The organism is Pseudomonas fluorescens (assembly GCF_019212185.1).
Classification (GTDB): domain Bacteria; phylum Pseudomonadota; class Gammaproteobacteria; order Pseudomonadales; family Pseudomonadaceae; genus Aquipseudomonas.
Genome location: NZ_CP078138.1, coordinates 2,971,568 through 3,083,865 on the forward strand (window position 1 = coordinate 2,971,568; position 112,298 = coordinate 3,083,865).

Annotated in this window: 109 protein-coding genes, 2 tRNA genes and 2 pseudogenes (2 of these 113 running past the window's edge); 62 read left to right on the top strand and 51 right to left on the bottom strand. The window is 61.5% G+C overall.

The window, feature by feature from the left end; translation table 11 throughout:
• The 3 genes in view from KW062_RS13430 to KW062_RS13440 are tightly spaced (at most 46 nt apart) and all read right to left on the bottom strand, a layout consistent with a single transcriptional unit that may run on beyond the window.
• Positions 1–297, bottom strand: partial view of an MFS transporter gene (locus KW062_RS13430; RefSeq protein WP_027618410.1) — the beginning only. The gene continues 1,023 nt to the left of window position 1, outside the view; 297 of the gene's 1,320 nt are visible here — the first part of the coding sequence; it begins with the start codon at positions 295–297; the stop codon falls past the left edge of the window.
• Between the two features lie 46 nt (positions 298–343).
• A complete protein-coding gene (locus KW062_RS13435; RefSeq protein WP_027618409.1) occupies positions 344–1,291 on the bottom strand; it encodes a LysR family transcriptional regulator in 948 nt (315 codons plus the stop codon).
• Positions 1,292–1,322: 31 nt separating this feature from the next.
• Positions 1,323–2,747: an FAD-binding oxidoreductase gene (locus tag KW062_RS13440; RefSeq protein WP_027618408.1), complete on the bottom strand. Its 1,425-nt coding sequence runs from the start codon at positions 2,745–2,747 to the stop codon at positions 1,323–1,325.
• Between the two features lie 245 nt (positions 2,748–2,992).
• Here KW062_RS13440 and KW062_RS13445 point away from each other — a divergent pair, with 245 nt between their 5' ends.
• On the top strand, positions 2,993–3,487 hold the full coding sequence (locus tag KW062_RS13445; protein ID WP_105755767.1) for a signal peptidase II: 495 nt from the start codon (positions 2,993–2,995) through the stop codon (positions 3,485–3,487).
• Positions 3,488–3,635: 148 nt separating this feature from the next.
• On the opposite strand, the gene KW062_RS13450 is transcribed toward KW062_RS13445, so the two are convergent.
• Positions 3,636–4,520, bottom strand: coding sequence for a homocysteine S-methyltransferase family protein (locus KW062_RS13450; RefSeq protein ID WP_027618406.1), 885 nt, complete (start codon positions 4,518–4,520; stop codon positions 3,636–3,638).
• A gap of 118 nt (positions 4,521–4,638) precedes the next feature.
• Between KW062_RS13450 and KW062_RS13455 the strand changes: the two genes are divergently transcribed.
• Positions 4,639–5,460, top strand: coding sequence for an ABC transporter substrate-binding protein (locus tag KW062_RS13455; RefSeq protein WP_105755766.1), 822 nt, complete (start codon positions 4,639–4,641; stop codon positions 5,458–5,460).
• Complete coding sequence (locus KW062_RS13460) at positions 5,457–6,278, top strand: amino acid ABC transporter permease (protein ID WP_027618404.1); 822 nt, start codon at positions 5,457–5,459, stop codon at positions 6,276–6,278. The genes KW062_RS13455 and KW062_RS13460 overlap by 4 nt, the downstream gene beginning before the upstream one ends.
• A 124-nt stretch (positions 6,279–6,402) precedes the next feature.
• Here KW062_RS13460 and KW062_RS13465 read toward each other — a convergent pair whose 3' ends face one another.
• A complete protein-coding gene (locus KW062_RS13465) occupies positions 6,403–7,446 on the bottom strand; it encodes an LLM class flavin-dependent oxidoreductase (RefSeq protein WP_027618403.1) in 1,044 nt (347 codons plus the stop codon).
• A gap of 134 nt (positions 7,447–7,580) precedes the next feature.
• Complete coding sequence (locus KW062_RS13470; RefSeq protein ID WP_105755765.1) at positions 7,581–8,066, bottom strand: flavin reductase family protein; 486 nt, start codon at positions 8,064–8,066, stop codon at positions 7,581–7,583.
• 323 nt (positions 8,067–8,389) lie between these two features.
• On the opposite strand from KW062_RS13470, the gene KW062_RS13475 reads away from it, so the two are divergent.
• Both KW062_RS13475 and KW062_RS13480 read left to right on the top strand, forming a co-directional pair.
• Complete coding sequence (locus KW062_RS13475) at positions 8,390–9,796, top strand: purine-cytosine permease family protein (RefSeq protein WP_105755764.1); 1,407 nt, start codon at positions 8,390–8,392, stop codon at positions 9,794–9,796.
• A gap of 197 nt (positions 9,797–9,993) precedes the next feature.
• Positions 9,994–10,689, top strand: a complete 696-nt coding sequence (locus tag KW062_RS13480; RefSeq protein WP_027618400.1) for a tRNA (adenine(22)-N(1))-methyltransferase — start codon at positions 9,994–9,996, stop codon at positions 10,687–10,689.
• A gap of 9 nt (positions 10,690–10,698) precedes the next feature.
• On the opposite strand, the gene KW062_RS13485 is transcribed toward KW062_RS13480, so the two are convergent.
• From KW062_RS13485 to KW062_RS13500, 4 genes are read right to left on the bottom strand one after another with little or no spacing between them, the layout of a single operon-like run.
• On the bottom strand, positions 10,699–11,721 hold the full coding sequence (locus KW062_RS13485; protein ID WP_027618399.1) for a DUF2955 domain-containing protein: 1,023 nt from the start codon (positions 11,719–11,721) through the stop codon (positions 10,699–10,701).
• Positions 11,711–12,811, bottom strand: a complete 1,101-nt coding sequence (locus tag KW062_RS13490) for an HlyD family secretion protein (RefSeq protein ID WP_105755762.1) — start codon at positions 12,809–12,811, stop codon at positions 11,711–11,713. Before KW062_RS13490 ends, KW062_RS13485 begins: the two co-directional genes overlap by 11 nt.
• The gene (locus tag KW062_RS13495; RefSeq protein WP_105755761.1) at positions 12,804–14,348 is read right to left on the bottom strand and encodes an efflux transporter outer membrane subunit; all 1,545 of its coding nucleotides are present in this window, start codon (positions 14,346–14,348) and stop codon (positions 12,804–12,806) included. The genes KW062_RS13490 and KW062_RS13495 overlap by 8 nt, the downstream gene beginning before the upstream one ends.
• A 10-nt stretch (positions 14,349–14,358) precedes the next feature.
• Positions 14,359–15,462, bottom strand: coding sequence for an AI-2E family transporter (locus KW062_RS13500; RefSeq protein WP_105755760.1), 1,104 nt, complete (start codon positions 15,460–15,462; stop codon positions 14,359–14,361).
• Positions 15,463–15,765: 303 nt separating this feature from the next.
• On the opposite strand from KW062_RS13500, the gene lpxO reads away from it, so the two are divergent.
• On the top strand, positions 15,766–16,665 hold the full coding sequence (gene lpxO, locus KW062_RS13505) for a lipid A hydroxylase LpxO (protein ID WP_105755774.1): 900 nt from the start codon (positions 15,766–15,768) through the stop codon (positions 16,663–16,665).
• Here the strand turns inward: lpxO and ligD are convergent.
• Positions 16,662–19,127 carry a DNA ligase D gene (gene ligD, locus KW062_RS13510; protein WP_105755759.1) on the bottom strand — a complete coding sequence of 822 codons (2,466 nt, stop codon included), beginning with the start codon at positions 19,125–19,127 and terminating at the stop codon, positions 16,662–16,664. The genes lpxO and ligD overlap by 4 nt on opposite strands.
• Before the next feature lie 18 nt (positions 19,128–19,145).
• Entirely contained in the window at positions 19,146–20,009 is an 864-nt protein-coding gene (gene ku / locus KW062_RS13515) for a non-homologous end joining protein Ku (protein ID WP_105755758.1), read from the bottom strand.
• Positions 20,010–20,196: 187 nt separating this feature from the next.
• Between ku and KW062_RS13520 the strand changes: the two genes are divergently transcribed.
• Positions 20,197–20,568 (top strand): hypothetical protein, encoded by a 372-nt coding sequence (locus tag KW062_RS13520; protein ID WP_027618392.1) that lies wholly within the window; start codon positions 20,197–20,199, stop codon positions 20,566–20,568.
• 30 nt (positions 20,569–20,598) lie between these two features.
• Positions 20,599–21,744, top strand: a complete 1,146-nt coding sequence (locus tag KW062_RS13525) for a PQQ-dependent sugar dehydrogenase (RefSeq protein ID WP_027618391.1) — start codon at positions 20,599–20,601, stop codon at positions 21,742–21,744.
• 4 nt (positions 21,745–21,748) lie between these two features.
• Here the strand turns inward: KW062_RS13525 and eco are convergent, their stop codons facing one another.
• Positions 21,749–22,228, bottom strand: coding sequence for a serine protease inhibitor ecotin (gene eco, locus KW062_RS13530; RefSeq protein WP_027618390.1), 480 nt, complete (start codon positions 22,226–22,228; stop codon positions 21,749–21,751).
• 45 nt (positions 22,229–22,273) lie between these two features.
• The gene (locus tag KW062_RS13535) at positions 22,274–22,594 is read right to left on the bottom strand and encodes a hypothetical protein (RefSeq protein WP_177433279.1); all 321 of its coding nucleotides are present in this window, start codon (positions 22,592–22,594) and stop codon (positions 22,274–22,276) included.
• Between KW062_RS13535 and KW062_RS13540 the strand changes: the two genes are divergently transcribed.
• The gene (locus tag KW062_RS13540; RefSeq protein ID WP_105755757.1) at positions 22,497–22,760 is read left to right on the top strand and encodes a DUF1652 domain-containing protein; all 264 of its coding nucleotides are present in this window, start codon (positions 22,497–22,499) and stop codon (positions 22,758–22,760) included. The genes KW062_RS13535 and KW062_RS13540 overlap by 98 nt on opposite strands.
• Positions 22,761–22,763: 3 nt before the next feature.
• Here KW062_RS13540 and KW062_RS13545 read toward each other — a convergent pair whose 3' ends face one another.
• Entirely contained in the window at positions 22,764–23,027 is a 264-nt protein-coding gene (locus KW062_RS13545) for a DUF2790 domain-containing protein (RefSeq protein ID WP_027618388.1), read from the bottom strand.
• Positions 23,028–23,299: 272 nt separating this feature from the next.
• On the opposite strand from KW062_RS13545, the gene KW062_RS13550 reads away from it, so the two are divergent.
• The 10 genes from KW062_RS13550 to madM all read left to right on the top strand — a co-directional run bounded on the left by KW062_RS13550 (position 23,300) and on the right by madM (position 32,019).
• Positions 23,300–24,601: an OprD family porin gene (locus KW062_RS13550; RefSeq protein WP_105755756.1), complete on the top strand. Its 1,302-nt coding sequence runs from the start codon at positions 23,300–23,302 to the stop codon at positions 24,599–24,601.
• A 160-nt stretch (positions 24,602–24,761) separates the two neighbouring features.
• Positions 24,762–26,432, top strand: a complete 1,671-nt coding sequence (mdcA, locus tag KW062_RS13555; protein WP_105755755.1) for a malonate decarboxylase subunit alpha — start codon at positions 24,762–24,764, stop codon at positions 26,430–26,432.
• Positions 26,432–27,304: a triphosphoribosyl-dephospho-CoA synthase gene (locus KW062_RS13560; protein ID WP_027618385.1), complete on the top strand. Its 873-nt coding sequence runs from the start codon at positions 26,432–26,434 to the stop codon at positions 27,302–27,304. The genes mdcA and KW062_RS13560 overlap by 1 nt, the downstream gene beginning before the upstream one ends.
• Positions 27,304–27,603, top strand: a complete 300-nt coding sequence (locus tag KW062_RS13565; RefSeq protein WP_027618384.1) for a malonate decarboxylase subunit delta — start codon at positions 27,304–27,306, stop codon at positions 27,601–27,603. Before KW062_RS13560 ends, KW062_RS13565 begins: the two co-directional genes overlap by 1 nt.
• Entirely contained in the window at positions 27,596–28,447 is an 852-nt protein-coding gene (locus tag KW062_RS13570) for a biotin-independent malonate decarboxylase subunit beta (RefSeq protein ID WP_027618383.1), read from the top strand. The genes KW062_RS13565 and KW062_RS13570 overlap by 8 nt, the downstream gene beginning before the upstream one ends.
• Complete coding sequence (mdcE, locus tag KW062_RS13575; RefSeq protein ID WP_027618382.1) at positions 28,444–29,247, top strand: biotin-independent malonate decarboxylase subunit gamma; 804 nt, start codon at positions 28,444–28,446, stop codon at positions 29,245–29,247. Before KW062_RS13570 ends, mdcE begins: the two co-directional genes overlap by 4 nt.
• A complete protein-coding gene (locus KW062_RS13580; RefSeq protein ID WP_027618381.1) occupies positions 29,241–29,861 on the top strand; it encodes a malonate decarboxylase holo-ACP synthase in 621 nt (206 codons plus the stop codon). The genes mdcE and KW062_RS13580 overlap by 7 nt, the downstream gene beginning before the upstream one ends.
• The gene (gene mdcH, locus KW062_RS13585) at positions 29,858–30,778 is read left to right on the top strand and encodes a malonate decarboxylase subunit epsilon (protein WP_027618380.1); all 921 of its coding nucleotides are present in this window, start codon (positions 29,858–29,860) and stop codon (positions 30,776–30,778) included. The genes KW062_RS13580 and mdcH overlap by 4 nt, the downstream gene beginning before the upstream one ends.
• A gap of 64 nt (positions 30,779–30,842) precedes the next feature.
• On the top strand, positions 30,843–31,253 hold the full coding sequence (gene madL, locus KW062_RS13590) for a malonate transporter subunit MadL (protein ID WP_027618379.1): 411 nt from the start codon (positions 30,843–30,845) through the stop codon (positions 31,251–31,253).
• Between the two features lies 1 nt (position 31,254).
• Positions 31,255–32,019, top strand: coding sequence for a malonate transporter subunit MadM (madM, locus tag KW062_RS13595; RefSeq protein ID WP_027618378.1), 765 nt, complete (start codon positions 31,255–31,257; stop codon positions 32,017–32,019).
• A 6-nt stretch (positions 32,020–32,025) separates the two neighbouring features.
• Here the strand turns inward: madM and KW062_RS13600 are convergent, their stop codons facing one another.
• The 4 genes from KW062_RS13600 to KW062_RS13615 form a co-directional block, all read right to left on the bottom strand.
• Complete coding sequence (locus KW062_RS13600) at positions 32,026–32,940, bottom strand: LysR family transcriptional regulator (RefSeq protein WP_027618377.1); 915 nt, start codon at positions 32,938–32,940, stop codon at positions 32,026–32,028.
• Positions 32,941–33,098: 158 nt separating this feature from the next.
• Positions 33,099–33,701, bottom strand: a complete 603-nt coding sequence (locus KW062_RS13605) for a TetR/AcrR family transcriptional regulator (RefSeq protein ID WP_027618376.1) — start codon at positions 33,699–33,701, stop codon at positions 33,099–33,101.
• Positions 33,688–34,539, bottom strand: coding sequence for a 3-hydroxybutyryl-CoA dehydrogenase (locus KW062_RS13610; RefSeq protein ID WP_105755754.1), 852 nt, complete (start codon positions 34,537–34,539; stop codon positions 33,688–33,690). The genes KW062_RS13605 and KW062_RS13610 overlap by 14 nt, the downstream gene beginning before the upstream one ends.
• A 14-nt stretch (positions 34,540–34,553) precedes the next feature.
• A complete protein-coding gene (locus KW062_RS13615; RefSeq protein ID WP_027618374.1) occupies positions 34,554–35,738 on the bottom strand; it encodes an acetyl-CoA C-acyltransferase family protein in 1,185 nt (394 codons plus the stop codon).
• Positions 35,739–35,940: 202 nt separating this feature from the next.
• On the opposite strand from KW062_RS13615, the gene KW062_RS13620 reads away from it, so the two are divergent.
• Positions 35,941–36,954: an AraC family transcriptional regulator gene (locus tag KW062_RS13620; RefSeq protein ID WP_105755753.1), complete on the top strand. Its 1,014-nt coding sequence runs from the start codon at positions 35,941–35,943 to the stop codon at positions 36,952–36,954.
• On the opposite strand, the gene KW062_RS13625 is transcribed toward KW062_RS13620, so the two are convergent.
• Positions 36,893–37,834: a LysR family transcriptional regulator gene (locus KW062_RS13625; protein ID WP_051550511.1), complete on the bottom strand. Its 942-nt coding sequence runs from the start codon at positions 37,832–37,834 to the stop codon at positions 36,893–36,895. The two genes, KW062_RS13620 and KW062_RS13625, sit on opposite strands and share 62 nt — an antisense overlap.
• Positions 37,835–37,971: 137 nt before the next feature.
• On the opposite strand from KW062_RS13625, the gene KW062_RS13630 reads away from it, so the two are divergent.
• The 8 genes from KW062_RS13630 (at position 37,972) to KW062_RS13665 (ending at position 45,181) form a co-directional block, all read left to right on the top strand.
• Positions 37,972–38,616, top strand: a complete 645-nt coding sequence (locus KW062_RS13630) for a hydrolase (protein ID WP_027618372.1) — start codon at positions 37,972–37,974, stop codon at positions 38,614–38,616.
• An 87-nt stretch (positions 38,617–38,703) separates the two neighbouring features.
• Entirely contained in the window at positions 38,704–39,276 is a 573-nt protein-coding gene (locus KW062_RS13635) for an antibiotic biosynthesis monooxygenase (RefSeq protein ID WP_027618371.1), read from the top strand.
• Between the two features lie 27 nt (positions 39,277–39,303).
• Positions 39,304–41,151: an amidohydrolase gene (locus KW062_RS13640; protein ID WP_105755752.1), complete on the top strand. Its 1,848-nt coding sequence runs from the start codon at positions 39,304–39,306 to the stop codon at positions 41,149–41,151.
• A gap of 114 nt (positions 41,152–41,265) precedes the next feature.
• Positions 41,266–42,555: an NAD(P)/FAD-dependent oxidoreductase gene (locus tag KW062_RS13645; protein ID WP_105755751.1), complete on the top strand. Its 1,290-nt coding sequence runs from the start codon at positions 41,266–41,268 to the stop codon at positions 42,553–42,555.
• Between the two features lie 25 nt (positions 42,556–42,580).
• Complete coding sequence (locus KW062_RS13650) at positions 42,581–43,138, top strand: helix-turn-helix domain-containing protein (protein ID WP_027618368.1); 558 nt, start codon at positions 42,581–42,583, stop codon at positions 43,136–43,138.
• Between the two features lie 23 nt (positions 43,139–43,161).
• A complete protein-coding gene (locus KW062_RS13655) occupies positions 43,162–44,508 on the top strand; it encodes a glutamine synthetase family protein (RefSeq protein ID WP_105755750.1) in 1,347 nt (448 codons plus the stop codon).
• A 222-nt stretch (positions 44,509–44,730) separates the two neighbouring features.
• Positions 44,731–44,804 (top strand) — tRNA-Cys (locus KW062_RS13660).
• Positions 44,805–45,096: 292 nt separating this feature from the next.
• Positions 45,097–45,181 (top strand) — tRNA-Leu (locus KW062_RS13665).
• Positions 45,182–45,465: 284 nt separating this feature from the next.
• Here the strand turns inward: KW062_RS13665 and KW062_RS13670 are convergent.
• Positions 45,466–45,903 (bottom strand): Lrp/AsnC family transcriptional regulator, encoded by a 438-nt coding sequence (locus KW062_RS13670; RefSeq protein WP_027618337.1) that lies wholly within the window; start codon positions 45,901–45,903, stop codon positions 45,466–45,468.
• Between the two features lie 139 nt (positions 45,904–46,042).
• Here KW062_RS13670 and KW062_RS13675 point away from each other — a divergent pair, with 139 nt between their 5' ends.
• Positions 46,043–49,090, top strand: coding sequence for an aminotransferase class III-fold pyridoxal phosphate-dependent enzyme (locus tag KW062_RS13675; RefSeq protein ID WP_105755749.1), 3,048 nt, complete (start codon positions 46,043–46,045; stop codon positions 49,088–49,090).
• A 186-nt stretch (positions 49,091–49,276) separates the two neighbouring features.
• Here the strand turns inward: KW062_RS13675 and KW062_RS13680 are convergent, their stop codons facing one another.
• Positions 49,277–50,527, bottom strand: coding sequence for a 2-aminoadipate transaminase (locus tag KW062_RS13680; protein ID WP_105755748.1), 1,251 nt, complete (start codon positions 50,525–50,527; stop codon positions 49,277–49,279).
• Between the two features lie 322 nt (positions 50,528–50,849).
• Between KW062_RS13680 and KW062_RS13685 the strand changes: the two genes are divergently transcribed.
• The 8 genes and pseudogenes from KW062_RS13685 (at position 50,850) to KW062_RS13720 (ending at position 58,425) form a co-directional block, all read left to right on the top strand.
• A complete protein-coding gene (locus tag KW062_RS13685) occupies positions 50,850–51,638 on the top strand; it encodes an ABC transporter substrate-binding protein (protein WP_027618334.1) in 789 nt (262 codons plus the stop codon).
• Positions 51,639–51,701: 63 nt separating this feature from the next.
• Entirely contained in the window at positions 51,702–52,349 is a 648-nt protein-coding gene (locus KW062_RS13690) for an amino acid ABC transporter permease (protein WP_105755747.1), read from the top strand.
• Between the two features lie 10 nt (positions 52,350–52,359).
• Positions 52,360–53,019, top strand: coding sequence for an amino acid ABC transporter permease (locus KW062_RS13695; RefSeq protein ID WP_027618332.1), 660 nt, complete (start codon positions 52,360–52,362; stop codon positions 53,017–53,019).
• Positions 53,016–53,780, top strand: coding sequence for an amino acid ABC transporter ATP-binding protein (locus KW062_RS13700; protein WP_027618331.1), 765 nt, complete (start codon positions 53,016–53,018; stop codon positions 53,778–53,780). The genes KW062_RS13695 and KW062_RS13700 overlap by 4 nt, the downstream gene beginning before the upstream one ends.
• Positions 53,781–54,039: 259 nt before the next feature.
• Positions 54,040–54,803: pseudogene (locus KW062_RS28910) on the top strand (hypothetical protein).
• Positions 54,804–54,899: 96 nt separating this feature from the next.
• Positions 54,900–55,742, top strand: a complete 843-nt coding sequence (locus KW062_RS13710) for a DUF6502 family protein (RefSeq protein WP_027618329.1) — start codon at positions 54,900–54,902, stop codon at positions 55,740–55,742.
• Positions 55,742–57,580 carry a DUF5666 domain-containing protein gene (locus KW062_RS13715; protein WP_256351053.1) on the top strand — a complete coding sequence of 613 codons (1,839 nt, stop codon included), beginning with the start codon at positions 55,742–55,744 and terminating at the stop codon, positions 57,578–57,580. The genes KW062_RS13710 and KW062_RS13715 overlap by 1 nt, the downstream gene beginning before the upstream one ends.
• 92 nt (positions 57,581–57,672) lie before the next feature.
• Positions 57,673–58,425 (top strand): hypothetical protein, encoded by a 753-nt coding sequence (locus KW062_RS13720; protein ID WP_027618327.1) that lies wholly within the window; start codon positions 57,673–57,675, stop codon positions 58,423–58,425.
• 33 nt (positions 58,426–58,458) lie between these two features.
• Here the strand turns inward: KW062_RS13720 and KW062_RS13725 are convergent, their stop codons facing one another.
• Both KW062_RS13725 and KW062_RS28915 read right to left on the bottom strand, forming a co-directional pair.
• Entirely contained in the window at positions 58,459–58,665 is a 207-nt protein-coding gene (locus KW062_RS13725) for a hypothetical protein (RefSeq protein ID WP_105755801.1), read from the bottom strand.
• A gap of 236 nt (positions 58,666–58,901) precedes the next feature.
• Positions 58,902–59,024, bottom strand: coding sequence for a hypothetical protein (locus tag KW062_RS28915; RefSeq protein ID WP_256351055.1), 123 nt, complete (start codon positions 59,022–59,024; stop codon positions 58,902–58,904).
• Between the two features lie 466 nt (positions 59,025–59,490).
• Here KW062_RS28915 and KW062_RS13730 point away from each other — a divergent pair, with 466 nt between their 5' ends.
• A complete protein-coding gene (locus KW062_RS13730; RefSeq protein WP_027618325.1) occupies positions 59,491–59,808 on the top strand; it encodes a hypothetical protein in 318 nt (105 codons plus the stop codon).
• 51 nt (positions 59,809–59,859) lie between these two features.
• Here KW062_RS13730 and KW062_RS13735 read toward each other — a convergent pair whose 3' ends face one another.
• Positions 59,860–60,318: a hemerythrin domain-containing protein gene (locus KW062_RS13735; RefSeq protein WP_105755802.1), complete on the bottom strand. Its 459-nt coding sequence runs from the start codon at positions 60,316–60,318 to the stop codon at positions 59,860–59,862.
• A gap of 290 nt (positions 60,319–60,608) precedes the next feature.
• Between KW062_RS13735 and KW062_RS13740 the strand changes: the two genes are divergently transcribed.
• The 3 genes from KW062_RS13740 (at position 60,609) to KW062_RS13750 (ending at position 62,774) form a co-directional block, all read left to right on the top strand.
• Positions 60,609–61,670, top strand: coding sequence for a sterol desaturase family protein (locus tag KW062_RS13740; RefSeq protein WP_105755803.1), 1,062 nt, complete (start codon positions 60,609–60,611; stop codon positions 61,668–61,670).
• 145 nt (positions 61,671–61,815) lie between these two features.
• Entirely contained in the window at positions 61,816–62,121 is a 306-nt protein-coding gene (locus tag KW062_RS13745) for a hypothetical protein (RefSeq protein WP_146118250.1), read from the top strand.
• 428 nt (positions 62,122–62,549) lie between these two features.
• Positions 62,550–62,774 (top strand): hypothetical protein, encoded by a 225-nt coding sequence (locus KW062_RS13750; RefSeq protein ID WP_105755804.1) that lies wholly within the window; start codon positions 62,550–62,552, stop codon positions 62,772–62,774.
• A gap of 40 nt (positions 62,775–62,814) precedes the next feature.
• On the opposite strand, the pseudogene KW062_RS13755 reads toward KW062_RS13750, so the two are convergent.
• Positions 62,815–63,270 (bottom strand): annotated as a pseudogene (locus tag KW062_RS13755) (carbonic anhydrase); the annotation flags it as partial.
• A gap of 79 nt (positions 63,271–63,349) precedes the next feature.
• On the opposite strand from KW062_RS13755, the gene KW062_RS13760 reads away from it, so the two are divergent.
• The 5 genes from KW062_RS13760 (at position 63,350) to KW062_RS13780 (ending at position 69,372) form a co-directional block, all read left to right on the top strand.
• Positions 63,350–63,583 (top strand): hypothetical protein, encoded by a 234-nt coding sequence (locus KW062_RS13760; protein WP_027618320.1) that lies wholly within the window; start codon positions 63,350–63,352, stop codon positions 63,581–63,583.
• A gap of 202 nt (positions 63,584–63,785) precedes the next feature.
• A complete protein-coding gene (locus KW062_RS13765; RefSeq protein ID WP_027618319.1) occupies positions 63,786–66,617 on the top strand; it encodes a xanthine dehydrogenase family protein molybdopterin-binding subunit in 2,832 nt (943 codons plus the stop codon).
• Positions 66,610–67,149 carry a (2Fe-2S)-binding protein gene (locus KW062_RS13770; protein WP_027618318.1) on the top strand — a complete coding sequence of 180 codons (540 nt, stop codon included), beginning with the start codon at positions 66,610–66,612 and terminating at the stop codon, positions 67,147–67,149. Before KW062_RS13765 ends, KW062_RS13770 begins: the two co-directional genes overlap by 8 nt.
• A gap of 2 nt (positions 67,150–67,151) precedes the next feature.
• Entirely contained in the window at positions 67,152–68,399 is a 1,248-nt protein-coding gene (locus KW062_RS13775; RefSeq protein WP_105755806.1) for a cytochrome c, read from the top strand.
• Between the two features lies 1 nt (position 68,400).
• Complete coding sequence (locus tag KW062_RS13780) at positions 68,401–69,372, top strand: XdhC family protein (RefSeq protein ID WP_105755807.1); 972 nt, start codon at positions 68,401–68,403, stop codon at positions 69,370–69,372.
• Positions 69,373–69,421: 49 nt separating this feature from the next.
• On the opposite strand, the gene KW062_RS13785 is transcribed toward KW062_RS13780, so the two are convergent.
• From KW062_RS13785 to KW062_RS13815, 7 genes are all read right to left on the bottom strand, one after another.
• Entirely contained in the window at positions 69,422–69,652 is a 231-nt protein-coding gene (locus KW062_RS13785) for a hypothetical protein (protein ID WP_027618315.1), read from the bottom strand.
• 92 nt (positions 69,653–69,744) lie between these two features.
• Positions 69,745–71,394: an ABC-F family ATP-binding cassette domain-containing protein gene (locus KW062_RS13790; protein ID WP_105755808.1), complete on the bottom strand. Its 1,650-nt coding sequence runs from the start codon at positions 71,392–71,394 to the stop codon at positions 69,745–69,747.
• A 154-nt stretch (positions 71,395–71,548) separates the two neighbouring features.
• The gene (locus KW062_RS13795; protein ID WP_027618313.1) at positions 71,549–72,568 is read right to left on the bottom strand and encodes a DNA topoisomerase IB; all 1,020 of its coding nucleotides are present in this window, start codon (positions 72,566–72,568) and stop codon (positions 71,549–71,551) included.
• 66 nt (positions 72,569–72,634) lie between these two features.
• Positions 72,635–73,723 (bottom strand): molybdenum ABC transporter ATP-binding protein, encoded by a 1,089-nt coding sequence (modC, locus tag KW062_RS13800; protein ID WP_105755809.1) that lies wholly within the window; start codon positions 73,721–73,723, stop codon positions 72,635–72,637.
• Between the two features lie 3 nt (positions 73,724–73,726).
• A complete protein-coding gene (gene modB, locus KW062_RS13805; protein ID WP_027618311.1) occupies positions 73,727–74,407 on the bottom strand; it encodes a molybdate ABC transporter permease subunit in 681 nt (226 codons plus the stop codon).
• Entirely contained in the window at positions 74,408–75,166 is a 759-nt protein-coding gene (modA, locus tag KW062_RS13810) for a molybdate ABC transporter substrate-binding protein (protein ID WP_027618310.1), read from the bottom strand.
• A gap of 152 nt (positions 75,167–75,318) precedes the next feature.
• On the bottom strand, positions 75,319–76,377 hold the full coding sequence (locus KW062_RS13815; RefSeq protein WP_105755810.1) for an NAD(P)H-dependent flavin oxidoreductase: 1,059 nt from the start codon (positions 76,375–76,377) through the stop codon (positions 75,319–75,321).
• A gap of 178 nt (positions 76,378–76,555) precedes the next feature.
• Between KW062_RS13815 and KW062_RS13820 the strand changes: the two genes are divergently transcribed.
• The gene (locus KW062_RS13820; RefSeq protein ID WP_027618308.1) at positions 76,556–77,014 is read left to right on the top strand and encodes a GyrI-like domain-containing protein; all 459 of its coding nucleotides are present in this window, start codon (positions 76,556–76,558) and stop codon (positions 77,012–77,014) included.
• Here the strand turns inward: KW062_RS13820 and ada are convergent.
• The 4 genes from ada to KW062_RS13840 form a co-directional block, all read right to left on the bottom strand.
• Positions 77,011–78,072 carry a bifunctional DNA-binding transcriptional regulator/O6-methylguanine-DNA methyltransferase Ada gene (ada, locus tag KW062_RS13825; protein WP_105755811.1) on the bottom strand — a complete coding sequence of 354 codons (1,062 nt, stop codon included), beginning with the start codon at positions 78,070–78,072 and terminating at the stop codon, positions 77,011–77,013. The genes KW062_RS13820 and ada overlap by 4 nt on opposite strands.
• Positions 78,073–78,157: 85 nt before the next feature.
• Positions 78,158–78,820 carry a DNA oxidative demethylase AlkB gene (gene alkB / locus KW062_RS13830; protein ID WP_105755812.1) on the bottom strand — a complete coding sequence of 221 codons (663 nt, stop codon included), beginning with the start codon at positions 78,818–78,820 and terminating at the stop codon, positions 78,158–78,160.
• Positions 78,821–78,829: 9 nt separating this feature from the next.
• Positions 78,830–79,006: a hypothetical protein gene (locus tag KW062_RS13835; protein ID WP_177327238.1), complete on the bottom strand. Its 177-nt coding sequence runs from the start codon at positions 79,004–79,006 to the stop codon at positions 78,830–78,832.
• Positions 79,007–79,021: 15 nt separating this feature from the next.
• Positions 79,022–79,324: a DUF1883 domain-containing protein gene (locus KW062_RS13840; RefSeq protein WP_027618305.1), complete on the bottom strand. Its 303-nt coding sequence runs from the start codon at positions 79,322–79,324 to the stop codon at positions 79,022–79,024.
• 198 nt (positions 79,325–79,522) lie between these two features.
• Between KW062_RS13840 and KW062_RS13845 the strand changes: the two genes are divergently transcribed.
• From KW062_RS13845 to KW062_RS13860, 4 genes are all read left to right on the top strand, one after another.
• Entirely contained in the window at positions 79,523–79,873 is a 351-nt protein-coding gene (locus KW062_RS13845; RefSeq protein WP_027618304.1) for a hypothetical protein, read from the top strand.
• 160 nt (positions 79,874–80,033) lie between these two features.
• A complete protein-coding gene (locus KW062_RS13850) occupies positions 80,034–80,681 on the top strand; it encodes a c-type cytochrome (RefSeq protein ID WP_105755813.1) in 648 nt (215 codons plus the stop codon).
• Between the two features lie 68 nt (positions 80,682–80,749).
• Entirely contained in the window at positions 80,750–81,601 is an 852-nt protein-coding gene (locus tag KW062_RS13855; protein WP_256351126.1) for a c-type cytochrome, read from the top strand.
• Positions 81,602–81,729: 128 nt separating this feature from the next.
• The gene (locus KW062_RS13860; protein ID WP_027618301.1) at positions 81,730–81,960 is read left to right on the top strand and encodes a hypothetical protein; all 231 of its coding nucleotides are present in this window, start codon (positions 81,730–81,732) and stop codon (positions 81,958–81,960) included.
• Between the two features lie 9 nt (positions 81,961–81,969).
• Here the strand turns inward: KW062_RS13860 and KW062_RS13865 are convergent, their stop codons facing one another.
• Positions 81,970–82,251, bottom strand: coding sequence for a hypothetical protein (locus KW062_RS13865; RefSeq protein WP_027618300.1), 282 nt, complete (start codon positions 82,249–82,251; stop codon positions 81,970–81,972).
• A 140-nt stretch (positions 82,252–82,391) separates the two neighbouring features.
• Positions 82,392–82,580 (bottom strand): hypothetical protein, encoded by a 189-nt coding sequence (locus KW062_RS13870; protein ID WP_027618299.1) that lies wholly within the window; start codon positions 82,578–82,580, stop codon positions 82,392–82,394.
• Positions 82,581–82,792: 212 nt separating this feature from the next.
• Between KW062_RS13870 and galU the strand changes: the two genes are divergently transcribed.
• Both galU and gorA read left to right on the top strand, forming a co-directional pair.
• The gene (gene galU, locus KW062_RS13875) at positions 82,793–83,632 is read left to right on the top strand and encodes a UTP--glucose-1-phosphate uridylyltransferase GalU (protein ID WP_105755814.1); all 840 of its coding nucleotides are present in this window, start codon (positions 82,793–82,795) and stop codon (positions 83,630–83,632) included.
• A 199-nt stretch (positions 83,633–83,831) separates the two neighbouring features.
• Positions 83,832–85,190 (top strand): glutathione-disulfide reductase, encoded by a 1,359-nt coding sequence (gene gorA / locus KW062_RS13880; RefSeq protein ID WP_105755815.1) that lies wholly within the window; start codon positions 83,832–83,834, stop codon positions 85,188–85,190.
• On the opposite strand, the gene KW062_RS13885 is transcribed toward gorA, so the two are convergent.
• Positions 85,187–86,209 carry a DNA-binding protein gene (locus KW062_RS13885; RefSeq protein WP_027620722.1) on the bottom strand — a complete coding sequence of 341 codons (1,023 nt, stop codon included), beginning with the start codon at positions 86,207–86,209 and terminating at the stop codon, positions 85,187–85,189. The two genes, gorA and KW062_RS13885, sit on opposite strands and share 4 nt — an antisense overlap.
• 225 nt (positions 86,210–86,434) lie before the next feature.
• On the opposite strand from KW062_RS13885, the gene ahpC reads away from it, so the two are divergent.
• Together ahpC and ahpF are read left to right on the top strand one after the other, a co-directional pair.
• On the top strand, positions 86,435–86,998 hold the full coding sequence (gene ahpC, locus KW062_RS13890; RefSeq protein ID WP_105755816.1) for an alkyl hydroperoxide reductase subunit C: 564 nt from the start codon (positions 86,435–86,437) through the stop codon (positions 86,996–86,998).
• A 126-nt stretch (positions 86,999–87,124) separates the two neighbouring features.
• Positions 87,125–88,687 (top strand): alkyl hydroperoxide reductase subunit F, encoded by a 1,563-nt coding sequence (gene ahpF, locus KW062_RS13895; RefSeq protein WP_105755817.1) that lies wholly within the window; start codon positions 87,125–87,127, stop codon positions 88,685–88,687.
• A gap of 70 nt (positions 88,688–88,757) precedes the next feature.
• On the opposite strand, the gene gloA is transcribed toward ahpF, so the two are convergent.
• Positions 88,758–89,279: a lactoylglutathione lyase gene (gene gloA / locus KW062_RS13900; protein ID WP_105755818.1), complete on the bottom strand. Its 522-nt coding sequence runs from the start codon at positions 89,277–89,279 to the stop codon at positions 88,758–88,760.
• 197 nt (positions 89,280–89,476) lie between these two features.
• Between gloA and KW062_RS13905 the strand changes: the two genes are divergently transcribed.
• The gene (locus KW062_RS13905; protein ID WP_105755834.1) at positions 89,477–90,001 is read left to right on the top strand and encodes a DUF4946 domain-containing protein; all 525 of its coding nucleotides are present in this window, start codon (positions 89,477–89,479) and stop codon (positions 89,999–90,001) included.
• Positions 90,002–90,188: 187 nt separating this feature from the next.
• Here KW062_RS13905 and KW062_RS13910 read toward each other — a convergent pair whose 3' ends face one another.
• A complete protein-coding gene (locus KW062_RS13910; protein ID WP_105755819.1) occupies positions 90,189–90,551 on the bottom strand; it encodes a histone-like nucleoid-structuring protein, MvaT/MvaU family in 363 nt (120 codons plus the stop codon).
• A 245-nt stretch (positions 90,552–90,796) separates the two neighbouring features.
• On the bottom strand, positions 90,797–92,332 hold the full coding sequence (locus KW062_RS13915; protein WP_027620728.1) for an EAL domain-containing protein: 1,536 nt from the start codon (positions 92,330–92,332) through the stop codon (positions 90,797–90,799).
• 417 nt (positions 92,333–92,749) lie between these two features.
• Here KW062_RS13915 and hppD point away from each other — a divergent pair, with 417 nt between their 5' ends.
• A complete protein-coding gene (hppD, locus tag KW062_RS13920) occupies positions 92,750–93,826 on the top strand; it encodes a 4-hydroxyphenylpyruvate dioxygenase (protein ID WP_027620729.1) in 1,077 nt (358 codons plus the stop codon).
• 112 nt (positions 93,827–93,938) lie between these two features.
• Here the strand turns inward: hppD and rarD are convergent, their stop codons facing one another.
• The 3 genes from rarD to KW062_RS13935 all read right to left on the bottom strand — a co-directional run bounded on the left by rarD (position 93,939) and on the right by KW062_RS13935 (position 97,443).
• A complete protein-coding gene (gene rarD / locus KW062_RS13925) occupies positions 93,939–94,823 on the bottom strand; it encodes an EamA family transporter RarD (RefSeq protein ID WP_105755820.1) in 885 nt (294 codons plus the stop codon).
• Between the two features lie 60 nt (positions 94,824–94,883).
• The gene (locus tag KW062_RS13930) at positions 94,884–95,891 is read right to left on the bottom strand and encodes an aldo/keto reductase (RefSeq protein WP_105755821.1); all 1,008 of its coding nucleotides are present in this window, start codon (positions 95,889–95,891) and stop codon (positions 94,884–94,886) included.
• Between the two features lie 241 nt (positions 95,892–96,132).
• A complete protein-coding gene (locus KW062_RS13935) occupies positions 96,133–97,443 on the bottom strand; it encodes an MFS transporter (protein ID WP_105755822.1) in 1,311 nt (436 codons plus the stop codon).
• A gap of 166 nt (positions 97,444–97,609) precedes the next feature.
• Between KW062_RS13935 and KW062_RS13940 the strand changes: the two genes are divergently transcribed.
• The 5 genes from KW062_RS13940 (at position 97,610) to KW062_RS13960 (ending at position 106,487) form a co-directional block, all read left to right on the top strand.
• The gene (locus KW062_RS13940; protein WP_105755823.1) at positions 97,610–98,731 is read left to right on the top strand and encodes a sugar diacid recognition domain-containing protein; all 1,122 of its coding nucleotides are present in this window, start codon (positions 97,610–97,612) and stop codon (positions 98,729–98,731) included.
• A gap of 224 nt (positions 98,732–98,955) precedes the next feature.
• Entirely contained in the window at positions 98,956–100,092 is a 1,137-nt protein-coding gene (locus KW062_RS13945) for a glycerate kinase (RefSeq protein ID WP_105755824.1), read from the top strand.
• 260 nt (positions 100,093–100,352) lie between these two features.
• Positions 100,353–102,401: a hypothetical protein gene (locus tag KW062_RS13950; protein WP_105755825.1), complete on the top strand. Its 2,049-nt coding sequence runs from the start codon at positions 100,353–100,355 to the stop codon at positions 102,399–102,401.
• Between the two features lie 246 nt (positions 102,402–102,647).
• Entirely contained in the window at positions 102,648–104,861 is a 2,214-nt protein-coding gene (locus tag KW062_RS13955) for an autotransporter outer membrane beta-barrel domain-containing protein (protein WP_105755826.1), read from the top strand.
• Positions 104,862–104,981: 120 nt separating this feature from the next.
• A complete protein-coding gene (locus KW062_RS13960; RefSeq protein WP_105755827.1) occupies positions 104,982–106,487 on the top strand; it encodes a hypothetical protein in 1,506 nt (501 codons plus the stop codon).
• 41 nt (positions 106,488–106,528) lie between these two features.
• Here KW062_RS13960 and KW062_RS13965 read toward each other — a convergent pair whose 3' ends face one another.
• From KW062_RS13965 to KW062_RS13985, 5 genes are all read right to left on the bottom strand, one after another.
• Positions 106,529–107,632: a fimbrial protein gene (locus KW062_RS13965; protein WP_158261856.1), complete on the bottom strand. Its 1,104-nt coding sequence runs from the start codon at positions 107,630–107,632 to the stop codon at positions 106,529–106,531.
• Positions 107,633–107,674: 42 nt separating this feature from the next.
• Positions 107,675–110,188: a fimbria/pilus outer membrane usher protein gene (locus KW062_RS13970; protein WP_105755829.1), complete on the bottom strand. Its 2,514-nt coding sequence runs from the start codon at positions 110,186–110,188 to the stop codon at positions 107,675–107,677.
• Positions 110,189–110,225: 37 nt separating this feature from the next.
• Entirely contained in the window at positions 110,226–110,981 is a 756-nt protein-coding gene (locus KW062_RS13975) for a fimbrial biogenesis chaperone (protein ID WP_105755830.1), read from the bottom strand.
• Between the two features lie 105 nt (positions 110,982–111,086).
• Positions 111,087–111,641: a fimbrial protein gene (locus KW062_RS13980; protein ID WP_105755831.1), complete on the bottom strand. Its 555-nt coding sequence runs from the start codon at positions 111,639–111,641 to the stop codon at positions 111,087–111,089.
• Between the two features lie 232 nt (positions 111,642–111,873).
• Positions 111,874–112,298, bottom strand: the 3' portion of a protein-coding gene (locus KW062_RS13985; protein ID WP_218424846.1) for a hypothetical protein. Its footprint extends 79 nt past the window's final position; only the last 425 of its 504 coding nucleotides appear in the window; its start codon lies beyond the right edge, outside the window; its stop codon occupies positions 111,874–111,876.

Here is a 112,298-nt window from a genome sequence, read left to right on the forward strand (position 1 = left end):
CACCATGATCCGGGCGATCCAGCGTCGGGCGCCGAAGCGGTGCAGGGCGATGTTGCTGGGGATCTCGAACAGCAGGTAGCCGATGAAGAAGATTCCGGCGCCGAGGCCGTACACCGCTTCGCTGAACTTCAGGTCGTCGAGCATTTGCAGTTTGGCGAAGCCGACGTTGACCCGGTCCAGGTAAGCCACCAGGTAACACAGCACCAGCAGCGGAATGATCCGCCAGGCGGTCTTGCGGTAGGCTGATTCGAGCGCGGCGTCGGGCAGGGTGCCCGGGGGCGTGGCAGTCTGTTGCATGGCAAGCCTCATTATTGTTGTTGTCGAAGCAATGGCTGGAACGGGGTCAGGACGGATCGATCAGGCGGGTCGCTGGCCATTCGCCGGAGCGGCACATGTCGCGCACCACCTGGCCGATCAGCGCGCTGATCAACTCGCGTAATTTGCTGCTGGGCAGCGCCTCGCAGACGCAGATGCCGAGGGTGCGGAACATCACCCGCGGGGTGATCGGGTGGGCCACCAGGCGACCTTCGGCGACCTCGCGCAGGGCCAGGTTGAGCGGCATGATGCTCGGGCCGATGCCAGCTTCCACCGCACTCTTGAGGATGTGCACCGAGTTGACTTCCATGGCCACCCGCGAAGGCGGCAACTGTTGCTCGGCCAGGGCCTGGTCGACAAAGGCGCGGGTACTGTGGCTGTGGGCGCGGCTGGGAAACACCAGGGGTTGCGCCACCGCCTCGGCCAGGGTCACGTCGCCGGCGGCCGGCATGTCGGGGGCATCGGCACGGTGGATCAGGTAGAAGTCCTCCTCAATCAGTGGGCTGAAGCTGACTTCTGACGGCAGGCCGATGCGGGTGAACAGGGCGATGTCGACCCGACCACGCACCAGTTGATCCACCAGGTTGCCGGTGAGCTCTTCATTCAGATGCAACTGCACCTGCGGGTAAGTGCGGGCCACGGCCTGCAGCAAGGGCAGAGCGAGGATGGTCGCCACGCTTTGCGGCAATGCGACCACGATCGAGCCGCTGAGGGCCGCCGCATCGGGGTTGACCGCCGCCTTGGCCGCGTCCAGTTGCTTGAGCATGCCCTGGGCGTATTCGTAGAACACTTTGCCGGCTTCGTTGACCACGATCCCGCTGTTGCTGCGATGAAACAGCTGCGCACCGAGCTCGGCCTCCAGCGCTGACATCTGCTTGCTAAGGGCCGACTGCACCACATGAATGTCCCGCGAAGCCCGGGACAGACTGCCGGCATCGACCACCGCGACGAAGTATTTGAGTTGCCTGATTTCCATAAGCATTCCTGCTGCAGCGGGGCGGTTGCGGTCACTCGGCCGGCGTGCCACGGGCGAAGATCTTGCCCGGGTTCATCAGTTGCCGGGGGTCGAGGGCGGCCTTGATCGCGGCCATGATAGCCACCGCGTGCGGCCCGTGCTCCTGCTCCATGAAGCCTTGCTTGGTCAGGCCGATGCCGTGCTCGCCGGTGCACGAACCCTGCATCGCAATCGCTCGTTCGGCCAGCCGATGGGCGACGTCTTCGGCGCGCTGTACTTCGTCTGGATCGTTGGGGTCGACGAGGATCACCGCATGGAAATTGCCATCGCCGACATGCCCGAAGATCGGCGCCAGCAGGCCGTTTTCCTGGAGATCGGCGGCGGTGGCCTCGATGCATTCGGCCAGGCGCGAGATCGGCACCACGGCGTCGGTGGTCAGGGTGCGGCAGCCGGGACGCAGGGCAGTGGCGGCGAAATAACCGTCGTGGCGCGCCTGCCACAGGCGGCTGCGGTCTTCGGGATGGACTGCCCAGTCGAAGTCCTGACCGCCGTGTTCGTCGGCGAGCATGCGCACCATGTCCACCTGTTCCTTGACCCCCGCTTCGGAGCCATGCAGCTCGAAAAACAGCGACGGCGCTTCGTGCAGGCTGGTCTTGCTGTAGGCGTTGAGCGCGCGGACGGTGAGGGTGTCGATCAGTTCGATGCGGGCAATCGGCACCCCCAGTTGAATGGCCTGGATCACCGTGCGCACCGCCTGGTCGACGCTGGGGAAATTGCACACCGCCGCGCAGATCGCTTCCGGGATCGGGTGCAGCTTGACCGTCAGTTCTGCCACCGTGGCCAGGGTGCCGCCGGAGCCGATCAGCAGGTGCCCGAGGTCATAGCCGGCCGAAGATTTGCGTGCCCGCCCACCGGTGTGCAGGACGCGACCGTCGGCCAGCACCGCAGTCATTGCCAGCACGTTTTCGCGCATGGTGCCGTAGCGCACGGCGTTGGTACCCGAGGCACGGGTGGCGGCCATGCCACCCAGCGACGCATCGGCGCCGGGGTCGATGGGGAAGAACAGGCCGGTGCCGTGCAGGGCGGCGTTCAGTTGTTTGCGGGTCACGCCGGGTTGCACGGTGACGTCCATGTCGTCGATGCGCACGTCGAGAATCTGGTTCATCGCCGACAGGTCGATGCACACCCCGCCATGCACCGCGTGCACCCAGCCTTCCAGGGAACTGCCACTGCCGTACGGAATAATCGGCACCCGGTAGCGATGGCAGGCCTGCTGCACGGCGACGATTTCGTCCAGGTGATTGACGAAGGCCACGGCTTGCGGCGGCATCGGGTCGAGGGCGGAAATGTCGCGGCCATGGTGTTCGCGGACACTGGCGGACGTGCTCAGGCGTGAACCGAGCAATTGGCTCAGCTCCGCGAGCAGGGCCTCGGGCAGGGGCGGGAAAGCAGGTGTGGCGGGGGCGGTGGGCAGCATCGAGCGGTCTCCAGTCTTATTGTTCCTCAGGGCGGTCAATTGCCGGACCCGGGGTGGGGGAGTTGTCCATATCCTAGCTGCATGGCGGGGGTGTTAGTCGTGCAGAATAGAGATGGCGCCATCGCGACGGCAGATAGCGCGGGTCTCGGCTCACGCGCCACGGACTTGCCGCTGGACCCTGTCAGCGGGCCGCGATATCGTGCGCGACGCGCTGTTCCCGCCATCGATGAATGAAAGGATTGTTCATGTCAGTTGTGTTGAAAAGTCGGCTATTTGCCGTGTTGATCGGTGTGCTGTTTATCGTGTTCGATCAGTGGGTCAAGGTGCAGGCGCTGGTCAAATTGTCCGCCGAGAGTTTCCGCTTTGGCAGTGAGTTTGCCTGGCTGGACGTTGCCTTGAGCCTGAATCCGGGGGCCTTCCTCAGCCTGGGTGCGGGGCTGGATCCGCAGGTCAAGCAGCTGATTTTCATTGTTGGTGTGGGCGCCGTGGTCGTCTGGGCCGCAGGGTGGTCGCTTGCGCGCTGGGTGACCACTCCGGTCAAGGCGGCAGCGATGTATTTGATTGCCTTGGGCGGCGTGTCGAACCTGATCGACCGAGTGTTTCGCCAGGGGCATGTGGTGGATTACCTGGTGCTGAACCTCGGGCCGCTGCACACCGGGGTGTTCAACATTGCCGATATCGCGATCATGGTCGGGGCGGGGGTGTTGTTGCTGGCGGAGATCAGGAAGGGGCGGGGGTAGAACTGACACCTCGATATCGCGAGCAGGCTCGCTCCCACAAGGTTTTGCAGCGACCACAAGTATTGTGGTCGACCACAAATTCTGTGGGAGCCAGCCTGCTGGCTAAAGCGGTGTGTCAGTCAACAAAGAGGTTGAATGTGCCGGTGTACTAACCCAGATTCCGCTTCAACTCGGCAATATGCTCCGGGCCGATGCCGCAGCAGCCGCCGATCATGCTCAGGCCGCGTTGCTGCCAGTCGCGGGCCCATACCAGGTAACCGGCAGGGTCGAGGTCGGCGCGCAGTTCGTCGAGACCGTCGTTGGCCTTGGCTTCCTTGGGTTGCGGCGGGAAGGCGTTGGCGTAGGCGCCGATGGCGATGTCCTGGCCCAGGCGGCGGATGACCGACTGCGCGACGTCCACCGCGTCGCCGATCACTTCCGGCTGGCTGCAGTTGAACAGCACCGCCGCCACACCCAGTTTGGCGACCGCTTCGATGGCCTCGGCCACCGGCTCGCCGGAGCGCAGGCGCGGGGTTTCGTCGACCTCTTCGTCACGCAGGGTGAAGGACACCCAAAACGGCTTGCCATCCGCCGGCAGCAGGGCATGGATGGCCTGTACCTCGGCGATCGAGCTTTGGGTTTCCGCCAGCCACAGGTCGACATGGGGTGCCAGGCCTTGCAGCAGCGGTGTGAGGAGTTCCGCGACCCGCTCCGGCTGGAACAGATCCGGACGGTAGGAACCGAACAACGGCGGCAGCGAACCGGCGACCTTGACCGGTTGAGGGGCAGCGTCCGCCGCCGTGCGCGCCAGTTGCCCGGCGGTGGCCGCGAGCGCCAGGCCTTCGCGGGCAAAACGCTCTTCACCAATATGGAAGGGCACCACCGCGTAGCTGTTGCTGGTGATCACCTGGGCCCCGGCGGCGATAAACGCGGCATGCACGCCAATCACTTTGTCCGGCGCTTCGCTGAGGGCCAGCGCCGACCACTCGGGCTGGCGAAAGGGGGCGCCGCTGCGCTGCAATTCGCGGCCCATGCCGCCATCGAGAATCACCATCGGTCACGCTCCCATATATCTTTTTCGAAGGTTCTTATGAACAAAATTCACTTTGTTCTTACTGCTTATAACTATTAAATACCTTGAATTAAATTTCAAATAATTTTCAGGTATTTGCATGCGTTTACCTTCCTTGTTGGGCGCGGGTCTTGTCGTACTCGCTGCAGCGTCTCAAGCCTTCGCCGGTGCCACCCTTGATCGCGTCGAATCTCGTAAGGAAGTGGTCAACGTGCTGATGGAGAGCTATCCGCCGTTCTCTTTCCTCAATGAGCAAAACCAGCTCGACGGTTTTGACGTCGACGTGGCCAAGGCGGTCGCCGAGAAGCTGGGCGTCAAGCTGCGTCTGGAGACTCCTTCGTGGGACGTAATCGCCGCCGGTCGCTGGAGCGGTCGCTACGATATTTGCATCTGCTCGATGACCCCGAGCAAGGCGCGGGCCGAAGTGTTCGATTTCCCGGTGGAGTACTACGCATCGCCGGCGGTGATCGTGGTCAACGCCAAGGATGAGCGCATCCATTCGGCCAAGGACTTGAATAACCTCAAGGTCGGCCTCACCAGCGCCTCCAGCTATGAGAGCTACCTGAATAAGAACCTGGTGATCGAAGGCGCCGAAGAGCAGAAGATCGACTACCCCTTCGACGCGGTACAGATCGCCCCCTATGACACCGACAACGTCGCCTTCCAGGACCTCGGCCTCGGCGCCGGTGTGCGCCTGGACGCGATCCTCACCAACCTGGTGACCGCGCAACCACGCCTCAACCAGGACCAGCGCTTCAAGCTGGCCGGTCCCGCGCTCTATGAAGAGCCTAACTCGGTGGCCATCGAAAAGGGCGATCCAGAGTGGGACGCGAAAGTCCGCCAGGTATTCGCCGAGCTGAAGGCTGACGGCACCCTGGCCAAGCTGTCGCAGAAATGGATCGGCGCCGACATCAGCAAATGAGTGCTCCCCAACCCCCTCTGAAACCCGTCGTCGCATCGACGGGTTCGCGCCTGCCCGGCTTTCGCGTGCGCCTGTACCTGACCTGGCTGGGGCTGTTCGTGATGTTCGTCGCGTTCTTCCTCAGCTTCGATTTGAAGTTCTCGATCATCGTCGAGAAGTTCCCCTACCTGGCCGGTTTCAAACTCGGACCCAACGGCTTCCTGCAGGGCGCGGCGCTGACGTTGTTCCTGTGCCTGTGTTCGATGCTGGTGTCGGTGCTGCTGGGGTTTGCCGCGGCATTGGCCCGACTGTCCAGTAGCGCGGTGCTGGTGGGGATCGCCAGCTTCTACACCTCGTTCTTTCGTGGCACGCCGCTGCTGATTCAGATCCTGCTGATCTACCTCGGCCTGCCGCAGTTGGGCCTGGTGCCGGGGGCGATCAGCGCCGGGATCATCGCCCTGTCGCTGAACTACGGCGCCTACCTCAGCGAAATCTTCCGCGCTGGCCTGCTCGGCGTCGCCCGCGGCCAGAGCGAAGCGGCGCTGGCGCTGGGCATGCGCCCGCGACAGATTCTCTTCCACATCATCCTGCCGCAAGCGATGCGGGTGATCATTCCGCCGACCGCCAACCAGGCCATCTCGATGCTCAAGGACTCCTCCCTGATCTCGGTGATGGGCGTCTGGGAAGTGATGTTCCTTGCCCAATCCTATGGCCGTTCCAGCTACCGCTACCTGGAAATGCTGACCACCGCCGCGGTGATCTACTGGGTGCTGTCGATCTCCCTGGAACTGATCCAGGCCCGGCTGGAAAGGCGCTTTGGCAAGGCCTATCAGCGTTAGGGACGAGTAAGCTGCGGTACTGCAGGCGGTGTGCGCATTGTTGCCGGACTAGCGCCCGTGGACGCCTGCTGGAAACGGCGGTGAATCCCCGGCACAGAGGCCGGGGAGCAGCGGGGCGAGGGGCTTAGCGGAACGCTGGGACCACGTGCTTGATGAACAGCTCCAGGGACTTTTTCTTTTCCGCGTGGGGCAGGCTGTTGTCGCACCAGAAGCTGAACTCGTCGACACCCAGTTCCTGGTAGTACTGGATGCGCGGAATGATTTCTTCCGGGGTGCCGATCATTGCCGTCTTGTGCAGGCTGTCCAGTTCGAACTCCGGGCGGCCGGCGAATTTCTCTTCCGGGCTTGGGTCGAGGAAGCCGTTGACCGGGGTCACCTTATTGCCGAACCAGGCATCGAAGGTGCGGTAGAACTTCGCGATTGCCCGCGCCCCGACTTTCCAGCCTTCGCGGTCTTCGGCGGTGTGCACGTGGGTGTGACGCAGCACCATCAGTTGTGGGCGCGGCACGTCCGGGTTGTTGTCGAGGGCGGCCTGGAATTTGTTCTTCAGGTCGAGGACTTCTTCGTCGCCCTTCATCAGCGGCGTGACCATGACATTGCAACCGTTGGCCACGGCGAAGTTGTGCGAATCCGGGTCACGGGCGGCGATCCACATCGGCGGGTTCGGCTGCTGGATCGGCTTGGGCACGCTGGTGGAGGTGGGGAATTTCCAGATGTCGCCGTCATGGGCGTAATCGCCTTGCCACAGGGCGCGGACCACCGGGACCATTTCTCGCAGGGCCTGGCCACCGCTGGAGGCAGGCATGCCGCCGGCCATGCGGTCGAACTCGACCTGGTAAGCGCCACGGGCCAGACCGACTTCCATCCGACCGTTGCTGATCACGTCGAGCAAGGCGCACTCACCGGCGACCCGCAACGGGTGCCAGAACGGCGCGATGATGGTGCCGGCGCCGAGGTGGATAGTGGTGGTTTTGGCCGCGAGATAAGCCAGCAGTGGCATCGGGCTGGGCGAAATGGTGTATTCCATGGCGTGGTGTTCGCCGATCCACACCGTGTTGAAACCACCGGCTTCGGCCATCAGCGTCAGCTCGGTCAGGTCTTCGAACAGCTGGCGGTGGCTGACGCTTTCGTCCCAACGTTCCATGTGTACGAACAGGGAAAATTTCATGACGCTTACCTCGGATCTCTTGTGGTCGCCCCATCGACTGCGAGGCTGTTGGTTATTGGTATACCATAATACGAAACAGGTTCAAATATTTCTCTCTGGTCAGTGAGCAACCTGTGGGAGCGCAATACCGGAGATCACGCCGGAACCGGCAGCGCCCCCATCTTGCCGTGGCAATACACCAGTGGGGCGGCGGTCTGTTGCGGGACAATGAGGTTCTTTACGGCGCCGACCATGATCGCGTGATCGCCGCCTTCGTATTCGCGCCACAATTCACATTCGATGACCGCCGTTGCGTTGGCCAGGATCGGGTTGCCCAGTTCGCTCAGCGTCCACTCGATGCCCTGGGCCTTGTCCTTGCCCTTGCGTGCGAAGGCATAGGCTTCGTTTTGCTGGCCGCCGGAAAGGACGTGGATGGCGAAGCGCTTGTTCTTGATCAACACGGGATAGGAGTCGGAGCTGTAGTTGGGGCAGAACAGCACCAGGGCCGGGTCCATCGACAACGAGCTGAAGGCGCTGGCGGTCAGGCCGACGATCTGGCCGTCGTCATCCAGGGTGGTAATGACGGTCACGCCGGACGGGAACGAGCCCATGACTTGTTTGTAGATGGCGGCATCGATCATTGGACGGTCCTCAAGGGAAAAGCGTGATTTTTATGTGCTTGTAGGTCTGATGGTATACCGTAATACATCTTATGCAAGGTCTTTTTGGCTGATCCGATAAACGTAGCCTATTTTGGTTCGGCTCAATGTTTACGGGGCTTGCAGCGAATCGACAAGGATCTGCAGCGCCCTGGATTGCAGATCAGATGGGCTTTTCAACACCGGAGCAGTCTTGTGAAAAGTTTGGAATACCATAATATGGCTCGCATCTGAGGGGCGGCCACAGAGTCCCCCCGGTTTGGCTTCGTACAACGATAAGAACAGACAAACTCGAGTTCATGCATATGTCCCAGATGTCCCGGCAAGATCCGTTGATCGAGAACCGCACGGTCGACTACGTTCCTCTCGCAGAGCGCCATGGGAAGGCCCGCGATCTCTTTACCCTATGGTTCAGCACCAACATCGCGCCACTGCCGATCGTCACCGGTGCGATGGTGATCCAGGTGTTCCATCTGGACCTGTGGTGGGGCCTGCTGGCGATTGTCCTCGGGCATATGGTCGGCGGCCTGGTGATTGCCCTGGCTTCCGCCCAGGGGCCGCGCATGGGGATTGCGCAGATGGTGCAGAGTCGCGCCCAGTTCGGTCGTTACGGCGCGCTGTTGATCGTGTTCTTCGCGGCACTGATCTACGTCGGCTTCTTCATCTCCAACATCGTCCTGGCGGGCAAGTCGATCGTCGGCATCGCGCCTTCGGTGCCGGTGCCGGCAAGCATTCTGATCGGCGCCCTCAGCGCCACGGCCATCGGAGTGATTGGCTATCGGTTCATCCATACCCTGAATCGGATTGGCACCTGGGTCATGGGCAGCGCGCTGCTGGCCGGCTTCCTCTACATCTTTGCCCATGAACTGCCGGCCGACTTCTTTACCCGTGGTGGTTTTAACCTGTCGGGTTGGTTGGCCACGGTGTCGCTGGGGATCATCTGGCAGATCAGCTTCTCGCCCTATGTCTCGGATTATTCGCGGTACCTGCCGGCCGACATCGGCATCACCCGGCCGTTTTTCGCCACCTACCTGGGCGCGACTCTGGGCACCATTCTGTCCTTCAGCTTCGGCGCGGTGGCGGTGCTGGCGACCCCGCAAGGCACCGAGGCGATGACGGCGGTCAAGCAGTCCACCGGCTGGCTGGGACCGATCCTGATGGTTCTGTTCCTGCTCAACATCATCAGCCACAACGCTTTGAACCTATACGGCGCGGTGCTCTCGATCATCACCTCGATCCAGACCTTCGCCAGTCAATGGACCCCGAGCATCAAGGTGCGGGTAGTGTTGTCGAGCCTGGTGCTGGCGGGCTGCTGCCTGGTGGCGCTGGGCGCCTCGGCGGACTTCATCGCGCAGTTCATCGGCCTGATTCTGGCGCTGTTGCTGGTGCTGGTGCCCTGGGCGTCGATCAACCTGATCGACTTCTATGTGATCAAGCGCGGCCATTACGACATCGCCTCGATCTTCCGCGCCGATGGCGGGATTTACGGACGCTTCAATCTGCATGCGATTGTCGCGTACTTCATCGGGATCATGGTGCAGCTGCCGTTTGCCAATACCTCGCTGTACGTCGGGCCTTACGCCAATCTGGTGGAGGGCGCGGATCTGTCCTGGCTGGTGGGGTTGTTGGTGACTTGTCCGCTTTATTACTGCCTGGCGACGCGGAGGCGGGGGCGTGCTGGTCGGGTGGCGCGGCTGAGGTTTGCTGATTGAGGTGAGGTGGTCGATCGCAAAATCTGCATGCCTCGCAGATCCACTTCAGGAGCGAGCCGGCTTCGGGCGGCGTTCCGACAAGCCAGCGCCTACACGGGATTAATCTGCGGTGATTGCAGATATCGCCGCAGCCCGACACAATCGCGCCCCCGATCCGGCGGTGGGTGCCGGAGGTTGTTGCTGAATAGGCGTTGCCATTGAACGAACAGACATTGTCCCAACGCCTGGAACGCGTCGCGGCGCAGGTGCCGGTGGGCGCGCGGTTGGCCGATATCGGCTCGGATCACGGTTATCTGCCGGTGGCCCTGCTGCGCCGTGGCCGGATTACTGCAGCGGTAGCGGGGGAGGTGGCGTTGACGCCGTTTCGCGCTGCCGAGCGCTGCGTGCGTGAAAACGATCTGCAGCACGCGATCAGCGTGCGCCTGGCCAGCGGCCTGGCGGCCATCGAGGCACAGGACCGGATCGACGCCATCAGTCTGTGCGGCATGGGTGGCGAGACCATCCGTGACATCCTCGACGCTGGCAAGGATCGCCTGAGCGGTACGGAGCGGCTGATCCTGCAGCCCAACGGCGGTGAACAACCTCTGCGCCAATGGCTGATGGAAAACGGCTACCGCATTGTCTTCGAGGAAGTGCTGCGGGAAAACCGCTTCTATTACGAGATCATCGTCGCCGAGCGCAGCGGCCCGGTGCAGTACAGCCCCGAGCAACTGTACTTCGGCCCCCTGCAACTGCAGGCCCGCAGCCCGGCCTTCCTGGCCAAGTGGCAACGCCTGCTGCGCGAACGGCACAAGACCCTCGACCAGTTCGCCCGGGCGCGGCAGGCGGTGCCCGAGGTCAAGCTCGAGGATCTGCAGCGGCAGGTGCGCTGGATCACCGAACTGCTCGGCTGACCAAGCCCGTCAGGCCATCGCCCGCCGACTACTGCGCTGATCCAGCACTTGCACCATCAGGCAGGCATACAGCGTCACCAGGATAAACAGCCCCATGCGCACCGCGAAGGCGGTCTGCACGTCCTTGCCGGCGGCGCTGTCCTGCACCGACTGGCCGAGCAGGATGATCATGGTCACCAGCGTGTTGAGCCAGAACCCCGGGCTGAGCCGGGTCGGGGTCAGACGATAGAGCTTGCGCCCGACCCACAAACCAAACAGCAGCATCCATAAAAAAAACATCCACAGATGCACAAACAGACTCAGCGCGCCCCAGAACAGCACGGCAAGAAGACCGCCGAGCAGGGTCGAGCCGAGCAGTTCACGCCCGGCATGCCGGGTGCCGGTGGTGGAGCTTTGCTGGCCGAGGCTGACCGCCTTGAGGATGATCGGCAGGTAGCTGGCCGGGTCGAGCAGCGCCAGGAGGAAAGCCGGCAGCACGATCAGCGTGGCGCGCAGGGCGATCCGCGTGACTTCGCTGGCCGACAGCAGCGCCGCAGCCGCCGGGGTCGGGGCGTTGCCGGGTTCGGGAAACAGCCAGTGACTGACGCCGACCATCAGCACCGCGAGAAACAGGCCGCGTACCAGTGCATTGATCACCATCACCGCCAGGCCGAAGTCGGCGACGCCGGCAGCGGAGATCATGGTCAGGCCGATGATCAGGAAGGTCACAATCAGGTTGTTGGCGCCGCGCAGGCCCATGCGAAACACCACGAACAGCCCAACGCCCACCAACAACACGGCGCTGAACGCGTAGTAGCGCAGCAGTGGAATCAGCAGCAGGCCGATGCCGGTGGTGAGCATGGCGATCAGCGCCAGGCCGATGCCGGCCTTGAGTTTCAGCGGTTGGTTCAGCGCGGTCAGCAGCAACACCGCCAACACTGGCGCGAGGAATGGAATCGGCAGGCCGAGGCCAAAGCTGGTCGCCAGGCACAGCGCGGTGCCGCTGGCCAGGCGCAGGGCGCGCTGGGCCTGCGGCGAGCGCTCAGTAGGCATAGGACAGCCAACTCATCAGGCGCAGAAACACCCGCCCGAGGGGATTAAGCAGGTTGCCTTCAGAGGGGAAGGCCATCACCTCGGCCTGGCCGCCGGCACGGATGCCGCCGTTGTCGCGCAGTTCGGCCAGGGCCGCCTGATCGAACTCGATGATCACCGGAAAGCGTTGCGCCGGACGCAGCCAGTCGCGGCTGTTCTGCACCGTTGGCAGGGTGCCGGGAGAAGTCGGCTGGCCGACGCTGACGCCATAGCCGACACTGCGCACGCGGCCGCCGAAGACCTGGCCGGGCAGGGCATCGAGAACAATCGAAATCGGCGTGTCGGGCTTGACCAGGCCGAGGTTGTTTTCGGTCATGTCGGCGCTGATCCAGACATCGTGGATCGCAATCAGGGTCATCACCGGCGAGCCCGCGCCGGCGAATTGCCCGGTGTCGGTGCGCAAATCAGTGATCAGCCCCGCCGAACGCGCGTGGACCCGGGTATTGGCCAGGTCCAGTTCGGCTTTCGACAAGGCACTGGCAGCGCTGCGCAACAGCGCGTTGTCTTCCTCGCTACCGCCTTCCTGCTCACGGGCGCGCTGCACTTCGGCTTGTGCCGCCGCCACCTGGCTCAGGGCTTGTTGGTAATTGGCCCGCGAAACCTCCAGCAGGCGCACGGAGATGGTCCCGCGGTCCTCGCGGTACAGACCTTCCAGGCGCTGATTGTCCTGGCGTGTCTTCAGTTCATTGGCCTGGGCCGCGCGCAGGTTAGCCTGGGCCGAGGCGATCCCGGCGGTGCTGGCACCGATTTGCCGGCGGGTTGATTCGAGGTCGGCACGGGCGCGGTCGACGGCGATCTGGTAGGGCTGCGGATCGACTTCGAACAACACGTCGCCGGCCTTGACGTCCTGGTTGTTGCGCACGTTGACCTTGATCACCCGGCCGGCCACTTCCGAGGCGACCGGAATCACAAAGGCGCCGACCCGCGCCTGTTGGGTGTAGGGGGTGAAACGGTCGGCCAGCAGGTACCAGGCCAGACTCAGGACAATCACCAACAGCACCCACTTGATGCTCTTGTTCACCGGTGCGGCGGCTGACGGGACTTCACTCATGCTTATCTACCTTGGATTCTGGGGGCGAGGCGGGTAGGCCGGCGTCAGGTTCCTGCAGCAGGTCGCCCCAGTCGCTGCGTTGTTCCATCAAGTGTTTGGTCGCCGGATCGACCCGCGCCTGGGCGCTGTACCAGCCGCCGCCGAGGGCGCGGTACAGGGCGATCAGGTTGCTCACCGCGCTGCTGCGGCTGAGCAGGTAATTATCCTGCTGGGCGAGCAATGCACTTTGCGCGTCGAGCACCCGCTGGAAATCGGAATAGCCCTCGCGGTATTGGGTGTTGGCCAGAACCAGCGAGCGCTGGGCGGCAAACGCGGCGTCGCGCAGAATGCGTTCGCGCTCCAGGGCCTTGGTCAGGCCGGTGGCGGCATCGTCGGCTTCGCGCGCGGCCTGGCGTACCTTGTCGCGATAGGCTTCGATCAACTGCTGCAGGCGCGCATCCTGGACCCGCACGTTATTGCTGATTCGGCCATGGTCGAAAATATTCCAGCGCAGGCTCGGACCGCCCACGACGTCCAGGCTGTTGGACGTACCGCCGACCGAATTGGCCGACCAGACGATGCTGCCGAGCAAGCTCAGGGACGGGTAGAAGTCAGCCTCGGCAACCCCGATCAGCGCCGACTGCGCGGCGACATTCAGTTCGGCGGCGCGCACATCCGGGCGGCGCAGCAGCAACTCGGCGGGCACGTCTTGCAGCACTGCACGGTCAATCAGCGGGATCAGGCCGGTGTTTTCCTGCAGCAGCGGCATCGGTCCGGGGGCCTGGCCGATCAGGATCGCCAGCGCGTTGCGGGTCCGCGCCGCCTGGTCTTCAAGGCTGGGGATGTTGCTCAAGGTGCCCAGGTACTGGGTTTTCGCCTGTTGCACGTCGAGTTCGGCGGTCTGGCCGCTGTTGAACAGTTTCTCGGTGATTTCAAAACTGCGCTGCTGTTGCACGGCGTTTTCCCGCGCCACCCGCAAGCGCGCTTCGGTGGTGCGCAGGGCGTAGTAGGTGTCGGCAACCTGTGAACGCAGCAGCACCAGCACGTCTTCGTAGTTGGCCTGGGCGGCGAAGTAGCTGGCGTCCGAGGATTCGATGGCGCGACTGAAACGGCCCCAGAAATCCATTTCCCAGCCGATGTCGAAGCCGGCACTGTATTGCCAGAATCCGCTGCTTTGCGGATTGCGCCCGCCGGCCTGGTCGCGGTTGACGTACAGGGTGTCGGCGCTGGCCTGTTGCAGTTGCGGGTAGCGCCCGCTTTGCGCAATGCCCAGTTGGGCACGGGCCTCCATGACCCGCAGGCCGGCGATTTTCAGGCTTGAGTTATAGGCGTCGGCCTGGGCGATCAGGCGGTCCAGCAGCGGGTCGTCGAAGATCCGCCACCATTGACGCAGGTCTGGATTGTCGCCGCGCTGGCTGGCGTGCTCTAGGGCGGCGCTGTTCCATTGCCGGGTCCAGGGTTCGGCGGGCGACTGGAAGTCCGGGCCCAGGCGCACGCAGCCGCCCAGCCCCAGAATACCCAGCAACAGCAAGTGTTGCGCCTGTCTGAATGTCACCATGGCAGGCGCGTCAGAGCGGTCGTTGCTCGTCCAGTGCAGGGACGGGCGGTTGATCCTTGACCCACTGCCAGAACACTTGATACGCCACGGCAAGGATCACCGGGCCGATGAACAGGCCGATGATGCCGTTGGAGACCATGCCGCCGAGGGCGCCGATCAGCACCACCGGCATCGGCACGTTGACCCCACGGCCCAGCAGCAGCGGCTTGAGCACGTTGTCCACCAGGCCGGCGATAAACACATAAATGGCGAAGATGACGGTGGCGGTACTCGCGCCCTCCGTGAAGAACACGAAGATGATCACCGGCAGGGTAATCAGGGTCACCGGCAACTGCATGATGCCCAGCAACAGGACCGCCATGGCCAGCAGGCCGGCAGCGGGAATGCCCATCAGCACGAAGCCAGCGCCCACCAGCAGCATCTGGATGAAGGCAATACCGATCACCCCCAGGGCCACCGCGCGAATGGTTGCGGTGCACAGTTCGGTGATGGAGGGGCCGCGAGCCGGGCCGCTAATCCGCGAAACGATCGCCACGGCGCTGCGGCTGCCGCTTTCGCCCCAGGCCATGACGATCCCGGCGATGATCAGGGCGAAGATGAACACCAGGAAACCCATGCCGGCCCCGGCCAGTTTGCTCAGCACCGAGAGGCTGAATTGCTTGATTTCGGGAATGTACTTCTGCACCAGGTCCGGCAGGTTGTCGGCGGCCTGGGCCCACAGGCTGTTCAGCGATTTGCCGATCAGCGGCCAGTTGGCCAGCGCTTCGGGCGGTGGCGGGATGTGCACGCTGTCCGATTTGATAATGGCCATGGCGCTTTCCACCGAGCCCACCAGTGAAGTCCCCAACAGATAGACCGGGACCATCAGAATGGCCACTGCAATCAGGATCATCAGGGTCGCGGTGTGGCCGCTGCGGGTGCCCAGCTTGCGTGCGAGACGGCCATGCAGGGGATAGAGGGTGATGGCGAGAATCACCGCCCACAGCATCAGATTGAGGAAGGGGCGGAAAATCTCGAAGCAGAACAGCACCATGACCGCGAGAATGCCCGCGCGAATCAGTACATCGAGCATTTCCCGGGAAAAGCTTCGGTCCAAGAGGGTAGAGGGGATCACGGATTGCCTCCGGTAGCGATTGGCCACGGCATGAAATAGGTAAATCCAGCATAGACGCTCATCCAGCAGTGGAGGGGAAACCTGCTGGCGTCTTTATAGGGAAGGACGGGGGCGACATTTGAGGGGCGAAGGCGGGCGACGGCGAATCAATAATTGTCATTAATGGGCGTGGTTGCGCGGCGATTACCGAAACCCAAGGGCTGTCCACTAAGGTCGGTTGTCCCTGGGTTACCAAATGTGACTAAAATGCCGACCGATGTTGCGTCGCGCAGCCCGTATTGTCCTGACATGTGGCCCTTGTTCGTGAAACTGATAATTGTCTCCCTCTACGTTCTATCCATCGCCTATGTGCACCTGCGTGGCCGGGTCCGGCACACACTGGGACGGCAGTTGAGCGATCATTCGACCTTTCTCGCGCCCATTAACAGCTTCCTCTACCTGTTCTCAAAATTGCCCAACCGGCCGTTCCTCGACCCCAAGGACTTTCCCGACCTGAGTCCGCTGCAGGCCAACTGGGAGATCATCCGCGAAGAGGGGCAGAACCTGCTCAAGGCCGGGGAAATCAAGCGCTCGGATGACTACAACGACGTTGGTTTCAATTCGTTCTTCAAGACCGGCTGGAAGCGCTTCTATTTGAAGTGGTATGGCGACAGCCACCCTTCGGCGACCAAGCTGTGCCCGCGTACCACCGAATTGGTGCAGGGCATTGGTTCGATCAAGGCGGCGATGTTTGCCGAGCTGCCGCCGGGCTCGAAACTGGTACGCCACCGCGACCCTTATGCCGGCTCTTATCGCTATCACCTGGGTCTGGACACCCCCAACGACCCTGGTTGCTACATCGAGGTTGACGGCGAGCGCTATCACTGGCGCGACGGCGAGCCGGTGATGTTCGACGAGACCTATATCCATTACGCGCAAAACACCACGCAGCAGAACCGCATCATCCTGTTCTGCGACGTTGAGCGCCCGCTGAAGTATCGCTGGGCGGCGGCGTTCAATGGTTGGTTCAGCCGCAACGTAATGGCCGCCGCCGGCGCGCCGAACGATGCTGGCGACAAGACCGGCGGGATTAATCGCGCGTTCGCCCGCCTGTACAAGATCCGCCTGCGGGGCAAGGCGCTGAAAAAGCGCAATCGCACGCGTTATTATCTGGAGAAGTGGGCGATTTTCGGCGGCCTGCTCGCGGTGCTCGTCTGGCTCTAGGGTTTCGTCGCCCCAAGGCGTTTCCACATTTTTGCGCTGATCCGCTGGCGATGCACCAGGCCGTCCCACGGGTCGGCCTTGAGCCTCAGCAGGCGCTCCTGCAGGTTAGCCACCGTCCATTGTTGTGCATTGCGCAGGCCATGGAGTTCGTCGCGGGAGATCGGCACCGACACCGGCAATCCTTCGCGGGCCCGCACCGAGTAGGGCGCAACGGTGCTGGCGCCACGGGCGTTACGCAGGTAATCAATGAAGATTTTGCCGATGCGGTTTTTCGGGCCCATGGTGGCGCTGAACCGTTCCGGCAATTGGTTGGCCATGAACTGGGCAATGGCCTTGGCGAACGCCTTGACCGTATCCCAGCCTTCCTTGCGCGCCAGCGGCACGATCAGGTGCATGCCCTTGCCGCCACTGGTTTTGAGGTACGCATCCAACGCCAGCTCATCGAGCACCGAGAGCAGCAGGTGGGTGGCTTCGAGCATGCTTTTCCACGGCAGCGCCGGGTCCAGGTCGAGGTCCAGCACGAACAGGTCAGGGGTTTCGATGGCATCCTGGGTCGCGCCCCAGGTGTGCAATTCGAGGGTGCCCATTTGCACTGCGCCCACCAGGGCCTGGAGGTTGTCGATCGCCATCAGTCGCGCGTGGCCAGGGTCGAGCTCGGCGGGCAGGTGGCTAATGTTGGGGATGGCCAGGCGCTCGGCGTGTTTCTGGAAGAACGGCTCGCCGCCGACACCCTCGGGCGCTCGCAGCAAGGACACCGGGCGATGGCGCAGGTGGGGCAGGATCCAGTCGCCGATGTCGGCGTAGAACTGTGCCACCTGCCATTTCTGTGTGCCGCTCTTGGCATCGATCAGCCGTTCGGGGTGGGTAATGCGCACGCCGGCCACCTCGGAGGGAGTGGCGGATGCGGCCTGTTCGTGGACGATTTCCTTGGCCGGCTTGTCGCTGCGCAGGGCGATAAAGGTGGCGTGGCGGATCAGTCCATCGTTGGTCCATTCGGCAAACTCGACTTCGCCGACCAATTGTGGCTTGACCCACTGCACGCCGCGCTTCTGGGCGCTGGTCAGTGGTTTGGCCAGCGGCGAGGCGTCGCGCGCCAGTGCTTGCAGTTGTTCATGCAACTGTTTCAGCGACTTCTGGTTGAAGCCGGTACCGACCCGCCCGGCGTAGACCAGGCCTTCATCGCCATTGACCGCCAGCAGCAATGCACCAAAACCGCTGCGCGAACCCTTGGGCGCGGTGTAGCCGACAATCACGAACTCCTGGCGCTGCCGGCACTTGAGCTTGATCCAGTCGCTGCTGCGCTTGCTCACGTACGGGCTGCCGGCGCGTTTGCCGATCACTCCTTCGAGCTGCAGGGTGCAAGCGCTTTCGAGGATGTCCTGGTGATGGGCGGTGAAGGCTTCGGAAAACCGCAGCAGCTTGCCCGGCCGACGCCCCAGGGCGGTTTTCAACGCGGCCCGGCGCTCTTCCACCGGCAGCTCACGCTGGTCAACACCCTTTAGAAAGGGCGCGTCGAACAGGAAATAGACCATGTCCAGAGTTCGGCCGATGTCGAAGGCGTTCTGCAACGCCTGAAAATCCGGCAGACCCTGTTCGTTGAGCACCACCAACTCGCCGTCCAGCCAGCTGCCATCGAGCTTCAGGCCTTCAAGGGCCTTGGCCTGGCGCGGCAGGCGCTCGGTCCAGTCATGGCCATTGCGGGTCAGTAGGCGCACTTGGCCGTGGTCGATTCGGGCCAGGATGCGGTAGCCGTCGAACTTGATCTCGTAGCTCCACTCGCCTTCGGGCGCTTGCTCCATCAGGGTCGCCAGTTGCGGGGCGAACTGTTCGGGCAGCGCGGTACTCACTTTGGCGGGTTTGCTACGGGCTTTATTTACCGGTGTGCGCTCGGCGATGCTGGCATCGCTGAGGACACTCTCGGGCAGCTCCTTGACCAGGTCGTAGTCGCCGATGGGCCGGGCCTGGGCGTCCTGTTCCTTGATCAGCAGCCACTGCTCCTTGTCGCCGCTGCCCTTGAGGCGGGTCTTGACCAGGGTCCAGTCGCCGCTGAGCTTTTCACCGACCAGGGTGAACTTGAGTTTGCCAGCCTTGTAGGCGGCCTTCGGCTCATCGTGGGGTTGCCAGATGCCTTGATCCCAGACGATCACGTCACCGGCACCGTACTGGCCGGCGGGGATGCTGCCCTCGAAACTGGCATAGCCCAGCGGATGGTCCTCGACATGCACCGCCAGGCGTTTCTGGCTCGGGTCCAGGCTCGGCCCCTTGGGCACCGCCCAGCTTTTCAGGGTGCCCGCAAGTTCCAGGCGAAAGTCGTAGTGCAGGTTGCGCGCATCGTGCTTCTGGATCACGAAGCGCAGGGCCGTCGGCGATTTTTTTGCGCCTTTGGCTGCCGGCGCTTCGGCAGGCTCGGAGGTGATATCAAAGTTGCGTTTGCGCGTGTACTCGCTGATGGCCTTGCTCACGGCTTCCGTCCCTGGCGATCAATCGCCGGCTGCTTTGCGGGGCTTTTTCGCCGGCGCGGGTTTGCCGGAAGTCTTGGCCGGTTTCTTCCCGACCTTGCCGCCGAGGCTGCGCTTGAGCAGTTCGGTGAGGTCGATGACGTCGGCGGACTTGCGCGGCTCGTCGTCGCTGACCCGCTCGATATTCTCGATCTTGCCGGCATGGGCCTTTTTCTCCACCAGGGCCATGATCTTGTCCTGGAAGCTGTCGCGGTAATCGTCGGGCTGCCAGTCACCGCTCATGTCGTCGACCAGGCGCTTGGCCATGTCCAATTCGCCCTTGGTCAGCGTCGCATCGGTCACGTCGCGTCCCAGCGCCAGTTCGCCAAGGCTGCGCACCTCGGCGGGCCAGCGCAGCATCACCAGCACCAGGGCCGACTCCAGCGGCATCAGTGCCGCCAGGTGCTGACGGGTGTGCAGGACCACGTGGGTCAGGGCGACCTTTTTGGTTTTTGCCAGGGTCTCACGCAGCAGCGCGTAGACCTTGCCGCCGCGTTTGTCCGGCGCCAGGAAGTACGGGGTGTCGATGTTCTGCAGGGGGATCTGTTTACTGTCGACGAAGGCAAAGATGTCGATGGTCTGGGTCGAGGCTGGGTGTGCGGAGCGAATTTCATCCTCGCTCAACACCACATAGCGGCCTTTTTCGTATTGCACGCCCTTGACGATGTGCTCCTTGGTCACCTCTTTGCCGGTGACTTTATTGACCCTTTTGTAGCCCACCGGGTCCATGCTGCGCTGGTCCAGCCAATCGAAGTCGACGCCCTGGGAGGACGTCGCCGACACCAGCGACACGGGGATATGCACCAGTCCGAAACTGATTGCGCCTTTCCAGATTGAGCGTGCCATCACCGTTGCCTCCTACCCTGATGATCAGGTGACCGGCAGGGTTGGAGGAAAGTTTCCACGGATTGCCAAGCGTTAAAGGATGAGTGCTTGTAACACTTTGTCAGGGAGTATTTCCTTCACAGAGTCGAACCCTGCGCGTAGCGTGGTATCGAACGCCATGAAGCTGATGCAATGGAGGATCCCCACCATGAACAGATATTTACTGGCTGTTTCGCTGCTGACGTCGGCCGTGCTGGCCGGACCGGCCCAGGCGCTGGACGATCCGGAACGCGTTGCAGCGCTGGCCGGTCCCGAGTTGACCCTGGCGCAGAATCTGCCCGGTAACAACAACCCCTACAACAGCCCGATCCGCCGGGCCAATCCCAACAGCATGCAGGGCTCGCAGCCAGCGACGCCACCGGTCCGCGGCCCCAATACCGTGCCCGTACCGCGCCCGCCCACCCTGGATAACGGCGGCATCGGCAATGGCTATCCGCGCCCCGGTTCAACGCCGGCGCCGGTCAAGCCCTATGTCTCGCCGGCGCCGCCGCCCCGGGACCCGGACACCAGCAATCGCTGATCGAATTCATGACTGAAAAAGGATGTGTGCATGTGGCGTAAAACTCTTTTGGCCGGCCTTTGTGGGACTGCACTGGTGGCAACATGGCCAGCGTCTGCCGCTTCGCCCCAACAGATGCCGAGCGAGCAGGGCACCCTGGTGGTCACCGAAGTGACCCGTGGCCTCGAACACCCCTGGGCCCTGGCGTTCCTGCCCGATCAACAGGGCATGCTGGTGACCGAGCGCCCGGGCAACCTTCGTATCGTCAGCGCCGACGGCCAGCGTTCGGCACCCTTGAGTGGCGTGCCCAAGGTCTGGGCCAAGGGCCAGGGCGGTTTGCTCGATGTGGTGCTGTCGCCGGAATTCAAGACTGACCGCCTGGTTTACCTGTCGTATGCCGAGGGTGGCGGCGCCGGCGACAAGGCCGGGACGGCGGTGGGCCGTGGCAGGCTCTCGGCGGACCGCACGGCGTTGGAGAATTTCCAGGTGATTTTCCGCCAGGAACCCAAGCTGTCCACCAGCAACCACTTCGGCTCGCGCCTAGTGTTTGATCGCGACGGTTACCTGTTCATCACCCTGGGAGAGAACAACGTGCGGGAAACCGCCCAGGATCTCGACAAGCTGCAGGGCAAGGTCGTGCGGATCCGCCCCGACGGCCAGGTGCCCAGGGACAACCCTTTTGTCGGTCAAGCCGGGGTGCGCGAGGAAATCTGGTCCTACGGCCAACGCAATCCGCAGGGGGCGGCGCTCAACCCGTGGAGCGGCGAGCTGTGGGAGAACGAACATGGGCCCAAGGGGGGCGATGAAATCAACATCATCGGGCGCGGCAAGAATTACGGTTGGCCCTACGCCACCCACGGTATCAACTATTCCGGGCAACCGATCCCGGAAGCCAAGGGCAAGACGGTCGAAGGCGCGGTCGGCCCGCTGCATGTCTGGGAGCAGTCACCGGGTATCAGCGGCATGGCGTTCTACGATGGTGAGCGTTTCAAGGTCTGGCAGCACAACGTGTTCATGGGGGCGCTGGCCAGCCGCGAATTGATCCGCCTGCAACTGGAGGGCGACAAGGTCGTGCATGAGGAGCGTTTGCTGGGGGATCTCAAGGCGCGCATCCGCGATGTGCGCCTTGGGCCGGATGGCTACCTGTACCTGCTGACCGACGAGAGCGACGGGGTGCTGTACAAGGTCGGCCTGTAGCCGGTTACTCGGCCACGGCTTTACCGATCGTGGCCTCGGCCGACCAGATGCGATAGCGCACTTCCAGATCCTTGGGCACATAGAGGACGATCGGCAGCTTGCTGTTGTAGCGCAACATGAAGCCATCACCCACCACCGGCACGAAGCCCTGCGTGGTGGTGCCTTCGGGGCAGGCCATCAGGGTGCTCATCGGGCCGATCACCTTGTCGATCCGGTAGTACGGATAGCCCCAGCCTTCCAGGTTCTTTTCCTCGAGAATCCCGCCCAGGCGTGGCTTGTTGCAGTCCACGGGCAGGGTCTTACCGGCGATGATCTCGACCTGGTAATCCTCTTCAGTGTTTTTCGGCGCGAGTTGAATGACCAGCCGGGTGTGGCCTTTCTCGGCTTTCGGGAAAGGCGCGACATCTTCGAGCTTGGCCGCCAGGGCCTGGGTCGACAGGCTGGCCAGCAGCACGGCGAGGGCGCCGAGGTGAGGGGAACGCATAGTGCCTCCTTGCGTGGGAAATGAATGAATTCAGCGCGAGCATTTTTACTGTGGCGACGAATCATTGCAAATCGCAACCGGGCAAATTGCGGTAGGAATTATCCCGATTAAGGCGTTTTGCATGAGGCGAAAGGCCAGCTCCCAGGGCAAGTCGCTGATCCTTCGGCAGTTCGTCTCAAGCAGGGTTCGGCATGTTTTATGCGGTTCTTCTCTTGATGCCCAATAAAAATCGGTTCGATCAACGATCAAGAAGAAGGAGCGTTTAGTCATGTTTTTGTCTGCCCTGGAATTACGCAACATCATCGAAAGCAGTTTTTTGCCGAAACGCTGCCAATGCACCCTCTCACCAGAGTTATCGATGACCATCAAGGTGTTCGGTGACCACCAGACCGATCAGCTCGATTTGATAGTCACCGGCATAGACGCCAGCGCCTTGACCGGCTGCCGCGAAATCAACGAGCTGATTGCCGGGCTGCGCCAGGAATTGGCGAACAGGGCCGGCAATCAGCAACTCAGGGTCAGGGCCTTATAGGCTTCAGTTCTGATAGCTGCAGGCGTCCGACAGCTTTTGATAGGTGATGGCTTCCTGTTTGCCGACGTTATCGATGAAGGTCATTTGCGCGGTGATGACTTTGCAGTCCCAGGTCGCGGGTTCGGTCATTGAAATGACCTTTTCCACGTGCAGCGGCATGCCGTAGTGATAGGGCACGGGTTTGACCGGGCTGCTATCGGCCAGCGCGAAGCCGGACACAGCGCTGCAGGCGAGGGCAGAGACGAGCAACAGGGGGGGCATGTTCATGGAATTTCTCCAGTGCGGGCTTGAGTGGGCACGACCTTGCACAAGGTCGGCGCTGCCGCGCTGGGCGTCATCAGGGTTGGCGCGAACGCGGTCCAGTTACTCTTGGACTATAGAATTAACTGATCGTTACGCGGAATTTTCCGACTAAAGTCGTCTGCCGTGTCACCAGGCCCTCTGCGATCATTGCCGATCACTACCTGTCACTTCCCCCATCACTGCGGCGCTCGGTTGTCGGCCGGGTGAGCGCTGTGTGTTGTCTGCTGGAGCTTTACATGCGTCCCCCGTTTTCCCTCATCACCCCGCGCCCGTTCCTGGGCCTGGGCGCTGTCGTCCTGTGCGGCGGTTTTACCGCAACCAGCCATGCCGCCGGTTTTATTGACGACAGCAGCGCGCAACTGGAAGCGCGTACGGTGTATTTCAACCGCGACTTTCGTGATGGTCACAGCTCCAACCCCCAAGGCGCGTCCAAACGCGAAGAGTCGGCCCAGGGCTTTATTCTCAATCTGCAGTCGGGCTACAGCGAAGGCACCGTCGGCTTTGGCGTCGATGCCCTGGGCATGCTCGGGTTCAAGCTTGATTCCAGCCCCGGTAGCAGCAACAGCGGCCTGTTGCCTTCCTCGGGCTCCAACCCGCGAGGTTCGGAGGATCAGTACGCCAAGCTCGGCCTGACTGCCAAGGCCCGGGTCTCCCACAGTGTGCTCAAGTACGGCGCCTTGCTCCCGGACATGCCACTGCTCAAATACAACGACGGCCGCCTGCTGCCGACCCAGTTCAACGGTGCCTTGCTCACCTCCAGCGAGCTCAAGGACCTGACCTTCACCGCGGCGCGCCTGGACGGCTACACCGCCCGGGATTCCACCGACCGCCAGGACATCCGTGTGCACTGCAAGAACAAGCGTTACGCCTGCAATATCACTGCCGATCACTTTGATCTGTATGGCGTTGATTACCGCGTCAACGAGCGTCTGAGCGCCCAGTATCAGTATGCGGAGCTGGAAGATATCTACCGCCAGCACTTTATCGGCCTGCTGGGCAATCAACCGCTGGGTGTCGGGCGGTTGAAAGGCGATTTGCGGCTGCTCAGCAGCAGTGACAGTGGCGCCGCCCGTGCCGGTTCGATCGACAACCGCGCGCTCAGCGCCATGCTCGGCTACACCCTCAGCGGCCACACCTTCAGTGGCGGCTGGCAGCGGATGATCGGCGACAACTCCATGCCTTACCTGGATGGCAGCAACCCGTTCCTGGTCAACTACGTGCAGGTCAACGACTTCGCTGCAGCCCAGGAGCGTTCCTGGCAACTGCGCTACGACTATGACTTCAAGGCCATCGGCATCAATGGACTTAGCTTTCTCACCCGCTATGTCAACGGCGACCGGATCAAGGTTGCCGGGAGCGACGAGGAGGGCAAGGAGTGGGAGCGTGACAGCGAGCTCAAGTACGTGGTGCAAAGCGGCACCTTCAAAGACCTGAGCCTGCGCCTGCGTAGCGCCACCTACCGGACCAACTACGCACAAGTGGCCCGGGATGTGGACGAAACGCGGTTGATCGTCAGTTACAACTTTTCGCTGCTGTGAGGCTGCGGCTCCTTCCCTGGCAGGCTCGGTCCTACAGGGAGCGATCACTCCGGTTTTGAAATCGTTACGCTGACCGTAACGATTCGCCACTGACCTTGATTGATGCCTTCATCCCTTGCTCCTAATGTGACTCCACGACAGCGAACCCCGTGGAGTGAGCATGACAACAACAATATCCCCCGACTCGCGCTGGACGCGCCGACGCAGCGAAAAGCAGCGGCGGCTCGAGCAGGTGCGTGGCTTGGCCGACGGTGTGGTGTTGCCCACCGACAACATCGTCGCCGCCCTGCAGGCGTTGATCCTGCCGGGCGATCGCGTGGTGCTCGAAGGCAATAACCAGAAGCAGGCGGACTTTCTTTCGCGCGCCCTGGCCAAGGCCGATCCGGCGATCCTGCATGACCTGCACATGATCATGCCCAGTGTCGGCCGCGCCGAGCACCTGGACCTGTTCGAACGCGGCATCGCCCGCAAGCTCGACTTCTCCTTCGCCGGCACCCAGAGCCTGCGCATCAGCCAGTTGCTCGAAGACGGCCTGCTGGAAATCGGCGCGATCCACACCTACATCGAACTCTATGCACGGCTGGTGGTGGACCTGATTCCCAACGTGGTGCTCTCGGCCGGTTTCATGGCCGACCGCGCCGGCAACATCTACACCGGCCCCAGCACCGAAGATACCCCGGCGCTGATCGAACCGGCCGCGTTCAGCGACGGCATCGTGATCGTCCAGGTCAACCAGTTGGTGGACGACGTCAGCGAGTTGCCTCGGGTCGACATTCCTGCCTCCTGGGTCGACTTCGTGGTGGTCGCCGATAAGCCGTTTTACATTGAACCCTTGTTCACCCGCGACCCCCGGCATATCAAGCCGGTGCACGTGCTGATGGCGATGATGGCGATTCGCGGGATCTATGAAAAACACAAAGTGCAGTCCCTCAACCACGGCATTGGTTTCAACACCGCCGCCATCGAACTGATCCTGCCGACCTACGGCGAGTCCCTGGGTCTCAAGGGCAAGATCTGCCGCAACTGGACGCTCAATCCGCACCCGACGCTGATTCCGGCGATTGAAAGCGGCTGGGTCGAAAGCGTGCATTGCTTCGGCACCGAACTGGGCATGGAACACTACATCGCAGCACGCCCGGATGTGTTTTTCACCGGCCGCGACGGCTCGCTGCGCTCCAACCGGATGGTCTGCCAACTGGCCGGGCAATATGCCGTCGACCTGTTTATCGGCGCCACCTTGCAGGTCGACGGCGACGGTCATTCCTCCACCGTGACCCGCGGCCGCCTGGCCGGTTTCGGTGGCGCGCCGAACATGGGTCACGACCCGCGCGGGCGGCGTCACGGCACCCCGGCGTGGCTCGACATGCGCCACGGCGACGGTCCCGAAGCCCTGCTCGAACGCGGCAAGAAGCTGGTGGTGCAGATGGTCGAGACGTTCCAGGAGGGCGGCAAACCGACCTTCGTCGAAACCCTGGATGCGGTCGAGGTGGCGAAGAAAAGCGGCATGCCCCTGGCGCCGATCATGATCTACGGCGACGACGTCACCCACCTGCTGACCGAAGAAGGCATTGCCTACCTGTACAAGGCGCGCTCGCTCGAAGAGCGCCAGGCGATGATCGCCGCCGTGGCCGGGGTCACCGCCATTGGCTTGCGGCACAACCCCAAGGACACCGCGCGGATGCGCCGCGAAGGCTTGATCGCCTGGCCCGAGGACCTCGGCATCCGCCGCACCGATGCCAGCCGCGAACTGCTGGCGGCGAAAAGCGTCGCCGACCTGGTGCAGTGGTCCGGTGGTCTGTACAACCCGCCCGGCAAATTCAGGAGCTGGTAATGCACGCACTCAACCTGCAACCTCAAACGCTGTGCCTGGCCCAGCAACTGGCTGACCTGGCGGTGGACGCGCTGATCGACGAGGCCGATCTGTCGCCCAAGCCGGCGCTGGTGGACCGGCGCGGCAATGGCGCCCACAGCGATCTGCACCTGGGCCTGATGCACGCTTCGGCGTTGTCGCTGTGGCCGGCGTTCAAGTCCATGGCCGACGCGGCCCTCGACCTGGGGCGCATCGATCTGCCGTTGCGCGAAGCCCTGGGGCGAATCGGCCGCGACGGTGAGCAAGCGATGCTGAGCACCACCGCCGGGGTCAATACGCACCGGGGCGGCATCTGGGCCCTGGGCCTGCTGGTCGCCGCTGCCGCACTCGATCCGCAGCGCTTGAGTGCCGGCGCCATGACCCTGCGCGCCGCACGCCTGGCCTTGCTCGAGGATCGGTATGCGCCACGGCCATTGAGTCACGGCGCGCAAGTGGCCCTGCGTTATGGCGTGCGCGGTGCCAGGGAAGAAGCGCAACAGGGCTTCCCGGCAGTAACCCGGCGCGCACTGCCGCAACTGCAGCGCAGCCGCGCCGCTGGTCATGGCGAGCAGAACGCTCGGCTGGATGCGTTGCTGGCGATCATGAGCCAGTTGGACGACACCTGCGTGCTCTATCGCGCCGGCACTCAGGGCCTGTTGACCATGCAACGCGGCGCGCAAGCCGTGCTCGACGCCGGCGGCAGTGCCAGCCTCGCCGGGCGTCGGCTGTTGCACGAGCTGGACCACCAATTAATCGCATTGAATGCCTCGCCCGGCGGTGCTGCGGACTTGCTCGCAGCCTGCCTGTTCATCGACCGCGTCGAATCGGGCGGCCTCAATCAGGGAGTGTTGTGATGCAAACCTTGTCCTTTGAATTTGCCGCCGGGCAACCGCCACGGGGCCGCGCGCTGGTCGGCTGTGTCGGCTCCGGCGACCTGGAAGTGCTGATCGAACCGGGCCAGCCGGGCACCTTGAGTATCCGTGTGCAGACTTCTGTGAACGGCAGCGAGCAACGCTGGCAGCAGGTGTTTGCGCGGATGTTCGAGGGCCAGGTGCCCGCGGCGATGGCCATCGACATTCATGATTTCGGCGCCACCCCCGGCGTGGTTCGCCTGCGTCTGGAGCAGGGTTTCGAGGAGCTCGGCCATGACTGATACCCAGGCGTTGTTGAATCAACACAGTTTCGTCGAACTGGGTGCCCGACAACGGGCCAAAGCCTTGCTCGCCCCCGGCAGTTTTCGCGAACTGATTGATCCGTTCCAGCGGCTCATGTCGCCCTGGCTGGAGCGTCAGGGCGTTGTGCCGCAAGCCGATGACGGCGTGGTGATCGCCAAGGGCAGCATTGGCGGTTTGCCGGTGGTGATCGCGGCCATTGAAGGCGCGTTCCAGGGCGGCAGCCTCGGTGAAGTCGGCGGGGCGAAGATTGCCGGGGCGCTGGAGCTGGCCGCCGAGGATAACCGCAACGGCATCGCCACTCGTGCCGTGCTGCTGCTGGAAACCGGCGGAGTACGGCTGCAGGAAGCCAACCTCGGGCTGGCGGCGATTGCCGATATTCACGCGGCGATTGTCGAGTTGCGTCAGTACCAGCCCGTGGTGGGGGTGGTGGCGGGCAGTGTCGGCTGTTTTGGCGGCATGTCGATTGCGGCGGGGTTGTGCAGTTACTTGCTGGTGACCCGCGAAGCTCGTCTCGGCCTCAACGGCCCGCAGGTGATCGAACAGGAAGCCGGACTTGAGGAATACGACTCCCGCGATCGGCCCTTCATCTGGAGCCTGACCGGTGGCGAGCAACGTTTTGCCAGCGGCCTGGTGGATGCCTACGTGGCCGACGACGTGGCGCAGATTCGCGATCAGGTCGAGACGCTGCTGCGACACGGCTTGCCGGCGCAACCACGCAGCCGCCAGAGCGCCTGGTACCTGCAGCGCCTGGCGAGTCTGGACGCTGGTCCACAAATCGAGCCGGCAACGGTGCGCGAGCTGTATCAAGGAGAGCGGTCATGAGTGCTTATTCCCTGCGGGGCTTGAACTGGTTCAACGCCTTGAGCGCTGGCGGCAAAGGCGTGCAAGGCTTGCCGGCTTCACTGCGTGTCGCCGATGGTCAGATGGCGGAACAGCCGGTGCGTTGGGTTGCCGTGGTTGCCGACCCTGACAACCGCTTTGTCCGTGCGCGCCAGGGCGAGGTCGGGCTGCTTGAAGGCTGGGGCCTGGCCAAGGCCGTGGATGAGGTGATTGAGGCCGACCAGGGCAAGGCCGCCAAGCGCGCGATTATCGCCATCGTCGATGTGCCCAGCCAGGCCTATGGTCGCCGCGAGGAAGCGCTGGGTATCCATCAGGCGCTGGCCGCTGCGGCCGACAGTTACGCCCGGGCACGTCTGGCTGGGCACGCGGTGATTGGATTATTGGTCGGCAAGGCCATGTCCGGGGCATTCCTGGCCCACGGTTACCAGGCCAATCGCTTGATCGCCTTGCGCGACCCCGGGGTGATGGTGCATGCGATGGGCAAAGCCTCGGCGGCGCGGGTGACCCTGCGCAGTGTCGAAGAGCTGGAAGCGCTGGCTGCCAGCGTGCCGCCGATGGCCTATGACATCGACAGCTATGCCAGCCTCGGCCTGCTCTGGGAAACCCTGTCGGTGGAACGCATCGAACAGCCGAGCGAGGATGATCTGGCGCGGGTGCGCCACTGCCTGGCGCAGGCGATTGCCGATGTCGCCAGCAGCGGTACGGATTTGCACGGACGGCTGGGGGCAAGTAACCGCGCTGCCTCGAGCCGGGTCCGCGAACTGTTGCGCGAGCAGTGGTGAGCGCCGTGCTGGCCCACGATTTGCTCTGGGGCATGAGCCCGGCGCAGTTGCCTGCGGATGCGCCGACCTGGGCATGCGCGGTGTTGGCCCAGGGCCAGCCGGTGGTGGTGCGCCGCGCACTGGCGACCCCTGGTCAGGTGGCGGTCGGCGTGCGCGGGCCATTGCGCGAGCAACGCTACGCCAGCTTCATGGCGGTCGAGTCGATCAGCCGCTGCGTGCGACCGGAGCAGTTATGTCACGTCGAGTCTGTGCGTGATCTGCCAGCCCTCAGGGCGCTGGCGCTGTTGCGCGGGCTGCTTGATGAGGGTGGGTTGATCTGGGGTGTCAGCGGCAGCGCTGGCTTTGAATTGGCCAGTGGTGTGCGTGCACTGCATCAACAAAGCGATCTGGATTTGATCCTGCGCACCCCTGAACCCCTGGACCGAGATCTGGCGCGGGCTTTGTTGCAGCAACTCGAAGCGGTCGAGTGCCGGGTCGATCTGCAATTGCAGACGCCCCAAGGCGCCGTGGCGCTGGCCGAGTGGGCGGGCACGTCCAGTCGGGTGTTGCTGAAGAACGCCCGTCAGGCCTGCCTGGTCAGCGATCCGTGGCAGCCGCTGGAGTGCGCAGCATGAGCAGCCTGTTGGTGTTTCCCGGCCAGGGCACGCAGCAGCCGGGCATGCTCCACGGCTTGCCGGCGGATACCCTGGAGGAGGCCAGTGATTGGCTCGGCGAGGACGTACTGCGGCTGGATTCGTTGCAAGCCTTGCAATCGACCCGGGCAGTGCAGTTGTGTTTGTTGATCGCCGGCGTCGCGGCCTCTCGGCAGTTGATGCAAGGCGAGCTGACCGTCGACTACGTGGCGGGCCTGTCCATCGGTGCGTATCCGGCGGCGGTGGTGGCGGGTGCTCTGGGCTTTGCCGATGCGCTGAAACTGGTCAGCCTGCGCGGTGAATTGATGCAGGAGACTTATCCGCAAGGCTATGGCATGACCGCGATCATCGGCCTGGAATTGGCAGCCGTCGAAAGTTTGCTGGGGCGGGTTCACAGCGAGGCGACGCCGGTGTATCTGGCCAACATCAATGCCGACAATCAGTGCGTGATCGCCGGCAGTGATGCGGCCATGCAGGCGGTGGCCGAGTTGGCCCGCAAGCAGGGCGCGGGCCTGGCCAAGCGTCTTGCTGTCAGCGTGCCGTCGCACTGCCCGTTGCTGGCGCAGCCAGCGCAGGCACTGGCCGAGGCGTTCGCTCAGGTGGACATGCGTCTGCCACGCCTGGCCTATCTGAGTGGCAACTGTGCACGGCCGATCCGTTCGGTCGAGGCGCTGCGCGATGATCTGGCGTTCAACATGTGCCGGGTCGTCGACTGGCGCGGCACGGTGCAGGGCGCCTATGAGCGCGGCGTGCGCCTGCAGATTGAATTGCCGCCCGGTGCGGTGCTGACCGGGCTGGCGCGACGGGTGTTCGCCCAGGGCAGCGTAATGGCGTTTGCCGGCGCACGCCTGGACACCCTGCAAGCGTTGTTGCGTGAGGAGGGAAGCCGCCACTCCTAGACCGCGATGCAAGGCTTCGAACAACAAAAACAACAGACAACGATGCATTTCGAGGAAGACGACGATGATTATCTACGGTGTGGCGCTATTGGCAATTTGTACGCTGGCAGGGGTGATAGTGGGTGACCTGCTGGGGGTGTTGCTGGGGGTGAAATCCAACGTCGGCGGGGTGGGGATTGCGATGATCCTGCTGATCTGCGCCCGGTTGTGGATGCACAAGCGTGGCGGCCTGAGCCACGAATGCGAAATGGGCGTCGGCTTTTGGGGCGCGATGTACATCCCGGTGGTGGTGGCCATGGCCGCGCAACAGAATGTGGTCACCGCGCTGCACGGTGGCCCGGTAGCGGTACTCGCGGCCATCGGCTCGGTGCTGCTGTGCGGCGGCACCATTGCCCTGATCAGTCGCACCCACAAGGGTGAACCGTTGCCGGCTTTGCCGAGCGACCTGACTGCCACCCCGAATGGAGCGCGCTGATATGTGGGACATCATCGAGAAAGGTCTGGAGCATAATGGTCTGGTCACCGCCTTCGCGTTTGTCGGCGTGATCATGTGGATTTCGGTGGTGCTGTCCAAGCGCCTGACCTTCGGGCGCATCCATGGCTCGGCGATTGCCATCGTGATTGGCCTGGTGCTGGCCTGGGTTGGCGGCACCATGACCGGTGGCCAGAAAGGCCTGGCGGACCTGACGTTGTTCTCCGGGATCGGCCTGATGGGCGGGGCGATGCTTCGCGATTTTGCGATCGTTGCCACGGCTTTTGAGGTGCAGGCCACGGAAGCGCGCAAGGCCGGCATGATAGGCGTCGTCGCCTTGCTGCTGGGTACTGTGCTGCCGTTTATTGTCGGGGCCTGCATCGCCTGGCTGTTCGGTTATCGCGATGCGGTGAGCATGACCACCATTGGCGCGGGCGCGGTGACCTACATCGTCGGGCCGGTGACCGGCGCGGCGATTGGCGCCAGTTCCGATGTGGTTGCGCTGTCGATTGCCACTGGCCTGATCAAGGCGATCCTGGTGATGGTCTGCACGCCCATGGCGGCGCGTTGGATGGGCCTGGACAACCCGCGTTCGGCGATGGTTTTCGGTGGTCTGGCCGGCACCGTCAGCGGCGTGACCGCCGGGCTGGCCGCCACCGATCGGCGCCTGGTGCCTTACGGTGCGCTGACCGCCACCTTCCACACGGGCCTGGGCTGCCTGTTGGGGCCATCGTTGTTGTACTTCATCGTCCGTGCGCTGGTGGGCTGAGCCACTTCACGCATGCCGGTTGGCGTACATCCGGCATTCGGCCAACAGCGCCAGCAGGTTCGGGTCACGCTCCTTGGCCTTGAGGAACACCACGCCAATGTGCTGCTGCAGGCGGTAACGCGCCTGCAGCGGGATCAGCTTGACCCGGTTTTCGTAGACCGCCGCAATGCGCCCTGGCAGCAGGGCGTAACCCACTTCGGAACTGACCATGCTCAGCAGGGTGAAGATGTCATTGACCTGCATCGCCACCTTCGGCTCGAACCCGGCCTGCTTGAACACGCGGTTACTGTCCTGGTGAGTGGCGAAGCCCTGGGTCAGGGTGATGAAGGTCTCGTCGCGGACCTCGGCGAGGTCGACTTCGGTGCGCTGGGCAAACCGTGAATTGATCGGCGAGGCGAGGAAGATGTCATCGGAAAACAGCTGGATCTGCGCGCAGTCCGGGTCGTTGACGCTGTCGTCCAGTGACACCAGGATCGCGTCGACTTCCATGTTCTTGAGCTTGTACAGCAGGTCGAAGTTGGAGCCCAGGATCAGGTCGATATTGAGTTCGCTGCGGCGCAGTTTGAGGCCCATGATCAACTGCGGCACAGTCTTGACCGTCAGTGAATACAGCGAGCCAAGCTTGAAGCGTTCAGCCGAGAAGCCGGCGGCTTCGCGGGTCAGGCGTACAGTTTCGACCACATCACCAATCAGCTTTTGCGCCCGCTCCTCGAGCACGTAGGCGCTTTCCAGTGGCGTCAGGTTGCGCCCTTCATGCTTGAATAGCGGACAGCGCAGGGCACTTTCCAGCGAATGGATGGCGCGGTGCACGCTGACGTTGCTGGTCTCCAGTTCCGCGGCGGCACGCGACAGATTGCCGGTGCGCATGTAGACCAGGAACACCTCGAGTTTCTTCAGGGACAGTTCTTCGTCGATCAGCATCGCCGGGCCTCGTGTGGGGTTGGCAGATTGTGCACTAGCAGAGCGGGGAGGCGCGAGCTTGCTGGCGATGGCGGCGTGTCGGGCGCTGCGTGTGCTGGATCTGCCGGCCCCTTCCCGAGCAAGCTCGGTCCCACAGAGCTAGTTGGACGGCGACAATGTCAGGCCACATGCACCTGCAACGGAGCATTGTCGGCCAGCAGCCGTTCAATGGCGCCCGCCAGCAGACTGTGCAGCAGGCGCTCGCGTTCGCGGGGGGGCAGGGGGTGGTGTTGCAACCAGCCGGGGGCGTTGTTGAGGAGGCTGGCGATGGCGTGGCCGGCGGCTTGCAGTGCAGGTTCGCTCAAAGACGATACGGGGCACAACACGCGGATCAGCCGTTGCTCATAACCCAACTGCAACTGGCGAACCTGCGCCTGTTGTTCTTCATTCAGGCAACTGCTGTCGCGTTCCACCAGGCGGAAATGCCAGGGCATGTCCTGGTGCAGCTTTAGGTGCGCCTGGATCAGCGGTTGCAGGCGATCGAGGGAGCGCCGCCGTTCAATGCGGGCCAGAGTCGCCAGCAGTTCTTCGTAGAATTCTTCGATCAAATCCAGCAGCAGGTGCTGTTTGCTCGGGTAGTGGTGATACAGCGAACCTGGGGTCAGCCCCAGGTACGCTGCCAGCTCACGCATGCCGACCTGGCCAAAGCCCTTGCTGGCGAACAGCTCCAGGGCTTTGTCGCGGCTGTCCGCGAAGCGCGAGCAGCGCTCAGTCGTAGGCATGGAAGCCGCGCCCGGTCTTGCGACCCAGATAACCCGCCGCGACCATTTCCTTGAGCAAGGGCGCGGGGCGGTATTTGCTGTCGTTGAAGCCGTCGTAGAAGGCTTGCATGATCGCCAGCAGGGTATCCAGGCCAATCAGGTCGGCCAACGCCAGCGGACCGATCGGCTGGTTGCAGCCCAGGCGCATGCCGGCGTCGATGTCCTCGGCGTTGGCCAGGCCTTCCTGTAGCACCAGCACTGCTTCGTTGATCATCGGCACGAGGATGCGGTTGACCACGAAGCCCGGACGGTTGCCCGCCGTGATCGCGGTCTTGCCCAGGCGCTCGGCCATGGCCAGGGCCAGGGCGTGTGTCGCGTCGCTGGTTTGCAGGCCACGGATCACTTCGATCAGCGCCATCACCGGCACCGGGTTGAAGAAATGCAGGCCGATGAAGCGCTCAGGATGGCTGACACTGGCTGCCAACTGAGTGATCGACAGCGACGAGGTATTCGACGCAATCACGCACTCACTGCCGACCTGAGCCGCCGCCTGTTGCAGCAAACGCAGCTTGAGGTCGAGGTTCTCGGTGGCCGCCTCGATCACCAGTTGCACGCCGTGCAGGCTGGCGTAGTCAGTGCTGGTGGCAATCTTGTCGAGGGCCGCCACCTTCTGCTCTTCACTCAGGGTGCCCTTGCTGACCTGGCGATCGAGGTTTTTGCCGACCGTCGCCAGGGCCTTTTGCAAGGCGCTGTCGGCAATGTCGATCAGGGTCACGTTGAAGCCGGCCACCGCGCACACTTGCGCGATGCCGTTGCCCATGGTGCCGGCGCCGATGACGCCAATGTTCTGCAGATTCATGGTCAGGTCCTTGCTCACACGCGCTCGAACAGCACGGCGATGCCTTGGCCGCCGCCGATGCACATGGTCGCCAGGGCGTAGCGGCCCTGCACGCGGTGCAGTTCGTGGATGGCTTTGGTGGCGATGATCGCGCCGGTCGCGCCCACTGGGTGGCCCAGGGAAATGCCGGAACCGTTAGGGTTGACCTTCTCCGGATCGAAGCCCAGTTCTTGAGCCACGGCGCAAGCCTGGGCGGCGAAGGCTTCATTGGACTCGATGACGTCGAGGTCGGCGACGGTCAGGCCGGCGCGCTCCAGCACCAGGCGGGTGGCCGGGATTGGACCGAGGCCCATCATGGCCGGGTCGACACCGGCGTGGGCGTAACCGACGATCCGCGCCATCGGCTTCAGGCCTTGCTCTTCCACCAGCTTGCCGGTGGCCAGGACTAGCGCACCGGCGCCGTCGTTGAGGCCCGAGGCGTTGCCGGCGGTGACGCTGCCGTCTTTCTTGAACGCCGGTTTCATGCGCTGCAGTTGCTCGCTGCTGGCGTCTTCACGCACGTGCTCATCGGTGGCGAAGGACACCGGACCTTTGCGGGTCGGCACTTCGATCGGCACGATCTGGCTGTCGAAACGACCTTCGGCAATGGCGCGCACGGCACGTTGCTGACTTTGCAGGGCCAGGGCGTCCTGAGCTTCGCGGGTGATGCCGAAGTGTTCAGCAATGTTTTCCGCGGTGATGCCCATGTGGATGCCGGCGAACGGGTCGTGCAGGGCGCCGAGCATGTAGTCGATGCCCTGGATGTTGCCCATGCGCGCACCCCAGCGAGCTTGCGGCAGCAGGTAGGCGCCACGGCTCATGGATTCGACACCACCGGCCAGGGCGGCATCGGCATCACCGAGCATCAGGCTCTGAGCGGCGCTGACAATCGCCTGCAGGCCGGAGCCGCACAGACGGTTGACGTTGAAGGCCGGGGTTTCCTTGGGCAGGCCGGCGTTCATCGAGATCACGCGGGACAGGTAGGCGTCGCGGGTTTCGGTCGGGATCACGTGGCCCATCACGGTGTGGCCGATTTTTTCCGGGGCCAGGCCCGAGCGCTCGATGGCCGCACGGGCGACGGTGGTGCCCAGGTCGATCGGCGCCACGTCCTTGAGCGAGCCGCCAAAACCGCCGATCGCGGAACGCACGGCGCTGAGGACAAAAATATCGGAATGCTTCATGGGGAACCCCTGGGTCTCGTGGGACGCGCGTCGCTCACGTACTATGGTCGGCGCCGCGCTGATGTCGGTTGAAGTTGCAGGCACGCCAAGCGGTCACTGCAAGTGATGGCATCGAGTCTAGGGTTTGCCGCGACGGTTCGCCTATGCCGCAACCGCGCAAAGGTGCTGGCGTTTTTTGCCATATTCGGATGATGGGGAGCAGATGCGCGAAAGCGATTCGGTAGCGGTGTACTTCGTGTACCCGATGATCCATGCCCTGCGCACGGATCCGCAGCGCCTGCAGGCGATCCTCGAAGAAGTGGGCATCGATCAGGCGCTGTTGCAGCAGCCGGCGGCGCGGGTGCCCGCCCAGGCGTTCGCCGCCCTGTGGCTGGCGCAGATCCGTGAGCTGGACGACGAGTTCTTCGGCCTCGACTCCCACGGCATGCCCCCCGGCAGCTTTGCCCTGATCTGCCGCGCGCTGATCCAGGAAACCAACCTGGAAAAAGCCATGCGCCAATGCCTGGCCAACTTCGCGCTGTTCCTGCGGGACTTTCGCGGCAGCCTGACGGTGCGCGGCAAACGTGCGGTGATCAGCTTGCAGACCGAAGCGCAGAACGATGAACTGGCGCGTTATGGCGAAGAAACCTTCCTGGTGTTGATGATCAGCCTGCTGTGCTGGCTCGGCGGACGGCGGATCCCCATTGATCGCGCTGACTTTCAGCATGAGCGTCTGTCCCTGAGTGACGACGCCTTGCTCTGGGGCGCCAACCTGACGTTCGGCGCCCAGCGCACCGAAATCGAGTTCGACAGCCGTTACCTGCAACTGCCGGTGACCCAGGACCTGGCCTCGCTCAAGGCCTTCCTGCGAAGTGCCCCGCAATGGCTGGTGATCCGTTTCCGTAACCAGCACGGCCTCGCCGCCCAGGTCCATCAGCGCCTGCGCCACACCCACTACAGCCAGTGGCCGACCCTGGAAGCCTTTGCCAGCGAACAGCACCTGAGCCCCAGCACCGTGCGCCGCAAGCTCGAGCGCGAGGGCTGCTCGTTCCAGGAGATCAAGGACGAGGTGCGGCGTGCCGTGGCCATCGAGCAACTGCGCCGGACCCAGGCCAGCGTCACGGCGATTGCCGAGCAGATTGGCTTTCAGGAACCCAGCGCCTTTCACCGCGCCTTCAAGAAGTGGACGGGTGAGAGCCCAGGGCGTTATCGGGCACGCTTCCAGGGCAAGCCGTAAGCGCCAGCGCCGCCACCATGAAGTCGATGAAGGCGCGGGTCTTCTGCGGCACCCGGCGCGCCGACGGGTAAACCGCGTGGATGCTGATGGGCGGCGCCTGCCACTCGCACATCACCGGCACCAGGCGGCCCGCGCACAGCGCCTCCTCGACAATGAAATCGGGCAGCAGGGCAATGCCCATGCCGGCTTCGGCGGCCTGCGCCAGCAAGTCGCCGTTGTTCGCGTGCAACGGTCCGGTGACATGTACCCGCTGAGTCTCCTTGCCGTTGCTCAATTGCAGGCTGACGCCGCTTTGCAAGTAGCCGTAGTTCAGGCACTGGTGCGCGCTCAGCTCCTTGGGTGAGCGCGGCGTCCCGGCCCGCGCCAGGTAGCACGGCGAGGCCACCAGGATCCGTGGGGCAGGGGCCAGCAGGCGGGCGACCAGCGATGAATCCGCCAGGCTGGCAATGCGGATGGTCACATCGAAACCGCCGCGCACCGGGTCGACCTGCTGGTCGCTGAGCACCAGTTGCAATTCGATGTTCGGGTGCTGCGCATGGAACTGCGGAATCAGCCGCCCGAGCCGCCGCAGACCAAACGACATCGGCGCATTGACCCGCAACACGCCGCGCAACTCACCGCTGCCACTGCGCGCCCGCTGCTCGGCCTCATCCACCGCCGCGATCACTTCCCGCGCCGCCTCGTAGTACTCGGCGCCGGCTTCGGTCAAGTGCAGGTTGCGGGTGGTGCGTTGCAGCAATTGCACGCCAATGGCCTCTTCCAGCGCTTGAATCTGTTTACTGACTTTCGAGCGTGGCACACCCATCAGCCGGGCAGCAGCGGCGAAGCCGTTTTCCCCAACGGTGGCGACAAACGCCCGCATGCAATCGACGCGGTCCATAACTGTCCCTGATTTTGAAACAATGAATCCGGATTCTAGGTAATTGTCCCTGTAATGACTAGTCGCTAAATTGGCCTCCAGACGCGCTGCACACCGCAGCACGCACCGCCCATCACTGACATCAAAAGGAACGCGCCATGTCCATTCGTGAACTGCTCAACCCAAGCAACTCCACCCTGATCCTGATCGACCACCAGCCGCAAATGGCTTTCGGCGTGCAATCGATCGATCGCCAGACCCTGAAGAACAACACCGTGGCCCTGGCCAAGGCGGCGAAGATTTTCAACGTGCCGACCCTCCTCACTTCGGTCGAAACCGAAAGCTTCAGCGGCTACATCTGGCCGGAATTGTTGAGCGTGTTCCCGGATCAGCAGCCGATCGAGCGCACCTCGATGAACTCCTGGGAAGACAAGAAACTGGTGGAAGCGGTCAAGGCCACGGGGCGCAAGAAACTGATCATGGCGGCGCTGTGGACCGAAGTTTGCTTGAACTTCCCGGCCCTCGAAGCCCTGGCTGAAGGCTACGAGGTGTACATCGTCACCGACGCCTCGGGCGGCACCAGCAAGGAAGCCCATGACATGTCGGTACAGCGCATGATCCAGGCCGGTGCGGTGCCGGTGACCTGGCAGCAGGTGTTGCTCGAATACCAGCGCGATTGGGCACACAAGGAAACCTACGACGCAGTGATGGGCCTGGTGCTCGAGCACAGCGGCGCCTACGGCATGGGCGTCGACTACGCCTACACCATGGTGCACAAGGCGCCGCAGCGTCAGGTCAAGTAAAGCCGTCGGCCGGACGCGAACTTCGCGTCCGGCCCTGACGTTGTTGAGCTACCGTTGAAGGTCTTCCCCGGGCCTGGAGAGTGAGTGATGGAAATCGATCTGTCGGACGGCGTGGTCACCCTGTTGGTGCGGCACACGGTCAGGAAGGGCCAGGATCAGGCCTATGAAGAGTGGCTACGCGGGATCATCGCCAAGGCGCGCAGCTATCCCGGACACCTGGGCATCGATGTGATGCGCGGCCATCGCCAGGGCCTGGCGCAGTTCACCAGCGTCCTGCGTTTCGCCAGCACCGAGCAACTGCAGACCTGGCTCGACTCCGAAGACCGCCGCAGCCTGGTGGAGATCGCCCGGCCGATGCTTGCCGACGGCGACCAGACCGAAATCAATGCCGACCGCGAGTTCTGGTTCACCCCGGTGGAAGCCGGTGCCACGCCACCACCGCGCTGGAAGCAGGCCTGTGTGACCTTCCTGGTGATCTTGCCGCTGACCTTCCTGGTGCCGCTGCTGTTCCAGCCGCTGTTCAGTCGGGTGCCCTGGCTGGGCGGACGGGTGCCGGCCAACGTGCTGATCACCGCGACCATTGTGCTGCTGGTGGTCTACGTGTTCATGCCCCGTGTCACCCGCCTGTTCAGCCGCTGGCTGCAACCGCCGGCTGCCTGAGCCTTTTTTCGATAAAGGAATCCTGTGATGCACAACACAATTGCCGATCTGATTTTGCACAACGGTCGCCTGCACACGGTCGACCGCGCCAACCCCACGGCCACCGCGGTGGCGATCAAGGACGGGCGTTTCGTCGCGGTGGGCAACGACGCCGAGGCCATGGCCCTGCGCGGCAGCGCGACTCAGGTGATCGACCTCAGGGGTCGCACGGTGATCCCCGGGCTTAATGACTCGCACCTGCACCTGATCCGTGGCGGCCTCAACTACAACCTGGAACTGCGCTGGGAAGGTGTGCCATCGCTGGTGGACGCCTTGCGCATGCTCAAGGACCAGGCCGAGCGCACGCCGGCGCCGCAATGGGTGCGGGTGGTGGGTGGCTGGAACGAATTTCAGTTTGCCGAAAAACGCATGCCGACTATCGATGAGCTGAACAAGGCGGCGCCCGATACCCCGGTGTTCGTCCTCCATCTGTACGACCGCGCCTTGCTCAACCGTGCGGCCTTGCGGGTGGTGGGCTACAACCGCAACACACCGAACCCGCCGGGTGGCGAGATTGTCCGCGATGCCAACGGCGAACCCACCGGCATGCTGGTGGCGCGGCCGAACGCGATGATCCTCTATTCGACCCTGTCCAAGGGGCCGAAACTGCCGCTGGAATATCAGGTCAACTCCACTCGTCAGTTCATGCGCGAACTCAATCGCCTGGGCGTGACCAGCGCCATCGACGCCGGCGGTGGTTTCCAGAATTACCCCGACGACTATCAAGTGATCAACGAGCTGGCGGCCAAGCAACAGTTGACCATCCGCATCGCCTACAACCTGTTCACCCAGAAACCCAAGGAAGAGCTGACCGACTTCAAGAACTGGACCGGCAGCGTCACCCTGCACCAAGGCGATGATTACCTGCGGCACAATGGCGCTGGGGAAATGCTGGTGTTCTCGGCGGCGGACTTCGAAGATTTCCTCGAACCGCGTCCGGATCTGCCGCTGACCATGGAGCAGGAACTGGAACCGGTGGTGCGCCATTTGGTGGAGCAGCGCTGGCCGTTTCGCCTGCACGCCACCTACGACGAATCGATCTCGCGGATGCTCGACGTGTTCGAGAAGGTCAACCGGGATATCCCGTTCAACGGCTTGCCGTGGTTCTTCGATCACGCCGAAACCATCAGCCCGAAAAACATCGAGCGGGTGCGGGCGCTGAACGGCGGCATCGCGATTCAGGACCGCATGGCTTTTCAGGGCGAGTACTTTGTCGAGCGCTACGGCGCCAAGGCGGCCGAGATGACCCCGCCAATCCAGCGCATGCTCGCCGAGGGCGTGCCGGTGGGCGCCGGCACCGATGCCACGCGGGTGTCGAGCTACAACCCCTGGACCTCGCTGTACTGGATGGTCAGCGGGCGCACGGTGGGTGGCCTGGAGTTGTATCCGCAGGGTTTGTCCCGCGACACCGCGCTGGAACTGTACACCCACGGCAGCGCCTGGTTTTCGTCGGAGCAGGGCAAGAAAGGCCAGATCAAGGTCGGGCAACTGGCGGACCTGGTGGCGCTCTCGGCGGACTATTTCAGTGTCGAGGACGAGGCCATCAAGTGGATCGAGTCGCTGTTGACCGTGGTCGGCGGCCAGGTCGTGCACGCCGCCGGTGACTTCGATCGGCTGGCGCCGGCGCCGTTGCCGGTGACCCCGGACTGGTCGCCGGTGGTCAAGGTGCCGGGGCACTGGCGGCCGCAATCGCCGCTGGCCAACCAGGTTCACCAGTGCAGCGGCCCCTGCGCGGTGCATTCCCATAGCCATGATCGGGCGCGCCTGTCGAATGCGCCGGTCAGCGACTTCCAGGGCTTCTGGGGGGCGTTTGGTTGTTCGTGTTTCGCCTTCTGATTGAAACCACCGGGGCGCCTGAACAGCGCCCCGGTTTCTGACTGCGGTTGCTTGCGTGAAATTTATACTGTAGTTTTTCATGAAATTATAAAAACATAATTTCATGGTGCCCGAATGTTCCTACAGTCCTCCCAGCATGTCGCCAGCTACTACGCCCACAGTTGTGCCGATCGTTTGCTGCAGCGCCCGGCGCTGGAGAGCGAGCAGGACACCGAGGTGCTGATCATTGGCGCCGGCTTCAGTGGCCTGCACACCGCGTTGCGCCTGGCCCTGGCGGGCAAGCGCGTGACCCTGCTGGAAGCCAGTCGGGTGGCCTGGGCGGCCTCGGGGCGCAATGGCGGCCAGGCGATTCTTGGCTGGTCGTGCGACATGCCACCGCTGGAGGCGGCGCTGGGTTACGAGCGCGCTCGCCGGTTGTGGGACAGCATGCGCTGGGCGGGGCAGGAACTGCGTGAACTGCCGGGACGTCATGGCTTCGACTGCGACTATCGCCCCGGGCATTTATGGACGGCGGTGATGCCACGGCGGGTCAGCATTCTCACCGAATGGCAACACGAGGCCAGCCACAAGTGGGGCCATGACGCCCTGCAATTCATCTCCCGTGAACAGCTGCCGCAATGGGTCGCCAGCGAGCGCTACCAGGCGGGTCTGTTCGACCCCGAAGGCGGACACCTCAACCCACTGAAACTGGCCTTGGGTCTGGCCGCTGCCATCGAGCGCGCCGGCGGGCATATCTATGAACAGAGCAAGGCGCTGAATTATCGCGAGGAGGGCGGGCGTTATGTGGTCAGCACCGAGCGCGGGCAGATTCGCGCCGACGTGCTGGTACTGGCCTGCAATGCCTACCTCGACAAACTCGACCCGCAACGGGCCAGTTGCGTATTGCCGGTGGGCACTTACCAGGTCGCCACCGCGCCGCTGGCCCCGGAACAGGCCGAGGCCGTGCTGCCCGGCAACGTCTGCGTCACCGACAACCAGTTCGTCCTCGACTACTTCCGCCGCACCCCGGACCACCGCCTGCTGTTTGGCGGCGGTTGCACCTACCTCGGCGGCATGCCCAAGGACATAGGCGCGGCCACCCGGCCATTTCTCGAACGGGTATTCCCCCAGCTCAAGGGCGTGGAGTTGCAATACACCTGGGGCGGGCACATCGACCTGACACTCAAGCGCACCCCGGACATCGGCCGCAGCGGCGATCTTTATTGGCTGCAAGGCTACTCGGGGCACGGCGTGCTGCCGACCCTCGCCGCCGCCCGCGCGGTATCGGCAGCGATCCTCGGCGATGACGACGAACTGGCGCTGTACCAGGGACTGCGCAATGACAGTTTCCCCGGCGGCAAATATTTTGCCGCGCCGCTGGAAGCCATCGGCAAGGCCTGGTATCGCTTGCGCGACAGCATATGAGCCCACCTCTTCCGGAATTTTTGCGATGAACAAGCAAGAAGAAATCGCTGCGCTGGCGATCCTGATTCACGACCTGCGCAAGCACAAAAAATACACGCTCAAGGAGCTGGCCGACAAAATCGACCGCTCGGTGGGCTTCCTGTCCCAGGTCGAACGCGGCCTGTCGCGCCCGACCGTGGCCGACCTGACCGCGATCAGCGAAACCCTCGGCGTGCCCACCACCTATTTCTACAGCCTGCCGAAACCCAAGGTGCTGCCGTGGGTCACTCGACCCGATGAACGCCGCACCTTGTATTTCGCCAACGGCATCACCGACATCCTGGTCTCGCCGAAGATGCGTTCGAGCTTCTCCATGCTCGAAAGCCGCCTGGAAGCGGGGGCCAACAGCGGCGAGCGGCACCTGACCGACAGCTCGGAGCAGGGCGGCTACGTGCTCGAAGGCGAACTGACCCTGTGGCTGGACGGCGACGATGAACCGGTGACCCTGCTGGCCGGCGACAGCTTTCAGCTCGACAGCCACACCCGCTGCCGCTACGGCAACCTGACCGACCAACTCACGCGCGTGCTGTGGGTCTACACCTGATAACAACAACGGGAACCTTGATGATGGACGCTGTCTGCTCTGATCTGTTGGCCGAAGTACGGGCTTTTCGCCAACGCTACCCCGAGGTGCGTTACGTCGACCTCATCTCCCTGGACATCCCGGGGCACTTTTATGGCAAGCGCTACCCGATCGACATGCTGGAAAAAGTCGCCGCCGGCAGCGCCCTCAAGCTGCCGCAGAACTGCGTGCTGCTGGGGGTGCAGGGCGGGCTGTTCAAGATCGGCGACTACTGCTTCCACGACGGCGACCCAGACGCGGTGCGCCGGCTGGTTCCAGGCACGCTCAAGCCGGTGACATGGGAGTCGCAGCCCCTGGGGCAGATGCTGATCACCTCCGACGGCACCGCCAGCCCGATCGAATTCGAACCCCGGGAAGTGCTGGCCCAGGTGCTGCAGCGCCTGCGTGGCAAAGGCATTCACCCGGTGGTGGCCTTCGAGTTGGAGTTCTACCTGTTCGACAAACAACTGCGCGACGGCCTGCCGCAGTTCCCTCGCGACGGCCTCACGGACGACTGCGACGACCAGCCGAACATGCACATCGAACGTCTGTCGCGGTTCTCCCCGGTGCTCGATGACATGGTCGAGACCGCGCGCCTGCAGGGCATCGACACCACGGTGATCACCGCCGAACTCGGCCCCGGCCAGTTCGAAATCAACTTCGGCCATCTCGACGACGGCCTGCAAGCCGCCGACTGGGCCGCCTTGTTCTGCCGCAGCACCCGTGGCGTCGCCCTCAAGCACGGCTATCGCGCCAGCTTCATGGCCAAGCCGTACTTGCAACATCCGGGCAGCGGCATGCACGTCCACGTCAGCCTCTACGACGCTGAAGGCCAGAACCTGCTGGCCGCCAACGAGCAACAGGCGCTGCGCCACGCCGTCGCCGGCTGCCTGGAACTGCTGCCGCACTGCATGCCGATCTTCGCCCCGAACCAGAACGCCTACCGCCGCCTGGGCGGCACCGTCAACGCCGCCACCCGCGCCAGCTGGGGCTTCGAAGACCGCGACGCCTGCGTGCGGATCCCCGAGTCCGACGCGAAAAACCTGCGCATCGAACACCGCCTGGCCGGCGCCGACGCCAACCCCTACCTGGTCCTCGCCGCAATCCTCGTGGGTCTCGAACAAGGCCTCGAAGCCGCCCGCGAACCCATCCCGCCGCTCAATGACGACCGCAACAGCGGCATCGACTTCCCCCTCGACATCCTCGAAGCCGTGCGCCAGATGCAACACCAGTCTCGCCTGCGCGAAGGGCTGGGCGCCGAGTTCGTCGACGTCTACTGCGAAAACAAACGCCAGGACCACCAGGCCTTCCTCCAGGAAATCCACGCCCGGGAATACCGCTGGTACCTGTAAAGCACCGGCCCACCGGCAAAGTGGGCCAGTGAATTGAAAACCTTGAGATTTTTTACTTTTCGTCCTTGACAGGACACCGGAAGCAGTCCAGAATTGCGTCCATTCCTGCTTAGGGAAAGAGAAAAACTCTTTAGAAATCAAAGAGTTGAAACTGGATAGAAATTCAGTTTCCTTCTCAAGTTGTTTGCGTTTGATGTTGTTGTTAATGCATCCGACGTTTGAGGCCGAGTAGCAAAATGGTTATGCAGTGGATTGCAAATCCACCTACGCCGGTTCGATTCCGACCTCGGCCTCCACTATTGAAAACCCCGTAGCTCAATGAGTTACGGGGTTTTTTTATATCTTCAGGAAAGGCATGTGTTCCGCAGTTTTCGGCTGGTGTTCCGCAACTGTGCACGCTGGGGGCGCCCGTGGTCAGGGTGATGACAGGCTGCAGTCGAGCGATTCTGTTGATCGTCTTGGCCTGAAGTCCGGCTGTTGCGCGTCTCTGCCGAGTAATCCTCACGGTCGGTCATGACTCGCTAACCTAAGTGATTGATTCTGGTTTTGTTTTAGGGTTAAATCTGCCCCTGCTTTTGGATTTCCCATGCCCCGATGGTGAAATTGGTAGACACATCAGACTTAAAATCTGCCGCCGAAGGGCGTGCCGGTTCGATTCCGGCTCGGGGCACCATATTCGCTTCTCTGGCTTTACCAAGCCTTATCAAAAAGCCCCGCAGGCATAGAGCTGGCGGGGCTTTTTTGTTATCAGGGCTGGATCAGGCAACCAGCCGTTGCACCACTTCAATTATCTTCTGCCCAGCGCCGCGTATATCCAGTGGTGAACAGTGCTTGAGTGTCAGCGCATCTGAAACTGCCCATCATGGTGCGTAACGCTAAACGTTACTCGTTAAGCTTGAGTATGCGCCTGAAGTTAAAGACGCAGAAAATTGTGGTAGATGACGGCTGCACGAGCCACTAACTCTGCCGATCAATATCCCGGCGCAACACCACCGCCGTGGTGATGTCCTCAACACTTTCATGACTGGCAACCGCATCCCTGACCCGATTCAGGTCGTCGATGGTCCGGGCTTCAACCTCGATCACCAGGTCAAGCTGGCCGCTGACTGAAGACACCCGGCGCACCTGGGAGTTTTGTGCGAGCAGGTCGAGCAGGCCCATGGCCGGGGTGCGTTTGAGGCTGACCAGGAGGATGGCGCGGATGACGTGGGCGTCGATTTCTCCGATGTCGGCGCGGTAGCCGCGGATCACGCCGCTGCGTTCCAGGTTGATCACCCGCTCGCTGGTGGCGCTGCGGGAGAGGCCGATGCGCGCTGCCAGGGCCTTCAGGGCAATGCGCGCTTCTTTGGAAAGTATCTCGAGTATTTCGCGATCTTTGCTGTCCAGGTCTCGCATCCGAACTTCCCTTTTTTGCTACCGAAATTGTGCCGGTCGATTCCGACAATATGCAGGCTGAAGTCGACCGTATACCTACTGCCGTCCCAGGCGTTGCGTGCCAAGCTATCTGAAAAAAATGGCTTGGAAAACAATTACCATGACAATCCTCTCCCATCCTGCCCCGCAGTTCTCCACCGGGGATGCCGAAAAACTCGGCGAGCAGCTTTTCAACGTGATCGGCACGGCGACGCCGTTGGATGGCGAGCGCGATCGCAACTATCGGTTGAAGACCGACACCGATGCCGGGTGGATTCTAAAAGTCGTCAACGCCTCCGAGCCACGGGTCGAAAGTGAGTTTCAGACGGCCTTGCTCAGTCACCTCGCCCGTCACAGTCCCGAACTGAGCGTGCCGTTTCTCAAGCGCAGTCTGGACGGCGAATTCCTTGCCTCGGCCGTCGCGCCGACCGGCGAGCAACACGCGGTGCGGCTGGTCAGTTGGCTGCACGGTACGCCGCTGGCCGAGGTTCCCCGTACCACGCCATTGATGCGCAGCCTGGGCCGGGCCTTCGGTGCCGTGGACCGCGCGCTGCAAGGCTTCATGCATCCTGGCGCGGTGCGCGATTTTGATTGGGATCTGCGTCATGCCGCCCGTTCTCGCTCGCGTCTGCACTTTGTCAAAGACCTGGAAAAGCGCGCGATCCTCGAACGCTTCATCGATAGCTTCGAGCAAAACGTGCAACCGCAACTGGCGCGCCTGCGCACGCAGATCATTCATAACGACGGCAACGACTGGAATATCCTGGTCGACTCCGAGGATCAGCAGAAGGTCTCGGGGATCATCGATTTTGGCGACGCGTTGCACACCGTGCTGATCGCCGAAGTCGCCATCACCTGCGCCTATTCGATTCTCGACATGCAAGACCCGATCGGAGCGGCCGCGGCGCTGGCTGCCGGTTTTCATGAGCAGTACCCGCTGCAGGCGGAGGAGCTCGACGTCCTGTTCAACCTGATCGCCATGCGCCTGGTGACCAGCGTCACCTTGTCCGCCTCGCGCCACGACCGCACCGAGGACAATCCGTACCTGGCCATCAGCGAAGCGCCGGCCTGGCGCCTGCTGGAAAAAATGGACCGGATGAACCCGCGCCTGGCCACGGCGATTCTGCGCAAGGCTTGCGGCTTCGATGCGATTGAGGGCGCCGGGGTGATTCGCCGCTGGGTGGCGCAGAACAGCAAGTCGTTCGCCGATATCGTGCGGCCGTCGGCGGCGAGCATGAACAAGGTCATCGCGCCGTTCGGCGATGCGTCCCATGTGATGACCATTGCCTCCGCCGAACAGCGTCCTGCTGAAGCGACACAATGGTGGGAAGATTTTTCCGCCGAACACAAAGTGCCGCTGGGCATCGGCCCTTGGGGCGAAGCGCGGACCATCTACACCGACACGGCATTCGAGTCGCGCTTCATTGAAGGCCAGCGGCGGATCATTCACGTCGGTGTCGACTTGATCATGCCCGCCGGCACGCCGCTGTACACCCCGGTGGCCGGGGTGGTGCAGAGCGTCGAGGTCGAGCGCGAGCCGCTGGGCTACGGCGGTGTGATCATGCTCAAGCACTCGCCCGAGGGTTGCCCACCGTTCCTGACTTTGTGGGGCCACATGGCCCATGAAGCCCTCGACCGTCTGCAGCCGGGTGAGTATTTGGAAGCCGGCGCGCTGGTCGGGCATATGGGCGCCGATACGGAAAATGGCGGCTGGATTCCCCATGTGCATTTCCAGATGTCCACCGACATCGGTTTGCAAGCCAGCGAGTTCATTGGCGTTGGTGAGGTGGCTTACCTGGATGTCTGGGCCGACCTGTTCCCCGACGCTTCGACCCTCGCCGGCATTCCGCCGGAAACCTACAGCCAGGACGGTCGGACCAAGGCCGAGATCGTCGCCAAGCGCAAGGAGTTGCTGCTGCCCAACCTGTCGATTTCCTATTCCGATCCGATCAAGTTTGTGCGTGGCGATGGGGTTTGGCTGATCGATAATTTTGGCCGGGCGTATCTGGATTGCTTCAACAATGTCTGCCACCTCGGCCACTGCCATCCGGATGTGGTCGACGCGCTGTCGCGCCAGGCCGGGCGGCTAAACACCAACACCCGTTACCTGCACGACAATATTGTCGAGTACGCCGAGCGCCTGACGGCGACCTTGCCCGAAGGCCTGGCGGTGGCGTCTTTTGGTTGCTCGGGCAGCGAAGCCAACAGCCTGATGCTGCGCATGGCGCGCAATCACACTGGGCGCGACGAGGCGATTGTGCTGGATTGGGCCTACCACGGCACCACCCAGGAACTGATCGACCTGAGCCCATACAAGTACAAGCGCAAGGCCGGCAAGGGCCGAGCTGCGCACGTGTTCGAAGCAGCGGTGCCGGATCCGTATCGGGCGCCGGAGGACTGGGCGTTCGAGGACATGGGCAAGCGCTTTGCCGAGAGCGTCGCCGAGCAGATCGACAGCATGCGCAAGCAGGGCAGGGCACCGGCGTTCTTCCTCGCGGAGTCGATCCCCAGCGTTGCCGGGCAGTTGTTCTTCCCTGAGAACTACCTGAAGGAGGTGTATGCCATGGTGCGCGCCGAGGGCGGTGTGTGCCTGGCCGACGAAGTGCAGGTCGGGTTCGGTCGTGTCGGTAGCCACTGGTGGGCGTTTGAGACGCAGGGCGTGGTGCCGGATGCGGTGTCTATGGGCAAGCCGATCGGCAACGGCCATCCGATGTCGGCAGTGGTGACCACGCGGGAAATGGCCGACAGCTTCAACAATGGCATGGAGTACTTCAACACCTTTGCCGGTAGTCCGGTGTCCTGCGCGGTGGGCTTGTCGGTGCTCGATGTGATCGAGCGCGATGACCTGAAACTCAATGCGCTGACCGTGGGCAATTACCTGCTCGACGGCTTCCGCAAATTGCAGCAACGCTACGACGTGATTGGCGATGTGCGCGGTCAGGGGTTGTTCCTTGGGATCGAGTTGGTCACCGATCGCAAGACCAAAGTACCGGCAACCCAACTGGCGAAGAAGGTCGCTGATGGGGCCAGGGAGCGTGGGATTCTGATCGGCACCGAAGGCCCGTTCGACAATGTGCTGAAGATGCGCCCATCGATGATTTTCAGCCGGGGTAATGCGGACTTCCTGTTGGAAGTGCTGGATGAAAGCTTCGAGGCGGCATTGCGGTAATCCCCTGTAGGAGCGGCCTTACCCGCGATGGCGGCATGTTAGTCAACAACCAGTTGACTGTCCCGGCCTCATCGCGAGCAGGCTCGCTCCTACAGTGGATGTGTGGTGCATGCTGTTCGACCGCCAACCCCTGTAGGAGCCAGCCTGCTGGCGATAGCGGTCTCTCATTCAGCCATGATGTTGGATTCAACCAATCGCCCCCAGACACCGCTCAAAAATATCCAGCCCTTCTTCCAGCACTTCCAACTCAATGGTCAACGGTGCCAGCAAGCGGATGATGTGCCGCGACTTGCCGCTGGGCATCAGCAGCAAACCGTTGTTTCGGGCACTCTCCAACAGCTGGGCAAGGACCGCCGTGGCGGGTGCGCCTTCAGGCGTGATCAGCTCGATCCCGCGCATCGCCCCAACCCCAGTCAGCCTGCCCAGGTAGGGCGAAAGCTTGCTCTGCTGCCAGGCCTGGTAACGGCGGACGATCGCCTGTTCCTGGCGTTCGCCCCAGGCCGACAGGTTGGCGTCGCTCATTTCGTCGAGGGTGGCCAGCGCCGCCGCGCAGGCGATTGGATTGCCCGAATAGGTGCCGCCGAGTCCACCTTTGGGCAGGGTGTCGAGCAGGGGCTTTTTACCGACTACCGCGCCCAGTGGCAGACCACCGGCGATGCTTTTGCCGAGCAGGATCAGGTCCGGTTCGATGCCCAGGCGGCTGAAGGCAAAGCGCTGTCCGGTACGGCCGAAGCCGGACTGGATTTCATCGGCGATCAGCAGAATGCCGTGCTCGTCGCAGAACTTGCGCAGCGCTTGCGCGAACAGCGGATCGAGGGCCAGAAAACCGCCTTCGCCCTGCACCGGTTCGACAATGAAACAGGCCACTTCATTGACGTCGATCTCGACACTGAACAGGCGATCCATGGCCTTCAGCGCGTCCTGGGAGGTCACGCCATTGTCCGCACTCGGGTAGGGCAGGTGATAGACAGGGCCCGGCAAGACGCCGACGCGCTGCTTGTAGGGCGCGACTTTGCCGTTGAGGTTGAGGGTCGCCAGGGTGCGTCCATGGAAGCCGCCGTCGAAGGCAATCACTGCGGTGCGGCCGGTGGCGGCGCGGGCGATTTTCAGCGCATTCTCGGCCGCTTCGGCGCCACTGTTGGTCAACATGCCGCTGACCGGGTAGGACACCGGGATGAACTCGGCCAGACGCGCCATCAATTGTTTGTAGGGTTGATGGGGCGCGGCGTTGAACGCGTAGTGGGTCAGGCGCGTGGCCTGGCTGCACACCGCCTCGACAATCTTCCGATGGCAATGCCCCAGGTTGAGCACGCCAATGCCGCCGATAAAATCGATGTAGCGCTTGCCGTCGGTGTCCCAGACATGGGCATTGTTGCCGTGACTCAAGGTCAGCGGATGGACGATGGCGATGGACTCACTGATGGACGCTTGAGGCATTTTGCGGTTCCTGGCTGCAGGGGATTTTTATCCCATGAGAGCGAGGATCAGCCGTTCACCACAAGCGAAAAGAAATGCCTCAGTCATTCCATAAACTATTGAACGCAGCTATCGCACCACGACTTTGCAAAGGCCCTCGGCAGTGCTCTACAACAGGGCTTTTGCCCTCGACGCGACATAGTGTCGGCCAACTCCGGCAATGTGTCAGGCAGGCTGACGCCTTGCCGGGTGCTTTCCACATTTGCCTATGCAAAACTTTTTCGTGAAGGCTGGGTAATAAACCCTCGAAAACCAAATAATTATTCTTCCAAGGTGCCATCCAATGCTGACTAAAAAGCTCAAGGGTCTGATCGTCGCTTCCACCATTGCAGCCTCCGCGCTGTTCGCCACCTGCGCCGTGCACGCAGATGATTTGCAGTCGATCGAGAACGCCAAAGAGATCCGCATCGCCATGAGCGGTCAATATTCACCCTTCAGCTTTGCCAACGAGCAGAACCAGATTGTCGGTTTCGACGCCTCCATCAGTGAGGCGCTGGCGGAGCGCATGGGGGTCAAGGTGAAGATCATCACCACGCCGTTCGACGGGATCATCGCCGGGCTGCTGGCGAAAAAATACGACGCCATCGTCGCGTCCATGACCATCACCCCGGAGCGCCAGAAGGCCGTGGATTTCGTCGGTCCCTACTACCGTGCCGGACGCACCATCGTGGTCAAGGAAAACTCCCCGATCAACAGCGTCGATCAGCTCAAGGACGTCACCGTCGGCGTGACCCTGGGCGACGCTCACGATAAATGGGCAAGGGCACGTGGCAACCTCAAGGTGCGGACCTATAAAGGCCTGCCGGAAATGCTCGTCGACCTCGACGCCGGGCGCATCGATGCGCTGGTGATGGACAGTGTGCCGGTGCTGGTGGCGGTCAAGCAGACCGGGCAGAAGGTGCGCATCATCACCCCGCCGGCGGGTGAAGGCAGCATCGAGGACATGGGCATCGCGCTGCGCAAGAACAACCCCGAACTCAAGGCGACGCTGGAGAAGGCGCTGGCCGATATGCTCGCCGATGGCACCTACGAAAAGATCTCGATGCAGTGGATTGGTAACGATATCCGCTGATGTGCATTGACCCTGGCCCAGGCGCAAGCCGGGCCGGGCACGCCGACTTTTCCGAGTGTTCCCATGGATCTGACACTGATACAGCGCACCTTCCCGTTTTTCCTCGAGGCGGCCTGGATCACCGTGCAAATCTCCGTATTGGCGCTGTTGCTGGGTTTTCTGGTGGCAATCGTGCTGGTGGCGGGGCGGTTGTCCTCGATGTTCCTGTTTCGTTGCCTGGCACGTCTGTACATCAGCGTGTTCCGTGGCACTCCCTGCTTGGTGCAATTGTTCATCATCTATTTTGGCGGGCCACAGATCGGTCTTGAGCTGGAGCCGTTTACCGCAGGGGTGATCGGTCTGGGGCTGAACATTGCCGCCTACATGGCCGAGTCCATTCGCGGCGCCATTGCCAACGTCGACCCCGGCCAGGTGGAAGCCGCGCGCTCCATCGGTTTTGGTCGCAACCAGACCTTGTGGCTGGTGACGCTGCCGCAGGCGGCCAAATTGATGATTCGCCCGTTGGGGGTCAACGCCGTCGCGCTGATCAAGGGCTCGGCGTTGGTGTCGACGATTTCGGTGGTTGAGCTTTCTTACACCGCACAGCGTTTCATCAGTTCAACCTACAAGCCGTTTGAAATTTTCCTGGTCTCTGCGCTGTTGTATATCGTGATGGTCTACTCGGTCCGATACCTCGTGGACTACCTCGATCAACGATTCGCGGCCAAGTGAGAGTATTCAGATGCAGAGTCTAGATCTAAGTATCGTCACGCCTTACTCCGAGCTGCTCGCCACCGGCCTGTGGTGGACGGTGGTGATGTTTGTCAGTTCCAGCATCCTGAGTTTGCTGGCCGGCGTCGCTTTTGCACTCATCGTTTTGTATGCGCCGAAAATCCTCGCGCTGCCGGTGCGCTTTATCACCTGGCTACTGATGGGCACGCCGCTGTTGCTGCAGCTGTACCTGATCTACTACGGGTTGGTGCAAGTGGGGATTGATATTCCGGCGCTGGTGGCGGGGATCATCGGCCTGAGCCTGCACTTTGCGGTGTACAACGCCGACGTGATCCGTGCCGGCGTGGTTTCGGTGGATCCGGGGCAAATAGAAGGGGCGCGCTCCATTGGCCTCAGCCGCGCCCAGGCCCAGCTTTACATTGTCGTGCCGCAGGCACTGCGCCAGACCATCGCGCCGCTGGGCAACAATCTGATCGTGCTGCTGAAGGACACCTCCCTGGTGTCGATCATTGGGATTGCCGAGTTGGTCTACAGCGCACAGCTTGCCGTGAGTGAAACCTACAGCCCGTTCGAGTTCTATCTGACCGTTGCGGTTATTTACTATGCAGCCAACCTCGTGCTCGAAGCCGGCCTGCATCTTTTTGAAAAAAAGGTAGAGATGTCACGATGATCAGCGAAAAAAGCATGGTTGAAGTGAAGGGGGCCCGTAAGGCCTACGGCGCCCTGGAAGTGCTCAAGGGCATTGATCTCTCGGTCGCCCGTGGACAGATCATCGCCATCATTGGCCCCAGTGGCTCTGGCAAGAGCACCCTGCTGCGCTCGATCAATCACCTGGAAGTGCTCAACGACGGGGAAATCTGGCTCGACGGCGAACAGGTCAACCGGCCGTTGAAAGGCCGGGCCTTTGAACAGCACATCAATGCGGTGCGTCAGCAAATGGGCATGGTGTTCCAGCACTTCAATCTGTTCCCGCACCTGACGGTGTACGAAAACATCGCGCTGGGGCCGATCAAGCTCAAGGGCCTGACGAAAAAGGCTTCCCGCGAGTTGGCGATGGAATATCTGTCCAAGGTTGGCCTGGCAAACAAGGTCGATGAATACCCCTCGCGCCTCTCCGGCGGGCAGAAGCAGCGGGTAGCGATTGCCCGGGCCCTGGCGATGCAACCGAAAGTCATGCTGTTCGACGAAGCCACCTCGGCCCTCGACCCGGAACTGGTGGAAGAGGTCAATCAGGTGATGAAGCAATTGGCCGCAGAGCACATGACCATGTTGATCGTCACCCATGAGATGCGCTTCGCTGGCGAAGTTGCCGACCGTATCGTGTTCATGGACGGCGGGGTGGTGGTCGAGGAGGGCGCGCCGCACGAAATCCTGCAGAACCCTGCCCAGGAACGCACCCGCTCGTTCCTGAAGAAACACCTGCACAGATAAACCGCGCTTCCTGCGCCCTCTCGTGCCGGGCATCGGCTTACGCCTGTTGGCCCGGTACTGTTGCTGAACGTTCAGACCAACCTCCTTCCCTGACTGCACCGCCGGTCGGCTTTTCCCTGCGCCGCTTGAACCCTCGCTGGAACGGGTCTAGCTTTCAGATGTGGGAAAATATCCCACATAAAGAATTCAGTGGTACAGACGCAGGACAAATCCTGCCTCGACAAAGCGTTCCTCGCGGTAAATGACTGGGAGATGGCTGATGCAGACGAACAAGATATTCAAGAAAGCGCTGTTGGTGATGGCGATGGGAGGCGTGCTCTCGGCAGCCACGGTGTTGATCCCGGATTCGATTTCCCATGACTCCAGCGCCTACGCCAAAGACGGCGGCAGTGGCGGTGGCGGAGGTGGTGGCGGGCACGGTGGTGGCGGCGGCAGCGGCGGAGGTGGTGGAGTTGAGGCCACGGCGGTGGCGGTGGCAATGGTGGTGGAGGCGGTGGAGGCCACGGTGGTGGTGGCGGTAACGGCGGTGGAGGTGGTGGCGGTAATGGTGGCGGCGGTGGCGGCAACGGCGGTGGACACGGCGGCGGTGGCGGTAACGGCGGCGGAAGCGGAGGTGGAGGCGGCCATGGCGGAAGTGGAAGTGGAAGTGGTGGCGGCGACGGTGGCGGTCATGCTGGTGGCGGCAATAGTGGCAGCGGGCATAGCGGCAGTGGTCATGGTGACTCGGGCCAGGGTCAGGCCGGTAACTCCAACTCCGGACGCAGCAGCAACCACGCAGAGGCTGGCGATGATCACGGTAATCACGTTGGTGGTGAGCCCGGTGATGATCATGGCAATCATGTTGGCGGTGAACCCGGAGATGATCATGGCAATCATGTTGGCGGCGAGCCTGGTGACGACCGTGGCAATCACGTGGGTGGTGAGCCTGGTGATGACCGTGGTAATCATGTGGGTGGCGAACCGGGGGATGACCGCGGCGTTCACGTCGGCGGCGAACCGGGTGACGACAACAGCAGGAGCTGACTGAACCGAGGGTTTCCAGGTGGCGGCGGGGAAATAGTCGTATGGGATTTTTTCCCGCGTCGCTATACTGGAGGTATCTCTCAAGGAATGTGTTGAATGCACTCGCCCACTCTCCCTCCTGCACTGATCAGAGCCCTGCGCCAGGTGATGCGTCCCCTGGTGCGTCTGATGCTGCGCAAAGGCGTGACTTTTTCGGTGTTCGTCGACCTGCTCAAGGAGGTCTTCGTCGAGGTGGCGGATCGCGAATTTCGGCTGGATGCCAAGCCGCCGAGCGACAGCCGCATCAGTTTGCTCACCGGTGTGCACCGCAAGGACGTCCGACGCCTGCGCAAGGACGACGATTCGGCACTTGAGGCACTTCCTGAAAACATCACCCTCGGCGCACAACTGGTGAGCGTCTGGGCCAACAGCAAGCCGTTCTGCAAAAGCGCCGGCAAGACCCTGCCGTTGCCGCGCCTGGCCAGTGTCGGCGGTGAATGCTCCTTTGATGCGCTGGTGGCGAAAGTCAGCACGGACATTCGTGCCCGCGTGGTGCTCGACGAATGGCTGCGCCTGGGCGTGGTGCGCCTCGATGAGCAGGACTGTGTGCACCTGGAAGCCGAGGCATTCGTGCCGCAAAAGGGCTTCGACGAGAAAGCCGGGTACCTCGGCCACAACCTGGGCGACCATGCCAATGCCGCGGTGCACAACTTGAGCACCGACGGGCGGCCGTTTTTCGAGCGTAGCGTCCACTACGACGCCCTTGGACCGGCCAGCGTTGAAACCTTGCGTCAGGCTGTGAGCAATGAGGGATCGCAACTGCTGCTGGGGTTCAGCAGCCTGGCTGCCGATCTTGAAAACACCGATGCAGGAAAAATCGATCAACCTCAGCGCATCACCATCGGACTTTATTTCTACACTGAGCCTACTGCCCCCACTTCCTTGCCGGCTGCCGACTGATGATCTTCTCTGCGCGTCGCTTGCGTACGTTCGTCCTTGCCCAGTGCCTGGCGCTGCTGGCGGGGATTCCGACGTTTGCGCTGGCGTCGCCAGCCTGTGTCAGTCGCGATGAAGTGGGCATGGCCGGTGCGTCGCAACTGCAGGCCCCGGGCGGGATTGGCGGTACCGGAGCCAAGCCGGGAGGCGTCGGCGGCACGGGCATCGACAATGGCGGGGTCGGTGGCACGGGCGCGCCAACTCGTCAGCGTCCCGGCGGCATCGGCGGAACCGGCGCGGTAGCCGGCGGTGTCGATGGTCAACTGATCTACCACGACAACGGCGGCGTTGGCGGCACCGGTGCGCCGGTGCAGCAGCCGGGCGGCATTGGTGGCACCGGCATCGTCGGCACCATCACCGGTTTCGCCTCGATCTGCGTCAATGGCATGGAAGTGCATTTTGGCAAGGACGTTCCCGTCAGTGAAAACGGCGTGCCGGCCGACAGTGCACATTTGGCCATAGGCCAGGTGGTCGCGGTGGAAGCCTTCGCCAGCAAACGCGGTCTGCAGGCAGGGCGTATTGCGATCCTCAACGTCTACGAAGGTCCGTTGACCGGGCTGCCGAACGCCTCGCAACCGTTGCGGGTCATGGGCCAACCGGTGCGCCTCGCCGCCGGGGCACGGGTCGCCGAAGGCTTGCGCCCAGGCGAACCGGTCCGGGTCAGCGGGCTGCGTAATGCCAATGGCGAAGTGGTCGCCAGTCGCATCGAGCGGGCGCCGGGCCTCAAGGAGGTCAGCGCGATTGGTACGGTTGACCGCGCGGGTAGCCTGCAGGGCTTGAAACTCGGCACCCGGGTGGCGCCGGCGCAGGAAGTACTGGTCCGCGGCCAATGGTCCGGTCGCCAACTGGAAGTCGCGCAAAGTCGTCCCGACCCGAGCACGCCGTTTGCCGGCCGGGTTCGCGAGGCGGTGATCGAAGGGCTGGTACAAGGACGGCAGGATCGTCGACTGGTGGTCGGCGGCTTCAATGTCACTCTGGATCGCGGCACGGTGTTCAGCGGCGAACAGTCTTCGGGGCTGGAAATCAATCAGCGGGTCCGGGTCACCGGCGTATTCAGCGGCGCCCGGGAAGTGCGCGCCGTACGGGTCGAATACCAGCCTGAGCGTGTCGATGTGTCCAATCGCGGACATGGCGGGCGCGACAATCGCTCGGACGACGATCTGCAGCAGCGCAGCGATAACTCGGGCTCCTCGGACTCGTCGGGCGATGACAGGCGTGGACAAGGCAGTGTGGACGGTGGTGATCGGCGCAGCGACAGCGGTCGAGGCAGTGACGATAGCCGTGGCGACAGCGGCCGGGATGATCGAAGCGGCAGAAGCGGTGGCGACGACCGCAGCGACAGGATCGACAACAGCGGCAGCGGCAAGTCGGAGTCCATCGACCGCTCGGGCACGTCCGACAAGGTCGAGAAAGTCGAGCAACCAGAGAAGCAAGACCGCAGTGGGCCGTCCGACCGGGTCGAGAAAGTGGAGAAGGTTGAAAAGGTCGAGAAAGTAGAAAAAGTTGAGAAGGTTGAGAAGGTTGAGAAGGTTGAGAAGGTCGAGAAAGTAGAAAAAGTCGAGAAGGTTGAGAGGGTCGAAAAAGTGGAGAAGGTTGAGCGACCGGAGAAAGTCGAGAAGGTCGAAAAAGTTGAGCGGCCGGAAAAGGTAGAAAAGGTAGAACGACCCGAGAAGGTAGAAAAAGTGGAAAAGATTGAGCGGCCGGAAACAGTGGAGAAGGTGGAGAAAGTTGACCGGCCGGAGAAAGTGGAAAAACTGGATAAGGTTGAAAAGGTCGAAAAAGCGGAAAAGATCGAAAAATAAACTGACCGCTGCCGTAGTGTGCAGCACCCGCAGAATTAGCAACTAGGCTAGGTACATTCGATCACACTTCTCTCCCGGGCCCTGAGGTGAAGATGAGACCTGTGCTTACCCTGCTGGCCACCTTGATTGCCGGATCCGCCGTGCCGGCCCTGGCCGATACCTTCAGCGCTGCAGTCGGTCTCGATTATTCGAGCGGTGACTACGGCACCGGCACCACCTCCGAAATCTGGTACGTCCCCGTCATTGCCAAGTTTGAAACCGGACCGATGACCTATAAGGTCACGGTGCCCTGGCTGCGTATTACCAACCCGGAGGTCGGCCCCAATGGCGATCCTTTGCCGGGCGGTTGCCATGACGTGGAAAGCGGCATGGGCGACACGGTCGCCAGTGCGGGCTATGCCTTGCTCGATGGCAGCGATGGCGGGGGCGTATTAGTGGATCTGATTGGCAAGGTCAAGTTTCCGACGGCAGATGAAGACCAATGCCTGGGCACCGGTGAAACCGACTACAGCGCCCAGATCGACGTCGCCAAAGCCTTTGGCCCGGTCACCGGTTTCGCCACCCTCGGTTGGAAAAAGTTCGGTGATCCACCCGACACTGACTTTGACGACCCGATTTACACCAGCATCGGCTTCGCCGTCCCCGTTGCCGCCCGCACCACCGCGGGCGCGTCCTACGATTGGCGGCAGAAAGTCGTTTCCACCGGCTCGCAAATCCAGGAACTCACGCTGTTCGTCACCCACAAGCTCAACCAGGAATGGAAAATCCAGCTGTATGCGGTCAAGGGTTACTCCGACGCGAGCCCGGACGGCGAGGGCGGGATGGTGCTGTACCACACTTTCTGAAGGAGGGGCTCTGGTCACGCGGCGCGAGTTGGACTACAGCGCGAAACCTGCCATGCCCCCATGCTGGCTGTCCTGACCACCTGCCAGCAGGTGCATGGGCATCGGCTGCAGTTCGTCGACGGAAGAAATTTCAATATTGCCCACGACATGTGGTTGTCGCTCACCCAGTCCGGTCGACTCTGGTTCCTTTTCCTTGGCCATTCTCGCGTGGTTCGCTGCGATTTCATGAAGAGTTGACACGTTACATCTCCGGTGACTGACCAAGCTTGGCGCTGGTGTCCTTAACATTAGTTGGATTTGCCGTGGCGCGTCAGAATTTCGTCGTGAGCGCGGGCTGGAGCGAGCCTTTGCAAACGCTGAGCCAGAGAGGAGGGCGCAAGGAGGGTACGACAGGTCAGGCGACGAGTGGTGAAGAGCGGGCGGCTACACAGTGGTGGAGGCTTAGGACTTCCGATGTCCCGCGCGGTCGTTGGCAGTCACGCGATGGGGGGGACGTCCAGTTCGTCATCGTCGCTCTTGAGATGCTGGTTCCAACCAAAGAACGACAGGCCAAAAAACAACAGGGGAAGCAGGGCACAACTGATGATCAGCAAGTGCATGGTGTCGCTCCGTATCAGGCCTTGTTTTTATTGTTCTGATATTGCGGGAAACGCGGTAACGGCTTTGATACTAGAGGTGATGGCAATTTGAGGTCAAGGTATATTGCCGGTATTTAGCTGTCATTTCGGCCAAATCTCACGCCTGGCAGACGCCGCCCGCGCATTTCTCCGAATTGTCGCTGTGCCGCTGCCAGGATCAGCCTTGTACCGATTGTTGGCGCTCGCCTTCCCGGCGTATGCTGCGTCCGCGCACTGATCAACAGGCGCAGGGATTCAACCATCGAAACAAGGGAATGCCCATGCTCAGGTACTTCGATAATTCAGGATTGTTCAAAAACACTTCGTCTCACAGCAACGGCTCACCCGGCAACGCCATCGTCGCCTGGGAGCGGAGAAATCTTGCTCTGAACACGAAGGAGTTTTTGCTATGTCCAAAGAACTACTCGGAGTTTCTGCTCTAGGCCTGATGGTATTAGGCGAGTTTTGCGCCATTTACAGTGAAGTGGTCACTGCCCGCCTGGCGCACACCGCCGGGCAATCCTGGCATGCGTTTGCCTTGCCGGTGGCACTGATGTGTATCGCCGGGCTGTTTTTGCTGGGAGCCTACTGGCTGGGTTACCGGGCTGTCGGTGATATCTGGACAGTCACCGTGGTGTCAGTGATTTCCCTACTGCTGCTTGAGCCGATCGTGGTCTGGTGTTTGTTCCAGGAGGCGCCGGGCCGGGGCGCACTGATTGGTTTTTGTCTGGGTGCGCTGGGCATGTTGTCCACTGTATTGCTGTAACCCACGATGCCGGCCCGGTTCATTGGACCGAGCCGGCATCATCGCCGTTTATCAGGCGGCTTGCTTCTTGTGCTGCGCCTTCATGGCTTCCATCTGTGCCCCCAATTCTTCCAGTGCCGCTTTGCCCAGGAGCTTTTTCGCCTGAGGAAACATTTCGGTTTCTTCCTCCTCGATGTGATGTTCCAGCAACTCTTTCACCACCTTGGCGCGTCCGGCGAACTCCGGAGTGGTCGGATCGGTCATTTTGAGGTCAGGCAGCACCAGGGAATCTACGGTGCGGTGTTCTTCCTTGGCTTCGTAGTACATTTCGTCCTGCTCCTTACCCCCGGCTGCTTTGAAAGCCGGATAAAGGATTTCTTCCTCCAACCGGGTGTGGAGGGAGATTTCCATTTCCAGTTTGGCTACCAGTTCAGTGCGTTTTTTCACAGCGCGATCGGTCGATTCGCTGAGTTGAGTGAGCAGGGCTTTCACCCGTTCATGGTCGGCTTTCAACAGGTCAATGGCATTCATGCAAGACACCTCCAGGGACACGGTGGGGCAGGCGCGGATCGGGCTTTGCCAATCGCGATAAACACCCGGGTGATATTGCAGGGCTTGTGCCAAGTTAAGTCTGCATAAAACGCTCGACAATACAGTGGCTTAGCAGTGCTTAAAGGTGCGCCTGCCGTGCAGCTTGCACGAATCAGCGGGGAATCACTTGCAAATGACCTGATTGATTCGTTGATGCCGTCGAGCGGCAGCGCTGCGGACACATAACGAAATGATTTACACTTCCAGTCTTTATCGGAGGGCAGTGTGTCGTGGATGGTTTTGCGCTTCTCGCTGACTTCCTGCAACGCTGGGTTGTGGCCCCGGTCAGTCAGCAATTTTTCAGCCTGTTCGACCTGAATGGCCGCTTTGGTCTGTTTTTTCTATTGGTCTCGTACACCATTGCCTACAGCCTGTTTCGCTACCGAAAGGCTCGCGGCCTGACGGATGCGCCGAGCTTCTGGCAGTTCATCGGCGGTGCGCAAGTTCATTTGCATCGTTCGGCCTTGCTGGATTTGCGCTATTACTTTGTGCGCGGCATTCTCAAGGTCGCGCTGGTACTGCCGATTGTCGGCCTGGTTGATCCCTATATTCTGCGCTCTGGCGATTATGGCGCGTTTTTCACCGGCCTCTGGGGGGCGCGGGTGGAGATGGGGCAGCACCTGGGCCTGTCCCTGTTGTTCGGTCTGGGCGTGTTCCTGATTCAGGACTTCACCGACTACTGGCTGCACCGCGCCTTTCATAGCCGCTGGCTCTGGGCCTTCCACAAGGTTCATCACTCGGCGCCGGTGTTGACGCCCGCCACGGCGAGCCGCGTGCACTTCCTGGAAAAAGTCGCGGAAAAGCTGACCAATACCCTGTGCCTGAGTGCCTATGCGGGGATCTTCTGGTACGCCTGTGGCGGCGAAGTGAGTCGCTACACCCTGTTTGGCGTGACGTATATCGTGCTGATCCTCAATAGCCTGGCTGCCAATTTGCGGCACAGTCATGTCTGGCTGTCTTTCGGGCCGCTCATCGAACATTTGCTCAACAGTCCGGCTCAGCACCAGATCCACCACAGTGACGCCCCACGGCATTTCAATAAGAACTTCGGCACCAATCTGTCATTGTGGGATTGGCTGTTCGGCACGCTCTACGTCACCCGCACGACCCCCGAGAGCATCCGCTTCGGCACCGGAGCTACCAGCGATCAGCAGCGTTACCTGAGCCTCTACAGTCTGATCGTCCTGCCTTTTATCGACACGGCACGCAAAATTCGGCGGCATAAGCGTCGGCGAGCGCTTGCGTCGAGTGTTGGAAAAACGCCCTCAGTGGCGGCCGCTCGGTCGTTGTAATTCTGAACTTCGAACAACTTCCTGATGGTTTGCGAAGTCCCCGGCACTCTACTTCCGAATAACTACGAAAGTGAACGGATAGTCATCCACCGCTAAGCGGAGTTACTGTAGTTCATGTGCGCGGGGTGAATCAGGGAGAGAGGAGATGCCAATAAGATCCAATGTGTATCACGTGTTCATGGAGCACTACCCGGATGCGCAATTTGTCACGGTTTACCACGAAAACGGCCGTGTTTCGCAGATTGCTTCCGGTAAGTGTCAGGGACGGGTCGAGTTGGTATTCGTCGGGACTTACGAGGCCAATGGCGCTCAGGTGATTGAAAGTTGCATCAGTGAAGACAGTTGCGGACTGCCGGAGATTCTCTGTAGCGAGGGGCCGATGCACTATTACCAGATGGGCGCTGAACTGGCGATGGACCATGCCAAAAGTCCGATTTGCAGTAAGCCTTGAGAGATGTGCGATGACCGTTGTCAGTGAGTTTTTTTGACGTTAATGGAGTTGATGAAAGAGCCTGCGTGAAGGCTGCTCACTTTTTTCAAACGCCGGGATAGCTCCCTCCCTCGGGATACCTGCTGAATTACCGCCTGTCTGATTTACCCACTCCGAAACCCTTTCCACGTAAAAAACGTGTGGTTATTGAAGGACTTAGCCAAAAAAAATGTAACTTTCTTCATGTAAATATCTTGTTACAAGTGTTTTGGTCGGGTATTATTCGTCCCGCGTTCACCACCACGGTTTATGCATTTTTAAGCCCCAAGTTTCCATCAGCTACTTGGGCTTTTTTTTGCCTGAAATTTGACCTTCCCCCCTTCGTTTTGCCTTTTCCTGGCGCGGGCTGCCGCTAGAATGGCCTGCTTTGGACGCTGGAGTGCCCGCTGATGCGCAGAGAAATCGGTTACTGGAATCGCGAAGGGCGTGAGCTGTTCTATTACCTGGAGTTCCTGCCGCAGACGGCGGAGTTTTTCATCACCTGCGAACACCTGCCCAAGGACGGCGAGAAAAGTGTCAGGTCGGTGCCGCTGAGTGAGGCGCGGGGCGAGCGCTATTACGAAGATGCGCTGCTGATCATCAAGGAAGAGTTGTTCAGGGATTACCGCATCTGAAACCCCTGACCGCAACGAGCGCAGCGGCCAGAGGCGGGGCTCAGGCGATCAGGTCTACCTTGCCGGTCGCCAGGCGGTAGATCCCGCCGACGATTTTCAACTTGCCAACGCTGATGGCCTGGGACAGCACCGGGGACGCGCTCTTGAGGGTTTGCACCGAGTCCTTGACGTTCTGCACGGTGGCATTGAGCAGCAGGTCGCCGGGTTGCTTGAGGACTTTCTCGACCACCGGCTTCAAGGTCAGCGTCAATTTCTGTATCTGCCCTGGATAGACTGTGTTGTCCTGGGTGGTCTTGATCGCTGCGGCAAACGCGCCGCAACTTTCGTGGCCCAGCACCACGATCACCGGCGCCCCCAGCGCCAGCACTGCGTACTCCAGGCTGGCGGTGCCTTCGTCGGTGACGAAGTTGCCGGCGACGCGCACCGCAAACAGATCACCCCGGGCCGTGTCGAACGCGTACTCGGGGGCGATGCGCGAATCCGCGCAACTCAAAACCGGGGACGGCTCAGCCAAGTCTAGATGGTTTAGGAGGTGCTACAGTTTTTGCAGCACCTACGAACCGGAGGCCATAGTCATGCTACTCAATAAACCGGAACAGGAACTGCGACGCGATCTGCAGGCGATAGCCTCGGATCTGCGCTGGTCGGCCGTGGACATGAAAGCCATCGCCCAGCGCCTCGATCAGGCGGGCAATCCGGCTGACGCACAGATGCTTTTGCGCATGTGCGAGGTTTTCGAGAAGACCGAGATGCGGCTCGCCAGCTACGCCAATGAAGTCAAGGCCCACAAGATCAACCTCACGGTTTGAGCCGAAGCACGGCCGCAAAGCCCGTGCTTGAACGTACAAGAGGTTTGCCGAGGCCCGACAATTTCTATAAAGTTAACTACTAGGTCAACTTTTTAGGCTTGTCGGCCCTTCGCATCGCCAGGAAGGGTTTCTGAATGACCTGAGATTTCCCCGAATACCATAACGACATGGACGGATTTCATAACCGTCCAGAGGATGATCCATGTCCAACCGTGATATATCCCGACGCTCCTTCCTGCAGGGCGGGTTAATCGCTGGCGTCAGCGTCACGCTGACCCCGCTCAGCTCCCAGGCACTGGCGGCCTTGATGGAAAACAGCGTGACCGTGCCTTCCGAGCAATGGCTGGGCAACAACGGCAAGGCGCGCATGCGTAACGATTCCCTGTCCAAGGTCTGCGGCAGCAAGGTATTTGCCCGCGACATCCGCGCCAAGGACATGCCGGGCTGGCCCCAGCAGCAGGGCCACGCAATGCTGCTCAAGACCATTCGTGCCGACCGCCTCTATGAAGGTTTCGACCTGAGCCTGCTGGGCGCCGACCTGCAGCCCGATCGCATCGTCACCGCCGAGGACCTGGACAAGGACGGCATCGTTTTCCCCGAAGATCACGCCCCCGATCCATTGTTGCCGACCGGCAAGGTGCCGATGTTCATCGGCCATCCGGTGGCGATCCTGATCTGGAACGACTTCGAGCGCTTCCGCAAGGCGAAGAACCTGCTCAAGTTCAACGACAAGGCCATCCGCTACGGCGCCCAGGCGCCGCTGTACACCCGCGACCCCTACGGCAGCTTCCGTTATGTGCGGGTCGGCGGCGCGACGTCGGCTGATGAAGACGAGTTCGCCAGCCTCAAGGACTCGATCCTGTTCCCGATGATTCGCGAACGCCGCCCGGTATGGAATGCCCAGCCCAACCTGCACGGCAACCTGACCGAGCGCGGGCTGTTTTATGCCGACCGCATGAAGCAGCAACTGGAGACCCCGCCGGAAGGCTGGATGGTCTTCGACCAGCGCTACAAGACGCCGTCCATCGAGCCGGCTGCCCTGGAACCGGACAACGGTAACGGCTGGTACGATCCGGCGACCAAGACCCTGCATTTTGTGGTCGCCACCCAATGCCCGCTGGAAGCGGCGACGGAAACCGTGAAGATGATCGTCCCGTCGCGTTTCGGCCTGAACACGCTGAACATGCACCCGGGCTACACCGTGGGTTATGGCTCCAAGGACCACAATATCTTTGTCTACTACGCGGCCCTGGCAGCGTTGTATGGCAACGGTGTGCCGGTGCGCCTGGCCAACGACCGCTACGAGCAGTTCCAGAGCGGGATCAAGCGTCACCCGTTCGACATCCGCTACCAGTTGGCGGTGGACAAGCAGGATCACAGCTTCAAGATTTTCCGCGCCGACATGACCGTCGACGGCGGTGGCCGGATCAACTACAGCCCGTCCGTGGCGGCGGTAGGTGCCACGGCGGCGCAGTCGATCTACTACATGCCGCAGAACGACTTGCAGGTCACCGCGTACCACTCGCGCGGCGTCGAAGCCGGTTCGATGCGTGGCTACGGCACCCTGCAGAGCATGGCCGCCACCGAAATGATGGTGGATGAAATCGCCGATCAGTTGCAGGTCGATGCCATCGAACTGCGGCGCAAGAACGTCCTGCGTTCGGGGATGAAAAACACCCAGGGCGCGGTGCCGGCCGGTGCCTTGCGCCTGCACGAGATCCTCGACAAGGCGGCCGGTTTCGACCTGTGGAAGAACCGCCACGCGCTGAAACAACAGGAAGACGCCAAGGACCCGGACAACTGGTACGGCATCGGTTTCGCCATCTGCCAGAAAGACTTCGGCACCGGCTCCGAAGCACCGATGGCAAGCATTGCCTTCAGCGCTGACGGGCACATTACGCTGCGCCATATCGGCATCGAGATCGGTACGGGCATGTCGACTTCCCAGGCGCTGGTGGTCGCCGACTTCCTCGGCAACCCGGCCAGTGAAGTGAAAACCGGTGAAACTGAGTGGGGCGAGTTGCAACTGACCAGCAGTGGCAACCCTTACATCATGAGCCAGGCCGAGCAGGACGCCGTGCTGCGCAACCCGCGCTGGGTCGGCAAGCTGGCCTCAGCATCGTCGGCTACCAACTCGGCCTACTACTTCAGCCACGCCACCCGTGAAGCGGCCCGTGTGCTGTTCAACCACGGCCTGTGGCCAGCCGCCGTGGAAATCTGGCGCCAGGGGCCGTTTGGCGGCCAGGCCAACCCCTATGTGCTGCGCCGCGAAGACGCCCATTGGGTCGATGGCAAGCTGACCGCCAACGGCATGGAACCGCTGCCGTTCGCCATGCTCGCCAAGCGCGCCCACGAGCGCGGCCTGGTAACCGGCGCCACGGTGCACGGTTTCAACCGCTGGAGCTGGGCCGAGGCCGAGTTCAGCATTAACGGCGTACGTGAACGCCTGCCCCTCGACGCCCTGGCCGTGCAGTACGGCGACGGTGCGCCGAAGGCGATCAAGGCGCAGATGAGCAGCGCTGGTTTCCACCTGTTGGATCGGCAGAACGTGGCTTACCCGGCCACTCAGTTGAACAACGCTGCTGTGACCTACTACAGCCCGGTGGCAACCATCGTCGAGCTGAAGGTCAATAAAGGCTCGGGCGAAGTGCAGGTGCTCAATCACCACTCCTGGCTGGAATGCGGCCGTGTGCTGGTGCCGGAATTGGTCAAGGGCCAGATCGAGGGCGGTATCGCCATGGGGATTGGCCACGCGTTGCTGGAAGAAATGCCGCTGTACGAAGGTGGGCCAGGGGAGGGTGACTGGAACTTCAACCGTTACCGTCTGCCGCGGGCCAAGGACGTCGCGGTCTGGAAACAGACCTCGGAAATCCTCCCGCCGTTGTCACCCAGCGATCCGTCCAAGGGCATCGCCGAGGTGGTGATGATCCCGGTGGTGGGTGCCATCGCCAACGCCGTGGCCCATGCCATCGGCAAGCGGGTCCGTGACCTGCCTATTACTCCAGCGCGCATCAAGGAGGCCCTCAATGGCTAACCGTCCCCTGCAACTGACCCTCAATGGTCAAACCGTCGGTCCCGTCGAGATCCCTGATGATCTGCCGATGATCGACTACCTGCACGAATACCGTAACCTCACCGGCTCGCGCCTGGGCTGCGGCCAGGGCATCTGCCACGCCTGCGTGGTGATCGTCGACAACCCCGACGGCACCAGCGAGGAAGTGCGCACCTGCATCACCGGTGCGCATTACTTCGAAGGCAAGAAGATCCGCACCATCGAAGGTCACGCCAAGCGCGACGAGGCCGGCAAGGTCACCGAGCTGAACCCGATCCAGCAGCGTTTCGTCGATGAGTTCGCGTTCCAGTGCAGCTATTGCGCGCCGGGCTTTGTCAATGCAGCCACGGTGCTGGTGGAAAAACTGCAGCGCCAGCCAATCAAGAAGAGCCAGCTGGAAGCGGTGATCGAGGACAGTCTCGGCCACCACATCTGTCGTTGCACCGGCTACGTGCGCTACTACAGCGCCACGCGCAACGTGCTCACCGATCTTGGCCTGGTCAAGGAGGGTTGAGCATGAATCGACTACTCACCGGTCTCGCCGGCGCCGTGGGCCTGGCCGTGGCCTTCATGGCCAGCCAGCAGGTTCAGGCCGCCGATGCGCAACAGGTCAAGCAGGGCGAGTACCTGGCGCGGGCCGCCGACTGCATGGCCTGCCACACCGCTCCGGGTGGCGCCCCCTATGCGGGTGGCCTGCCGATCGTTTCGCCGTTCGGCACCATCTATGGCACCAACATCACCCCGGACAAGGAACACGGCATCGGCGAATACAGCGATGACGAGTTCTTCGCCGCGCTGACCGAAGGCAAGCGCCGTGATGGCGCCAACCTGTACCCGGCGATGCCGTACACCTCGTATCACCTGATGCCGCGTGCCGACTCTGATGCGATTCACGCGTACCTGAAGACCATCGCGCCGATCAACCGCGCGGCCCCGACCACCAGCCTGAGTTTTCCGTTCAACGTTCGCCCGGGCCTGATCGGCTGGAACATGCTGTACGGCAAGGACGTCAAGCTGCAAGCCGCTGACGGCAAGAGCGAAGCCTGGAAGCGCGGGCAGTACATGGTCGACGTGCTCGGTCACTGCGGCGAATGCCACACCCCGCGTAACGTCACCGGGGCCATGGTCCAGGACAAACGCATGACCGGCGGCCTGCTCAACGGCTACCTGGCGCCAAGCCTGCTGGCCAACGACCTGGCAGCTCGCGGCTGGAATCACCAGGACCTCAGCTCGTTCCTCAAGCACGGCATGAGTGCCCAGGGCAGCATGTTCAACGAGATGTTCCCGGTGTTCCACAACAGCACCCAGCACCTGACCGATCCGGACTTGGCGGCCATGGCCACCTTCCTCCTCGGTGATCAGCCGCCGCAGCCCAAGCTGCTGACCGAAGTCGCGCCGGACAAGCTGACCGCCAGCGCCCAGCGCGGACGCCAGGATTACCTGAACGTCTGCGCCGGTTGCCACGGCACCAGCGGCGAAGGCAAACCGCACATCGCGGTGGCGATGCAGGGCAACACCACGCTGCGCCTGGAAGATCCGCGTAACCTGTTGCGGGTGATCGATGACGGGATTGGCGAACAGCAATTCTCCGGTTTCGAGCGCATGCAGCCGATGCCGGGCTTTGCCGACAAGTTGAGCGCGCAGCAATCCACCGATCTGATCAACTACCTGCGTCAGGCCTGGGGCGGTCAACCGACTGACCTGGCACAAAGTCAGATCGAGCAACTCAAGGCAGAGGCTCCCGCGGAGCACAAGGCGCACTGACATGCAGCATCTTGATCTGCAAGTGATCCGCCGTGCGCTGGCCTGGTCCAGCGCCGGCGAGCGTGTCTGGCTGTGCAGTGTCCTCGGCACCTACGGTTCGGCGCCTCGTGCGCCGGGCTCGATGCTGGCGGTGAACGCCAGCGGCCACTGGATTGGCTCGCTGTCCGGTGGCTGCGTCGAGGATGATTTCCTCGAGCGCATGGCCGAGGGCTTGTTCAGCGAGGCGGTGAGCGTGGTGCGTTACGGCGAGACCGACGACCCGCGCTCCCGGGTCAAGCTGCCCTGTGGCGGCTTGCTCGACGTGCTGGTGGAAAAGCTTGAAGCGGACTGCGACACCCAGGCCCATCTGCGCGAACTGGAATCGGCGCTGCTGGGGCAACGGCGGCTGATCCGTGAAGTCGACCTGCAAACCGGCGCACGCAGCCTGTTCGCCGACCGTGAACACGGGCCGCGCATCGAGCGCGAGGTCGATCGGGTGCGGATTCGCGTTGGGGCGGCGCAACGGCTGTTGCTCGCCGGCTACTCCAGCGTGGCGCAGGCCTGTGCCGAGTTTGGCGTGGGCCTGGGGTTCGAAGTGATCCTCTGTGATCCGCGTGACGAAGTGTTGGAAGGCGTGGTGCTGGACAACGTCGAGATTCGACGCCAGTTACCCTCGGTGTTTATTGCCGATGGCGGCTGTCACAGCGACACGGCGGTGGTGGCGCTGACCCATGATCCGAAGATCGATGATCTGGCGATGATGGAAGCGGTGCGCACCGATGCGTTTTATATCGGGGTCATGGGTTCGCTGCAGACCTCGCAAAAACGCTTCGAGCGTTTGCGTCGTATCGGTGGTCTGGGGGAGGCTGATTTGGCGCGGATCCACGCACCCATCGGGCTGAACCTGGGCAGCAAGACACCGGCGGAAATCGCCTTGGCAGTGCTCGCTGATATCCTGCGTATCCGCAGCGGTATCGCCCGGGACCAGCTCTGAAAGTACATCGCTGAGCTGTTGCGGCCTGCTACTTGAGGTCGCAACAGCGCTAGCGGAAGCGTGGTAGTGGTCGATCCAGCGGTTTGAGCGAGGTCAGCGCGTTCTGGATGGCGGGCGCGTCTTTCTCGATATCCTGCAGACGATCGCGGATTTTCATCGCGGTGGGGTGGCCGTCATGGCGGTCGACCCAGTCGGCGATTTCCTTGCAGGCGGCGGTCAGGCGGGTCTGGCGCGAGTCGAGCAAGGTCAACAAGGTGGTGATGGACTCTTTTTCGGACATGGGAAGTGCCTCCATAAGTCATGAATGCCCCCATCAACTATAGATCCCGGGGGCAAACCTGCAAAAACACCGCATGCTATTCGTCGCCTGACTCATGGGTGATGCGTTTCTGCGTCCTCCAGATACCAACCCTCCAGTGTCCAGCTTAGGTGATGGGTGGGGCGCAGCGCGTTGATAAAGGCCGGGTCATGGGAGGCGACGACTATTGCTCCGGCGAAACCCTGCAGCGCCTGTTCCAGCGCCTGCACCGAAGCCAGGTCGAGGTGGTTGGTGGGTTCGTCGAGCAGCAGCAACTGCGCCGGCACCTGGCGCCAGCAGGCAAGAGCCAGGGCGGCCTTCAGCCGTTCGCCGCCGCTCAGTTGGCCAGTCGGCAGATTGACCCGGGTTGCGTCCAGTTGCAGCTGCGCCAGACGGCTGCGCAGTGCGCTTTCGGACAACGATGTGTGCTCTGGATTGAGCAACTCCAGCAGCGAGCGCCCGGGGTGAAGCAGATCCAGCTGTTGATCGAGGTAAGCGCACGGCACGTGGGTCTGACAGTGCCCGGCCAACGGCGAGATCAAGCCTGCGAGCAGCTTCAGTAGTGTGGATTTTCCGCAACCGTTGGGACCGCTGAGCGCCACTCGAACCGGTCCGGACAACGCCAGATCGAGGCGGCTGGCGGCAGCGTCGACGGGTAGCCAGGGCAGTTGGGCGTTCGTCAGCGTCATGACTTGCCGGTGATTGGGCACGGCAGTGCCGGGCAGGGGGATCAGCACCGGGGCATTCGCCACGACTCGGGCGAAGGCCTCTCGCACCTGCTGGTCCAGTGCGCTTTTGTCAGCCTGATGGGCCTGGCGCACATGCCCCATGATCTCTGTGGCCCGGCCTTTCATCGACGCGCGCTCGATGCGCGAGACGTTGGCCGTTTCAGCATGTTTGCGTGAGCGTGCGGCGTGGCGCTGGACGCTGTCGTGCTCGCGCTGCTGGCGCTGCAGGTGCCGCCGGCGTTCGTTGCGACTGTGCTCCAGGGCTGACTGCGCTGCGGCCTGCTCGACGGCACGCTGGGCGAGGTAGCCTGTGTAGTTGCCGGAAAACACCTGGACCGCCGAGGGCGTCAGTTCGGCGATGCGTTCAACGCTGTCGAGCAGCACTCGATCATGGCTGGCCACAATCAATCCACCGCGCCATTCGTCGAGGCGCTGCAGTAACCAGCGCCGACCTTCGGCGTCGAGGTGATTGCTTGGCTCATCTAGCACCAAGCCATCTGCGCCGCTGAGAAACGCGCCGATCAGGGCGATACGCGCGCGTTGCCCACCGCTGAGGCTGTCGACCCCGTGTTCGGCGCGTAAACCGGCCAAGTCGGCTTCAGCGAGTGAGGTCTGGAAGCGTTCGGCGAGGTCCCAGCGTTCGCCAATGATGTCGAAATCGCCGACGTCCGCGCTGCCTGCCGCCAGGCGTGCGAGGGCCTTGAGGGTGTCGGCAACCCCTGCCGCCTGGGCGACGCTTTGGCCGCAGGCGCCGGGCGGTTGCTGCGCGACATAGGCGATTTGGCCATAGCGGGTCAGGGTTCCCGCGCTGGGTTGCAGCTCGCCGGCCAGCAACCGGGCGAGCACCGATTTGCCGCAACCGTTGCGCCCGACAATCGCGGTGCGGCGTTGATCGAACTGCAGGTCGAGGGCGTCGAACAGGGTGTCGCCGTTGGCGAATTGAAAGCTCAGCTGGTTGAGGCTGATGAGGGTCGGCGAATGCGTGACGTGAGTCATGGCACCTCCAGAAAATGTCGAAAAAGGCCAACAAGCGCCGGGGCGGCTTGTTGCGGTCACATTTTTTGAAAGGCTCAGTTGTTCACGGCGAACGATCATCCTGGGGGGCAAGAGGGTGGAAAGCCTAACTCAGTAGGCGATGGCCTTACAAGTCCTATGGCTTTTTCGCCAGGCTTTGCAGGAACATCATCAGGCCCACTTCTTCCCGGCTCAGGCGCTTGCGCTGTCTCGGCCTGGGCAGCTCGGCCAGGGTGCCGAGGAGGAAGGCGTCGAGCACTGCCGGGTGGATGTAGCACTTGCGGCACACGGCGGGGGTGTTGCCCAGTTCCCGGGCAATCGCCTTGACCATCTCGACCACGTGCTGCTTGGCTTCGCTGGCCGACTCCCACTTCAGCTCGCGTAACGCCGACAGTGCCAGGCTGCTGCCGGCCCAGGTGCGGTAATCCTTGGCGGTAAAACCGCCGGCCGTGAGGCTGTGCAGGTAGGCATTAATGTCGGAGGAACTGACGGTGTGCCGCTGCCCCTCATCGTCGAGGTACTGGAATAGGTCCTGGCCGGGGAGTTCCAGGCAGCGTTTGATGACTCGCGCCAGGCGTCGATCCTTAACGGTGATCTGGTGTTCAACGCCGCTCTTTCCGCGAAACTGGAAGGCGATCGCGCTGCCGTTGACCGCCACGTGCTTGTTGCGCAGGGTGGTCAGGCCGTACGAGCGGTTTTCGCGAGCGTATTGGCTGTTGCCGATGCGGATCAGCGTGGTGTCGAGCAGGCTGATAACCGTGGCCATGACCTTGTCGCGACTGTGCCCCGGCAGCGCCAGTTGCGCCTCCAGGCGCTGGCGCAGCTTGGGCAGGGCCATTCCAAACGCCAGCAGTCGAGAATACTTGTCACCGTCGCGGACCTCGCGCCAGCGTGGGTGATAACGGTACTGCTTGCGACCTCGGGCATCACGCCCAGTGGCCTGCAGGTGACCCTGCGGGTCGGCGCAGATCCACACGTCGGTGTAAGCCGGAGGGACGGCGAGCGCGTTGAGGCGTTTGATTTCGTCGGCTTCGCTGATGCGCTGGCCGGCGGCATCGAAATAACAGAATTTGCCGCGCAGGCGTTTGCGGCGGATGCCCGGTTGAGTGTCGTCAACGTAATGGAGGTCTGGCGGTAAGGCGGCGATCTCGGGCATGGCGCAAGGTCCTGGGCGGGCTGTTATAGCCATTGACCGCAGGACATCGCACAAGGTGCCGTTGGTTCAGGCCAGCACCGCCACCGCCTTGATCTGCGCCCACAACGCCTGGCCGGGATGCAGTTGCAGGTGATCGCGCGAATAGCGGGTGATGCGCGCCAGCAGCGGCGTGCCGGCGACGTCCAGGCGCACCAGGACATGGGCGGCGTTGTCGGCGGCGACTTCGCTGATCACGGTCACCGGCAGGCGATTGAGGATGCTGCTCTGGGCATCGGCTTGCAGACTGAGGCTGACGTCCCGCGCCTGGACCTTGAAACGCAAGGCCTGACCCACTGCCAGCGGCAGGTGGGCGACGCGCACGCTCAATTGACTGTGGGGCAGTTGCAGGGTCAGCAACTGGTAGTCGGGATCGTAGTCGGTGACCAAGCCGTCAATGACCACCCCGGCGTCGCCGCCGAGGGCCAGGGGCAGGTCGAGGCGCGCCAACGTCTCGCCCACCGGCCCGCTGGCCAGGGCCTTGCCGGCGCTGAGCAGAACAATGTGGTCGGCCAGCCGCGCGACTTCGTCCTGGGAGTGGCTGACGTACAGCACCGGAATGTCCAGCTCGTCGTGCAGCCGCTCAAGGTACGGCAGGATTTCGCTCTTGCGCTGCGAATCCAGCGCCGCCAGTGGCTCGTCCATCAGCAGCAGTCGCGGACTGGTGAGCAGCGCCCGGGCAATGCCGACGCGCTGGCGCTCGCCACCGGACAGATGCTGCGGGTGACGGTCGAGCAAATGACCGATGCCCAGCAGGGTGGTGGCGTGGTCCATGTCGACCCGGCGCTGCTGGCGGGGAATCCGCCGCAGGCCGAACTCGAGGTTCGCCAGCACCGACAGGTGTGGGAACAGGCTGGCCTCCTGGAATACATAGCCCAGTGCGCGCTTGTGCGGCGGTACGAACAGCTGGCGCTGGCTGTCCTGCCAGACCTCGTCGTTGATCTGGATAAACCCGTGCTCGGCACGCTCCAGACCGGCGATGCAGCGCAGGCAGGTGGTCTTGCCCGAACCGGAGTGACCATAGAGCGCTGTGACGCCGCGGCCGGGCAACTCGAGTTCGACGTCCAGGGAAAAATCCGGGTATTTCAGTTGCAGGCGGGCGTGAATTGCAGCACTCATCAATCAGCTCCAGCCGGCCTTGCTCTGGCGGCTGGAATACAGCGCCAGCAGCACCAGGAACGAAAATATCAGCATCGCCCCGGCCAGCCAGTGGGCCTGGGCATACTCCATGGCTTCGACGTGATCGTAGATCTGCACCGAGACCACGCGGGTCTTGTCGGGAATATTGCCGCCAATCATCAGCACCACGCCGAACTCACCGACGGTATGGGCGAAGCCGAGAATCGCGGCAGTGATAAAACCGGGGCGGGCGAGGGGCAGGATCACGCTGAAAAAGGTGTCCCAGGGATTGGCCCGCAGGGTTGCCGCCACTTCCAGCGGCCGCGTGCCGATGGCCGAGAAGGCGTTTTGCAGGGGCTGGACCACAAAGGGCATCGAGTAGATCACCGAGCCGATCACCAGCCCGGCGAAACTGAACGTCAGAGTGCCCAGGCCCAGGGCCTGGGTCAGTTGGCCGAGAAAGCCGTTTGGCCCCAGGCTCAGCAGCAGGTAGAAGCCGATCACGGTCGGAGGCAGCACCAGTGGCAGCGCGACCACGGCGCCCACCGGCCCGCGCCACCAGGACCGCGTGCGCGACAGCCACAAGGCGATCGGCGTGCCGATGATCAGCAGGATCACGGTGGTCAGCGACGCCAGTTTCAGGGTCAGCCAAATGGCGGCGAAGTCGGCGCTGGTCAGGGTCATTTAGAGTTGGTAACCGTAAGACTTGATCACGGTCGCGGCTTTCGGCCCCTTGAGGTAGTCAACCAGCGCCTTGGCGGCCGGGTTGTTCTTGCCCTTGTCGAGAATCACCGCGTCCTGCTTGATCGGGTCGTGCATGTCAGCCGGGACAATCCAGGCCGATCCGCCGGTGACTTTGCCGTCTTTGTAGATCTGCGACAAGGCCACGAAGCCCAGTTCGGCATTGCCGGTGGAGACGAACTGGTAGGCCTGGGTGATGTTCTGGCCTTCGACGAGCTTGCCCTTGACCTGATCGGTCAGGCCCAGCTTGGCCAGCACCTGGGTCGCGGCGAGGCCGTAGGGCGCGGCTTTCGGGTTGGCGATGGACAGGTGCTGGTATTGATTGTCTTTGAGTACCTGTCCTTCGGCGTCGACGTAGCCTGCCTTGGCCGACCACAGTGCCAGAGTGCCGATGGCGTAGGTGAAGCGCGAACCCTTGACCGTGGCGCCTTCGCTTTCGAGTTTCTGCGGGGTGGTGTCGTCGGCCGAGAGGAATACTTCAAACGGCGCGCCGTTCTTGATCTGTGTGTAGAACTGGCCGGTGGCGCCGTAGGAGGCCACCAGCTTGTGCCCGGTGTCCTTCTCGAAATCGGCGGCAATCGCCTGGATCGGCGCACTGAAATTGGCGGCGACGGCGACTTGGACCTCGTCGGCCTGGGCTGTGCCGAGGGTGAGCAGAGAGATCAGGCAGAGTGGGGCGAGACGAGAGACACGATGGGTCATGAAGCGGCTCCGGGGCGAGGGTGGGTATTACGCTATGTAGTTAAATATATAGCGAAAGGCCGTGGAGCGGAATGGCTTGTGTGTGTTTGATGTCTGTCGGAGATAATGTGGTCGACCACCGCCGATGTTGCTCAACCCGAGTCAAGCCCGCTTCAGACCAACCGCGCCAACGCCTCATCCGCCAAACGCCGTGTCAAATCCGCGGTCGACAACTCCACCCCCAAATGCACCGCCTGGCCCGCCCACAGGTTGCTGAAGTCGGCCTCACCCTTGGCCCGCAACGGCAGCAGGGCGCCGCCGGCCAACGGGAAGGCCGGAGCTTGCGGGCAGATCGGGCCGAGTTCGCGCATGACCCTATTGATGATGCCGCGCGCCGGGCGGCCGGTGAAAATGTTGGTGACGGCCGTATCGCTGTCCCGGGCGCTGCGCAGGGCCCGGTGGTGGGAGGCACTGACCTTGGCCTCGGGGGTGAACAGGTAGGCGGTGCCCAGTTGCACCGCCGATGCGCCCAGGGCCAATGCCGCGGCGATCCCGCGTGCATCGCCAATCCCGCCGGCAGCGATCACCGGCACGCTGACGGCGTCGACAATCTGCGGCACCAGGGCGAAGGTGCCGACCTGGCTGCTCAGGTCATCGCTCAAGAACATCCCGCGATGGCCCCCCGCTTCATAGCCCATGGCGATGATCGCATCACACCCATGCTGTTCCAGCCAGATTGCTTCGGCCACGGTGGTGGCGGAGGACAGCACCTTGGCGCCGGTGGCCTTGACCCGTTCGAGCAGGGATTTTTCAGGCAGGCCGAAGTGAAAACTCACCACCTCGGGGCGAAATTCTTCCACCACGGCGCAGGCGGCGGCATCGAAAGGCGCGCGATTGGACACCGGTGTCGGCGCCTCGAAATCCACGCCCAGCTCCCGGTAATAGGGCTCCAGCAGTTGTTTCCACTGCTGGGCCCGCTGCTCGTCGGGTGCGGGCGGTTGATGGCAGAAGAAATTCACATTCAATGGGCGCTGGCTATATTGGCGAATGGTCGCAAGCTCCTCGCGCAGTTGCTCGGTGCCGAGCATGGCGGCGGGCATTGAGCCCAGTGCGCCGGCATTGCAGGCGGCTATCACCATAGCCGAGCCAGTGGCGCCGGCCATGGGGGCCTGGATGATCGGCAACTCGATGCCCAGCAGATCAAGGATTCGGGTGTCTGGCCATTGGCTCATCAGCGCTGTGCTCCTGCTGGAAAAAATCGGAGAATGATTCGCTCAGTGGCCGACCAGCCACTGCCGAGGCGCAAAATCATAGACCCCGGGGCAGTCGTCGGTCATGGCTTTTTTCGGTCATGGCTGACAAGGTAAGGCCCTGGACCGATTTCAGCACATCATCAAGGAGGGCTTTGCCATGAGCAGCAAACAGCTGGAAATAAGAGCATTTCGCGTCGCCGGTTTGCGTGTTAACACGTTGAACAGCGCTGAACAAAACGCGTCGACAGCCAGAATCGGCCCGATGTGGCAGCGATTTTTTACCGAGGGCTTGTACGAAAGCATCGCCAACAAGACTCCGGCCTCAAAAGTCTATGGCGTGTATTCCAACTATGAGTCGAATGCCAGCGGCTCGTTTGATGTCACGGCCGGAGTGGCGGTCGACGCGCCGGCTGGCGATTACCCGAGCATTGAAGTCGAAGGCGGGCAATACCTGGTGTTCGATGCCCAGGGCGCGATGCCAGGTGCGGTGATTGAGGCCTGGACACGGGTCTGGGCTTTTTTCGAAGCCCATCCGCAGATCAAGCGGCGCTTTGCCACCGATTTCGAGGCCTATACCGGACCCGACAGCGTGGCGGTGCATATCGGCATTTTCTAGGACTGCTGTTCCCGCGCCAGTAACTGCCGCTTGCGCTCAACGCCCCAGCGATAGCCCGACAACTCGCCATCGCTGCGCACCACCCGATGACAGGGAATCGCCACGGCAAGGGTGTTGGCACCACAGGCCTGGGCCACGGCGCGAAAGGATTTCGGCGCGCCGATGCGCTGGGCAATCTCGGCATAGCTGGCAGTGCTGCCCAGCGGAATGTCCCGCAGGGCGCTCCAGACCCGCTGCTGAAATGCCGTGCCGCGCACATCCAGCGGCAGGTCGAGGCCCAGGGCAGGGACCTCGATAAAGCCCACCACCTTGGCGATCAACTGCTCGAAAGCAGGGTTGGCGCCGATCAGATTGGCCTCACGGAAACGATCCTGCAGGTCCTCGACCAGAGCGTTTGGATCATCACCCAGGAGAATCGCGCAGACCCCGCGCTGGCTTTGCGCCACCAGAATTGCGCCGAGCGAACACTCGCCAACGGCAAAATGGATCTCAGTGTTCTGGCCACGTGCCCGGTAATCGCTGGGCTTCATGCCGAGCACATGGTCGGCGGATTCGTAGAAGCGACTGTTGGAGTTGAACCCTGCATCGTACAGCGCATCGGTGACCGAGGCCGCGGACTCGAGGCGCTCGCGTACACGGCGCGAACGTTGGGCCGTGGCATAGGCCTTGGGGGTCAGGCCGGTGACGGCCTTGAACACGCGATGGAAGTGGAACGGACTCATGCTCGCGGCGCTGGCCAACTCGGCGAGCAGCGGCAGGCTGTCGCTGGCTTCGATCTGCCGGCAGGCCGCTGCCACCAGCGCCGCGTGCTGCGCAGCGACCAGGCTCTGATCTGCCGCCGCCCGTTTGCTGGGGCGAAAGCCGGCGGCCCGGGCCTGCTCCTCAGTGTCGAAAAACACCACGTTCTTCGGGTGCGGCAAGCGCGCGAGGCTGCTCGGACGGCAGTAGATGCCGGTGGTCTTGACCGCGTAGACAAATTGCCCGTCGGCGCGCGGATCGCGGTTCAGCACAGCGGACCAGCGGGGATCTTGCTCAACAGTGGATTGGCTTGAGGACATGCGCAGGCACTCGGTGAAGATAGATCTCAGACTACCCCTTGAGTCCGCACAAGGCACTCTGCTGCTTGCGGTCAAACTCGGTCGGTCAGCCGGCCTTGCGCAGGGTGAAGTTGATCCGCTGGGCGCCCAACTGCGGATGCTGGCCCTCCTTGAGCGGCAGTACCCCGTGATAGCGCAAGCGGTCGACCCCGCCCCAGACCACCACATCGCCATGAAACAATGACACGCGTTGACTTCTGGCACTGCGCTCAAGGCCGCCGAACAGGAAGACTGCCGGCAAGCCGAGAGACACCGAAACCACGGGCCACTGGTAGGAACGTTCGTTTTTATCCTGATGTAGTGACATCTTGGCCCCGGGCAAATAGCGATTGATCAGGCAGGCATCCGGCTCGAAACCGGGGAAGCCGCCCTCGCTCGCCGCCAACCGCGCCAACTCGCGGAACGCAGCGGGCATCGCGGGCCAGGGTTGGCCGCTGACGGGGTCGAAGGAGGTGTAGCGATATCCGCTGCGGTCGGTGGTCCAGCCCAGGCTGCCGCAACTGCTCAGGCCCACCGACATGGTGAAGCCACCGGGGGTGAGCATGTTGCGAAAGGGCGCTGCCGCCAGCACTTCAGCCAGTGCCGGCAGCAGACGGGGCACCCAGGGCAGGGCGAAACCGCGTAGCACGAGGGCCTGCTCGCCGATCTGCTGGGTGCGCGCCGGTTGCGCATCGGCGTCGGCGAACAGGTCAGGCGTGATCGGCATCATGGATTTAGCCTACAGCGCCTTGCTCACGCGGATTTCGGTGATTTCTTCAGGGCCCTCACCGTGAATGGCGACAAGCGCAGCCCTGGCCTCTTCTTCGGTGCCATTGGCCAGTTGGGCGAATTCGAAGCGGCGCTCGCCGTCGAGTTTGTACTTGATGACGTACTTGGTGGTTTGGGTCACGGGCATACCTGTCTGTCGTGATCAGCTGAGTTTGCTGCTGGAACGGCGGATAATCTTGATCGAATGGGTCAGCGTCGGCTTGCGGGTCACACTGATCGCCCGGCGGTTGACGGTGTCGATGGTGATGTTCCAGAAACCGGTGCTCGGGGCGGTAATCTTCGCCGGGAACGTGTCGAACGCGCCGCCATGATAGGTATGGCGCCCGCCGTTCTTGAAGCTGCGAAAGTTGGCGTCGTTCATCAGGCGGATATTGCACATTTGCGAGCATTGAATGACGACGATGTCATCTTCGTTGAGGTGCTCGCGCTGGTGGATAAATTTCATGGGGCGCCTCCAGAAGGGCTTTTGCTACAAAATCAAAACGATGGGCCAGTTTATCAGCCCGCACGGCGCAAAGGCCGACTGTTGCCCATGGGTTTGACAATTAAAAACAGTTATCCGGGTTTTTTTGCGCAATAAAGCCTGTCAGCCCGGAGAAAAACCGGATTTATGCGGTCGGAAGGTCTTTATTGGAGATTTTGTATGAAACGCGGCGTTTTGTTGTTGGCATTGTTGATGAGTGGTTGTGCGACAGTCTCGGACATCAATCAGACCCTGCCCACCATGAACGTGATTTCCGGGAAGAAACCTCAGGAATATGCCAACTGCGTCGCCGAGAAACTGGCCAAGAGTCGTGGCGCGGTGCAGATGGAGCCGCATAAGGATGGTGTGCGGGTCATCGTCCCCGGCAAGCTCTCCGCCGATCCGGCCGCCGTCTTCGATATCGAAGAGCGCTCGGGCGGCAGCAGCATCAAACTGCATGAAAGTATGTCCAACGTGCCGATGCGCCCAGGTGACATTGGCAAGGCGGCCAATGAGTGCATCTCCGGCTGAGGACGCCAGCCGGCAAGCATACGCCCGACTCGGTCTCGACTGCCGGCTCGGGCTTTTTTGTGCCCAACCGGCGGTTGTGATGGCCAGTGGATTCCCTTACTCTGGGTAGGCTTATACAAAATATGTCTAAGCTTATAACTAGAATAAGAGAGGGTCTGAGATGGAGTTCAAACCGAGGCTGCTGGCCAGCCTGATGCTCGTGGCCGTGAGCGTTGCCCAGGCCGATGATGGCCAGAAGATCTACACCCAGGGTGGCGCGCAACCGGCGGCGACTGCCTGTTTTGCCTGCCATGGCGCTGATGGCATGGGCATGCCAGCCGCTGGGTTTCCGCGCCTGGCAGGGTTATCGGCCGATTATTTGCGCAAACAGTTGGAAGACTTTCGCAGCGGCTCCCGGGAAAACCCGGTGATGCAGCCACTGGCCAAGGCCTTGAGCGAGGCCGAGATCCAGGCAGTGACCCGCACCCTGGCGGCCATGCCTGCACCGAAAACCCCGCTGGTCAGCCGGGAACAGGTGCCGAACGGGCCCGGCGCGCAGTTGGCCTTGCGCGGCGCCTGGGATCGGCAGATCCCCGAGTGCGTGATGTGCCATGGTCCGGGAGGCGTGGGTGTGGGTTCGGTCTTTCCGCCATTGGCCGGTCAGTCGGCCGCCTACCTGAGCGCGCAGTTGAATGCCTGGCGTGACGGCAGCCGGCACAACGATTCCAATGACTTGATGGGGCACATCGCCAAATCCCTGACACCGGAAGAGATCAAGGCGGTCACCGAATATTTTGCGACCTTGGGCAGCCAGGAGGCCAGGCCATGAAGATTCTTGTATTCGTACCCTGGGTTCTGGCCTTGTCCAGTCTCAACGTATTCGCTGCGCAGACCGCGATGGACGATCAGTCGGAACTGAGAACCCCGGCGGCGCCTGCCGGTTCGGTCGACTACTTCCAACCGCCGGCCGAGCATGAACTGCCGGACAACGCCTTTGGCAAACTGGTGCGCCAGGGCCACAGCCTGTTCGTCGACACCAAACGCCAGGCCCCGGCCTTTGTCGGCAATGGTCTCAACTGCAGTAACTGCCACCTCGATCAGGGGCGCCTGGCCAACTCTGCGCCGCTTTGGGGCGCGTATCCGATGTACCCGGCTTACCGCAAGAAAAACGACAAGGTCAATACGTTCGCCGAACGTCTGCAGGGCTGCTTCGAGTTCAGCATGAACGGCAAGCCGCCGGCAGCGGATGGACCTGAGATCAGTGCGTTGTCGGCCTATGCCTATTGGCTGGCCACCCAGGCGCCGACCGGGGTTGAGTTGCCAGGACGGGGTTATCCTGAGGTGGCGCAACCGGCCAAGGGCTATGACATTGCCCAGGGTGCGCAAGTGTACAAGGCGCAGTGTGCGGTGTGTCATGGCGACGCGGGGCAGGGGCAAAAAGTCGGCAACGACTACGTGCTGCCTCCGCTCTGGGGTAAAGACTCCTACAACTGGGGCGCGGGGATGCACCGGATCAATACCGCGGCGTCCTTCATCCAGTACAACATGCCCCTGGGTAAGGCCAAAACCCTCAGCGACCAGCAGGCCTGGGACGTCGCAGCCTTCATCAACAGCCATGAACGGCCGCAGGATCCCCGGTTGATTGACGGCTCCATCGAGAAGACCCGGGTCAAGTTCCACGCCAATGACGGGGTCAATCTGTATGGGCAAACCGTGGATGGCGTGCTGATCGGGCAGGGCATCCGGTAAACTGCTGGCCATCAAACCAGTGTTGCCTGGGGCTGAGTGCAGATGCTCTTGTAGGAGCGAGCTTGCTCGCTCCTACAGGGGGTCTTCATTTCACCTGCGGGTAGCATTGTCATTTCATGGAGCAGTCAATGAAACGCGAAAAAGTCAGAGAGCGCCACGCCGGAGGGCACATTTGTGCCACGCACGTGATTCAGAATCCGGCCAATCCGGGGGAATGGATTGTGTTTTTCAAGAAGAGCGCGGGGCGCAGCTTTTTCCTGGTGGACGACAGCGATGAGGTTGAATCTTTCGCGCGCCTCGATGACTTGATCGAGACCGTGCGCGGCCTGGGGATCAAATTCGCCGAAATCCACATGTAAACCTATCCGCTATTTGCAGATCACCACCAGGCTGCGGCTCTTGAAGTTGCCGACATCAACGCCCAGGGTTTTCTCGCTTTCCTTCAGCGACGGCGTGCCATCGGTGCCGACGATTCGGTAACCGGTGCCTGCGCACGAGGCATCGGCTTTCTCGTAGCACTTGGCCCACGAGTTGACCTCACCCGAACAGTCGATCTCCAACCCCTGTTGCCCGTCATCGAGGTAGGTTTTCGAGGCGGTGGCACAGCCACTCAGGAGCAGCACGGCGATCAGCGCCAGGTAGTTTTTCATCGGGTTGCCGCCATGAAGAGGAGGGGAGGTAAAAAGTTCTGCAGCAGAGGTTATAGCGATTGGCCATTTCGGTACAGTCATACACAAAAAAGCCCCGCGCCGCGATGATCGCGTGGGCAGGGCCGTTTGGCTAAGTGCTTTTACTCGGGCTTGGCACCGCGACGTTTTGGCGCTGGGCGCGTATCTTCGAACACCGATGCGACTTCAATCGCCATGGCTTCGGTGGGAAGTGGTCCGGCGACCGTTTCCCCATCTGTGCGATCGATGTTCCATTGACCGTCTTTGGTCTTGTTGATCAGGTAACCGTTGACGCTTTTTGCTTCCGACATCTATTTGTCTCATTGGCGGGTTCAATCGCGCCATGATAGCCGCAAATGTGTCGGCAAAGCGGCCTCTGGTCTAAAGTGAAGCCTTTGTGGAACTATCTCGACGATTATTTCTCTATGATGGCATCGGTTAGCCAGTGCGGGGCATTGTAAGGTGCCTGCGGCCTGATTAGACTGCGCCGAAACTCGTACACACAGCCCTTTCAAGGACTTTTATGATCAAGAAATGCTTGTTCCCAGCAGCCGGTTACGGTACTCGCTTCCTGCCAGCGACTAAGGCCATGCCTAAAGAAATGCTGCCGGTGGTGAACAAGCCACTGATCCAGTACGGCGTCGAAGAAGCCCTGGATGCAGGTCTCACTGAAATCTCCATCGTCACCGGTCGCGGCAAGCGCGCGCTGGAAGACCACTTCGACATCAGCTACGAGCTGGAAAACCAGATCAAGGGCACCGACAAAGAGAAGTACCTGGTCGGTATCCGCAAGCTGCTTGACGAGTGCTCGTTCTCCTACACCCGCCAGACCGAAATGAAAGGTTTGGGCCACGCGATTCTGACCGGTCGTCCGCTGATCGGCGACGAGCCGTTCGCCGTGGTTCTGGCGGACGACCTGTGCGTCAACCTGGAAGGCGATGGCGTCCTGACCCAGATGGTCAAGTTGTACAAACAGTACCGTTGCACCATCGTCGCGATCCAGGAAGTCGATCCGCAGGAAACCCAGAAGTACGGCGTAATTGCCGGCGATCTGATCGGTGACGATCTGTACCGCGTGCGCAACATGGTGGAAAAACCGAAGCCGGAAGACGCACCGTCGAACCTGGCGATCATCGGTCGCTACATCCTGACCCCGGACATCTTCAAGCTGATCGAAGACACCGAGCCGGGCAAGGGTGGCGAGATCCAGATCACCGACGCCCTGATGAAACAGGCCCAGGACGGTTGCGTGATTGCCTACAAGTTCAAGGGCCAGCGTTTCGACTGCGGTGGTGCTGAAGGCTACATCGAAGCGACCAACTTCTGCTTCGAACACTTCTACAAAACTGGCAAGGCTTACTGATAGCGCCGGTTTGATGAAGTCAATAAAACGCCCCGACTGGTTCGGGGCGTTTTTTTTGGTGTTATAGGAGCGGGCTTTCCGGCGAACCAGGCACCCCGGTGCTTCAGGCGCACCGCCTTCGCCGGCAGCTTGCCCGCGAAGGCGGCGTGTCAGACAGCGGTGATGGGGCGTATGCTGTGCGCCTGCCGAGGAGATTGAAATGGCTTACGATTTTGACCTGTATGTGATTGGCGCCGGTTCCGGCGGTGTACGTGCGGCGCGCTTCGCCGCCGGTTTTGGCGCAAAAGTCGGCGTGGCCGAGAGCCGATATCTGGGCGGGACCTGTGTCAACGTTGGCTGCGTGCCGAAGAAGCTGCTGGTGTACGGCGCGCACTTTGCCGAAGACTTCGAGCAGTCGGCCGGATTCGGCTGGTCCCTGGGCGAAGCGAGCTTCGACTGGGCGACCCTGATCGCCAACAAGGACCGCGAGATCAACCGCCTCAATGGCATCTACCGCAACCTGCTGGTCAACAGTGGCGTGACCCTGCACGAAGGCCACGCGACAATCGTTGATCCCCATACTGTGGAGGTCAATGGCGAACGCCACAGCGCGAAAAACATCCTGATCGCCACCGGCGGCTGGCCGCAGATTCCACAAATTCCTGGGCACGAACACGCCATCAGCTCCAACCAGGCGTTCTTCCTCAAGGCGCTGCCCGAGCGGGTGCTGGTGGTCGGCGGTGGGTATATCGCCGTCGAATTCGCCGGGATCTTCCACGGCCTGGGCGCCGAAACCAGCCTGCTGTATCGCGGCGACCTGTTCCTGCGCGGTTTTGATGGTGCGGTGCGCAAGCATCTGCAGGAAGAACTGAGCAAGCGCGGGATGGATCTGCAGTTCAATGCCGACATCGAACGCATCGACAAGCAGGCCGATGGCAGCTTGAACGTCACTCTCAAGGATGGTCGTACCCTGCACACCGATTGCGTGTTTTACGCCACCGGCCGGCGGCCGATGCTCGACAACCTTGGCCTGGAAAACACTGCGGTCAAGCTCGACGACAAGGGCTTCGTCGAGGTCAATGAGCTGTACCAGACCGCCGAACCCTCGGTGCTGGCGATTGGCGATGTGATCGGTCGTGTGCAGTTGACCCCCGTGGCCCTGGCCGAAGGCATGGCGGTTGCCCGTCGCCTGTTCAAGCCCGAGCAGTACCGTGCGGTGGACTACCGGATGATCCCGACCGCCGTGTTCAGTCTGCCCAATATCGGCACCGTTGGCCTGACCGAGGAGCAGGCGCGGGAAGCAGGCCATGAAGTGCAGATTTTCGAAAGCCGTTTCCGGCCGATGAAGCTGACCCTGACCGACTGCCAGGAGCGCACGCTGATGAAGTTGGTGGTGGATGCCAGGACCGACAAGGTCCTGGGTTGCCACATGGTCGGCCCGGACGCCGGCGAAATCGTCCAGGGCCTGGCGATCGCCCTCAAGGCTGGCGCGACCAAGCGTGACTTCGACGAAACCATCGGCGTACACCCAACGGCCGCCGAAGAGTTCGTCACCATGCGCACGCCGGTCGGCGCTTAAGGGGTTTCGGCCTCGACGGGCTGTGGCTCAGGCTCTGCCTTGCTGGCCACCGCCAGTTGCAGAGCCTGCAGGCTGGCCTCGGCGCTGGCGGCGCGCAGGGCCAGCTCGCTGTTGGTCTGCATGTGCTCGGTCGCGGTTTGCCGGGCCTGGCTGCTTTCCAGCACGGCAATGCGCAGGCGCTCCTGGAGCAGGGTGCATTCGGCGTCGCGGGCGCGCAGTTGTTCCTGCAGCTGTGCGTAACGGGTCTCGCCCTGTTTGAGTTGATCCTGTACCAGGTTCAGTTCACGCACGGTGCCACGGTTTTCGGTCAGCAAGCGTTCGTTGTCGCGGTTGAGCTGGGTGATCTCATCCTGGCGGACCATGGCGCTTTGCTGGGCCTGGCGCAGCTCCATCTGGATCTGCTGCACCTGGCCTTCATGGCGCCGTTGCTCCTGATCCCGCTGCTCCTTGATCGCCTCGCGGTAATGCTCAAGGGCGTCGCGGGCGTGCAGGTGTTTCTCCTCCAGTGAGCGAATCTGCTCGTCCTTGTCGTTCAAGCGCAACTCAAAATCGCTCAAGGCCTGGCTCAACCCGGCGTTGCGGGTTTGCTCACTTTGCAACAGGCCACGGGTGTTGTTCAGGGCCTCGGACTCGCTGGCCAGGGTCTCGGCCTGGGCCTGCAATTGCTGCTGCTGTTGCGCCTGAACCTGCAGCGCCTCGGCCATTTGGGCCTCTAGAGCCTGGCGCGCCTGCTCGAAGCTGGCCAATGCCAGGTCGATGCGTTCCTGACCCTGCTCGCGCAGACGCTGGGCGAGGCGCTGGACCAGTGCGGTCAGCTCCTCATCCATGGGTTCCTGAGCCTCGGCAGCATTCGCCGTGACATCTTCATCCAGCTCCTTGAGGTAGCGGTGGATGGTGGTTTTCGAACCGGTATTGCCCAGCTCGATCCGGATGGCATCAATGCTGGGGTTTTCGCCGCGTGCCAGGATCGCCAGACGTGCCGCCTGAACCACAATCTTGTTTATACCGCCCCGAGCCATGTGATCTCCTGCCATTGCGTAGTACGTATTTCGTAGCGGCGCAGTGTACCACCGCACCTGCCGTTCAGCCCGGCAGTCGGAATGGCTGAGACGCTTTGCTTCTATTAAGTACGCTGGCTAATAGCGAAAACCAATGAGCAGCATCAGGTTTGCCAATGAGCCATCTGCCGATCGCTTGGGTAGGATTCTCTCCATCAACTTAACAACCCTGACGGAGAGTCAACGATGCCTATCATCAACAGCCAAGTTAAACCCTTCACCGCTACCGCTTTCAAAAATGGCGATTTCGTACAAGTGTCGGACGCTGACCTGAAAGGCAAATGGTCGGTCGTGTTCTTCTACCCAGCCGACTTCACCTTCGTCTGCCCAACCGAACTGGAAGACCTGGCTGACAACTACGCCGAATTCCAGAAACTGGGCGTCGAGATCTACAGCGTTTCCACCGACACTCACTTTGCCCACGCAGCCTGGCACAACACTTCGCCAGCCATCGGCAAAATCCAGTACACCATGATCGGCGACCCGACCCACGTGATCTCCCGCAACTTCGACGTGCTGATCGAAGAAGCCGGTCTGGCTGACCGTGGCACCTTCGTGATCAACCCTGAAGGCCAGGTCAAAATCGTTGAGTTGAACGACGGTGGCGTCGGCCGTGACGCCAGCGAACTGCTGCGCAAAATCAAGGCTGCCCAGTACGTTGCCGCTCACCCGGGCGAAGTCTGCCCAGCCAAGTGGAAAGAAGGCGAAGCGACTCTGGCCCCGTCCCTGGACTTGGTCGGCAAGATCTGAGCCGATGAGTCGATTGAGGGCGCCAGGCGCCTGAGTCAGTAAGCCGCACCGCCCTCAAAAACGCCCGGGCGAGATTCGTTCGGGCGTTGTTTTTTCTACCGTTCAAGAAACATGGAGATCGCCCGTATGTTGGACGCCAATCTTAAAGCCCAGTTGAAGTCATACCTGGAACGGGTCACCCAGCCGATCGAGATCGTTGCTTCCCTCGACGACGGTGCGAAATCCCGGGAAATGCTCGAACTGTTGAAAGACGTTGCCAGTCTTTCCAGTCAAATTACCTTGCTCGATAACGGTGACGATGCCCGCACGCCGTCGTTCTCGATTAACCGCCCGGGGGCCGATATCAGCCTGCGCTTTGCCGGCATCCCGATGGGTCACGAATTCACTTCCCTGGTATTGGCGCTGCTGCAAGTCGGTGGCCACCCGTCGAAAGCCAGCGCCGAAGTGATCGAACAGATTCGCTCACTGAAGGGCGAGTTCAGGTTCGAAACCTACTTCTCGTTGTCCTGCCAGAACTGCCCGGATGTGGTCCAGGCGTTGAACCTGATGGCAGTGCTCAACCCCAATATTCAGCACGTCGCCATCGACGGCGCGCTATTCCAGGCTGAAGTCGACGCGCGTCAGATCATGGCCGTGCCCAGCGTTTACCTTAACGGTGTGAACTTCGGCCAGGGCCGCATGGGCCTGGAAGAAATCCTCGCCAAAATCGACACCAGCGGCCTTGAGCGCCAGGCCGAGAAGATCAGTGCCAAAGACGCGTTCGACGTGTTAGTGGTCGGCGGTGGCCCGGCTGGCGCTTCGGCGGCCATTTATGCTGCACGCAAAGGCATCCGCACCGGCGTTGCTGCCGAGCGCTTTGGCGGTCAGGTGCTCGACACCATGGCCATCGAAAACTTTATCTCAGTGCAGGAAACCGAAGGGCCGAAGCTGGCCGTCGCGCTGGAAGAACACGTCAAGCAGTACGACGTCGACATCATGAACCTGCAACGTGCCGACAAATTGGTGCCCGGCAAGCCTGGCGAATTGCACCGAATTCACTTCGCCAGCGGTGCTTCGCTCAGCGCCAAAACCGTGATTCTGGCAACCGGTGCGCGCTGGCGCGAAATGAACGTCCCTGGCGAACAGCAGTACCGCAACAAGGGTGTTGCCTACTGCCCGCATTGCGACGGCCCGTTGTTCAAGGGCAAGCGCGTGGCGGTGATTGGCGGCGGTAACTCCGGCGTCGAAGCGGCGATTGACCTGGCCGGGATCGTGGCCCACGTGACCCTGCTGGAGTTTGATGTGCAGTTGCGCGCCGATGCGGTCTTGCAGCGAAAACTGCACAGCCTGCCCAATGTCACGGTGATCACCAGTGCGCAAACCACTGAAGTCACTGGCGACGGGCAGAAGGTCAATGGCCTGCGTTACAAGGATCGTCAGAGCGACGAGTTGCGCACTGTGGAACTGGAAGGGATCTTCGTTCAGATCGGCCTGTTGCCCAACACCGACTGGCTCAAGGGCACGGTGGAGTTGTCGCCCCGTGGCGAGATCATTGTCGATAACCGGGGTGAAACTTCGATTCCCGGTGTGTTTGCTGCCGGTGACGTGACCACCGTGCCGTACAAGCAGATCGTGATTGCAGTGGGTGAGGGCGCCAAGGCTTCGCTGAGTGCCTTCGATCACCTGATCCGCACCTCCGCTCCGGCCTAACAGGCACTTAAAAGAAAAAAACCCATGAATGATCTTCATGGGTTTTTTTGTGGCTGCGGACTTTAGCGGTTTACAGCGGTGCTGGCTGGATGATTTCGACCCAGTAGCCGTCCGGGTCCTTGATGAAGGCCAGGCTTTTCATGCGGCCGTCGTTCAGGCGCTTTTGGAAATCGCAGCCCAGGGCTTCGAAACGCTCGCAGGCGGCGACAATGTCTGGCACCGAAATGCAGATATGACCAAAACCGCGCGGGTCGGTGTTGCCGTTGTGGTAGGCGAAATCCGCGTCGTTCTCGGTGCCGTGGTTATGGGTCAGCTCGAGGATGCCGGGGATCGACTTCATCCACTCGGTGCGTGCGGCGGCGTCGGCCGGGATCTGGTCTTTCTCGACCAGGGCCAGGAAGTACAGGCTGAATTCGGCTTCCGGGAAATCACGTTTTTCCACCAGGCTGAAGCCGAGGACCCGGGTGTAGAAGTCCAGCGAACGGGTGATGTCCTTGACCCGCAGCATGGTGTGGTTGAAGACGAATTTGTGGGTGGCGGTATCGGGTTGGGCGGTGACGCCGGGGAAAGAGTTCAGTTCTTGCAGGCTCATGGGCCCTCCGGAAAATAAGTGGGGCAAACGACGCTCCGCGCTGGGAGCTGTCCTTGGACTTGCGTGGGTCGAGGCTTCCGTGCAGTGGCGCAATGATACGCAAGGGTGGCGGGTGGGCCAATGCAAATCCCTGGGCTATTGCCTGGCCGGCTGGCGCAGGGCAGACTTTGCCGCTCGCCCCGCCAGTGCCTTGCCTGATGATTCGACACTACAGATGTCTGTTGGTTTTACCTTTTCTGTTTGCCACTTTCGCTCATGCAGATGTCCCGCTGCCTGACATTGCCTGGCCCGGCGGCTGGCAAGTGCAGCCATTGGCGCAGGACAGTCAAACGGCAAAAGTGTCCCGCCAGCGCGCAGTCAAAAACAACGAGAACGGCGAGCCCGTGCTGGTGGCCGAACTAACGGTGAGTCAGGTCGACGCCGGGCATGAGGTCAACTTGCGCGGTGTGCTCCTGGAAATGCGCAAGTCGATCCAGAAGGACTTCTTTCAAGGCGGTTATCAGAGTGTGTGCAACAGCCTTCATGCCGCGACACTAAGCCGACTGCCGGCCGAGGAAACCACTTGCACCATTACTGAAAATGGGCGCCATGTGTTGTCGCAAACACTAGTCGGTGCGGTGGACGGTGATAAGGTTTATGTTTTTTCCTACGCCGGGCAGGCTGAGGTGTATGCCCGCAGTCAGCAGGAAATACAAGGCGTGCGAGATAGTTTGAAACTTTAGTGCCAAATTTTGGGTTTTTGGATTAATCAGAAAGTTGGGTGTTTAGGCGGCGAATTGCTTGTTTATTGTAGGAGCTAGCTTGCTAGCGAAGAACTTACGGGCTCCGCGGACATTCAGAATGTGCGCGGTATCGTTGACGTTCTTCGCGAGCAGGCCGGCAAGCGGGAGATCGCTCCTACAGTTCAGATCAAGCGCGCAGCCAGGAATCAACGGTGCTGGCGCCGTACTCTTCCTTCCAGGCTTTCAAGCCGCGGTGGTTGCCGCCTTTGGTTTCAATCAGTTCCCCGGTGTGCGGGTTCTGGTAAACCTTGACCACGCGGGCGCGGCGGGTTTTTGGAGCGGCGGCCTGCTGCAGGCCGGACTTGGGGTTCGGGTCGAGGATGGCGATCACATCGCGCAAGCTCTTGCCGTAGGTTTTCATCAGCCCCTGGAGCTTGGATTCGAATTCGATTTCTTTCTTCAGCCCGGCATCATTCTTCAGCGATTCCAGCTGCGCGAGCTGCTCCTGAAGGGCCTTTTCAGCTGCACGAAATTCAGCGAGTCTGGACAATATCTTTACTCCAATAGTGTATTTGGCTGATACCAACCGCCAACAAAGCTATAAGTCTGGAGCCTTGTAGCGCCTCGGTGAGAGTGACGCACCTGCTTAAACTGCTCAGGCAGGAAAAATTGTAGTAGTTAATTGTCGCGGAGTAAATCAAGTCTTTTTCATCATGTAACGGTTGGCCGGAGAATGATGCATTCTGGTGCATCAATTTGATTGCCCGTGAGTTTCCGGGCAATCGGTACGATCGTCTAATGTTTGTTCAGTTCGACTATGAATTGCGCCGCCGGCATCGGTCGTCCATACAGATAGCCTTGCAAAAAGTTCACGTTGTGCTGCGCCAGATAATCACTTTGTTCCTGTGTTTCCACGCCTTCCGCGACTATGCCAAGGTCCAGTTTTCCGGACAGTTCGATGATGCTGTCGAGAATATGCCGGGATAATGCGTCGGCACCGATCAATGCCACAAAACTCTGATCGATTTTCAGGAAGTCGACATTGAACTGACGTAAGTAACCCAGACTGGAATGACCGGTGCCGAAGTCGTCGATGGCGATCATTACCCCCAACTCATGCAATTGTTCAAACAACTGAAGGGTGATGGCCGTGGGCTCGATCAGTTCGCGCTCGGTCAGCTCCAGCACCAGGGCGATTTTCCCCGGCGCAAAGGCCGCCAGCAGTTCGCGACAGTCTTCGACCAATTGCAAGTCGTGGCAATGACTGGCGGTAATGTTGATGCCCAGGTGAAAGTGCTCGTCGCGCCCAGCGATGTGCGGGCCGAGCAACGCTGCCGTCTGCTGCATCAGCGAGCGGGTCATCGGCACGATCAGCCCCGAGTGCTCGGCGAAAGGGATAAAAAGGTCCGGGCGTACCAGCCCATCCTTGGGATGGTTCCAGCGCATCAGTACTTCGGCGCCGGCCCAGCGCTTGCTGTCGCCGTGCACCACCGGCTGGAAGTAGGGGACGAACTCGCCGGCTTCCAATGCGCGCTGCAGTTCATGGCTCGGGGATGTCGAGCGCCGTTGCGTCCAGTGGGCGAGGGTGCCGGCGATCACCCCGAAAAACATCAATAAGCTGAAAACCGGCGGGTATTCGCTGAGCATGTAGCGCCAGGCTTCGCCCTCGGGATAGCCGGCCTGCACGGCAAAGGCGTACCTGGAGGATGAAAGCGTGTTGCTGGCCACCGGGAAGCTTGGCAGCGGACCGTTGTGTACTTGCTGGTCGGAGGTCATCCAGTTGTCGCCGACCTGTAGCAGCAACAGGGTATGGCGCCCGATCATGCGCAGGACATTGCTCAAGTGATAGCCGTCGAGAGTGGTCAGCGCGCCACCTCGGCCATCGCTGAGCCGGTACACCAACAGGGCGGTGTTGGGTGTCACCGGATTGCCGTTCATTAACCACAGTTTTCCCTGGGTGTACTCCCCGGGGTTGACCTTCTCTGCGAAGTCGCCGAACAGCGAACTGCAATACAGGTTGTTGTCCCAGACCAGGTTGGTCGAGCGTACGAAGGGGCGACGGGTCACCTGTTCGCGCAAGGCCAATTGCGCCTCGGCACAGGGTTTGCCGGCCAATGGCAGGAGCAGTTGTGCGGCGTGGGCGGTGTTGTCGAGCATCAACTCGAACTGGCCCACGGCTTCCTCGGCGGTCTGATGGGCGCTTTGCGCCAGCCGGCGCTCGGCCTGCACGTAAAGGATAAGCAAGCCCAGGACCACAGGGACCAGTGCGGCGAGCAAGGTCAGGGCATTGCGGATCGCCGGCTTGCGTCGACGCTTGTGGGTCAGGGGCATTTGGTGAACCTGAAATAAAAGTATTGGGCTCTCAAATGCAGGTGTGGCAAGGGCATGCCTTCCAATAAAGAGTTCGGACACCGGGATGATAGATGGACCTGGACGATTGTGCCGAGCATTGATTGCGCGAACAAACCCTTTGCAGGGGGCGGAAAAAAGCGGATTTTAGAGAGAGAGCGGACAAAACGGTTTACGCTGTGTAGAATCGATTTACGCATATAAGAATAAGCGCTTCTGTCTGCAGAAGACGTACCCGCAAAGCCTTGGGTCGACAATGAAGATATTTGGGTTCCAATTGATCTACGGTGATTTTCTTGCCCGCAGTGTGCGGGGAATCTCCTGCGCGCCACCGGCTGTCCTCAGCATTGCCTGTTACTGACGAATCGTTAATTACAACAGCATGATGAGGCTTCAACCATGGCAGATTTATACGAAAACCCAATGGGCCTGATGGGCTTCGAGTTCATCGAATTCGCATCGCCAACCCCGAACACCCTGGAGCCGATCTTCGAGATCATGGGCTTCACCAAGGTCGCGACCCACCGTTCGAAGAACGTGCACCTGTATCGCCAGGGCGCGATCAACCTGATCCTCAACAACGAACCCCACAGCGTCGCCTCGTACTTTGCCGCCGAACACGGTCCGTCCGTGTGTGGCATGGCGTTCCGCGTCAAGGACTCGCAAAAGGCCTACAACCGCGCGCTGGAACTCGGCGCCCAGCCGATCCATATCGAGACCGGCCCGATGGAACTGAATCTGCCGGCCATCAAGGGCATCGGCGGTGCGCCGCTGTACCTGATCGACCGTTTTGGCGAGGGCAGCTCGATCTATGACATCGACTTCGTGTTCATCGAAGGCGTGGATCGCAATCCTGTGGGTGCCGGCCTGAAAATCATCGACCACCTGACCCACAACGTCTATCGCGGTCGCATGGCTTATTGGGCGAACTTCTACGAGAAGCTGTTCAACTTCCGCGAGATCCGTTACTTCGACATCAAGGGCGAGTACACCGGCCTGACCTCCAAGGCCATGACTGCGCCGGACGGCATGATTCGCATCCCGTTGAACGAAGAGTCGTCCAAGGGCGCCGGGCAGATCGAAGAGTTCCTGATGCAGTTCAACGGCGAAGGCATCCAGCACGTGGCGTTCCTGTCCGATGACCTGGTCAAGACCTGGGACCATCTGAAAAGCATCGGCATGCGCTTCATGACCGCGCCGCCGGAGACCTACTACGAAATGCTCGAAGGTCGCCTGCCGAACCATGGCGAGCCGGTGGGTGAACTGCAGGCCCGCGGCATTCTGCTCGACGGTTCCTCCGAGGCCGGCGACAAGCGCCTGCTGCTACAGATCTTCTCGGAAACCCTGATGGGCCCGGTGTTCTTCGAATTCATCCAGCGCAAAGGCGATGATGGCTTCGGCGAAGGCAACTTCAAGGCGCTGTTCGAGTCGATCGAGCGGGATCAGGTGCGTCGTGGGGTGTTGACGACCGAGTAACACGAGGTGGTGTAGGAGCCGGCTTGCCGGCGAAGGCGGTATGCCTGCCGCACCGATGCGGATGGTTCGCTGGCAAGCCAGCTCCTACATAAGCCAGCTTCTACAGTTGGTCCTACACAGCCCTGCGCTGCCGCGCCAGATGCTTGGCGCCCTCGAACACCAGCACCAATACCGCCAGCCAGATCGGCAGGTAGGTCAGCCATTCCTCGGCCTTAATGCTCTCACCCAGCAACAGGGCCACCCCCAGCAGCAACACCGGTTCGACATAGCTGAGCAGCCCGAACAGGCTGAATGGCAGCAGGCGGCTGGCGATGATGTAGACCACCAGCGCCGACGCACTGATCAGGCCCAGCACAGGGATCAACAGTGACAACCATGGGTATTGCTCGAACACGCCGAAGCCTTGCTCCCCGCTGTGTACCATCCAGAATGCCACCGGCAGCAGCAGTGTCATGTCCAGCCACAGGCCGCCAAGGTTGTCGGTTGCCAGGCGTCGACGCAGCACGAAATAGGCCGGGTAACCCAAGGCAACCACCAGGGTCGCCCAGGAAAAACTGCCCACCTGGTACAACTCGTTGATCACGCCTAAAGTCGCCAGGCAAGCGGCGACTTTCTGCAGATAGGACAGATGCTCACCATAGACCATGCGCCCGGTCAGGATCATGGTCAGCGGCAGCAGGAAATACCCCAGTGACACATCCAGGCTATACCCGTTGAGCGGCGCCCACATAAATAGCCAGAGCTGCGCGCCGAGCAGCGCCGACGACAGCATCAGGCCCACCAGCAACAGTGGCTTGGCGACCACCCGGCGCAGTGGATCGACCACCCGTTTCCATTCGCCGGACACCAGCATGAACAGGGACATGCACGGCATCGTCAGGAGCATGCGCCAGCCGAAGATTTCCTCGCCATCGAGCGGCGTCAACAGCGATGTGTAGAAATACATGACGGCGAACAGCACCGACGCAAACACCGATAGAGCAATACCTTTAGACACGCGGTCCTCGCGACAGCCGGGGAGAGGTTACTGGAGGCGCCAAGCATAGGCGATAGCGCCTCAGCGGGCCATCCGCCCGGAGACAAAATGGCTGACGTCGTTGAAACCCGGCGTCGAGGCATGCCCCGGCGTGACCAGTGAATCGACGAAGGCTTCGTCCTCGGCACTGATCTTCACTTCTCGCGCCTTGATGTAAGTGTCCCAGTGCGCTTCGGTGCGTGGTCCGACGATGGCCGAAGTCACCGCCGCGTTGTTCAGTACCCAGGCAATCGCGAACTCCACCAGGCCGACCCCACGTTGTTGGGTGTAGTGCTGCAACTGTTGGGCGATGCGCAGGGACTCGGTGCGCCATTCGGTTTCAAGGATGCGCTTGTCCTGGCGCCCGGCGCGGCTGTTGGCATCCGGGGCGATATCGGGGGCGTACTTGCCGCTGAGCACACCACGGGCCAGCGGGCTGTAGGGCACCACACCGAGGCCATAGGCATGGGCGGCGGTGATCTGTTCGGATTCGGCCTGGCGGTTGACGATGTTGTACAGCGGCTGGCTGATCACCGGCTGGTCCACACCGAGGCGCTCGGCCACCCGAATCACTTCACTGATGCGCCAGCCGCGATAATTGGACAGGCCCCAATAGCGGATCTTGCCTTGGCGAATCAGCTCACCGATGGCTGCGACCGTGACCTCCAACGGGGTGTTGTGGTCCTCGCGGTGCAGGTAATAGATGTCCAGGTAATCGGTATCCAGACGGGTCAGGCTGGCATCGATCGCGTTGAAGATGTGCTTGCGGTTAAGGCCGGCGCGATTGGGTACGCCGTCCACCGGGCCGAAGCCGACTTTCGAGGCCAGCACCCACTCATGGCGATTGCCGGCGATGGCCTCGCCGACAATCTCTTCGGAGCGGCCATGGGTATAGACGTCGGCGGTGTCGATGAAATTGACGCCCTGGTCCCAGGCCTTGTCGATGATCCGCAGCGAATCTTCGGTGCTGGTCTGCTCACCGAACATCATGCTGCCCAGGGTCAGGGTGGACACCTGCAAGCCGGAACGACCCAGTGTGCGGTAGCTCATGACGAATTCCTTTTGCCGGAGGGAAAGGCTCAATCAGATACCAGAAGGGGCGGTGTGGGCAACTGCAATTGAGGGATCAAATATTCTGTCCGTCACGTCCCCCCCCTGTAGGGGCGATCCTGCTAGCGATAGCGGTGTGTCAGTCACCACCTCTGTGACTGAACTGGCGCATCGCTGGCAAGCCAGCTCCCACAGTTGGAAGTTGGCAAGCCACAGGGTGAATCAGTGAGGAATGTGCAGCTCAGACGCGCAATGTCCGAGTCATGCGCAACGCCAGCAAGCTACCGCCGACAATCACCGCCGCCAGCACATACAGTGCGGCATCGGTGGAGCCGCTGGCGTCCTTGACGAAACCCACCAGGTACGGGCTGAGGAAGCCGGCCATCTGCCCCATGGAGTTGATCAGCGCCAGGCCACCGGCGGCGGCACCGGCGCTGAGCAGGGCGGTCGGCACCGGCCAGAACATCGGCAGACCGGTGAGGGCGCCCATGGTGGCGATGGTCAGGCCGAGGATGGCGATGGCCGGGTTGCCGGCGAAGTTCACCGCGATCAGCAGCCCCAGCGCACCCATCAGCATCGGCACCACCAAATGCCAGCGACGCTCCTGGCGCAGGTCGGCGGAGCGTCCCACCAGCACCATGAACACCGCCGCCAGCAGGTACGGAATTGCACTCAGCCAGCCGATCACCAGGTTGTCGGAGAAACCCAGGTTCTTGATGATCGACGGCAGCCAGAAGTTGATCGCGTAGACCCCGCTCTGGATGCAGAAATAGATCAGGCCGAATGCCCAGATCGCCGGATTCTTGAACACCGCCAGCAGCGAGTCGGTGGCCGTCTTCGGCTTGTTGGCGCGATCAATCGCCTGGTCGGCTTCGAGTACCGCACGCTCGTGGGGCTTGAGCCATTTGGCGCTGTCGAAATTGTCGCTGAGCAGGAAGTACGCCAGCGCGCCGAGGATCACCGTCGGAATGCCTTGCAGCAGGAACATCCACTGCCAGCCCGCGAGGCCGCCCTGGCCGGCGGCGAAGTGGTTGAGGATCCAGCCGGAAATCGGGCTGCCGAGCAGACCCGAAACCGGGATCGCCGACATGAACAGGGCCATGATCCGACCGCGGCGGAACGACGGAAACCACTGCGAGAGGTACAGCACCACACCGGGGAAGAACCCGGCTTCGGCGGCACCGGTGAACAAGCGCAGGGTGTAGAAACCGGTGGGCGTGGTGACAAACAGCAGGCAGGTGGACAGCGTGCCCCAAGTGATCATCATCAGCGCGATCCAGCGCCGCGGACCGAAGCGGGTCAGCGCCAGGTTGCTCGGAACGCCACACAACACGTAGCCGATAAAGAAAATCCCGGCCCCGAGGCCGTACACGGTTTCGCTGAATTTCAGTGCATCGAGCATCTGCAACTTGGCAAAGCCAACGTTCACTCGGTCGAGGTAGTTGAACAGGTAGCAGATGAATATGAAGGGGATCAGGCGCAGGGTGACGCGCTTGTAGACGGCGTTTTTATCGTCGTCGGTGGCCAGGGTGGCAGCGGCGCTGTGTGACATGGCGGGTCTCTCTTTATTATGATTTTTTGCGGCGCGCGGGTAACGTGACCGCCAGAAGAGTTTCGGTCAGCCCATGGCGGAAGTCTTTGTGCCGGAGCACAGCGATAATGCCAACCGCCTGTGCGGGTGAACAATCCATTACCCAGGTTTTCCAGGAATACACCCCATGTTCGAACTAGATCACGACCTGGCCCAGGATATCGTCGACCGGGCGATGGCCATTCTGCCCTACAACGTCAATGTCATGGACAGCCAGGGGTTGATCCTTGGCAGTGGCGAGCCGGAGCGGGTCAACACTCGCCACGAAGGCGCGCAACTGGTGCTGGCCAACAGCCGCGTGGTGGAGATCGACGTGCCCACCGCCGCCCATCTCAAGGGTGTTCAGCCGGGGATTAATCTGCCGCTGTTGCTCGATCAGCGACTGATCGGCGTTCTGGGTATTACCGGCGATCCGGAGCAGCTGCGCACCTATGCCGAACTGGTGCGCATGACCGCCGAAATGCTGGTGGGCCAGCGCAACCAGCAAGCCGAACAGCAGTGGCGCCGCCAGCGTTGCGATGACCTGCTGGCACTGCTGCTCAGTGATGCAGGGGAGTCGCCGCGCTTGATTGACGAAGCGCAGCAGATGGGCCTCAAACCGCACCTTGCGCGTACCCCGTACCTGTTCGAACTGGGCATAGAGCACGGCAATGGCCAGACCGCAGAGGCGCTGAGTGCCTGGCTGATTTCGCGCTACCCCGACAGCTGGTGCGTGAGTTCATCGAAGACCTCACTGTTGTGGTGCCGCCCCACCAGCCACAGCGTGGACAACCCGCGCCTGCTGGAAAAACTCGACGGCCTCGGTTGGAAGATCCTGCGTGTCGCGGTCGGCGGTCAGGCCGATGGGCTGGCGGGCTTGCGTCGTTGTTACCGGCGAGTCGGCGACTTGCTGGCCTACGGTCGCGACGTGCTGCCGCGCTCGCGCCTGCTGACCCTCAATCGCTATCGACTGCCGGTGATGCTCTGGCGGCATCGCAACGACGATGCCCTCGACGAATTGCTCAACCCATTGCGCAAGGTTCTGGCCAAAGACAGCAACGGCCAGTTACTCGCGACCCTGCGCAGTTGGTGCGAACACGACGGCCAGAGCCAGGCCTGTGCCGATGCCCTGGGTATTCACCGCAACAGCCTGCGCTATCGCATGGAGCGCATCGCCGAACTCAGCGGCGTCGACCCGCTGCGCCTTGACGGGATGCTGGCGTTGTACCTGGGAGTGCAGTTGTTGCCAGAGCCAGAATCACCGCTGTAACCCTTGTAGGAACTGGCTTGCCGGTGAAAGCGTTGGTTTTGGTGATGCACGGCTTGGATTGTTTTCGCGGGCAAGCCAGTTCCGGCAAGGGGATGCCAGAGGTCAATGTCATCCCCGGATTTTGTAAAAATGAACAATAAACCCACTCGACACTTGTGCAGCCGACCGGCGTCAGCTGGCAGGGCAACTGGCAGGATGTTCGGCATAACAACCGGAGAAAGCCCATGAAGATCGTCATCGCCCCCGACTCGTTCAAGGACAGCCTGAGTGCCCAAGCCGTGGCCGATGCCATCGCCGAAGGGCTGGGAGAGGTCTGGCCACAGGCGCAGTTGGTCAAATGCCCGATGGCCGATGGTGGGGAAGGGACGGTTGAAGCAGTGCTGGCGGCTTGCAAGGGCGAATTGCGCCACACTCAGGTGAGTGGGCCGCTGGGCAGCGCCGTCACGGCCGCGTGGGGCTGGCTGCCGGAAAGCCACACGGCAATCATCGAAATGGCCGAAGCCAGCGGCCTGCAATTGGTGCCACTGGCGCAACGTGATGCCTGCATCAGCAGCACCTACGGCACCGGGCAATTGATCCACGCGGCGCTGGACGCCGGTGCGCAACGGGTGATCCTCGCCATCGGCGGCAGCGCCACCAATGACGGCGGCGCGGGGGCGATGCAGGCTTTGGGTGTCGGGCTGTTTGATGCCCAGGACCAACCACTGCAGCGTGGTGGCCTGGCCCTGCAAGACCTGGCGCGAATCGACCTCAGCGACCTCGATCCACGCCTGACCGAGGTCCGTTTCGAGATCGCCGCCGACGTCAACAATCCACTCTGCGGCCCCCACGGCGCCTCGGCGATTTTCGGCCCGCAGAAAGGCGCTTCGGCGCAGCAGGTCGAGCAACTGGATCGCGCCCTGGGCCACTTCGCCGATCACACCGCACAAGCCCTCGGCAAGGACCTGCGCGACGAGCCGGGGAGCGGCGCGGCGGGGGGGCTGGGGTTTGCTGCCAAGGCGTTCCTCGGTGCGCAGTTCCGGGCCGGGGTCGAAGTGGTGGGCGAACTGGTGGGCCTGGCCGACGCCGTTGTGGGTGCCGACCTGGTGATCACCGGCGAAGGTCGCTTCGATGCCCAGACCCTGCGCGGCAAAACGCCCTTTGGTGTGGCGCAGGTCGCCCGGCGGCAGGGTGTGCCGGTAATCGTCCTCGCTGGCACGTTGGGTGAGGGCTATCAGGCATTGTATGAACATGGCATTAATGCGGCATTTGCCCTGGCAAATGGACCTATGACCCTGGAACAGGCCTGTGCCCAGGCGCCGCGCTTGCTGCGAGAACGTGCAAGCGACCTCGCGCGGGTCTGGCAGGTGTCCAGGCGCTGAATCGACAACCACGTGGGGCTGATCCAACCGCGTCGGATGCCTCAACATCCCTGCTGTTTTCGAGCCGATTGGTAAGGACTGTATAAGTAGCCACCTGTCAACTTTGACAGTTTCGCTCGCATTTGCGCCGGTGCTAAATGTCTCCAGAGACAGATGGGTCACCGGCTGATGAAATCGTTGTTCTCCGGCCAGGCTGCCCAGTGACTTCAATGGCCATGGCATCACCCATGGCTTAATGGGTGTGATCGGAGATTATGCAAATGGCGAGTAACCGTGAACGAGAGGCGTCCAGCAGTGCCTATCTGAAAATGCGCAGCGACTATCGCGCCAGTCTTGCCGAGAAACCGCTCGAGCTGGATGCCGCTGACTTTGTTGACTCTGCGACAAAGAAGATCCTGAACGGTCCGAGGCTCGTGGCCAATCAGAAGCTGACAGTGAAAGTGCCCCGGTGGACAGGCATACCTGCACCAACTTTCTCGGACGTCGTGACACTGTTGTTGGATAAGGACGATGGTGCGGGATTTGTCGAAGTCGGCACGCACACCTTTACCAGGCAGTCGGGAAAGCCTGACTTTGACGAAGTTTTCCCCTATGCGATGGACATCCGGATCGGCGATTTGCCTCGGGACGCGAACTGTGCGCTCAAATACCGAATTGACTACTACAACGATTCGGAGGACGAGAGCACTCCCCAGGAGTTCCTCTGCGACCACGTGAAGCCCTATAACGGCGAGCCACCAGCGGCATTGACGCTGGATAGCGATTTACTGGATGACAGCAACCTTCCCGTCGGCGGTCAGCTCACGCTGACTATTCCTCCTGGCTACTCAGGTGGTACCCCCAAGTACGACTGGAAAGCAGGTGATGTGGTCGCCATTTACCTGGTGGATGCCAACAACATCCCACCTGATCTCAGCCTGGTGACGCCTTTGCATTTCGGCGCCATTTCCGACCCGGGGACAACGGGTGCAGTGGTGCAGGTCGATGCTGACAAGGTTCGCGCGCTAGGCGACCTGGAGGGGGTTTTTCTTTATGTGATCAGAGATAAATCGCTTAACGACAGTGTGGTCTCGCTGTGGACGAATGTCAGTATGACCCTCGGTCCGTTGCCAACCCCACTGGATCCGCCTGAAGTACCACAGGCCGATCCCGGTCCGCTGTTGGTCGAGCATGCCCTGGATGGGGTCAGCGTCTGGATCAACCGCAATCCAGCCTTCAAGTCCGGTGATGTGGTCGAACTGACATGGGGCAGCACCGAGGTCTGGAAAGATTTTGTGATTCCCATCAATGCCAATCCGAAGATTGAAATTCCGGTAGCGCCTACGCGGATTATGCTCACGGAGTACGGGCAAAGTACGAAGGGTGAGAAAGATACGGCCGTCAGCTACCGGGTGTTTCGCAAAGGACGGCCATTTGGTCCGGCAAACGCGACAATCAAAGTCAACTTCGAGGTAGCCATTCCCTGGCTGCCCTGGCCGCCCGAGGAGGATTGGCCAATCCCGTCCCACCCGGAACTGCTGAAAGGTGAGGTGCAAAATCACGACAAAACCAAGATCAATAAACTGGAGCGCGACGACAAGAACCAGAAGGCGTTTTTTACCTTCGAATGGTACAAAGAGGCGATCAATGGCCATGTCGTCGACTTCTACTGGAATGGTCAACGCATCGTCGAAGCTCAGCTCACCTTCGACGATACGGCGGCGCCAGGTGGTCCTGGTCATGCACCCGGTGACGAGGTGACGGTCGAAGTGCCCTGGGAGTACATCAAGGCAGGGGGGAACAGTCTGACAATCCCCGTGGGCTATTCAATCTCCGCGCCCGGTCTGGAAAATGATCTGTTTTCGGAGATTACCGAGGTCGATGTCAATGCGATCGCCGTAGAGCTGCCCCCTGCGAGTTTCCCTTCCGTCACAGGCAGTTTTCCCAACTGTAATTCGCTTGAGCCCAATGGCGACTTGCGGGTCAAGATACCGGACCTCAGCGCGCTGCTTAAGGTTGGCGACAAAATCCGTGCGGTGTTCACGCCCATGAAAGGTGAGGACGGTCCTGAAGACCCCATTAGCGGAGCGGAGTATGACGAAGAGTTCGAACTCGTAGCGGGCAACATCACCGGTTTCGAATTTCTGGTGACACCTTACGATGACCATATCAAGCCGCTCTACGACGAAACCTCAGCGACCAACCGAAGAGGGCGGATGAAAATCCAGTACTTCTTCAATGATGGAAGCGAGGACGTGCCTTCGGAGTCCCTCACTCGCTTGACGGCCTTTCATGATGGCTCTGCCTCGTGCCCCATTCCAAGGCCCTAGTGCATTGTCGACCGGGAATGTGGGGTTACTTACCCAGGTTCCTGGTGGGTGGCCCATTGGCTGAGAGGTAGGAAGTGTTACTTCCTGCCTCGTTGTCAGGCGAATTCTTTTTAAGGAAAGGATTAGTCCTACATCCACCCCGCAAAATAAAACTTAGGATCGGCGCCTTTTGCGACTCCTTGCGGTAGGAAAAGCACTTTTGCCGCAATGGGTCGCACGTTCATGCTTTCAATCCAGGAGCTCTAAATGCCTACAGATCCGACCTTCGCCATGACCCCTCTAGCGCGTCTGCTCAAACTCGCGACGCTCACGCCACTGCTGTTGATCAGCCCATGCGTTCTGGCACAAGTAGTTGATAACAGGGCATTGACTATCGACGCCACTGCTCCAGCGAAAGAGGACTACCAGGTACGAAACGCGGGCAGCCTGACGGCCAACGGTGCCAGAACCGCGCAGATTCGTGCGCAAACGGGGTCGAGCCTGCAGCTCAATAACACCCAGGTTACTGCGTTGGGGAGCGCCAATGGCGTCGATCTGTCCGCCAGTGAAGCAACGATCAGCAACAAGAGCACCGTGGTGAGCACCACCACGGGCTTGCGTCTGGCCCATACGCCGCTTGGAGGCTCGAAAGCGACCGTCAATGATAGCCAGATTACGGGTGGCGCAGTGGGGGCCAGTGTCAGCGCACAAAGCCAATTGATCCTTGAGAACCAGTCCAGGGTGACCGGCAGTAATGCCGACGGCGTCGGGGTTCGGAGTTTCGGCGGCAGTATTTCAGCCACCGAAAGCAGCATTACCGGCGGGCTGAACGGTATCTTCCTGTTCGCCGACCAGGCACTGCCGGCCGACAATGCCCTGGTGCTCGACAAGTCCCATGTCGAAGGCATCACCGGTTCGGCCATCGTGGTCGATGGCCAGACCCAGACCAACACCGAACAGGTCAATATTCAGGTCAACAACGGTTCTACGCTCAAGGGCGGCAACGGCACTCTATTAGAGGTTATCAACGGCTCATCGGCCAATTTCAATGTTGATAACAGTCATCTGGTGGGCGACGTGATTGTGGCCGATGGCGCCAGCGCCAATGTCGCCCTTGACCACTCCGCGACGTTGACCGGGCGCCTGGAAAATGTGCAGAACCTGTCGATCAGCAATGAGGCCCGCTGGGTGATGGTCGGTGACGGTCAGGTGCAGAACCTGACGTTGAACGGCGGCGGCGTGCAGTTCGGTAATCCGGGCCAGTATTTCAACCTGTCGGTGGAAACGCTCTCGGGCGAGGGCGGTACGTTCCATATGCACAACGACTTCACCACGGGCCAGGTCGACACCTTGACCGTCACGGGCAATGCCAGCGGCAACCATGTGATCGCGCTCGATAGCCAGGGCACAGAGCCGGTGGGTGCGGGGTCGACCTCGGTGGTCCATATCGGTTCGGGCGACGCAACCTTCGCCCTCAAGGACGGTGCCGTGGACCTCGGTGCCTTTTCCTACGACCTGATCAAGCAGGGCGACAACGACTGGGTGCTCAATTCCGCCAGCCGCGTCATCAGCCCGGGCACGCAATCGGTCATGGCCCTGTTTGATGCCTCGACCACGGTCTGGTACGGCGAACTCAGCACCTTGCGCACTCGCATGGGCGAAGTGCGCATGGATCAAGGCAAGGCCGGCGGCTGGATCAGGGCCTATGGCAACAAGTACAACGTCAGCGAAAGCTCCGGCGTGGCCTACAAACAAACCCAGCAAGGCCTGTCGTTCGGCGCCGACGCGCCGCTGCCGGTGGGGGATGGGCAATGGTTGTTCGGTGTGCTGGGCGGCTACAGCAAGTCTGACCTGGACCTCAGCCGGGGCACCACGGGCGAAGTCGACAGCTACTCCCTGGGCCTATACACCACCTGGCTCGATGCACAAAGTGGCTACTACTTCGATGGTGTCCTGAAGTACAACCGCTTCCAGAACGAGTCTGACGTGCGACTCAGTGACGGCAAAAAAGCCAAGGGCGACTACGACACCAACGGTATCGGAGCGTCACTGGAGTTTGGTCGGCATATCAAGCTGGCGAACGATTACTTTGTCGAGCCCTTCGCGCAGATGAACGCGGTGAGTATCGATGGAGCAAGTTACACCCTGGATAACGGCCTTTCCGCCAAAGGTGACCGGGTGCATTCGTTGCTGGGTAAAGTTGGTGCAACGGTGGGACGTAACTTTGTATTGGGTGAAGGAAAAGTCGTGCAGCCGTATCTGCGCACGGCCTATGTCCATGAATTCGCCACAGACAGCGACGTCGAGGTCAACACCAATCGCTTCAACTCCGATCTTTCCGGATCCCGCGGTGAGCTGGGGGCGGGTATTGCCATGAAAGTGACGGACCGTGTAGCGATTCATGCTGACTTCGATTACAGCAACGGCGACAAGATCGAACAGCCATGGGGTGCCAACGTGGGTGTGCGTTACAGCTGGTAATTGCATCACGTGCTGCTGCCCGTCATGGACGATGGGCCTGTCACCGGTTCAACGTTCTTTTGTCGCTTGAGTGGGACACATGCGCGGTCTCCTTCAGGCTTTATCCGAGGAGTCTTGTTCATGGTCACGCTCAACGATACGCCGCGCTCTTTTAACCCCACGGCACCCAAGCCTGAGGTGAAAGAGTTGCTGCCTGATGTTCCATCTGGCCAGCCCGGCTTGTTACCGGAGGCGGCGACTCGTGCCGACCTGAAGGTCTGGTTCACTGTCCCTCAGTATTCCGATCCGGCCATGGCCGAGGAAAAGGTTGAACTGTTCGTTGACGGTCAAGACGTCGCGATAACGACCCGGTATTGGAATGCACCGATTACTGATTCCGATCGTTATCTGTTGTTGTCGAGCGATTGGTTGCGCAAGAATGATGGGGAGCATCGACTTCACTACAAGACAACGATCTACAACGGCGCAGAAAACCAATCCTTTGATCTGACGATCACGCTCGACACCCGCGCGCCTGTACTGGCGACTGCCAGCACACCGATTCTCCCTTCCGAAGTTATCCCGCCCAATGAGTTAACGGCGTATTACCTTGAAGACGAAGACAAGGTATGGGTAGAAATTCCCCGTTACGACAAACCTGAAGTGGGTGACATCATCACTTGGTATTGGGATCGGAGCGCCTCCGGAACGACGAAAGGCGGGACCTGGGAACTGACCGCACTGGACTTGGACAAGCCCTTATCCTTTTATGTTGACGGCGACTGGATCCGTCTTCAGCAGGATGGCGATCGTTTCATCTGGTACACGGTGGCGGATCGGGCAGGCAACCCTCCGAATGGGCAATCTGCAGTCCAACCGTTGTTTGTCAAGGCACAACCCATCCCCCGAAATTTACCGCCACCGAAAGTGGTTGAAACTGGCGCTACAGGCTGGCCGAGCAGTGGCACGTTGAACCCCGTCAATGCGGTCAATGGCGTCAAGGTGATTCTTAACCCGGCGTCGGTCATCTATCCCGATGAAGTGCCTCAGGTACGCTGGGGCAAAGAAGGAGAGTTGGGGTATTACCTCGCCGATCCGATCGAGGAAGGTGTCTGGGAGTATCAAATTCCCAAAGCTTACATGGCCCCACATTTCGGCAAAGTGGTGCCGGTGGTTTATCAGTTCAAGGATAAAAAAGGCGAGTTGCACGAGTCGGCCGCGTTCACCCTGACGGTCAGTCAGTATCCAAGAGACAGGCTTGCAGCTCCTCAGTGTGCAGAGGGCTCACCTTTGAGCATGGCCTTGGTGCCATCCGAGGGCGCCAGCATCACTATGATCGCGTGGCCGTTTATCGCGGCAGGTCAACAGCTGATCATCAGGGTCGAGGGTCGGGAAGACGCCACCGGAGACCTCATCAATCAGATGGTATTGGATCGGCACGTGGTCACCGCTGGACAAGTCTCGACCGGAATCATCAAGGGGCAGGCGTTGGTAACAAAGGCATTTCTGCAGAAAATCAGGCTCAACACAAATCTGGTCGTCAAAGCTTACGTCAGTTACGACAACGGCCAGACCTGGAATGGCAGCAGCGCGCCCAATCCGAATACCCAGCATTTTCCCTGGCTGTCGCCAAGGCTGATTGCCTGACGTGGAAAAGGCGCAAGCCCCGGTCGGGGCTTGCGCGGACATTACTGATAGGTGACGGTAAATGCCAGGGAGCCTTTGGCCGCGCCGGCACCGATATCGACTCGATCGGCGGTCTGATAAAAACGGGCCGTAAAAGGAAGTACGGTCGTACCCGTAGGGTTGATGGCTATCAGGGGAACTTCAGTGCCAAGGGCGACAGGGGTGATTGCATCGTCGCGCAGGATCTGAATGCCCAGGCCCTTCGCCGTCGAGCCTGTCCCCAGGGTGAACACTCCATCACTGCCATCCGTCACCGGCACCGAGCCATTGGCCCCGTCGAGGCGAATGTGAGCCGTGGCGACGTTGCCGCCACTGGGGTCCCCCTCACAATCGCTCAGGGTGATAGTGAAAGGCTTGGGCGAGGTGGTGAAGCCAATGTGGGTAAAGTCCGTAGTCGGCCAGGTTCCCAACTGCACGGGGTCGGCACTGACCGGATTGGCAAGCGCCGTGCACTGCGACTGAATGACGGTGCCGCGGACATCGTAGTTGAACACCGTATTGAGCCCCGTCAGGCTTCCGCTGAACAAGCGGGTGCTGAAACTTTGCGGTCCAGGCAGGATCGGTCCGGTCTTGACCAGCGTCAAGTAGTTGTACAGCGACGCCAGGGGGATGGCAGTGAAAATCTGGTGATTGGCCTCTGCGGCGAACGGGACGACAGGCGCGCCAATGGGCCGAAACGAGTTCTCAGGGCCGCCCTCGAACGGAAATCCAAGCCGGACTCTGGCGCCAATGCCGTTGTTGATCCCGGTGTTCATCACCTTGCCATTGATGTCCTCGCCATTGAGCGGTGGCAACGTACCGGGAAAAATGGGTGCAATGGGTGTTGCCTCAAACCTCAAGCGCGCATTGCCATCGTTGAAGCAAGTGATCGACAAGCCTTCGCTATTGTTGGTGAAGAAAAACTTGTCGAAGGTTCCGATCAGGCTCCCCGGCCGTGAGTCTCGAGGCACGTAGACATTGCCCACGTTGACACTGAATGTCATCAGGCCGGGCGCTGATCCCCAATGACAGCCGTTAACGTTTCCGGGCGCTGCTACAGCCGTTTGCGTCATGACGCCGACAGCCAGCGCCGTCAGCGCGGTGAGATGTCGTACCGTCGCATTCATGTTCTGTTTCCTGGATAGGAGGGGAATGTGGCTTTCATTCATTTAAATGCACGTCACTTGCTGCAGGCGATATCCCTGAGCCTCATCCATGGTCTGCGGGTCAATGTTGAGCTGGCAGGATTGCTCGACCTCATCGCCCCAGCGCACATCGAGTCGTTGCGGCTCGGCACTGGTGGCAAGCATGAACTGGCCTGCCTGTCCGACAACTCCGATCGTTTCGCCCTCACTGTTGCTGATGTGGGCTCCAAACGGCAGTGGAAGGCCGCCGGTGGTGTGCCCGGTGATGAGCAAGCGCTGGATTTTGCGTGCGTCGAAGCGGGTCTTGACCACTGCGCCTCGACGCGGCACCACCTGGCTGGTGCCATTGTCGATTTCAATTTCGGGGCCCAATTGGTCCGTTTCAAGCTCGATCCGGTTGACTCGATAGGGCCTCAGGTAAGGCACTAACGCATAGCCGCGTTCATTGGTCCGCACTCCGGAGGCGTTGGCGATACCCACGCCGGCAATACCGGGCACTTCGACCAGTCCGGCCGTTTCACCCAGGTACGGCCCCAATTCGAGCCCGTCCGAGTGCAGCAACAACGCGCCGCTGGCGTTCAAAGAAACGCTGCGGTAATCGTTGCCTTGAGTCACGCCCGCGCCAAGACTTCCCTGGGGAATCTGGTAGCCGACGGCCAGGGACGCGGATTGCTGATGCAGATCGTCCCTGGCCAGTGACGCCCGGTAATTCAGTTGGCTGTCATCGGCGGTGCCGCTCAGGCTGGCGCGCTGACTGAACGTATTGGCGCTTTTTTGCAGATCAAAGGTGGCTGTACTGGAACGCCCGAAATCCACCGGCATCGACACACTCAAGCCCATTTGCCGATCACTGCTACCGTTGCGGTCGCTGAGTGACTGACTGGCGAACAGGTTGTAGCTGATGCCTTGATGATGAGTGTTGAAGTTGAATTGAAACTGACGACGTTCATAGTCGCTGCGCCAGTAGTCTTCCTGGGACAGCGTCAGGTTCAGCGAACTTTGCTTGCCAATATTCTGGAAAACCGAAGCCTCCAGGCGGCTGCGGCGGCTGCCGTGATAGGCCGAGTCGCGACTGCGCTGCCGCACGGCTTCGTCGAAGTCGCGATAGCCTTCGGTGGAATAGCGATAACCGGCAAAGCGCAGATTGGTTCGGCTCTGAAACGCCTTTCCATACTTGATTGCATAGCTCATGCCTTGCGTCGAGGACGCGTCAGAGGTATCGACCTCGGCGGCGGAGTGGGTGACGTCGAAGGACAGCGCGCCGATCGCTCCCAGGTCCTTGCCAATACCGGCGTTGCCGGCACGGTAGAAGTCACTGGCCATCAAGCCGCCGTACAGCGTCGAGCCCCAATCGGTTCCCAGTGCCAGGGTACCTTGCCAAAGCAGCGGCTCCTCAAGGTTTGATGCGGTGTAGTAGCGCCCGACACTGGCGCTGTAGCGCCAGGTTCCTTCGCGTAGCAGGTTGCCGAGTGTGGCGTAGGGTTGGGTAAAGCGTCGGACCTGGCCATCGGCTTCGGTCAGTACGATCTCCAACTCGCCACTGCCGCCGGCGGTACTCAGGTCGTCGATCTCATAAGGGCCGGCACTGACGTAGGTGGAGTAGATCGGATAGCCGTTCTGCAGAATCTCCAGTTTGGCCCGGCTCAGCGCCACGCCGCGGATGACAGGCGCATAGCCCTGCAGCACATCGGGCAGCATGCCCTGGTCGGAACGCAGGACCACGCCCTTGAGTGGCAAGACTTTGAACGCGTCACCCGGCGTGGAGGTTTCACCCAGGGTCAGGTTGGCGTTCATCCCAGGCAAGTCCCGTTGGGCGTAGGCGTAGGCCCTGCTCCAGCTGCGACCTCCGTATTCATCCTGGCGCAGACTCTGATTGCTGCGCAAACGCCAGGGGCCCAGATTCAGACCGCTGTTGAAGTACAGGTCCTGACTGCTGGTGCTGCCAGAATGATTGCTGGAGCCCTGCTGGGCCGACGCCTGATAATTGACGAAGGCCGCGTTAATCCCGTAATCCCAGTGCTCGGGGTCTATCTGGCCGAGCATGTCGCGGCGCATGACGATTTGCGGAATGGAAACATCGAGGCGTAATGCACTGCCATCCAGTTCAGTTTTGGCGCTGGGAATCAGGCCAGCCAGATCGACGCAAGTCTGTTGCAACGATATCGGCTCGGCCAGGCTTTCTAGGCGAACCCCGAACTCTTCCAGCAATGATGCCGACAGGCAAGGCAAGAGCCGCTCTCCATCGGGGCTTGCTTCGAACTGAAGTTCCCGGTGCCCGAAAAATCGGGAATTGACTTGAATGTCGACCCAATAGCGACCGGGCCCCACGTCTGGTCGGTTGGCCAGCGCCGCCAAAGCCATTGCTCCTGCATCAGCGGCATGATCCGGGCTCTGACGCATGAAGCTGGCCTGGAATTCGTTGTTTGAATTCGCTTTGGCGAGCCTGATTTCCAGCAGCGCCGTGCTGCTGCCGAGAACGATCAGCGGGACAAAACGCAGGCGGCCGGCCGCCAGCCGATGTCCGGTTAAAAAAGTCATAAACGAAATCCTGACAAGGTAGGCAGTGAGCAGCTTCCTAAGGGGTCAGCTGGATCGGCAGGCGCAGTGGCGCGCTGTAACCGCCGTAGTCATTGATCGCGGAGAATTCCACGTGCAGGCCTGGACCGGCCTTGACGCCATTGAGGGTGTAGTGCTGGCTGGCAAATGGCTCGACCATGGGGGCGCTGGCCAGTTTTTGCTGCTGGCCATTGCCACTGACATCCAGACGACTGAAGGAAACGTGGAACGGAGTCGGGTTATGCACCTCGAGTTGCGCCTGGCCATTAACCTGACGGATTGACCATTGCAGATCCTTGAGGCGAGGGATCGGGTTGCCCTTGAGCTGCGTCGGTCGATAGAACAGTTTGATGCGAGTGCGCAGGGCGATGTTCAGGACATTGCCTTCGCTGGCGACGGCCTGAGGGATCTCCTGCACATTGAAATAGAACACTGACTCCCGATCCGTCGGGAGCGTATTGGGCAGTCCGTTGATCTGCACTTGCTGCTGCTTGCCGGGGTTCAGTCGAAACAAGGGCGGGGAGGGAATGAACGGCACGGCCGTGGTCGTATCGTCGGCTGCGGTGTTGACCCAGGTTTGTACGGCGAATGCCTTGTCGCTGGGGTTGGCGACAATGACGGACACACTGCGTTTGTCGCTGTCGAACACCACTCGGGTCGCACTGATGGTCAGGGCCGCGTGGCTGGAGGGTATATGGGCCGCGAGCATGAAAAAAGAGAGGCAGGCGCCCAAGGCTGGTCGGCAAGCGACAGCCTGTTTGATAGAGCCGAACATGAGAGAAGTACCTTTGGAATCCTGGGTGTGGAACGACCACCCAAGCGTGTTCAACGTGCTGCCGCCTGCACGTTCCAGGCGCTGTGCAGGCGGCAGCCAGGGCTATCAGTTCACGGCAACGCTGAACTGGATGTCTGCCGAGGCGACACCAGCGGTCACGGCTGCGGTCAGCGAGCGATAGGAGGCATTGAACCGCAGGTCGGTCGGGCGGTCGAAGGCGATCGGGTAATCGGCGCTTTCCACGCCGGAGGACAGCAGGGCACCTTTGGCGTCCCGCAGCGCGATGGCGACATTCTTGGCGCCATCCTGGTTCGGTGTGACCGAGAAGTAGAGTCCGCTGGCATCGGTAGGGCCGGTAAAGGTCACTTTCGCGACGTTGGGATTGGTTGGGTCCAGCGTGCAGCCGCTGCCACCCTTGACGCGCAGGACAAAACCTTTGCCCCCCAGTTCCTGACCGACAGCAGTGAAACGGCTGGCCTCAACCCCGACCATTTTCACCAGGTTGCCGATGGAGCCGTCACCAGGGTTGACCACGTCGATCGGGCATGTGCTGTTGGTGATCATGCCCTCGAAGTTGATCAACCCTGGGTTTGCGAATGCCTGAGTGCCAGCGAAGCTGGCTGCCAGACCCAGGGAAAGAGCCAGTAGAGATTTTTTCATGTCGATAATTCTTTTATTAATAAACGTTAACCGGCCTACAGGCGCGAGACGTTGCCGGGTGGTGTTGCAATGGAGGGGGATTGGCGTTGCGTGTCTCGGCGGGGGGATTCTAGGGAGGGGGGGGGGAGCGGGGGATATGAGATAACTCTCAGTTGTTGCGGCTGACCTGCAGTGTTCGAAGTAATCCCCATTAATGCAATAAAGATCATTGCATTAATGGGGTGCGACTTACTTAATTCCTCCTAAGTGCTAGCGTTCCACCGGCACCATTAAAAACGCCGGCGCCCGGCGGGGGGTAACTGTGACCTGCTGATCGTCTATATGCGTTTTGTCGAACGTCGGCCGTAAGCTCAGACTGAGCTTTGAAGCCCTTCATCGGTTTTGACGTGGTGAAGCTTTCAATTTGCTCAGGAATCGGGGGCGTAGGCGCTTGCAGCCTGTTCGAACTAAGAACCTGCTCGACATAGGCTTCACTTGTAGTGAAGGGGGCATCATTCGAGACCGAAATGCTGCCTCTGCGTAAAACATCATCGCTGTTTGAGAGTGTGGGTGCACTGGCTCTTCGCGCGACATCGGTCATGGTTGATTGGTTTCTTGTCGCTGCTTTGCCACGTTGCAGGATCGCGGGCGAGCTGTCACGGCGCGGTAGGTTAACAG

Excerpts from the sequence above, each read along its gene's own strand:
- KW062_RS13630 (WP_027618372.1), top strand. The coding sequence starts at position 37,972 with ATGTCCATTCGTGAACTGCTCAACCCAAGCAACTCCACCCTGATCCTG.
- KW062_RS13710 (WP_027618329.1), top strand. The coding sequence starts at position 54,900 with ATGCACTCGCCCACTCTCCCTCCTGCACTGATCAGAGCCCTGCGCCAG.
- KW062_RS13675 (WP_105755749.1), top strand. The coding sequence starts at position 46,043 with ATGACAATCCTCTCCCATCCTGCCCCGCAGTTCTCCACCGGGGATGCC.
- madM (WP_027618378.1), top strand. The coding sequence starts at position 31,255 with ATGTGGGACATCATCGAGAAAGGTCTGGAGCATAATGGTCTGGTCACC.
- KW062_RS13865 (WP_027618300.1), bottom strand. The coding sequence starts at position 82,251 with ATGAAAAACTACCTGGCGCTGATCGCCGTGCTGCTCCTGAGTGGCTGT.
- KW062_RS13715 (WP_256351053.1), top strand. The coding sequence starts at position 55,742 with ATGATCTTCTCTGCGCGTCGCTTGCGTACGTTCGTCCTTGCCCAGTGC.
- KW062_RS13860 (WP_027618301.1), top strand. The coding sequence starts at position 81,730 with ATGAAACGCGAAAAAGTCAGAGAGCGCCACGCCGGAGGGCACATTTGT.
- KW062_RS13940 (WP_105755823.1), top strand. The coding sequence starts at position 97,610 with ATGTTCGAACTAGATCACGACCTGGCCCAGGATATCGTCGACCGGGCG.
- KW062_RS13450 (WP_027618406.1), bottom strand. The coding sequence starts at position 4,520 with ATGGTGATTCTCGATGGCGGCATGGGCCGCGAATTGCAGCGCAGCGGC.
- KW062_RS13635 (WP_027618371.1), top strand. The coding sequence starts at position 38,704 with ATGGAAATCGATCTGTCGGACGGCGTGGTCACCCTGTTGGTGCGGCAC.
- KW062_RS13795 (WP_027618313.1), bottom strand. The coding sequence starts at position 72,568 with ATGCCCGAGATCGCCGCCTTACCGCCAGACCTCCATTACGTTGACGAC.
- KW062_RS13790 (WP_105755808.1), bottom strand. The coding sequence starts at position 71,394 with ATGACTCACGTCACGCATTCGCCGACCCTCATCAGCCTCAACCAGCTG.
- KW062_RS13765 (WP_027618319.1), top strand. The coding sequence starts at position 63,786 with ATGTCCAACCGTGATATATCCCGACGCTCCTTCCTGCAGGGCGGGTTA.
- KW062_RS28915 (WP_256351055.1), bottom strand. The coding sequence starts at position 59,024 with ATGCACTTGCTGATCATCAGTTGTGCCCTGCTTCCCCTGTTGTTTTTT.
- madL (WP_027618379.1), top strand. The coding sequence starts at position 30,843 with ATGATTATCTACGGTGTGGCGCTATTGGCAATTTGTACGCTGGCAGGG.
- KW062_RS13835 (WP_177327238.1), bottom strand. The coding sequence starts at position 79,006 with ATGCCCGTGACCCAAACCACCAAGTACGTCATCAAGTACAAACTCGAC.
- KW062_RS13885 (WP_027620722.1), bottom strand. The coding sequence starts at position 86,209 with ATGGCTCGGGGCGGTATAAACAAGATTGTGGTTCAGGCGGCACGTCTG.
- KW062_RS13495 (WP_105755761.1), bottom strand. The coding sequence starts at position 14,348 with ATGGTGACATTCAGACAGGCGCAACACTTGCTGTTGCTGGGTATTCTG.
- KW062_RS13760 (WP_027618320.1), top strand. The coding sequence starts at position 63,350 with ATGCTACTCAATAAACCGGAACAGGAACTGCGACGCGATCTGCAGGCG.
- KW062_RS13700 (WP_027618331.1), top strand. The coding sequence starts at position 53,016 with ATGATCAGCGAAAAAAGCATGGTTGAAGTGAAGGGGGCCCGTAAGGCC.
- ahpF (WP_105755817.1), top strand. The coding sequence starts at position 87,125 with ATGTTGGACGCCAATCTTAAAGCCCAGTTGAAGTCATACCTGGAACGG.
- KW062_RS13960 (WP_105755827.1), top strand. The coding sequence starts at position 104,982 with ATGGTCACGCTCAACGATACGCCGCGCTCTTTTAACCCCACGGCACCC.
- ada (WP_105755811.1), bottom strand. The coding sequence starts at position 78,072 with ATGTCCTCAAGCCAATCCACTGTTGAGCAAGATCCCCGCTGGTCCGCT.
- KW062_RS13905 (WP_105755834.1), top strand. The coding sequence starts at position 89,477 with ATGATTCGACACTACAGATGTCTGTTGGTTTTACCTTTTCTGTTTGCC.
- KW062_RS13820 (WP_027618308.1), top strand. The coding sequence starts at position 76,556 with ATGAGCAGCAAACAGCTGGAAATAAGAGCATTTCGCGTCGCCGGTTTG.
- KW062_RS13970 (WP_105755829.1), bottom strand. The coding sequence starts at position 110,188 with ATGACTTTTTTAACCGGACATCGGCTGGCGGCCGGCCGCCTGCGTTTT.
- mdcA (WP_105755755.1), top strand. The coding sequence starts at position 24,762 with ATGACAACAACAATATCCCCCGACTCGCGCTGGACGCGCCGACGCAGC.
- KW062_RS13440 (WP_027618408.1), bottom strand. The coding sequence starts at position 2,747 with ATGCTGCCCACCGCCCCCGCCACACCTGCTTTCCCGCCCCTGCCCGAG.
- KW062_RS13550 (WP_105755756.1), top strand. The coding sequence starts at position 23,300 with ATGCGTCCCCCGTTTTCCCTCATCACCCCGCGCCCGTTCCTGGGCCTG.
- mdcE (WP_027618382.1), top strand. The coding sequence starts at position 28,444 with ATGAGTGCTTATTCCCTGCGGGGCTTGAACTGGTTCAACGCCTTGAGC.
- KW062_RS13730 (WP_027618325.1), top strand. The coding sequence starts at position 59,491 with ATGGTATTAGGCGAGTTTTGCGCCATTTACAGTGAAGTGGTCACTGCC.
- KW062_RS13490 (WP_105755762.1), bottom strand. The coding sequence starts at position 12,811 with ATGAGTGAAGTCCCGTCAGCCGCCGCACCGGTGAACAAGAGCATCAAG.
- galU (WP_105755814.1), top strand. The coding sequence starts at position 82,793 with ATGATCAAGAAATGCTTGTTCCCAGCAGCCGGTTACGGTACTCGCTTC.
- KW062_RS13965 (WP_158261856.1), bottom strand. The coding sequence starts at position 107,632 with ATGAATGCGACGGTACGACATCTCACCGCGCTGACGGCGCTGGCTGTC.
- KW062_RS13560 (WP_027618385.1), top strand. The coding sequence starts at position 26,432 with ATGCACGCACTCAACCTGCAACCTCAAACGCTGTGCCTGGCCCAGCAA.
- KW062_RS13695 (WP_027618332.1), top strand. The coding sequence starts at position 52,360 with ATGCAGAGTCTAGATCTAAGTATCGTCACGCCTTACTCCGAGCTGCTC.
- KW062_RS13685 (WP_027618334.1), top strand. The coding sequence starts at position 50,850 with ATGCTGACTAAAAAGCTCAAGGGTCTGATCGTCGCTTCCACCATTGCA.
- KW062_RS13655 (WP_105755750.1), top strand. The coding sequence starts at position 43,162 with ATGGACGCTGTCTGCTCTGATCTGTTGGCCGAAGTACGGGCTTTTCGC.
- KW062_RS13465 (WP_027618403.1), bottom strand. The coding sequence starts at position 7,446 with ATGAAATTTTCCCTGTTCGTACACATGGAACGTTGGGACGAAAGCGTC.
- KW062_RS13470 (WP_105755765.1), bottom strand. The coding sequence starts at position 8,066 with ATGATCGATGCCGCCATCTACAAACAAGTCATGGGCTCGTTCCCGTCC.
- KW062_RS13625 (WP_051550511.1), bottom strand. The coding sequence starts at position 37,834 with ATGGACCGCGTCGATTGCATGCGGGCGTTTGTCGCCACCGTTGGGGAA.
- KW062_RS13780 (WP_105755807.1), top strand. The coding sequence starts at position 68,401 with ATGCAGCATCTTGATCTGCAAGTGATCCGCCGTGCGCTGGCCTGGTCC.
- KW062_RS13680 (WP_105755748.1), bottom strand. The coding sequence starts at position 50,527 with ATGCCTCAAGCGTCCATCAGTGAGTCCATCGCCATCGTCCATCCGCTG.
- KW062_RS13570 (WP_027618383.1), top strand. The coding sequence starts at position 27,596 with ATGACTGATACCCAGGCGTTGTTGAATCAACACAGTTTCGTCGAACTG.
- KW062_RS13565 (WP_027618384.1), top strand. The coding sequence starts at position 27,304 with ATGCAAACCTTGTCCTTTGAATTTGCCGCCGGGCAACCGCCACGGGGC.
- KW062_RS13775 (WP_105755806.1), top strand. The coding sequence starts at position 67,152 with ATGAATCGACTACTCACCGGTCTCGCCGGCGCCGTGGGCCTGGCCGTG.
- KW062_RS13485 (WP_027618399.1), bottom strand. The coding sequence starts at position 11,721 with ATGCCTACTGAGCGCTCGCCGCAGGCCCAGCGCGCCCTGCGCCTGGCC.
- gorA (WP_105755815.1), top strand. The coding sequence starts at position 83,832 with ATGGCTTACGATTTTGACCTGTATGTGATTGGCGCCGGTTCCGGCGGT.
- KW062_RS13915 (WP_027620728.1), bottom strand. The coding sequence starts at position 92,332 with ATGCCCCTGACCCACAAGCGTCGACGCAAGCCGGCGATCCGCAATGCC.
- KW062_RS13735 (WP_105755802.1), bottom strand. The coding sequence starts at position 60,318 with ATGAATGCCATTGACCTGTTGAAAGCCGACCATGAACGGGTGAAAGCC.
- KW062_RS13545 (WP_027618388.1), bottom strand. The coding sequence starts at position 23,027 with ATGAACATGCCCCCCCTGTTGCTCGTCTCTGCCCTCGCCTGCAGCGCT.
- mdcH (WP_027618380.1), top strand. The coding sequence starts at position 29,858 with ATGAGCAGCCTGTTGGTGTTTCCCGGCCAGGGCACGCAGCAGCCGGGC.
- KW062_RS13955 (WP_105755826.1), top strand. The coding sequence starts at position 102,648 with ATGCCTACAGATCCGACCTTCGCCATGACCCCTCTAGCGCGTCTGCTC.
- KW062_RS13750 (WP_105755804.1), top strand. The coding sequence starts at position 62,550 with ATGCGCAGAGAAATCGGTTACTGGAATCGCGAAGGGCGTGAGCTGTTC.
- KW062_RS13855 (WP_256351126.1), top strand. The coding sequence starts at position 80,750 with ATGGACGATCAGTCGGAACTGAGAACCCCGGCGGCGCCTGCCGGTTCG.
- KW062_RS13455 (WP_105755766.1), top strand. The coding sequence starts at position 4,639 with ATGCGTTTACCTTCCTTGTTGGGCGCGGGTCTTGTCGTACTCGCTGCA.
- KW062_RS13445 (WP_105755767.1), top strand. The coding sequence starts at position 2,993 with ATGTCAGTTGTGTTGAAAAGTCGGCTATTTGCCGTGTTGATCGGTGTG.
- KW062_RS13650 (WP_027618368.1), top strand. The coding sequence starts at position 42,581 with ATGAACAAGCAAGAAGAAATCGCTGCGCTGGCGATCCTGATTCACGAC.
- KW062_RS13975 (WP_105755830.1), bottom strand. The coding sequence starts at position 110,981 with ATGTTCGGCTCTATCAAACAGGCTGTCGCTTGCCGACCAGCCTTGGGC.
- hppD (WP_027620729.1), top strand. The coding sequence starts at position 92,750 with ATGGCAGATTTATACGAAAACCCAATGGGCCTGATGGGCTTCGAGTTC.
- KW062_RS13870 (WP_027618299.1), bottom strand. The coding sequence starts at position 82,580 with ATGTCGGAAGCAAAAAGCGTCAACGGTTACCTGATCAACAAGACCAAA.
- KW062_RS13640 (WP_105755752.1), top strand. The coding sequence starts at position 39,304 with ATGCACAACACAATTGCCGATCTGATTTTGCACAACGGTCGCCTGCAC.
- KW062_RS13770 (WP_027618318.1), top strand. The coding sequence starts at position 66,610 with ATGGCTAACCGTCCCCTGCAACTGACCCTCAATGGTCAAACCGTCGGT.
- KW062_RS13850 (WP_105755813.1), top strand. The coding sequence starts at position 80,034 with ATGGAGTTCAAACCGAGGCTGCTGGCCAGCCTGATGCTCGTGGCCGTG.
- gloA (WP_105755818.1), bottom strand. The coding sequence starts at position 89,279 with ATGAGCCTGCAAGAACTGAACTCTTTCCCCGGCGTCACCGCCCAACCC.
- KW062_RS13670 (WP_027618337.1), bottom strand. The coding sequence starts at position 45,903 with ATGCGAGACCTGGACAGCAAAGATCGCGAAATACTCGAGATACTTTCC.
- modB (WP_027618311.1), bottom strand. The coding sequence starts at position 74,407 with ATGACCCTGACCAGCGCCGACTTCGCCGCCATTTGGCTGACCCTGAAA.
- KW062_RS13615 (WP_027618374.1), bottom strand. The coding sequence starts at position 35,738 with ATGAAGCATTCCGATATTTTTGTCCTCAGCGCCGTGCGTTCCGCGATC.
- KW062_RS13535 (WP_177433279.1), bottom strand. The coding sequence starts at position 22,594 with ATGGTCATCGATAACTCTGGTGAGAGGGTGCATTGGCAGCGTTTCGGC.
- modA (WP_027618310.1), bottom strand. The coding sequence starts at position 75,166 with ATGACCCATCGTGTCTCTCGTCTCGCCCCACTCTGCCTGATCTCTCTG.
- KW062_RS13950 (WP_105755825.1), top strand. The coding sequence starts at position 100,353 with ATGGCGAGTAACCGTGAACGAGAGGCGTCCAGCAGTGCCTATCTGAAA.
- ahpC (WP_105755816.1), top strand. The coding sequence starts at position 86,435 with ATGCCTATCATCAACAGCCAAGTTAAACCCTTCACCGCTACCGCTTTC.
- KW062_RS13690 (WP_105755747.1), top strand. The coding sequence starts at position 51,702 with ATGGATCTGACACTGATACAGCGCACCTTCCCGTTTTTCCTCGAGGCG.
- KW062_RS13720 (WP_027618327.1), top strand. The coding sequence starts at position 57,673 with ATGAGACCTGTGCTTACCCTGCTGGCCACCTTGATTGCCGGATCCGCC.
- modC (WP_105755809.1), bottom strand. The coding sequence starts at position 73,723 with ATGAGTGCTGCAATTCACGCCCGCCTGCAACTGAAATACCCGGATTTT.
- KW062_RS13930 (WP_105755821.1), bottom strand. The coding sequence starts at position 95,891 with ATGAGCTACCGCACACTGGGTCGTTCCGGCTTGCAGGTGTCCACCCTG.
- KW062_RS13620 (WP_105755753.1), top strand. The coding sequence starts at position 35,941 with ATGCGCGAAAGCGATTCGGTAGCGGTGTACTTCGTGTACCCGATGATC.
- KW062_RS13945 (WP_105755824.1), top strand. The coding sequence starts at position 98,956 with ATGAAGATCGTCATCGCCCCCGACTCGTTCAAGGACAGCCTGAGTGCC.
- KW062_RS13435 (WP_027618409.1), bottom strand. The coding sequence starts at position 1,291 with ATGGAAATCAGGCAACTCAAATACTTCGTCGCGGTGGTCGATGCCGGC.
- KW062_RS13525 (WP_027618391.1), top strand. The coding sequence starts at position 20,599 with ATGTGGCGTAAAACTCTTTTGGCCGGCCTTTGTGGGACTGCACTGGTG.
- KW062_RS13610 (WP_105755754.1), bottom strand. The coding sequence starts at position 34,539 with ATGAATCTGCAGAACATTGGCGTCATCGGCGCCGGCACCATGGGCAAC.
- KW062_RS13605 (WP_027618376.1), bottom strand. The coding sequence starts at position 33,701 with ATGCCTACGACTGAGCGCTGCTCGCGCTTCGCGGACAGCCGCGACAAA.
- KW062_RS13845 (WP_027618304.1), top strand. The coding sequence starts at position 79,523 with ATGAAACGCGGCGTTTTGTTGTTGGCATTGTTGATGAGTGGTTGTGCG.
- KW062_RS13540 (WP_105755757.1), top strand. The coding sequence starts at position 22,497 with ATGTTTTTGTCTGCCCTGGAATTACGCAACATCATCGAAAGCAGTTTT.
- KW062_RS13980 (WP_105755831.1), bottom strand. The coding sequence starts at position 111,641 with ATGAAAAAATCTCTACTGGCTCTTTCCCTGGGTCTGGCAGCCAGCTTC.
- KW062_RS13645 (WP_105755751.1), top strand. The coding sequence starts at position 41,266 with ATGTTCCTACAGTCCTCCCAGCATGTCGCCAGCTACTACGCCCACAGT.
- ku (WP_105755758.1), bottom strand. The coding sequence starts at position 20,009 with ATGGCACGCTCAATCTGGAAAGGCGCAATCAGTTTCGGACTGGTGCAT.
- alkB (WP_105755812.1), bottom strand. The coding sequence starts at position 78,820 with ATGATGCCGATCACGCCTGACCTGTTCGCCGACGCCGATGCGCAACCG.
- KW062_RS13475 (WP_105755764.1), top strand. The coding sequence starts at position 8,390 with ATGTCCCAGATGTCCCGGCAAGATCCGTTGATCGAGAACCGCACGGTC.
- KW062_RS13785 (WP_027618315.1), bottom strand. The coding sequence starts at position 69,652 with ATGTCCGAAAAAGAGTCCATCACCACCTTGTTGACCTTGCTCGACTCG.
- KW062_RS13520 (WP_027618392.1), top strand. The coding sequence starts at position 20,197 with ATGAACAGATATTTACTGGCTGTTTCGCTGCTGACGTCGGCCGTGCTG.
- KW062_RS13815 (WP_105755810.1), bottom strand. The coding sequence starts at position 76,377 with ATGAGCCAATGGCCAGACACCCGAATCCTTGATCTGCTGGGCATCGAG.
- eco (WP_027618390.1), bottom strand. The coding sequence starts at position 22,228 with ATGCGTTCCCCTCACCTCGGCGCCCTCGCCGTGCTGCTGGCCAGCCTG.
- KW062_RS13460 (WP_027618404.1), top strand. The coding sequence starts at position 5,457 with ATGAGTGCTCCCCAACCCCCTCTGAAACCCGTCGTCGCATCGACGGGT.
- KW062_RS13745 (WP_146118250.1), top strand. The coding sequence starts at position 61,816 with ATGCCAATAAGATCCAATGTGTATCACGTGTTCATGGAGCACTACCCG.
- KW062_RS13600 (WP_027618377.1), bottom strand. The coding sequence starts at position 32,940 with ATGCTGATCGACGAAGAACTGTCCCTGAAGAAACTCGAGGTGTTCCTG.
- KW062_RS13935 (WP_105755822.1), bottom strand. The coding sequence starts at position 97,443 with ATGTCACACAGCGCCGCTGCCACCCTGGCCACCGACGACGATAAAAAC.
- KW062_RS13840 (WP_027618305.1), bottom strand. The coding sequence starts at position 79,324 with ATGAAATTTATCCACCAGCGCGAGCACCTCAACGAAGATGACATCGTC.